Annotated in this window: 77 protein-coding genes, 1 tRNA gene and 2 pseudogenes; 31 read left to right on the plus strand and 49 right to left on the minus strand. The window is 45.7% G+C overall.

Annotation, left to right across the window (positions count from 1 at the left end; translation table 11 throughout):
* Together QUA70_RS10465 and QUA70_RS10470 are read right to left on the minus strand one after the other, a co-directional pair.
* Nucleotides 1-225 (minus strand): annotated as a pseudogene (locus QUA70_RS10465) (IS630-like element ISMae27 family transposase); the annotation flags it as partial.
* Nucleotides 226-238: 13 nt separating this feature from the next.
* Complete coding sequence (locus tag QUA70_RS10470; protein ID WP_333410400.1) at nucleotides 239-511, minus strand: helix-turn-helix domain-containing protein; 273 nt, start codon at nucleotides 509-511, stop codon at nucleotides 239-241.
* On the opposite strand from QUA70_RS10470, the gene QUA70_RS10475 reads away from it, so the two are divergent.
* Together QUA70_RS10475 and QUA70_RS10480 are read left to right on the plus strand one after the other, a co-directional pair.
* Nucleotides 494-1,546: a DUF3987 domain-containing protein gene (locus QUA70_RS10475; RefSeq protein ID WP_333346773.1), complete on the plus strand. Its 1,053-nt coding sequence runs from the start codon at nucleotides 494-496 to the stop codon at nucleotides 1,544-1,546. The genes QUA70_RS10470 and QUA70_RS10475 overlap by 18 nt on opposite strands.
* A 117-nt stretch (nucleotides 1,547-1,663) precedes the next feature.
* Nucleotides 1,664-2,599 carry a hypothetical protein gene (locus QUA70_RS10480; protein ID WP_333346776.1) on the plus strand — a complete coding sequence of 312 codons (936 nt, stop codon included), beginning with the start codon at nucleotides 1,664-1,666 and terminating at the stop codon, nucleotides 2,597-2,599.
* Nucleotides 2,600-2,766: 167 nt separating this feature from the next.
* Here the strand turns inward: QUA70_RS10480 and QUA70_RS10485 are convergent.
* From QUA70_RS10485 to QUA70_RS10555, 15 genes are all read right to left on the minus strand, one after another.
* A tRNA-Gly gene (locus QUA70_RS10485) sits at nucleotides 2,767-2,837 on the minus strand.
* A gap of 151 nt (nucleotides 2,838-2,988) precedes the next feature.
* Entirely contained in the window at nucleotides 2,989-5,007 is a 2,019-nt protein-coding gene (gene uvrC, locus QUA70_RS10490) for an excinuclease ABC subunit UvrC (RefSeq protein WP_333346779.1), read from the minus strand.
* A gap of 116 nt (nucleotides 5,008-5,123) precedes the next feature.
* On the minus strand, nucleotides 5,124-5,876 hold the full coding sequence (locus tag QUA70_RS10495; protein WP_333346782.1) for an amino acid ABC transporter ATP-binding protein: 753 nt from the start codon (nucleotides 5,874-5,876) through the stop codon (nucleotides 5,124-5,126).
* Between the two features lie 62 nt (nucleotides 5,877-5,938).
* Nucleotides 5,939-7,138: an amino acid ABC transporter permease gene (locus QUA70_RS10500; RefSeq protein ID WP_333346784.1), complete on the minus strand. Its 1,200-nt coding sequence runs from the start codon at nucleotides 7,136-7,138 to the stop codon at nucleotides 5,939-5,941.
* Nucleotides 7,139-7,160: 22 nt separating this feature from the next.
* Nucleotides 7,161-7,760 (minus strand): hypothetical protein, encoded by a 600-nt coding sequence (locus tag QUA70_RS10505; protein WP_333346788.1) that lies wholly within the window; start codon nucleotides 7,758-7,760, stop codon nucleotides 7,161-7,163.
* Between the two features lie 48 nt (nucleotides 7,761-7,808).
* Nucleotides 7,809-9,023, minus strand: a complete 1,215-nt coding sequence (locus QUA70_RS10510; protein WP_333346791.1) for an ABC transporter permease subunit — start codon at nucleotides 9,021-9,023, stop codon at nucleotides 7,809-7,811.
* Between the two features lie 179 nt (nucleotides 9,024-9,202).
* Complete coding sequence (locus tag QUA70_RS10515; RefSeq protein ID WP_333346793.1) at nucleotides 9,203-10,288, minus strand: amino acid ABC transporter substrate-binding protein; 1,086 nt, start codon at nucleotides 10,286-10,288, stop codon at nucleotides 9,203-9,205.
* Between the two features lie 318 nt (nucleotides 10,289-10,606).
* Complete coding sequence (locus QUA70_RS10520; RefSeq protein WP_333329575.1) at nucleotides 10,607-10,834, minus strand: hypothetical protein; 228 nt, start codon at nucleotides 10,832-10,834, stop codon at nucleotides 10,607-10,609.
* Between the two features lie 445 nt (nucleotides 10,835-11,279).
* Entirely contained in the window at nucleotides 11,280-12,011 is a 732-nt protein-coding gene (locus QUA70_RS10525) for a tetratricopeptide repeat protein (RefSeq protein ID WP_333346796.1), read from the minus strand.
* Nucleotides 12,012-12,134: 123 nt separating this feature from the next.
* Complete coding sequence (locus QUA70_RS10530) at nucleotides 12,135-17,243, minus strand: PAS domain S-box protein (RefSeq protein WP_333346799.1); 5,109 nt, start codon at nucleotides 17,241-17,243, stop codon at nucleotides 12,135-12,137.
* A 204-nt stretch (nucleotides 17,244-17,447) separates the two neighbouring features.
* Nucleotides 17,448-17,849 (minus strand): fasciclin domain-containing protein, encoded by a 402-nt coding sequence (locus QUA70_RS10535; RefSeq protein ID WP_006634220.1) that lies wholly within the window; start codon nucleotides 17,847-17,849, stop codon nucleotides 17,448-17,450.
* Nucleotides 17,850-18,157: 308 nt separating this feature from the next.
* Complete coding sequence (locus QUA70_RS10540; protein WP_333329569.1) at nucleotides 18,158-18,592, minus strand: hypothetical protein; 435 nt, start codon at nucleotides 18,590-18,592, stop codon at nucleotides 18,158-18,160.
* Nucleotide 18,593: 1 nt separating this feature from the next.
* On the minus strand, nucleotides 18,594-18,956 hold the full coding sequence (locus QUA70_RS10545) for a hypothetical protein (RefSeq protein ID WP_333346801.1): 363 nt from the start codon (nucleotides 18,954-18,956) through the stop codon (nucleotides 18,594-18,596).
* A gap of 127 nt (nucleotides 18,957-19,083) precedes the next feature.
* Entirely contained in the window at nucleotides 19,084-19,530 is a 447-nt protein-coding gene (locus tag QUA70_RS10550) for an Hsp20/alpha crystallin family protein (RefSeq protein WP_333346804.1), read from the minus strand.
* 252 nt (nucleotides 19,531-19,782) lie between these two features.
* Nucleotides 19,783-20,070 carry a hypothetical protein gene (locus QUA70_RS10555; protein ID WP_333346806.1) on the minus strand — a complete coding sequence of 96 codons (288 nt, stop codon included), beginning with the start codon at nucleotides 20,068-20,070 and terminating at the stop codon, nucleotides 19,783-19,785.
* Nucleotides 20,071-20,255: 185 nt separating this feature from the next.
* Between QUA70_RS10555 and QUA70_RS10560 the strand changes: the two genes are divergently transcribed.
* From QUA70_RS10560 to plsY, 4 genes are all read left to right on the plus strand, one after another.
* Nucleotides 20,256-21,050, plus strand: coding sequence for an MlaE family lipid ABC transporter permease subunit (locus tag QUA70_RS10560; RefSeq protein ID WP_333346809.1), 795 nt, complete (start codon nucleotides 20,256-20,258; stop codon nucleotides 21,048-21,050).
* A gap of 63 nt (nucleotides 21,051-21,113) precedes the next feature.
* Complete coding sequence (locus QUA70_RS10565) at nucleotides 21,114-21,506, plus strand: DUF3119 family protein (RefSeq protein ID WP_333346812.1); 393 nt, start codon at nucleotides 21,114-21,116, stop codon at nucleotides 21,504-21,506.
* 59 nt (nucleotides 21,507-21,565) lie between these two features.
* Nucleotides 21,566-22,897: a DUF3086 domain-containing protein gene (locus tag QUA70_RS10570; protein WP_333346815.1), complete on the plus strand. Its 1,332-nt coding sequence runs from the start codon at nucleotides 21,566-21,568 to the stop codon at nucleotides 22,895-22,897.
* Between the two features lie 113 nt (nucleotides 22,898-23,010).
* Nucleotides 23,011-23,691 (plus strand): glycerol-3-phosphate 1-O-acyltransferase PlsY, encoded by a 681-nt coding sequence (gene plsY / locus QUA70_RS10575; protein ID WP_333346818.1) that lies wholly within the window; start codon nucleotides 23,011-23,013, stop codon nucleotides 23,689-23,691.
* A gap of 97 nt (nucleotides 23,692-23,788) precedes the next feature.
* On the opposite strand, the gene QUA70_RS10580 is transcribed toward plsY, so the two are convergent.
* A complete protein-coding gene (locus QUA70_RS10580) occupies nucleotides 23,789-24,574 on the minus strand; it encodes a calcium-binding protein (protein WP_333329545.1) in 786 nt (261 codons plus the stop codon).
* A gap of 177 nt (nucleotides 24,575-24,751) precedes the next feature.
* On the opposite strand from QUA70_RS10580, the gene QUA70_RS10585 reads away from it, so the two are divergent.
* Nucleotides 24,752-27,118 carry a bifunctional serine/threonine-protein kinase/ABC transporter substrate-binding protein gene (locus QUA70_RS10585; protein WP_333346821.1) on the plus strand — a complete coding sequence of 789 codons (2,367 nt, stop codon included), beginning with the start codon at nucleotides 24,752-24,754 and terminating at the stop codon, nucleotides 27,116-27,118.
* 36 nt (nucleotides 27,119-27,154) lie between these two features.
* On the opposite strand, the gene proC is transcribed toward QUA70_RS10585, so the two are convergent.
* The 7 genes from proC to der form a co-directional block, all read right to left on the minus strand.
* The gene (gene proC / locus QUA70_RS10590; RefSeq protein ID WP_333346823.1) at nucleotides 27,155-28,000 is read right to left on the minus strand and encodes a pyrroline-5-carboxylate reductase; all 846 of its coding nucleotides are present in this window, start codon (nucleotides 27,998-28,000) and stop codon (nucleotides 27,155-27,157) included.
* 195 nt (nucleotides 28,001-28,195) lie between these two features.
* Complete coding sequence (locus QUA70_RS10595) at nucleotides 28,196-28,813, minus strand: cell division protein SepF (protein WP_333329538.1); 618 nt, start codon at nucleotides 28,811-28,813, stop codon at nucleotides 28,196-28,198.
* 117 nt (nucleotides 28,814-28,930) lie between these two features.
* Nucleotides 28,931-29,596 (minus strand): YggS family pyridoxal phosphate-dependent enzyme, encoded by a 666-nt coding sequence (locus tag QUA70_RS10600; RefSeq protein WP_333329535.1) that lies wholly within the window; start codon nucleotides 29,594-29,596, stop codon nucleotides 28,931-28,933.
* Nucleotides 29,597-29,668: 72 nt separating this feature from the next.
* The gene (gene pipX, locus QUA70_RS10605) at nucleotides 29,669-29,938 is read right to left on the minus strand and encodes a transcriptional coactivator PipX (protein WP_333329532.1); all 270 of its coding nucleotides are present in this window, start codon (nucleotides 29,936-29,938) and stop codon (nucleotides 29,669-29,671) included.
* Between the two features lie 42 nt (nucleotides 29,939-29,980).
* Nucleotides 29,981-30,439, minus strand: a complete 459-nt coding sequence (gene acpS / locus QUA70_RS10610) for a holo-ACP synthase (protein ID WP_333329528.1) — start codon at nucleotides 30,437-30,439, stop codon at nucleotides 29,981-29,983.
* A gap of 166 nt (nucleotides 30,440-30,605) precedes the next feature.
* Nucleotides 30,606-31,601: an energy-coupling factor transporter transmembrane protein EcfT gene (locus tag QUA70_RS10615; RefSeq protein WP_333329525.1), complete on the minus strand. Its 996-nt coding sequence runs from the start codon at nucleotides 31,599-31,601 to the stop codon at nucleotides 30,606-30,608.
* A 292-nt stretch (nucleotides 31,602-31,893) separates the two neighbouring features.
* A complete protein-coding gene (der, locus tag QUA70_RS10620) occupies nucleotides 31,894-33,255 on the minus strand; it encodes a ribosome biogenesis GTPase Der (protein ID WP_333329522.1) in 1,362 nt (453 codons plus the stop codon).
* A 359-nt stretch (nucleotides 33,256-33,614) separates the two neighbouring features.
* Between der and QUA70_RS10625 the strand changes: the two genes are divergently transcribed.
* Nucleotides 33,615-34,202, plus strand: coding sequence for an acireductone dioxygenase (locus tag QUA70_RS10625; protein ID WP_333346826.1), 588 nt, complete (start codon nucleotides 33,615-33,617; stop codon nucleotides 34,200-34,202).
* A gap of 92 nt (nucleotides 34,203-34,294) precedes the next feature.
* Here QUA70_RS10625 and QUA70_RS10630 read toward each other — a convergent pair whose 3' ends face one another.
* The 4 genes from QUA70_RS10630 to QUA70_RS10645 all read right to left on the minus strand — a co-directional run bounded on the left by QUA70_RS10630 (nucleotide 34,295) and on the right by QUA70_RS10645 (nucleotide 37,314).
* Nucleotides 34,295-35,113 carry a hypothetical protein gene (locus QUA70_RS10630; RefSeq protein WP_333346829.1) on the minus strand — a complete coding sequence of 273 codons (819 nt, stop codon included), beginning with the start codon at nucleotides 35,111-35,113 and terminating at the stop codon, nucleotides 34,295-34,297.
* A 199-nt stretch (nucleotides 35,114-35,312) separates the two neighbouring features.
* Complete coding sequence (locus tag QUA70_RS10635) at nucleotides 35,313-35,786, minus strand: DUF732 domain-containing protein (RefSeq protein WP_333346832.1); 474 nt, start codon at nucleotides 35,784-35,786, stop codon at nucleotides 35,313-35,315.
* Between the two features lie 194 nt (nucleotides 35,787-35,980).
* Nucleotides 35,981-36,721, minus strand: a complete 741-nt coding sequence (locus tag QUA70_RS10640; RefSeq protein WP_333346835.1) for a cupin domain-containing protein — start codon at nucleotides 36,719-36,721, stop codon at nucleotides 35,981-35,983.
* 23 nt (nucleotides 36,722-36,744) lie between these two features.
* Nucleotides 36,745-37,314 (minus strand): sigma-70 family RNA polymerase sigma factor, encoded by a 570-nt coding sequence (locus QUA70_RS10645; protein WP_333346837.1) that lies wholly within the window; start codon nucleotides 37,312-37,314, stop codon nucleotides 36,745-36,747.
* Nucleotides 37,315-37,936: 622 nt separating this feature from the next.
* Between QUA70_RS10645 and QUA70_RS10650 the strand changes: the two genes are divergently transcribed.
* From QUA70_RS10650 to QUA70_RS10660, 3 genes are all read left to right on the plus strand, one after another.
* Nucleotides 37,937-39,151 (plus strand): DUF4331 domain-containing protein, encoded by a 1,215-nt coding sequence (locus QUA70_RS10650; RefSeq protein ID WP_333329505.1) that lies wholly within the window; start codon nucleotides 37,937-37,939, stop codon nucleotides 39,149-39,151.
* A 109-nt stretch (nucleotides 39,152-39,260) separates the two neighbouring features.
* Nucleotides 39,261-40,667 carry a hypothetical protein gene (locus QUA70_RS10655; protein ID WP_333346840.1) on the plus strand — a complete coding sequence of 469 codons (1,407 nt, stop codon included), beginning with the start codon at nucleotides 39,261-39,263 and terminating at the stop codon, nucleotides 40,665-40,667.
* Between the two features lie 255 nt (nucleotides 40,668-40,922).
* Nucleotides 40,923-42,425 (plus strand): HoxN/HupN/NixA family nickel/cobalt transporter, encoded by a 1,503-nt coding sequence (locus QUA70_RS10660; protein WP_333346843.1) that lies wholly within the window; start codon nucleotides 40,923-40,925, stop codon nucleotides 42,423-42,425.
* Nucleotides 42,426-42,542: 117 nt separating this feature from the next.
* Here the strand turns inward: QUA70_RS10660 and QUA70_RS10665 are convergent, their stop codons facing one another.
* Nucleotides 42,543-42,983: a DUF6918 family protein gene (locus QUA70_RS10665; protein WP_333346846.1), complete on the minus strand. Its 441-nt coding sequence runs from the start codon at nucleotides 42,981-42,983 to the stop codon at nucleotides 42,543-42,545.
* Nucleotides 42,984-43,356: 373 nt separating this feature from the next.
* Nucleotides 43,357-43,539 (minus strand): hypothetical protein, encoded by a 183-nt coding sequence (locus tag QUA70_RS10670; RefSeq protein WP_333329492.1) that lies wholly within the window; start codon nucleotides 43,537-43,539, stop codon nucleotides 43,357-43,359.
* Between the two features lie 372 nt (nucleotides 43,540-43,911).
* On the opposite strand from QUA70_RS10670, the gene QUA70_RS10675 reads away from it, so the two are divergent.
* The 3 genes from QUA70_RS10675 to QUA70_RS10685 all read left to right on the plus strand — a co-directional run bounded on the left by QUA70_RS10675 (nucleotide 43,912) and on the right by QUA70_RS10685 (nucleotide 47,557).
* Nucleotides 43,912-45,519 carry a Ycf66 family protein gene (locus QUA70_RS10675; protein ID WP_333346849.1) on the plus strand — a complete coding sequence of 536 codons (1,608 nt, stop codon included), beginning with the start codon at nucleotides 43,912-43,914 and terminating at the stop codon, nucleotides 45,517-45,519.
* A gap of 238 nt (nucleotides 45,520-45,757) precedes the next feature.
* A complete protein-coding gene (gene cobQ, locus QUA70_RS10680; RefSeq protein ID WP_333346851.1) occupies nucleotides 45,758-47,224 on the plus strand; it encodes a cobyric acid synthase CobQ in 1,467 nt (488 codons plus the stop codon).
* Between the two features lie 96 nt (nucleotides 47,225-47,320).
* Entirely contained in the window at nucleotides 47,321-47,557 is a 237-nt protein-coding gene (locus QUA70_RS10685; RefSeq protein ID WP_006634188.1) for a 2Fe-2S iron-sulfur cluster-binding protein, read from the plus strand.
* 58 nt (nucleotides 47,558-47,615) lie between these two features.
* On the opposite strand, the gene QUA70_RS10690 is transcribed toward QUA70_RS10685, so the two are convergent.
* A complete protein-coding gene (locus tag QUA70_RS10690; protein ID WP_333346854.1) occupies nucleotides 47,616-48,950 on the minus strand; it encodes a hypothetical protein in 1,335 nt (444 codons plus the stop codon).
* A gap of 95 nt (nucleotides 48,951-49,045) precedes the next feature.
* On the opposite strand from QUA70_RS10690, the gene QUA70_RS10695 reads away from it, so the two are divergent.
* Entirely contained in the window at nucleotides 49,046-49,831 is a 786-nt protein-coding gene (locus tag QUA70_RS10695; RefSeq protein WP_333346856.1) for an SDR family oxidoreductase, read from the plus strand.
* A gap of 187 nt (nucleotides 49,832-50,018) precedes the next feature.
* Here the strand turns inward: QUA70_RS10695 and QUA70_RS10700 are convergent, their stop codons facing one another.
* From QUA70_RS10700 to QUA70_RS10720, 5 genes and pseudogenes are all read right to left on the minus strand, one after another.
* Nucleotides 50,019-50,798: a photosystem II S4 domain protein gene (locus QUA70_RS10700; protein WP_333346859.1), complete on the minus strand. Its 780-nt coding sequence runs from the start codon at nucleotides 50,796-50,798 to the stop codon at nucleotides 50,019-50,021.
* Between the two features lie 238 nt (nucleotides 50,799-51,036).
* Nucleotides 51,037-51,861 (minus strand): SWIM zinc finger family protein, encoded by an 825-nt coding sequence (locus tag QUA70_RS10705; protein ID WP_333346862.1) that lies wholly within the window; start codon nucleotides 51,859-51,861, stop codon nucleotides 51,037-51,039.
* A 15-nt stretch (nucleotides 51,862-51,876) separates the two neighbouring features.
* Nucleotides 51,877-55,155: a DEAD/DEAH box helicase gene (locus tag QUA70_RS10710; RefSeq protein ID WP_333346865.1), complete on the minus strand. Its 3,279-nt coding sequence runs from the start codon at nucleotides 55,153-55,155 to the stop codon at nucleotides 51,877-51,879.
* A 28-nt stretch (nucleotides 55,156-55,183) separates the two neighbouring features.
* A pseudogene (locus QUA70_RS10715) lies at nucleotides 55,184-56,453 on the minus strand (RNA-guided endonuclease InsQ/TnpB family protein).
* 248 nt (nucleotides 56,454-56,701) lie between these two features.
* The gene (locus QUA70_RS10720) at nucleotides 56,702-57,208 is read right to left on the minus strand and encodes a hypothetical protein (RefSeq protein ID WP_333346866.1); all 507 of its coding nucleotides are present in this window, start codon (nucleotides 57,206-57,208) and stop codon (nucleotides 56,702-56,704) included.
* 290 nt (nucleotides 57,209-57,498) lie between these two features.
* On the opposite strand from QUA70_RS10720, the gene serA reads away from it, so the two are divergent.
* The 5 genes from serA (at nucleotide 57,499) to QUA70_RS10745 (ending at nucleotide 61,774) form a co-directional block, all read left to right on the plus strand.
* A complete protein-coding gene (gene serA / locus QUA70_RS10725; protein ID WP_333346869.1) occupies nucleotides 57,499-59,082 on the plus strand; it encodes a phosphoglycerate dehydrogenase in 1,584 nt (527 codons plus the stop codon).
* A gap of 447 nt (nucleotides 59,083-59,529) precedes the next feature.
* Nucleotides 59,530-60,420, plus strand: a complete 891-nt coding sequence (gene prmA, locus QUA70_RS10730) for a 50S ribosomal protein L11 methyltransferase (protein WP_333346872.1) — start codon at nucleotides 59,530-59,532, stop codon at nucleotides 60,418-60,420.
* A gap of 211 nt (nucleotides 60,421-60,631) precedes the next feature.
* Nucleotides 60,632-60,823 (plus strand): hypothetical protein, encoded by a 192-nt coding sequence (locus QUA70_RS10735; protein WP_333346875.1) that lies wholly within the window; start codon nucleotides 60,632-60,634, stop codon nucleotides 60,821-60,823.
* A gap of 75 nt (nucleotides 60,824-60,898) precedes the next feature.
* Nucleotides 60,899-61,048 (plus strand): pentapeptide repeat-containing protein, encoded by a 150-nt coding sequence (locus QUA70_RS28585; protein WP_445251626.1) that lies wholly within the window; start codon nucleotides 60,899-60,901, stop codon nucleotides 61,046-61,048.
* Between the two features lie 528 nt (nucleotides 61,049-61,576).
* Nucleotides 61,577-61,774 (plus strand): hypothetical protein, encoded by a 198-nt coding sequence (locus QUA70_RS10745; RefSeq protein ID WP_333346877.1) that lies wholly within the window; start codon nucleotides 61,577-61,579, stop codon nucleotides 61,772-61,774.
* 78 nt (nucleotides 61,775-61,852) lie between these two features.
* On the opposite strand, the gene QUA70_RS10750 is transcribed toward QUA70_RS10745, so the two are convergent.
* On the minus strand, nucleotides 61,853-62,023 hold the full coding sequence (locus QUA70_RS10750; protein WP_333410402.1) for a hypothetical protein: 171 nt from the start codon (nucleotides 62,021-62,023) through the stop codon (nucleotides 61,853-61,855).
* 525 nt (nucleotides 62,024-62,548) lie between these two features.
* On the opposite strand from QUA70_RS10750, the gene QUA70_RS10755 reads away from it, so the two are divergent.
* The gene (locus tag QUA70_RS10755; protein ID WP_333346880.1) at nucleotides 62,549-65,023 is read left to right on the plus strand and encodes a phosphoketolase family protein; all 2,475 of its coding nucleotides are present in this window, start codon (nucleotides 62,549-62,551) and stop codon (nucleotides 65,021-65,023) included.
* A 157-nt stretch (nucleotides 65,024-65,180) separates the two neighbouring features.
* Here the strand turns inward: QUA70_RS10755 and QUA70_RS10760 are convergent, their stop codons facing one another.
* Complete coding sequence (locus tag QUA70_RS10760) at nucleotides 65,181-65,456, minus strand: DUF433 domain-containing protein (RefSeq protein WP_333410404.1); 276 nt, start codon at nucleotides 65,454-65,456, stop codon at nucleotides 65,181-65,183.
* A gap of 37 nt (nucleotides 65,457-65,493) precedes the next feature.
* Here QUA70_RS10760 and QUA70_RS10765 point away from each other — a divergent pair, with 37 nt between their 5' ends.
* Genes QUA70_RS10765 through QUA70_RS10775 form a run of 3 tightly spaced genes read left to right on the plus strand, consistent with a single transcriptional unit; the run spans nucleotide 65,494 to nucleotide 67,956 of the window.
* Nucleotides 65,494-66,600, plus strand: coding sequence for an ATP-binding protein (locus QUA70_RS10765; protein ID WP_333346885.1), 1,107 nt, complete (start codon nucleotides 65,494-65,496; stop codon nucleotides 66,598-66,600).
* Entirely contained in the window at nucleotides 66,593-67,285 is a 693-nt protein-coding gene (locus tag QUA70_RS10770; RefSeq protein WP_333346888.1) for a DUF3226 domain-containing protein, read from the plus strand. Before QUA70_RS10765 ends, QUA70_RS10770 begins: the two co-directional genes overlap by 8 nt.
* A 32-nt stretch (nucleotides 67,286-67,317) precedes the next feature.
* On the plus strand, nucleotides 67,318-67,956 hold the full coding sequence (locus tag QUA70_RS10775) for a histidine phosphatase family protein (protein WP_333346891.1): 639 nt from the start codon (nucleotides 67,318-67,320) through the stop codon (nucleotides 67,954-67,956).
* Between the two features lie 44 nt (nucleotides 67,957-68,000).
* Here the strand turns inward: QUA70_RS10775 and psaK are convergent, their stop codons facing one another.
* Nucleotides 68,001-68,261: a photosystem I reaction center subunit PsaK gene (psaK, locus tag QUA70_RS10780; RefSeq protein ID WP_333346894.1), complete on the minus strand. Its 261-nt coding sequence runs from the start codon at nucleotides 68,259-68,261 to the stop codon at nucleotides 68,001-68,003.
* 228 nt (nucleotides 68,262-68,489) lie between these two features.
* On the opposite strand from psaK, the gene QUA70_RS10785 reads away from it, so the two are divergent.
* Entirely contained in the window at nucleotides 68,490-69,701 is a 1,212-nt protein-coding gene (locus QUA70_RS10785) for an acetate kinase (protein ID WP_333346897.1), read from the plus strand.
* 406 nt (nucleotides 69,702-70,107) lie between these two features.
* Here QUA70_RS10785 and QUA70_RS10790 read toward each other — a convergent pair whose 3' ends face one another.
* Complete coding sequence (locus tag QUA70_RS10790) at nucleotides 70,108-72,294, minus strand: ATP-binding protein (RefSeq protein ID WP_333346899.1); 2,187 nt, start codon at nucleotides 72,292-72,294, stop codon at nucleotides 70,108-70,110.
* Nucleotides 72,295-72,400: 106 nt separating this feature from the next.
* Between QUA70_RS10790 and QUA70_RS10795 the strand changes: the two genes are divergently transcribed.
* Nucleotides 72,401-72,547, plus strand: a complete 147-nt coding sequence (locus tag QUA70_RS10795; protein ID WP_333410406.1) for a hypothetical protein — start codon at nucleotides 72,401-72,403, stop codon at nucleotides 72,545-72,547.
* Between the two features lie 78 nt (nucleotides 72,548-72,625).
* Here the strand turns inward: QUA70_RS10795 and QUA70_RS10800 are convergent, their stop codons facing one another.
* A complete protein-coding gene (locus QUA70_RS10800) occupies nucleotides 72,626-78,139 on the minus strand; it encodes an AAA family ATPase (protein ID WP_333346905.1) in 5,514 nt (1,837 codons plus the stop codon).
* A gap of 142 nt (nucleotides 78,140-78,281) precedes the next feature.
* Here QUA70_RS10800 and QUA70_RS10805 point away from each other — a divergent pair, with 142 nt between their 5' ends.
* The 3 genes from QUA70_RS10805 (at nucleotide 78,282) to QUA70_RS10815 (ending at nucleotide 81,322) form a co-directional block, all read left to right on the plus strand.
* Nucleotides 78,282-78,473, plus strand: coding sequence for a hypothetical protein (locus QUA70_RS10805; RefSeq protein ID WP_333346908.1), 192 nt, complete (start codon nucleotides 78,282-78,284; stop codon nucleotides 78,471-78,473).
* Nucleotides 78,474-79,057: 584 nt separating this feature from the next.
* Nucleotides 79,058-80,584 carry a ferredoxin:protochlorophyllide reductase (ATP-dependent) subunit B gene (gene bchB, locus QUA70_RS10810; protein ID WP_242723164.1) on the plus strand — a complete coding sequence of 509 codons (1,527 nt, stop codon included), beginning with the start codon at nucleotides 79,058-79,060 and terminating at the stop codon, nucleotides 80,582-80,584.
* Nucleotides 80,585-80,638: 54 nt separating this feature from the next.
* Complete coding sequence (locus QUA70_RS10815) at nucleotides 80,639-81,322, plus strand: hypothetical protein (protein WP_333346910.1); 684 nt, start codon at nucleotides 80,639-80,641, stop codon at nucleotides 81,320-81,322.
* A 75-nt stretch (nucleotides 81,323-81,397) separates the two neighbouring features.
* Here the strand turns inward: QUA70_RS10815 and QUA70_RS10820 are convergent, their stop codons facing one another.
* The 6 genes from QUA70_RS10820 to QUA70_RS10845 form a co-directional block, all read right to left on the minus strand.
* Nucleotides 81,398-81,781, minus strand: a complete 384-nt coding sequence (locus tag QUA70_RS10820) for a DUF5615 family PIN-like protein (protein ID WP_333346913.1) — start codon at nucleotides 81,779-81,781, stop codon at nucleotides 81,398-81,400.
* Nucleotides 81,778-82,038, minus strand: coding sequence for a DUF433 domain-containing protein (locus QUA70_RS10825; protein ID WP_333346917.1), 261 nt, complete (start codon nucleotides 82,036-82,038; stop codon nucleotides 81,778-81,780). The genes QUA70_RS10820 and QUA70_RS10825 overlap by 4 nt, the downstream gene beginning before the upstream one ends.
* Nucleotides 82,035-82,178, minus strand: coding sequence for a hypothetical protein (locus QUA70_RS10830; RefSeq protein ID WP_333410408.1), 144 nt, complete (start codon nucleotides 82,176-82,178; stop codon nucleotides 82,035-82,037). Before QUA70_RS10830 ends, QUA70_RS10825 begins: the two co-directional genes overlap by 4 nt.
* A gap of 65 nt (nucleotides 82,179-82,243) precedes the next feature.
* The gene (locus tag QUA70_RS10835) at nucleotides 82,244-82,483 is read right to left on the minus strand and encodes a hypothetical protein (RefSeq protein ID WP_333346919.1); all 240 of its coding nucleotides are present in this window, start codon (nucleotides 82,481-82,483) and stop codon (nucleotides 82,244-82,246) included.
* Between the two features lie 73 nt (nucleotides 82,484-82,556).
* On the minus strand, nucleotides 82,557-83,393 hold the full coding sequence (locus QUA70_RS10840; protein ID WP_333346923.1) for an SGNH/GDSL hydrolase family protein: 837 nt from the start codon (nucleotides 83,391-83,393) through the stop codon (nucleotides 82,557-82,559).
* 718 nt (nucleotides 83,394-84,111) lie between these two features.
* Nucleotides 84,112-84,489 carry a Mo-dependent nitrogenase C-terminal domain-containing protein gene (locus tag QUA70_RS10845; RefSeq protein WP_333346926.1) on the minus strand — a complete coding sequence of 126 codons (378 nt, stop codon included), beginning with the start codon at nucleotides 84,487-84,489 and terminating at the stop codon, nucleotides 84,112-84,114.
* 470 nt (nucleotides 84,490-84,959) lie between these two features.
* Here QUA70_RS10845 and QUA70_RS10850 point away from each other — a divergent pair, with 470 nt between their 5' ends.
* A complete protein-coding gene (locus QUA70_RS10850; RefSeq protein WP_333346929.1) occupies nucleotides 84,960-85,547 on the plus strand; it encodes a rhomboid family intramembrane serine protease in 588 nt (195 codons plus the stop codon).
* A 126-nt stretch (nucleotides 85,548-85,673) separates the two neighbouring features.
* Here the strand turns inward: QUA70_RS10850 and QUA70_RS10855 are convergent, their stop codons facing one another.
* Entirely contained in the window at nucleotides 85,674-88,583 is a 2,910-nt protein-coding gene (locus QUA70_RS10855; protein ID WP_333346932.1) for a PAS domain S-box protein, read from the minus strand.
* A 51-nt stretch (nucleotides 88,584-88,634) separates the two neighbouring features.
* Here QUA70_RS10855 and QUA70_RS10860 point away from each other — a divergent pair, with 51 nt between their 5' ends.
* Nucleotides 88,635-88,805, plus strand: coding sequence for a hypothetical protein (locus QUA70_RS10860; RefSeq protein ID WP_333329396.1), 171 nt, complete (start codon nucleotides 88,635-88,637; stop codon nucleotides 88,803-88,805).
* Nucleotides 88,806-89,311 lie beyond the last annotated feature (506 nt).

Genomic DNA, 89,311 nt, shown 5'->3' on the forward strand with positions numbered 1-89,311 from the left:
TAAAGCTTTTATCTGTTGATGCAAGTTATTTTTAAATTCATTAATTGCCGTAGATTTCTGAGAAATACTGCGAGGTCTGGGAATTTTTAATTTACTTTTTAATTCTCCTCTAACTAAAGAATATACAGCCGAGTAACTACTGGCTATTCCTTTAATCAACCAGAGCCAAAGATGAACTTCTTTATAACTCTTAAATCCTTCGGGATCTCTCAACTCTTGTTGCAAGGTCGCTGCTATTTCAACTGAGAACTTTTTTGGGCGACCGAAAACAGAAGAGATTTTTTAACAAATTTTCCAGACCGCCCTTTCTATATTGGGAGAGCCAGCGATGAATCGTTGCCTCACTTTTACCTAAAACGGAGGATACTTCCCGCACAGTTTCTACTTGTTTTGACTGAAATAAATAAAGCATTTGGACTTTGTTATAAGCTAGAATTATTTTTTGATTTTTGAGGATTTCTCGTAAGTTTTCTACTGATTCGGTAATCTTTATATGAGGACGACCAGACATTGTAATTCTCTCCTTTACTTTTTACACAAGTCTATCACATCTTTAAAAAAATGGTATGAGTTAGGAGAGGACGCTAAAAAGCTGTTTGTTGACTACTACAACCACTGCCAGCGCGTAAAGTTCGACCATCCCAACCAAGGAATGCGGGCAATGTTTGGCAAAGCTGCTGAGAAGGTTGGCCGCGTCGCCACCATATTGCACTGCATCCATGCCACTCATTTAGGGATTGAGGTTTCCCCCAAAATTCCCGTCACCCAAGTAGCGGCCGCTATCAAGTGGGTGGAATACACAACGCAGCAAGCTTTGAGCATCAATCTAGAGGTTTGCAGTCCCGACGCACTCGAAAGCAACTTGGTAAGGATAATTTCGCTGGCAGAACGCAAGGGAGGAACGGTAACAGGTCGTGATGTTTTACTCAGTTTCGATTCCAAGTACCGCCCTACCTCACAAAAAATTCGAGAATGGTTTGGAGAATTAGAAGAAATGAAGTATGGAGAGGTTACACAAAAAAGGAGTAGTATTCGATTTTCTCTAACTTCAACATCCACACCCTCCACAGTAGCCCAAGATGTAGACGCAGTAAGCATTACAAGTGTGGATGACACCCTCCACACTGTATCCACACCCTCCACACTTATGGATAAAAAACACAAAATTATAGGCAATAGTGTGGAGGAGTGTGGAGGTAGTGTGGAGGTTAACATCCACACCTCCAAAACTATATCTGACATAGGATTAAGCCTTAGTGTGGAGGATGTGGAGGTTTTTAGACCTTGCCTTGAAACTTCTCAACCCTCAAATCCATCACATACTACAACGCCTAGTACGGCAACCTCTGCCAAGAAGCCCAGAACTTTTGAGATAGGCGATCGGGTTGTGGTCAAGGATGTCGGCGGCATCTATCAAGGCGCACGAGGTGAGGTTGTGGACAATATCTACAGCCGTGCTGGCACTAGCTACTTGGTAAGGTTCGATAAGCCTGTCAAAAACCTTCGGCAATCGGAGTTTGAAGCTTCTGACCTGATGAAGCTTTAAGCCTTCGGTTCGAGGGGTTTTGGGAAGATTGAAAATAGTTTTCTGCAACCCTTGGCAGTTGCCTAAAAGTTGCTTAAGATAGTTGCATAAGCAGGTAAGCAACTTTTAGGCAACCTTATGACAATCCCATCGGTAGTCCAGGGCTTGATAGAGACAGAGGACGGCAAGGTATTTGAGCTAGACTCCCCCAAGGGTTCCGCATGGTTGGAGTCGATCGGCTCTTTCAGGTTTGAGCCAAGCGGGGACAGCAAACCCTACACAGTCCGCAAGGAATCAGGTATTTATTGGTACGGTTGCAGAAAAGTTGCCCGTAAAGTACGCAAAAAATACATCGGTAAAAGTTCAGAGGTAAGCATTGCAAAGCTTGAGGAGATTGCAGAAGCTTTAGAGACTCCCCCAGTACCACGGGTTGACAAGGTTGCAGAAGTTGCTGAAGAGGTTGTACAAGTTGCAGAAGTTGCAGAAACCTCTACCGATAGGCTAACAGCATTAGAATTGCAGGTAGCTAATTTACAGAAAGCGCTTGAAGCCTTACAGGAGAAACTGCCGGGAAAGTTAGAGTCGGGTGATTCTTTAGAGTTTCCCAAGGTTGATAATGAGGTTATAGAACGGTTGCAGAATGAGTTAGGCAACCTACAGGCAGAGAATCGACAATTAAAGGAGGATGTTGACGATTTAATGAAAATCAACCAAGTGGTTAAAGAAGCCAGCGACAACTTAATCGCGATTCTCAAAGACAACTGCCGACACGCAGAAGAAAAACGAGATGAAGCCCGCGCCAACTATGCCACGCTGCTAGAATCCAGTACCGTAGTCACCAATAAGCTGAGAGAGGAAGTGCAGCAACTGCGATCGCAACTTGAGACAGAGCGCGCCGATCGGGAAGAAATCGAGATACAACTCTCCGACCTGAGACAAAAATCAGTCACTGCCAGCGAGTTGCCAGAAGCGGCCGACTTGCTCAATCAGTTAAAAGGGCGGCGCAAAAAGTCGAGGGCCGACTTGGCTGATATCAACGCTATTCTGGGGCTTCTAGCAGAAAGCAACGGCTGAAAGCTAGTCTAGGTAAGGATTGTATTCAATTTGTATTCAAACGAGGCAAATTGTATTCAAATTGTATTCAATTTCTAGTCAACTTGAGCCATCTCAAAGCGAAAAAATCAGCAATAAAAAACCTCAAACCGTTGATTTACCGTTGGTTTGAGGTTCTTATAGACGCAAGCGGGCAGCGGGAATCGAACCCGCATAATTAGCTTGGAAGGCTAAAGTTTTACCACTAAACTATGCCCGCGCACAGAAACTAAACATACCACAAGTCTCTGGGGATTGCAATAGGCCTGTGCAAAATTTTTGAATACCTCCCTCACAGTGGCTAAATAAGGACTTGCGGCCCGATCGCCCGATCGCGCCTACAATCCCGGTCTCCAATGCTGGGTAAGGCTTTACGGATGAAAATAATCGTAAATTTGCTGTGCTAGACGCGGGCCAATCCCAGAAACTTCTGCCAACTGTTCGGGAGTTGCTAAACGGAGGTAGTCGATCGATCGAAAATGTGCTAACAAAAGTTTTTGTCGGTGGTGTCCCAAGCCGGGAATTTCATCAAGGCGCGATCGCTTCATTCTCTCACTTCTTCGATCCCGGTGAAAACTCACAGCAAACCTGTGCGCCTCATCCCGCACCCGGCGCAATAATTGTACGCCCGGTTGCTCAGAATTAGTTGGCAGCGGCAAAGATTCCCCCGGCAAAAATATCTCCTCTCGCTGCTTTGCCAAACTGACAACGCGCAACTCTTCTAGCAAATTCATCTCCCGCAAAACAGCCACAACAGCAGACAATTGACCTTTCCCGCCATCTATCATAATTAAGTCTGGTTTGTCGGAAATAGTATGAGAAACCGAGGATAAATTGCTGATTTCTTCCGGTTCTTCTAACTCGCTAAACCCATCTTCCCTCTTCCCTCTTCCTTCTTCCTTCAATCCTCGAAATCGGCGCCCGATAACTTCTGCTAAACTAGCAAAATCATCAGAATGACCCGATTTAATTTCAGGATTTTTAATTTTGTAGTGGCGGTAGTGTTGATTGGCCGGCAAACCGTCAATAAATACGACGCGGGAAGCTACGGCGTCAGAACCTTGAATGTGAGAAATATCGTAACCTTCAATGCGGCGAGGAACTTCTGGCAAATCGAGAATTTCTGCTAAATCTTCCATTGCTTGAGAATTGCGATCGCTCAATCTTTGCATTCTCGCCAATTCATACTCAGCGTTGCGTTCCACCATCTCAATCAATTCTGCCTTAGTTTGCCGTTGTGGCGTCAAAATGGTAACTTTTCGCCCCTTACGATTGCTCAACCAATCTGCTAATATTTCCCCTTCTGGCAATTCGTACTGCACTGAAATTTCGCTGGGAATTTCTACAGATTCGACATTTTGATAGTGTTCTTCCAACACCCGCTGCAAAATCGCTCCGGCCTCTACCCCCCCTCGTTCTGCCTCTTGCCCAGGGGAGGAGGAAAGAGAAAGTTGAGATAACTCTTGATCCCCCTTGGCAAGGGGGGGTTGGGAGGGTATTTCCGCCATAAATCCCAATCTTCCGACCAATTGACCGGCACGAATTTGGAACAATTGAACGCAAGCGTGCTGGGTGTCGGCAGCAAGTGCGATCGCATCTCTGGAAACAGTATCATCTGGCAAAGAGACTTTTTGACCCGCACTCAAAGACTGCAAACCCTTAATTTGGTCGCGAATCCGCGCCGCCGTTTCAAAGTTTAAATCTTCCGCTGCTTCTTCCATTTGGGGTTCCAGGATGTCGAGTAATTCCTGAGTTCTTCCCTGGAAAATCATCGCTACTTTTTGGATGATTTTATGATATTCCTCCGGCGAAGTTAACCCTTGACAAACGCCAACGCAGCGCCCGATGTCGTAGTTCAAACAAGGACGGTCTTTAAATAGCGGTTGAGGGCGCTGCCGCAGCGGGAAAATCCGCTTAATTAAATGCAGCGTACTCCTCAGTGCCCCTGTATCAACGTAGGGGCCATAGTAGCGGTCTTTTGCACTACCTGCGCGGCGTTTGCGGGTGATAAAAATGCGCGGGTATTCCTCCGACCAAGTTATGCACAAATAAGGATATTTTTTATCATCTTTGAGGAGGACATTAAAGTAAGGTTGGTGCTGTTTTACGAGGTTTGCTTCTAACGCTAAAGCTTCCGCTTCGGTGTCTGTGGCGATGAATTCAATTTCGCGCACTTGCTGCACCATCATCGCGATGCGGGGACTGAGATTTTGGCTTTCGCGGAAGTAGGAACGGACGCGGTTTCGGAGTTTTTTGGATTTGCCGATGTAAAGGATGCGATCGCTCTCATCGCGCATTAAATATACACCAGGAACCGCCGGAATTTCTTTGAGGCGACTTTCTAGGCGTTCCGAGTCTTTAACTAACGGCAGAGTTTTTGTGGATGGCATTGCAAGCTATCTCAGCAAAAGAGAGACTGATTGTAGACTCTTTTATTTTAGCTTAATTGTGCCGATTTTTACTGCTGCTACCGTCGCAAAACCCAGCGAATAAACTTGAAAATCAGTTACAATATCTGAGATAAAAACTTGCGGGTGCGTTCTTCCTTCGGATTCTGAAAAAACTCTTCTGGCTTCGCTTCTTCCACTAAAACGCCGCCATCCATCAATACAATGCGATCGGCAACTTCGCGCGCAAACCCGACTTCATGAGTCACCACCACCATTGTAATTCCTGTTTGAGCCAAATTTCGCATTACATCTAACACCTCCCGCACCATTTCCGGATCTAATGCTGATGTCGGTTCATCAAACAGCATGATTTTAGGCTGCATTGCTAGAGAACGTGCAATAGCAACCCGCTGCTGCTGTCCCCCTGACAACTGTCCGGGATATTTTTTTGCTTGTTCCAAAATGCCCACTCTTTCTAACAGTTGCATCGCCACTTCTTCGGCTTTTTTCTTTGGCCATCGGCGCACCCATACGGGGGCTAGCATGACGTTTTGCAAGACTGATAAGTGGGGAAACAGGTTGAATTGCTGAAACACCATTCCTACTTCGCGGCGAATTGTCTCGATGTTGCGTAAGTCGTGGGAAAGTTCGATTCCGTCGATCGTAATTTTACCTTGTTGGTATTCTTCTAATGCGTTGAATGTGCGAATAAACGTGGATTTTCCCGAACCAGAGGGTCCCATTACGACAACCACTTCCCCTCGGTTTACGGTCATGCTGACACCTCGCAGCACGTGAAATTGTCCGTACCATTTGTGGACGTTTTCTGCGACAATTACTGTTTCTGGGCTTGTTTGCTGAGTTTGCATAATTTTTTTATTTTTTAACCGCAGATGAACGCAGATGAACGCAGATGAAAGTAGATGAGTTTTTAGCGCTGGCCTACTTCTAAAGTTCGCTCTATTTTGCGGCTGGCTAGGGACATTGAGTAGCAAAATATCCAATAAATGATGCCGACGAATAGGTAAACTTCGGCGTACCTGCCGATATAGGATGGATTTGCTAAAACTGCGCGGGATATTCCGATTAATTCTAACATTCCGAATAGAGACAGCAGGGATGTATCCATAAATAATCCGATGAATTGACCGCCGATCGCCGGAATGACTATTCGCAGTGCTTGAGGCAGTACAATTAGAATTGTAAGCAGGGGTGTATTGAGTCCGATCGACCTAGCTGCTTCTATTTGTCCCCTGGGCACGGCCTGCAAGCCACCGCGCACGTTTTCTGCCAAGTAAGCTGCACTGAATAGAGTCAGTCCAGCAATCGCTCTAATTACTCTATCCAATTTCGGATATTCGGGCGGCAAGAAGAGTTGCAGCATCACTTGACCTAAAAACAAAATGCCAATTAATGGTAAACCGCGAATAACTTCAATGTATAATGTTGATAACAGTCTCACAACGGGCAAAGAACTTTGTCTCCCTAGTGCTAGCAATACTCCCAAAGGAAAGGAAAGCACAATACTAATAACTGCTAAAAACAGCGTCAGCACTAAACCGCCCCAATCATTTGTTGACACTTCGGTCAAACCCAACCCGCCTTTAATTAGCCACAAAATTATTGGGAAGGAAAGAACCCAAATTCCCGACATCCAGTCCATGATTTTTGGGTGAATTTGCCTTCCGATGGCATAGCTGGCGGCGGCTACACTAATATTTGCTAGCAGGTAGAGGCGAGATGTTAGGTCGATCGGCGAAATGACCGCACCCACGACCGCAGCACCAAGTATAATTAGTAAAGGCGGATTCCAAAGACGTTCTTGCCGCTGAATGTTTCCCCAAGTTAATCCTCCCAACAAGGCAATTATGGCCGTTACTATCCACAGCCTCCAGTAGGAGTCGCGGGGAAATCTGCCGGCGAAAAATAGCGGCAAGTTAGCTTCTAACACGCGCCACTGAGCTTTTGTTGTTGCCCAAACGATAATTCCTTTAATAGTTTGGAAGGCGATAATTAGGCAAACTACTGTCAGAATGCTGTTGTACCAGGTACTAAATAGGTTTTTGCGCGCCCAATTCCAAGGAGTAGGCGATTCGGTGGCTGGGGGCGGTAATACAGGTATTGTTTCCATTTTATTTGTTGGTTATTAATTGTTAATTATTAATTGCACTGGCTAAAATGCCTAAAATTTTATTAACCTCGGTGAGGTAATACTCGGTTAAATCTATTTCAATTACTGGGTTTTTTAATCTAAGAAATTTCCAGATAGTTCCGCTAGTGACAGCGCCATAAATCGCAGAAATTTCGTTTGCTTGGCGCTCATTAAATATCCTGGCTGCCAACATTTTCGCTACGCACTCTCCCAATTCACTATTGAGATTTTCCGGTTTTGCTTCTACAATTATAATGACTGGTGCAACAACTAACAAAAGTCCTGATGAATTACCAATCAGAAAATCGCAACTACCGTCTAAGCCTCTTTCGGAGTCAACATTAAAGTCAATACCGGAAAATAAGCTAATTCGATTTTGTAATTGTTCTCTAAGTTCAATTAAAATTGGTGCTGTAATCATTTCAGCGCGGGATTTCTGGCTGTTACTTGCCAGACCTAACGGTACACTGCGCTTGAGAGTTTCTGCTAGTAGTTGGCTGCATTCTAAGTTGGGTTCTTTGCCAAACAAATCGGCGACTTCCGAATACTTTAATTCAAATGTTTTGACTGCGCCTTCTAAACTAAAATCACTGTACACCATTTTTCTCTTTCCTTTGGTCGCCGTTGTAAACTTTTCAACATTAACTCTTTACCTTTCCTTGATTTGTACAGTTTTATTGTACCAATTCATGAACAAAGAAACTATCAAACTAATTGTTAGATATGTTACCATAATAATTAACATTGCTTCGATCGCCCGACCGGTCTGATTCAATGTCGGAGACCCCACCACAAAGTAAACGTCGGGATAAGCAACCGCAACCGCTAAACTCGAATTCTTAGCTAAATTCAGATACTGACTGGTTAAAGGCGGCACAATCACCCGCAAAGCTTGTGGCAAAATTACCATCCGCATCATTGTTCCAGACTTGAGCCCCAAAGACTTTCCCGCTTCCCACTGGCCTCTCGATACTGACTGAATTCCGGCCCGGACAATTTCTGCAATGTAACTGCCAGTATACAAGCTGAGTCCTGTCACCAATGCTGCAAATTCTGGAGTGAATTTTAATCCTCCTTCCAGTTGCAATGCTGGTGTCAGGCGGGGGAAATCTAGACGAAAAGGCAGATTTTTGGTAATAATCCAAGCTAAGATTGCACTCAGCCCGATCGCACCTAGAGCCCAAAACAACTGTCTTCCCGGCTTAGCTTCTTCCAACATCACCCGCGCCCGCCACATCCACAGCCCCGCCGCAGCCAAAACTCCGATAGTTAGCAAAATCAACCAAATCTCAAAACCCGGCAAAGCCACAGGCCAAGGTACAGCAATGCCCCGATTTGTCAAGTAAATCGGCCCGCGTAACTGCTGATTGTCTTCCAGTTTTGGCAGGGAAATGAAAACTGCAAAATACCAGAAAAATAATTGCAACAACAACGGCGTATTTCGCAGAATTTCTACGTACAAACCAGCCAAACTCCGCAGCAGCCAATTGTCCGAAAGGCGCGCAATTCCTACAGTCAAACCCGCAACTGTTGCGAAAATAAGGCCGAGACCCATCACCCGCAGCGAGTTAATTAAACCGACCAAATAAGCTTGTCTGTAAGTGTTTTCGGGACTGTAAGGAATCACGCTTTCGCCGATGTCAAATGATGCTTGGGAATTGAGAAACTCAAATCCAAATGCAATCCCCAGTTGTGAGTAATTGGCACTGAGATTGTCCCAAAGAATGGCGATCACAACTATTACTAAAATTAGAGCGATCGCCTGTCCGGCTATTTTCCAGAAGCGATCGTCCCGCAGCAGTTTTGATATATCTTTAAATTGGGGCAATTTATGCGATTTGCCCGGTTGAGGTTCGGGGTTCATAACTTAAATTATATTTGATAAATCTGCTGGCAAATCCAGGCGAGATTGAGCTTTGGTGCGTGACTTGATAGTTACTATATCGGCGATCAAGATTTTTCAAGTCACGCACCATACATAGCTTTGGTGCGTGACTGTTAACTGTTAACAGTTAACAGTCAACAGTCAACAGTTAACTAAAATTAACGGAACGGCGGCGAGTAAAGCAAACCGCCATCTTTCCAGAGTCTGTTTTGACCCCGTTCTAACTTGAGTGTACTTTTGGGGCCGAGGTTGCGATCGTACATTTCCCCGTAATTCCCCACTTTCTTCACAACGCGGACTGCGTAGTCGTTCGGGAGTCCCAAACCTTTACCTAAATCTCCTTCTGTTCCTAGCAAACGTTTGACATTCGGGTCTGTAGTGCTTGCCACAATTTTGTCTACATTTCCCGAATTAATTCCCAAATCTTCAGCTTCTATCGCCGCGAAAACGATCCATTTCACCGCGTCAGACCATTTAGGATCGCCGCTTTTCACCGCTGGGGCTAACGGTTCTTTTGACATCACGATCGGCAAAACAACATTATTCTCGGAATTTGGCAGAGTTGTGCGCTTAGAAACAAGTTGCGATCGATCCGCAGTAACACCTTGACAGCGACCTTCTTGATAGGTAGCAAAGGTAGCATTCACATCTTCAAACACCACAGGAGTGTATTTAACTCCTAATTTTCGCATTTGGTCAGACAAATTTTGTTCGGTGCTTGTACCTGTCTGCACGCAGATAGATTTGCCCGCAAAATCTTTTAAACTTTTGATACCGCTGTCTTTTTTGACCATGATGCTTTGAGAGTCATAAAAGATCACCGGGGCAAATTCCAGTCCAGTAGTGCTGTCGCGACTCGCGGTGTAGGTGGTATTTCGGCTGAGAATGTCGATTTCTCCCGCCTGCAAAACTGTAAATCTATCTTTAGCGTTGAGCTTTCGGTACTCGACTTTTTCGGGATCGTCAAATATTGCCGCCGCCACAGCCCTGCACACATCCACATCCAGTCCCGAATATGTGCCTTTTTCGTCTACAAAGCTAAAACCCGGCAGTTCGCCGCTGATGCCACAAATCAGTTTGCCGCGGCTGACAATTGTATCTATCCGGCTGGAACCTTGTTGCGAGTTGCCACCTGCGGCAGTTGTTGCTGTTGTTTGTCCGGTTTGTGCCGATCGATCCCTACAAGACGCCAACGGTGACACAAGTAACACACTTGCTAGTAGCAGAAATCCCCATTTACGCATAGATTTTAATAGAACGCTTTCCTGACAATACTACCTTGTAGCTGTCGAGAACTGTGGCGATCTGCGATATACAACAGCCTCCGCCTTCAAATTAGCCATTCTGCATCCGGTGCTGCACAGCGACAACTGCACCGACTACCCGCCTGTTTTTTTTAGCACGCTGGGAGCCCAGAGTTAGAAACCCGGTTTCTGGCTGGAGGCCTCGTCGTCAAACCCAAGATTTATCCCTGAAACCCGGTTTCTTTTCTGCTATTTCTGCCCAGCGCGATCGATCTTCGCCCTTCCCTGGAATATTTATCCGATTTTGATTGAATCCGCTCACAGTAGCTCTGGTGCTAGCCGCTGCTCAGCTAAATCGCGGATTAGGGACAGCCGAGACTGGATGTATTCGTCCAACAAATCTGCTTCTTTGCAATTAAGCGCAGAGTTGGTCTTTAACTGTTTCAGCAGCCACTGTACCAGGGTGGCATCGTCTAAATTGACTAACAGAGTAGCTTGGGTGGTCTCAATTAATGACCAGAGTTGGCGTAACATGACTGGAGTCATAAAACCTCGTTGAGCGTAAAGACGCACTTAATGGGCGGGCAGAGCGAAAAGCTGGTCTTGGTGTCTCAAGCCGATAGACGAAAAGCACCCTCATGTCGATCGGCTTAATGATTATTTTATATTTGACCAGAATAACTTAATACAGTAGTGTCACAAGTTACAACACACAAGATGTTATAAGAGTTCCCAATTCCTTCACATTGAGATAAACATCTTGATAAAAGATTAAAAATCTTTACACGCGATCGAGCGCGGGGGCTGCCAGGAGCTGTCTGCAATCGGGTACTCCTGCCCGGTTCGCCAGAAAATTAATTAAATTAAAGGGAAAAGCTCGGATAGCCTATGTGGCAGTTCGGGTTTTTGGGTTCTTACTGGGGGAAATTTCGGCGATGCTGCCGATCCTAGGTCGGAAAAGTCTCATATCCTGACCTAGCTGTAGCGGTTCCTATTTTTTTGTAGCAGCCTGTAGTTGCTTCTGAGCAAGCTTCTCGTAGGATGGCAATTTGTGTTTTTTGAAAAGATTAGCGGCCTGCTGGAAGTCAGCTCTAGCTTTGTCCTTAGCTCCCATCCGTTCATGAGCATCGCCACGATTTAGATAGGCGATCGCGTCATTGGGTGGGAGTATGCCGACTTTTAAGGTTCCGTTAAAACAGTCAATTGCAGATTCCAGTTGTCCTAGCTGTGCGTAACTCTGGCCAATTTTAAAGTTAGATTCTGCCGATTTTTGAATTAGTGGACGATGCTTGTCTCGAAAATCCTCAATCTCATCCTTGCTGTAAAGCGAACTGTCTACGTCCATTTCCTCTGCGCGACCATCTGCAATCGCTTCGTTTAACGCAGCGGCTCCCGCTTCGTTGTACTTCTGAATGGCTTCCTTGTGTTTTCCCGCTGCTGCTAATTTGTCTGCTGAGGCCTCCAGACTATCAGAACTTTCGGTGATTTTTCGCCCTTCGCTTTCGGTTAGCGCATCTGCGTAGCAAGTTTTTTCCAGACCTGGCTCAAGCTGAGTGGTTTCAGCTTCTTTGTCCGAAGTTACTGGAACTGGGAGTGGGACTGGAACGGGAACGACTAAACAGCTATGACAAGTTAGGAGTGCGATCGCGAATGCCGTTGTTTTGCCAAAAGTGGACAGGTTGATGTAGGCGGCCATGTTTTGAGGAGTGATAGGGGGTATCAATATTTTCTCAGAACACCAGACAAAGTAAAATAGCGCTCGCAGCCCGCCAAGTATTTTATTTTTGGCGGGCTGAACATTTAAAACTCTATTATTTAATTTGGCTGCATTTAGGATGCCTCGAGCTTACTCAGTAGCCACCAACTTTTCAACCCCCGCCAGAATTATTTCTAATTCAGCGATGATTTTTGTAGCCCCCTCCAAATCATTTGATTCGGCCAGACTTTGAAGCTGATCTGCCATATCGGGCATTAACCGCACCGCCGCCGTAGCGCTGACACCTTTAATTTGATGAGCGTGGCGCGCCAGTGTCTCCATATCTCCCGAGGCAATCGCCCCCTTCGCAGCTTCTAAATAACTACCAGTATCCACCACAAAAGCTTGCAGTATTTCCCGCTCAAACTCTAAATCAGCGCCCGAAATTTCGTGCAAACGTGCCATATCGACTACCGATTCGATATCTGGCTCAGAATTTTGAAGTTCCTCGCCATTAAACTTGGCAGTTTCAATTTTTAGCTTGGCCGACCAATTTTCTAGTACGGCTTTTAACTTTTCGATCGAAATAGGTTTGCTAATATAATCGTCCATGCCCGCCGCCAGACACTTTTCGCGATCGCCCTTCAAAGCATTCGCAGTCATCGCAATCACCACCGTCTTTTGATGCGGCTGCATCTTACCAGCAGCAACATCTGCCGCTTCTAGGCCGCGCAATTGCAGCGTTGCTTCGTAACCGTCCAAAACCGGCATCTGACAGTCCATCAACACAATGTCATACTTTTTCAGAGCAACCATAGATAGCGCCTCTGCACCGTTATTGGCGACATCCGCCGCGCATCCCAAAACTCTGAGTTGATTCAGGCCAACTTTTTGGTTGATGGGAGTATCTTCCACTAACAAAATCTTTAAACTTGCTAAGTCTCGGTTGTCAATAGCCGAGGCTCGATTGGACGTTGGATTTGCCTGCGACTCATCAATCAGCATACTCGGGGCGATCGCATTCGCCAAGCAATCAAATAGTCGGTGAGCTTTCACAGGTTTAGTTAAATAGCCGCTAAAACCGCTATCTACCAAGCGTTTCGCCTCTGCAAGCTGAGTCATTGAAGTCAGCACCACCCACTTTGTCTGCTGCATTGCCGGCTCAGAAATCCTCAAGCGTTCGAGACTTCCCGCCACCATTTCCGGCAACTGAATATCAACCAAAACGATATCGTAAGGGGAATTAACGCTGACAGCTTTGTACAGAGAGGCGATCGTCATCCAACCGTTCTCAACCTCCTCCACCTCCATTCCCCACAAAACAGCCATTCTCACTAGCACTTTTCGCACTGTCGGCTTGTCGCTGGCAACTAACATTTTTCGCCCCGCCAGCACAGTTTCAAAATTCACTTCGCACGCTGTCCCGACAGCAGTTAAATTTTCCTTAACTGTCGGCACAGTAAACCAAAAAGTCGAGCCGTGGCCAGGGGTACTTTCCACACCGATTTGCCCACCCATCAACTCCACCAACTCCTTAGAAATAGCCAGCCCCAAACCAGTGCCACCATATTTTCTGGTCGTAGAGGCATCAACTTGAGTAAAAGATTGAAACAGCTTTTTTTGGTCTTCGGGAGCAATCCCAATTCCTGTATCTGTAACTTTAAACAGCAGGAGCATCGAGTCATTGTTTTCTATTTTTAACGGTTCGATATTCTCTAAAATTTTCTGATTATCACTGGCGGCCAATAACCCAGGATTACTAGCATCTGCCACCTCAATTACCACTTCTCCTGCTTCTGTAAACTTAATAGCATTGTTGATCAAATTAGTGAGTATTTGCCGCAACCGCGCTGCATCACCTTTAATTTGCACCGGCACGTCGCTGTCAATCAGTGCCACCACTTCTATACCTTTTTCTTGTGCGGGAGTTGCCAACAAATCCAGCACTTCATTCATACAGATACTGAGGTTAAATTCTAGTATTTCTAAGCGCATTTCTCCTGCTTCCAGTTTGGAGAGATCCAGAATATCGTTAATGATGGAGAGTAAATTTTGACCGCTGAGTTTCAGCGTCTGCACAAAGTCAATCTGTTCGGGAGTAAGATTCGTTTTCAGCAGCAAATCAGTCATCCCCATCACTCCATTCATGGGAGTACGGATTTCGTGACTCATATTTGCTAAAAATAACGACTTCATTCGAGACGCTTCTAGGGCGGCTTCTCGGGCTTGCTGCGCTTGTTCAAAAAGAGTAGATTGCTGAATGGCGATCGCCAACTGTACGCTTAACCTTCCTAGTAAATCCACCTCAGAATCAGTCCAAACGCGCGGGCCTCTGCACTGATGGGCAATCAGCAATCCCCACAACCGATTTTGACTCGTTTCCAAACTCCTTCCATGGGAGCCAATTCTGGGAATTTTCGGCAAATATTCTGTTGCCAACTCCTGACTTTCATCGCCTATAAAAATTGGGACAACTAAATTAGCCCTGACCTGCAAACTAGCAAGTAAATCTCGGTGTTTTTCACTCAAACTGGCAGTATAAATATCTGCCATTGCTTGAATTTGTCCCGCACTATATAGAGATACATAACTTTCCCCAAAGGATGTCATTGGAACTTCTCTGCCCAGCAGTGGCATCCAATCATCCCCTACAGATTCCACCACAACAACCGCTGTTTCGTCGGACTCAAAACGATAAATTACCGTGCGGTCAGTTGCCAACAACTGCCGCACTTCTTGTACAGCAGTGCTCAGAGTTTGAGTGAGGTTGAGAGACTGCCGGACTCGCTGGGCGATCGCCGAAACCAGGCGTTCTTGTTCTGCTTGTTCCCGTAGCATTCTCTCAGCTTTCTTGCGTTCGGTGACATCGCGAATTACCGCAGCAAAGCACAGCGGTTCGGTGGTTTGAGGGTGTTTGACCAGAAAAGCATTCATCACAACATCAATTGGTTGTCCGGTGCCCAAGTGCTGCATTTGCCCTTCTCCTTGCCACTGGCCATGACTGATAATTGTTGGCAAAATCTCTTGACTGAATTTCTCTTTAAAAGTGGGCCCAATATAATCCCATATTTCTGTATCAAGCACTGCCGAAAGATTCTCTACACCCACCAGTTTTCGTCCGGCTTCGTTGACAAACAGCGTTTTGCCTTTCAGGGTAGCCATACCGATAAAATCGCTGCTGTTTTCAATCAGCGACACAAATTTTTGCCGTTCTTCTTCTCCTTTTTTGCGTTCGGTAATGTCGCGCTTGACGCAGACATGACAAATTACATCGTCGGCGTTGTTAATCACAGAATATGCCGCAACGTCGATCGCCAGCGTCTGGCCTTTTTTAGTGCAGTTAGTAATTTCGCCCCGAAAACTTCCAGTTTTCGCTAAACTTTGGGCAATTGCCAAAAAGCGCTCCCCCGCAACCAGCGGCGACGCTTCTGCTTCTAATTCCGCGTCTGTGTATTCTAGAAGCGTTTGGTGAGCGCGATTTTGTTCGAGGAAAAACCCGTCAGCATCGATAATGACGATCGCATCGTTGGAGTTTAAAAATATTTCTCGGTAAAGTTTTAATTTATCCTCAGCTCGCTTACGTTCGGTGATGTCTCTTTTGACGCTTACGTAACAAACTACATCCCCAGCATCATTTAAAACCGCAAAAGCCGAAACCTCGACCTCAACTGTTCCTTCTGGCAAAGCGTTAATAAAGGTCATTTCGCCTCGGTAACTCCGAGTTTCTGCCAAGCTTTGCATTACCGAGGCAAATACCTGTTCTCCCATGTGAGTTGCCGGGGTTTTCCCCCACAATTTCGATGCACTGTAACCCAGCAAAGCCGTGTGAGCTTGATTTGTTTCTAAGTAATAGCCTTGGGGGTCTAAGATCGCGATCGCATCGTTGGATTTCAAAAAGATTTGTTGATAAAGTTGCAGCTTCAGTTCAGCTTGTTTCCGGGCGCTAATATCCGTGAACAAGCCGTAGTAAACTATCTCCCCCGATGCTTGGAATTCTGGCTGGGAAGCTCCTTGCACCCATTTAAGTTTTCCCGACGGAGTGACAATTCTTCCTTCCCACCGCCAAGGCTGCAAATTTTCAGCAGAAAGCGTCACCGAGTTGAGAAAATCATCTCGATCTTCGGAATGAATCATGTCAACAATTGCATTAAAATTCTGCTGAGCAGCCTCTGGTTCTATTTCATACAATTCTCGGCAGCCCGCGCTCACAAACGAGAAGGCCATTGAGCCGTCTGGATGTAAGTCAATTTGATATACCGTACCCGGTACGCTAGCAGTAATTTTTTGCAGTTTGGCTTGGCTTTGATTCCTGGCTTCATCTGTGGCCTGCAATCGACCAATCTCTCTAGAAAAACCCAAAACCCCAAATATATTACCCTCTGCATCGCACAGGGGCACTTTTTGCGTGTCAAAGATGTGCTGTTTGCCACCTTCAAAGACGAGCGCCTGGTAGGGATTGCGAACCCTCTCCCCAGCCAGCACTGCTCGATCTTCCTCCCGGATGCCCCTAATTGAGGGGTTGTGATCGCCAAATACTAATTCCGCTGGAAACCCTAATTCAATATCATCTTTGCCGATAATTTCCTCAACATTTTTCCCCAAATATTCAGCAAAACTTTGATTGACAAAAATGTATCTAAAGTTTCTATCTTTCGCACAAACTATGTCCCCCGCACCCTCGATTAAAGCTCGTAACAATAGTTCTTGACTTTCCGAACCACCCTCAAAAATATTTTGAACGGGTTCCTTGACATTTAGGGTTTTAGCTGCTAATGTATTTAACGATTTGGCACCAATTTGAGCGACAGTGTGGAGCAAACAAAGGTGTTCCAAATTAAAAGCATTTGCCTGCTCTGCACCGATGAAAAATAGTCCCAACAATTCTTCACTTTCATCCGAGTTGGCTGGTGCCATCAAGACCGACTGAAACTGAGTAATTGGTGGGGGAGCGATGTTGTGCGCCCAGTCTTGATTGCCAGCAAGCCATTCACTGCGAGCAGCTTGCAAACGCCCTTCAATTTCGGCTTGGGCGCTAGCACTTAAGGGCTGTAAGTGTTCCAGGTATATTCGATCGTCCGGTAGCGTCAAAATGGCGATCGCCTGTGTGGGAATCAGGCGATGGAGATGTGCCAGACACGCAGACCAAATTTCCTCAACACTGAGAGCGGCTTGAACTTTTGCAGTAAGTTCGTTGAGAACTTGCAGTTCCAAGGTACGCTGGCGGACTTGTGCTTTGAGGCTGGCGGCTAGGATTTGCATAGTGCTCACCAAACTGGTTTGCTTATATTATAATTATTGATTTTTAAACTTTTTCAAACAATCATCTTAAAATACATCCGCCGAAAAGACAACTTTTTTATATTTAAATTACCTTCAACCGATAAAAAAACAAGGGCGCGATCGGGAGCAAAGCGGCACCGCAAAGCACCAGGTTCGCTCCCGCAGCGAGATTGGGCGGTGAAATTATCCCATTAAAATCACGTTATCGATCACATGGATCACGCCGTTATCAGCTTCGATATCCGCAGCGACAACTGTAGCATTTTTCACCTCAAAACCGTCAGAACAATCAATTTTAATCGGCGAACCTTCCAAGGAAGTAACAAAACCTAGTTTTGCCAAATCAGCTTTCATAAACTTGCCGGAGACGACATGAAACATCAAAATCCTAGTCAGTTGGGGGACGTTCTGCACTAGGGTTGTGATAGTTCCCGGCGGCAATTTCGCAAAAGCATCGTCAGTGGGAGCAAAGACAGTAAAAGGGCCCGGACTTTTGAGCGCGTCTACTAAATTAGCTACTTGTACGGCTGTTACGAGGGTTTGGAACGAACCCGCACCTACGGCAATATCAACAATATCAGGCATTGTGTTTTACCTCATCTGGAAAAAAGTTCTATTAAGTATCGTAAACTGAGGCGGGCAACAATACCTACTATCTTTTTTGAAAAATTGGTAATTCTTTTTTAGTGAGGACTTCAATCCTTCCTTAGATTTTTGATGAAGACTTGAGTCCTCACTACAAACCTAATAATATAGGACTTACCCATGGGTGCTCCGAAACCGGGTTTTTTACGAAAATACTTCGTTAAAACCCGCAGATTAGGTAAAAAACCAGTTTCGAGGTGTCGGAGTGGGTAAGTCCTGTAATAGTTATTTTACCCGATATAATATTACTAACGCCTTGGCAATTTAACCGCGCCGGGGTTTACAATTGGTACAATACTGCGGTCGATTGTTGTGATACCCCAATTCTCTGTTTCTAAATCTTCTACTTCAGCATTTAGGTTTTCTCCCTTGTGAATGCTAAAACTGCCGTATAAAATTGAAATTTCAAAAATGTCAGTATGAATTAAAGCTGCTTTCCGGTGCGCGTCTTCACCCAAATGAAAACCAATCAAATCAGCTTCAGGATCTTTGACATCTTCAGGATGGAACACCTCCCAACTGATGTCTCGGCAGTCATGAAATACTATGTTATAAGGCAATCGATCGCCTGTCGGATCGTAAATACATTCAAATAACATTTCATTTCCCCACAAAGACACATTAACATTTGTGATGAGGGATGTAAGTCCACCTAAATTAAGCAAGTTGTAGTCATCGGGCATATTAATTACTCACTTTTTCTCCAGTATTGTGCGTCCCAGGAATCTTATTGCCAAATTCATCGCGTGTTTTGACCAAGCTGCCATCTTTGTCAAGACGCAAACCTTTGTTTATTTTTCTGCCATCTGAACCGTATCTGGGAGCTGGGGTGCGTACAACTTCACCATCAGGACGGATATTGACTCGCGAACGATCGGCAAATTCGTATTCAATATAACCCCCTTCAGTAGTTCTGATTTCTGCACCCAGCCCGCGCAAAAAGTCATTAACTTCTTGACGAGTCATTCCGGTTAAGTCTCCAAATTCCGATGCAATTCCATTGCCTCCAACTCCCTGACTCGGCACGCAAGTCTCCTCACAAACCATTGCCTTTTCTAGTTTAGCACAGTTGGAGAAGGGGAGGAAGCAGAAATTCCCAATGACCAATAATCAATTAAAAAAAATAGGGGCGCAGTGTGACCCCTATTAATCAACTAACTAAACTGGCAAACAATTATTGACCGCCGATTTGCACTTTAACCACGCGGTTCTTTTCTACTTCCGCTTTAGGCAAATTCAGGTGCAAAACTCCATTTTTGTACTCAGCTTCTACGCTGTCATTTTGAACCCGTGCGGGTAGGGGAATCACCCGGCGGAAGGAACCGTAGCGGAACTCAGAGCGAGTCATCCCTTTATCTTCACTCTTAGTTTCGTGACGGCGTTCGCCACTGATAGCAACAGCTTCTGCGGTTACTTGTACGTCCAAATCCTTAGCTTCCATGCCCGGAACTTCTAATTTAAGGTGGATGGCTTCGGGAGTTTCATCGAGTTCGGCGGCGGGTACAAAAGCAACACCGTTAGATGTGCGATCGGTTGCCGGTGTCAAGCTATCAAACAACCGATTCATTTCTCGTTGCAAGGAGTCCATTTCCCGCAAAGGTTCCCAACGAATAAGTGCCATAACTAATACCTCGACTATCTGAAGTTTTTATGGTTGAGAAACACTTGACTCAACTTGTATTTAATATATTCCAGCTCCAGAAACAGGGGGATTCGGTTTTCCGCAAAAAGGCCGATCGCATTTCCGAACATTCGCGATCGGTATTGTAAAATCATCCCAGGTACGGGTATCCGATCCAACCCGAACCCAGCAATTTTAGATTTTAGATTCGAGCGAGGAATTCCCATCTAAAATCTAAAATCGAAGGTTCGATTAACTCCACCGCGAATGCTGATAAGAAGCGTAGGTATCAAACAAAGCACCCACCAAACCAAAAGTTAGACCGATCACGAAAAAACCCTGGAGGGGACAGCCGCTGCCGAAAGTAGCTAAGAACTGCAAAATCAGGTCTTCTCCAGAACGACCAACTCCTTGGAGAGCAGGGACGAAGCCGATCAGCGAAAAGCTAGTCAATCCCGCGCCGATTAACAATATGGGGGCGACAAAGCTCAACAGGCTGGTCAGCAGTAGAGAGCGAAGAAAATTGGGGAAAATGCTCATAAGAGTCAGTAAATTCAGCTAAACTGCCGAAAGGTGCAAGTAAACAAAACTTGTCCTTTTCTACGATAGGCAGCGATCGCCCTAAGTGCCCGGTTCTGTCAGAAATCTTAAATGTTATAGAAAAAACTTGTTTAAGATTTGTAGATAAATTTCATTTTTTGCAGTTGTTCTAGAGTCGAAATCCCTTGACCCCTACTACATCTTCGAGCCTCAGTTTGTGGAGTCAGCGGTTGCTGGCAGCAATTTTATTGGGCGGCCAAGTCATGCTGCACTTGCTGAAGGGCAAAATTCACCGCCGCAACACCATCGACCAAATGGCAGCAGTCGGCCCGGAATCTCTGCTGATTGCTTTGCTGACTGCGGGTTTTGTCGGCATGGTATTTACTATTCAGGTAGCGAGGGAGTTTATTAACCTCGGTGCCGGCAATGTCGTCGGTGGCGTTTTGGCTTTGTCTTTGACTCGCGAGCTCGGCCCCGTCTTAACAGCCGTCATCGTGACGGGACGGGTAGGTTCGGCTTTTGCAGCGGAAATCGGCACGATGCAGGTAACAGAGCAGATAGATGCCCTGCTGATGCTCAGAACAGACCCGATCGACTATTTAGTCATTCCCCGCGTCATTGCTTGCTGCTTGATGCTGCCAATTTTAACCATCATGTGTCTCGTCACCGGCATCCTCGGCGGACTGCTGATTGCTACGACGATGTACGGCATCTCTCAAAGCGTGTTTTTAGAATCAGTCCGCAATTTCCTGAGTCTGTGGGATATTTGCAGCGCGGCAATTAAGGCTTTTGTGTTCGGTGGTTTGATTGCTGTAATCGGCACTAGCTGGGGTTTGACCACCACAGGCGGGGCAAAAGGCGTCGGTCAATCGACGACTACAGCGGTAGTGACAGCTTTGCTGGCTATTTTTATCTTGAACTTTTTCATGACTTGGGTGATGTTTCAGGGGACGGGTTCTAGCGTACTCAAAGGCTTGTAAGCTAGGAAACAGATAAAATATGAATAATTGGCAACATTCCTTTACTACCCTTGATTTAAACCCGTGAGTACAACTGCCTCTTCCAGTGCGCCGACAAATACGATCGAACTCGCTCCGAGTTATGCGATTCCCCTAGTCCTGGTACTGGCGGCCGTACCGCTGCTGTTCGTGCAGAAGTGGGTGAGTTTGCCACTTTCTGTGTTCGGCTTGTTTCTGATGTACCAAGCCGCCACCCTCCGGCTACAATTCACCCCAACAGATTTGGACATTTATCGATCGTCCAACTTAATCCGCCGTTTTCCTTACCGAGAATGGCAAAATTGGCGGATATTTTGGCCCGCTGTGCCGATTTTGTTCTATTTCAAAGAAATTAACAGCATTCACTTTCTGCCGGTTCTGTTCGATCGTAAAATGCTACAGACCTGCTTAGAACAGCGCTGTCCCCGTCAAGACTAAAAAAGTTGTTAATTTTAAATTTTTAACTTTTCCGTGCCCTACGCCGAACCAAATTTCCCATGAATTCAGACGAATCTCCAACCCAAGAACCGCAACCACAACCAGCCGCCCCAAGCGGTGCCGGCGAAGTCGATTTACCCGTGAATGAGACGGAGTACCAACTTCTATCTCAAACAGAGGATTTGTGGCTCGACGAAAATGAACTGCCAGCCCAACTCCCGCCAGAAACAGACCCGCCGCTGGGCGAGGAAGATGCCGAAATCGCCCAATTCGTGGACGAAGCAGGCGCAATCGCCCAAATTCCGCCCAACACCGACGATGGCGAATCAGAAAGTTCGATCGCTCAAATTGAGCTTCCAATAGACTCTGTGCCAACAGCAACCGCAGAAACGGTAACGCGCATCCCAGAAAATGTTACCGAACAGTTGGCAGAGAGAGTCAAAGAATTGCAGCAGCAAGAACAAGCTTTGACTGAAAAAATTGCCGCCTTGGAAGCCGACAAAGCCAATGCTATAGAAGCGTTGGGCCAGGCTCAAGCATCGATCGGGCGTTTGGTACAAGACGGCTTGATTCAACTAGATCAGCGCAAACAAGCGCTACAAATCGAAGTAGAAAAACTCGAACGCCGGCGCGATCGAATTCAAAAGGAAATGCGAACCACTTTTGCCGGCGTTTCCCAAGATTTGGCAATTCGAGTCCAGGGTTTCAAAGACTATCTAGTCGGCAGTTTGCAGGATTTGGCCGCCACCGCCGAACTCTTAGATTTGACGCCACCAGTGCAAGAGACACCCAAGCAAATTCCTGCGGAGGAGTCTCAATCCTCAGCACCGGTAAATCCCAGATTTTCCGAACAGGGATTTCAAGAACAAGCCAAACAAATTCGCCGCACCCTCGATCAATACCGCACTCTCCCAGACTACTACGGCCCGCCTTGGCAACTCCGTCGCACTTTTGAACCCATCCACGCGGAACGAGTTTCTAACTGGTTTTTCACTCAAGGAGGAAGGGGTGCTTTGCGGACTATGGGTTCGCGCTTGCAAAATATCTTGATTACTTCCACAATTATTTCTGTACTCAGAAGCGTCTACGGTGGACGGGTGCGGACTTTGGTGCTCGCCAACAGTCCCGAACGTTTGGGAGAGTGGCGCCGGGGTTTGCAGGACTGTTTGGGCATTACTCGCAGCGATTTTGGCCCGGAAAGGGGGATTATTATGTTTGAGTCGGCGGAAGCTTTGGCTCAAAAAGCCGATCGACTGGTGAAAGATGGCAAATTGCCGCTAATTGTCATTGATGAAACTGAGGATTTAATTAGTTTGTCAATCCTGCAATTTCCGCTATGGCTGGCATTTGCTGCTGATCCGCAAACTTTGACGACTGCTAAGGATTTTTGATTGGGTAATGGGTAATTGCTAATTAGTAATTGCTAATTAGTAATTGCTAATTGCTAATTATGCTAGGGGAAAGGTTGCAAATTTTAAAAGTACACGAAATCTCAAATTAAAAAATGGCTAGCTGGATAATTTTAAATGGCGCACTGTTAATAGCAGCTTATCTGCTGGGTTCGATTCCTACTGGGTACGCCTTGGGGAAATGGATGCTGGGAATTGATATTCGAGAGGTTGGTTCTGGTTCGACTGGTGCGACTAACGTACTGAGGACTTTGGGGAAGTGGCCGGGGTTGGGGGTTTTGTTGGTTGATGTGTTGAAGGGGGTAAGTGCGATCGTCCTAATCCGCTACATTTATTCTCTCAGTTTTACCCAGCAGCTAGCAACCGCCGCCGGTTTAGAAAATACTGCAACTGTCATTCCTTGGATGGCAACTTTGGCGGGTTTCTCTGCTGTTTTGGGTCACAGCAAATCAATCTGGCTGGGGTTTACTGGCGGCAAATCTGTGGCGACGAGTTTGGGAGTTTTGCTCGGTTTGTACTGGCCAGTTGGTTTGGGAACTTTCGGAATTTTCGGGATAGTATTTGCGGTATCGCGAATTGTCTCTTTGAGTTCGATTATCGGGGCGATTAGCGTGGCTGGATTGATGTTTGCTTTAAATCAGCCGCTAGCTTATGTATTGTTTGGCATTGCGGGCGGTGTGTTTGTAATTGTGCGGCACCGGAGCAACATTCAGCGGCTGTTGAATGGTACGGAACCGAGAATTGGGGAGAAATTGGAAACAGCAGCTAGCGATTGATCGGTAGTATTTTTGTACCGCTGGTTGCAGATTACCATTTCTCTGTCCAATCTTCGATTTAAGCTTTTGCAGGAGGCATTGCAGCCCATTATACAGCTTAGAATCCCTGAACCGAGATAATACTCCCTTGAATCTCAGCCACTCTTACATTTGCCACAAACCCTACTATGTCACCGGAATTCCTAACTTTAATTAGAGTGCCTTGACTCTGTATCGGTTGAAGATCGAATGCACCGGGCGGGACAAATGGTTTGATACTTTCGGGTGCATCAAACCCATATAAGAGTGTCACGTTTGTCACGTATTGCAAGTCTACATCGCTAGCCGTCAAACCGCCTGCCAATCCAATTCGATCGGCACCAACTCTGAAACCTCCAATAGCATCGGCATTATTGACATCTGTAACTCCGGGTTCTGCTTGGAGGACGTACAAGTTGCTGCCCCCGATTTTGATTGAATTATTTTCATTCAAGGCAAGTAAAATGTCGCGACCCAAACCTCCTACCAGAGTGTCATTGCCGTTACCGCTAGCTAAGAAATCATTGCCTCTACCGCCCAAGAGAATATCGTTTCCCGCACCACCCGTAAGCAAATCTGCATCTTGACCGCCGCTGAGAGAGTCATTTCCCTCATCTCCAGACAGAAAGTCTTTACTTTTTCCTCCGAATAAAGAATCGTTGCCCAACTCGCCGCTGATAAGATCTTCTCCTTCATTGCCAAATATCAAATCATTAGCTGTTGAGCCGGTGACTAGATCGTCACCTCCGAGCATCCAACTTCCCAAAGGAAAATTAGTTGCATCTGCGATCGACAAAGTAACGACTTCGGATGTATTGTCGCCAATTAATCGCCGCTGTTCAGACGGATCGGGTTTTAAAGCCATAAAAAATCTCCGCGTAAAATCTCAGATGCCAAGATTATTAAATAAGCCACTCTCAAAATCAATTCATATATTCATAACTTTGAGTTCATAAAAGTCATAACTTTGAGTTCATAAAAGTCATATTTGTGGTAATATCGACACCAACGAGTGCAGCGAGTCGAGGGGATAGAACAATTTATGTGTCTGAATCCAGGGGATATTCTGCGCGATCGCTACCAAATTATCGGTCAATTAGGGCAGGGAGGATTTGCCAGAACCTATACGGCTAACGACGCTTTAGGCAGCCCCGAAAATCCCCTGTGCGTCGTCGTTAAGGAAATTGGGCCTCCTCAATCGAACGAGCCCGATGTTTTGCACAGGGCACAGGTGCAATTTGAAACAGAAGCTGAATCCCTGATATCTCTGGAGCAGTGTTCGCGCATTCCCAGGTTATTCGAGCACTTTCAAGAACAGGGAAGATTTTACTTAATTCAAGAATATATTGAAGGAAATCCGCTGAACAAAGAGATCGGTTTAGGCCGGCAGTTTAGGGAATCAGAAGTTATTGATTTATTGCAGGACATTTTAGAAGTTTTAGATTGCGTCCACAAAAAACATATTATTCACCGCGATATTAAACCGTCAAACTTAATCCGGTGCAACCGCTCCGGCAAAATTGCCGTGATTGACTTTGGGGCAGTCAAAGGTATTAGCAATTTGGCGATTCAGGGCGGTCAAATAACTCAAACTCGCGTCATCGGTACAGACGGTTATATGCCGGCCGAACAGTGGAAAAATCAGCCAAGATTTAACAGCGATATCTATGCTGTGGGAATCATCGGCATTCAAGCGATCGCAGGTTTAGATATTGAAGACTTTTTAAATCATAAAAAAACTGGGGAACTCGTCTGGCACTACTCAACCCACGATCGCTCGATGAGAAAAATTAACAGCAAACTGGAAAAAATTTTAAACAAGATGGTGCGCTACCACTTTAACGATCGCTATCAATCCGCTGCTGAAGTGTTACAGGATTTGCGATCGGTGGTGCTATCGCCCTCACCGCCGATTGAGACTGCGACGCAGGTGGGAGTGGAATATTCGATCGCCAGTGACAGCAGGACACCTGTGGACTCAAACCCTCGTTTAGTCCTCCCAGATAATTTAAGTGCCGGAGAAAGAATTCTCTTTACCAGTTCTCGTCCTCGGTTAAAGCAAAGAGGAGTTGAAAAATTTGCAGCTTCAAATGCAGAGCAAGCTTTTAATTTATTCAAACAATCGTGGCATAAAGAATACGGCAAAGATCCAGAAACTTTAGTTTACCTGAACAATGCTTTTCTGGAGGCCAGCAACGCTCCTTATTACACAATTGCTGTAGCCATTCCCATTTGTGGGAGAAAGCCGGATAGTTTTGCTCTGCTTGGTGCTCAGGCCAAAGAATTTCTGCGCGGAGTGGCTCAAGCGCAAACAGAAGTTAATTTGGGACTGTCCCATGCTAGCGATCGGGACTTTCCCGGTCGAGGTTTTTTACCAAGTCAAGCCATTAACGGCAAAGGACTTAAAGTAATTATTGCTGACGATGGGAACGATGAAAGAAAGGCAAGACAAAGAGCAATCTCACTGGTAAATCAACCGGAGATTTTAGCAGTTGTCGGTCACGCTAGCAGCGAGATGACGATGTACACGGTAGATATTTACAATAACAATAATCTGGTTTTGATGTCTCCGGGTGCAGCCACGGAAGAGCTGACAGATGAGCCTAAAAAATTTTTCTTTCGGACTCAATATACGAGCAGTTTAATCGCTAGAGATTTAGCGGACTACCTCCTCGCAAAAAATCAAAAACAAGTAGCAATTTTATACAATCAGGAAAGCCCATTCAGCGCATCTTTTAAGGAAGAGTACACAACGTATTTTCGAGACCGCCAAGGGGGAAAAATAGTCTGCATTCGCGATTTCGATTTATTTGAAACAGACTTCAACGCCCAAAGAGCGATCGAGGAAATCCACGCGAACGCAGAAACTGCGATCGTGTTAGTTCCAGACCCTCATGTTAGGGGAGCCTTAAACAGCGCATTTGAGATAATAAAACTTAACGCAGATCGCAATTGGATTGCCGGGGCATGGATGCTGATGTGTCCGCAAATGTTAGAATTTATATCTGGGCAACCGCAAAGGTTGTTTAATAAACTAATCCTTTCTGTCGGCTGGCATCCCTTAAACAGCCCCAACAAAGAATTTCCTCAACAGGCTCGCTCGCTGTGGGGAGAAGAGGGAAATACTCGTATAGCTTCAGGTTACGATGCAGCGCGCGCACTCATAAAAGCATTGGAAATGCAGCAGGAACCCAGTCGCGAAGGAATGCAAAGAACGCTTTCATCTCCTGATTTTAGGGCTTGGGGAGCAACAGGAACCATTCAGTTTAACTCGCCGGAAAATGGCGATCGAAAAAATCATCCCAGCGAGTTGGTGCATATTGTAGAGTGTCGAAAAGAGCAGTTCGGCCTCGCTTTTGTTCCCGTCAAGTATCCGACAGCGGCAGCGGCAGGTTTAAAGTGCGATTGAACTCATTTCGGATTGTTTCTGTGCGTCCTTCCTGACTTATTTCCCTAATTCTTGAGAACGCAAACAAGCTGCTTTCACTGCTTCGATCAGCGCCGAACGAAAGCCGTTACTCTCTAATTTAGCAATTCCCGCAATAGTCGTGCCGCCGGGACTTGTAACTTGATCTTTCAATTGTGCCGGGTGCATTCCCGTTTCTTGCATTAGCTTCGCCGTACCGAATACAGTTTGCAAAGCTAATTGAGAGGCGATCGCCCGTGGCAAACCTGCACAAACTCCGCCATCTGTCAAGGCCTCAATCAAAACTGCTACATAACCAGGCCCAGAACCCGAAAGCCCCGTCACCGCATCCAGCATACTCTCAGGTACTTCTACCACTTCTCCCACGGCCTGAAAGATGCGCTTTACCAATTCTAAATCAGCCGGTTGAACAAGTTTTCCTGGAGCGATCACGCTCATTCCCGCTCCTACCGTTGCCGGGGTATTCGGCATCACACGCAGCACTCCCCGCCCCGGGAACGCGGGTTCGAGCTTGCTCAGTGGCACTCCAGCCAAAATCGACACTACCAGCGCTTCTGGCTCGGAATTAGCCGTTTCTCCATTATTTCCCTGTTTGCGATCGGCCGCCACCGCCAACTCCAAAGCTACCGTATCAAAAACTTGCGGTTTAATCGCCAAAAACAGCACTTCTGTAGCTGCCGCAACTTCTAGATTGCTGGCTGTTGTTCCAATCCCGTAGGTTTCCGTCAAAAATTGGCGACGTTGAAGTTGTGGGTCGCTCACCAATATTTCTGAAGGCAAATAAACTTTTTGTGCAATTAAGCGGGATAAGAGAGCCTCTCCCATTACCCCGCCGCCGATCGTACCAAATTTTATGTTTGTCATTAGTCAGTTGTCACTTGTCACTTTTGAGTTATCAGTTGTCAGTTGTCAGTTGTCAGTTGTCATTGGTTACTTAGTTGTTAGCTAATGTTATTAATCCGCAGTGTTTATTCCACAGTTATTAGTTGTTAACTATTGACTACTGACTACTGACTACTGACTACTCACCACTGTCAACTGACTACTAACTACTGACTACTACTGAGCCATTGGAGCTTGTTCTGCCGGCCAGACTGTTGGTGCAGGAGCAGCAGCACGAGGGCGTCCTTGAGCAGGAGGCACTTCGTGAACCACACCAGACTGAGTTCTCACCTGCACGCAGCTAGGCGTAAACAAGAAAATACTTTCGCCAATTCGCTCTTGATGACCGTCAAGGGCATAAGTACCGCCCGCCACAAAATCCACAGCTCTTTGCGCTTGGTCTGGGTCCATCACCGTCAGGTTCAAAACCACAGACTTCCGTTCTTTAAGAGCTCGAATTGCGGCCGGCATCTCTTCAAAAGTGCGCGGCTCCATTACTACTACTTCCGAAATCCCGTTCATAGCTCCAGGCATTCCAATCACGTTATTCATTACTGACCCTACTCCCCCGGTTGGTGCAACGACATCCATACCTGTCGATCCTACTACTGAGCGCTCTCGCATTCTACGATTTTGACGACGTTCTTCTTCGGCTGCTGCGACGGCAGCGGGGTTCGGTTCAGGCGCTTGGTAGAAGTTCTGATAGCGCTCCCCTTCCGTTTCGTCGTACACGTCATCGTACTCAGGCTCATTGTTGATGCCTACAAAATCTCGCAGTTTAGAAAAAATATTCATGATTCACTCTCCTTCACGACTTTGCTGCCCCGACTATACTCGCGTTGCGCGTTAGTCGCGGGTGGCTGACTATTCTATATTTAACCCAAATTGTCTTTATCAGAAGATTTCAATTATTTATCCCCTCCTAGAGCCAAATAAGGTTTGTCCTAGCCGTACCATAGTAGCACCTGCTTGAATTGCCAAATGATAATCTCCCGACATCCCCATCGAGAGCTGCTGCATTTGAATGGAAGGCAAGTTTTGCTGCTGGATTTTGTCAGCAAGTTCGCGGGTGCTGTTAAATAATTCTAGGATTTGCGAGTCATTTAATCCCAGTGGGGGTATTGTCATCAAACCTTGAATTTTGATATGCTGACATTTGTTGAGTTCTGGAAGGTCGGCAAGCAGTTCTGGAACGCTCCAGCCGTATTTGTCCGGGTCGGGCAACATTTTGACTTGCAGGCAGACTTGGGGAGAGCAGGACTGTTCGCCCGCCAAGCGCGAAAGTCGCTGAGCGAGTTTTAAATTGTCGAGAGAGTGAATCCACTGGAAATGCTCTAGGGCCTTGGCGGCTTTGTTGGCTTGCAAGTGGCCGATCAAGTGCCAGTTGATATCCGGTAAATCTTGCAGTTGGCTTTGTTTTTCGGCTGTCTCTTGAACCTTACTTTCGCCAAAATCCCGGATACCGGCGTCGTATGCTTCGCGGATAGCATCAGTCGGTACCTGTTTGGTAACGGCAATTAACCGCACTGATTCGGGCAAGTGTTGGCGAATGCTGTGAATTCGAGAGGCTATGGTCATGGTTACTCAATGCTGGGAACTGGAGGGAAGGAAAATAAAGACAGTTACCAATTACCAAGTTACTGATTTTCGCTATTGAAATGTGCGCTGGTGAATGGTTTGCAATTGGTCGTACTCGTTATATTGACCGCTGCGACGCAGGGTTCGCAGGCGAATTTCGACCATGAGGCGAGCGTCGGAGCGGCTGATTGGTTCAAATCTCAGCCCGCCCGGGCCGTTTGTCACCAAAAAAAACAGGCGCTGGGCGTATAGGGTGGTAAATAATTCTTGGCTGTCTTCAACCTGGGATACCCTGAAGAGGAGCCCAAAGTTTGGATGATTCAGGTAAGTTTCGGTAGTCATTCACGCTCACAATCGATCAATTTTAGATTAAAGATTTAGATTTTAGATTTTAGTTTCGCTCGATCGCCCGACGGCGTTGTTTGACGGCGGGCTACAAAGGGCGATCGCCGTAGCCGTGCAATAGTCTCCGTCGTGGCTGAGGCTTAATTGCCACTGGCAATTTCCCCAAGCAGAGGCTTGTGCTGCCGCGGTTCCGTGCAGTTGCACATTTGGAGCACCGTTTTGGGAGCGCCGAATTTCCACATCTGCATACCGTATTCCCCGCCATCCCGTGCCTAGAGCTTTGACAACGGCTTCTTTTGCCGCCCAGCGCCCCGCTAGTTGGTTGCAGGAAACTCGATTCATTTTACCTTTAATGCTGCTGTGTTGAGAATTTAGTTGCCCGCAATCCCTTTGTTCGGCGGGTGTGTAAACTTTTTCGAGGAAGCGATCGCCAAACCGGTCTAATGCGGCTTGTATGCGCGGAACATATACGATATCTGTCCCAAGATAGATGTTCAAGGTCTTGGTTCTCTAAATATTTGTCTCCATTACTTTAGCAGGACTATCGCGCACCAGACAAAACTTACTCAAATGTAGGCCCGTGCTCCACACGACGAGCTTCATCAGTCATTCCCAATTCTTCAAAATTCTTCAATCTAAAATCTAAAATCTAAAATCTAAAATCTTAACTGTCCCAACCCCAAACCAAGCGGGCACTCCAGAGGACGATCAAGCATCCGAGGGCGATCCAGTCTCGGATTTTCAATTGCAACTGGTGCCATTCTACACGGTGTCGATCGGGACTGGTGAAGCCGCGAACTTTCATGGCGCTGGCAATTTGTTCAGCTCGCAGGAGCAAGTTTTCTAACAGCCGCTCGGCTATCATCAACCACACTTGAGCGGCGCTGCGAAATCCGAGTTTTTTCCAGTTTATCGCTCGGGTTCTGACCGATCGCACTAAATTTTGTATTTCTTCCAATACTAGGGGAATGAATCGCAAAGATAAAGTTAATGTTAAGGCTATTTCGGTAACAGGCCAGTTCAAGCGGCGCAGAGGCTGCATTAAGTTTTCAATCGCCCCGGTGATTTCTTCGCTGGCTGTGGTAAGGAGGTAGAGGTTGGTGCTGTAAATTACTGTGAAAAATAGGGTGCTGACGTTGATAGCTAAATCTAGGGATTTGCGGGTGATTTTAATCGGGCCTTGTTTGAATAAAACGTAACGGTAGTTTGTGGGTTGGGGGAGTTGAGTTGGGCTTTGGGCTTTGGGATTGGGGATGGGGGAGTTTGAGCCTAAGTTAAAAGGTTTGTACCAGGGTTTGGGCTCTTGACGGGGTGGAAGAGTTGCGGGCTGTTGGGAAAAGGTTAATTCGTCGGCGGGGATGCGGGGCTGGTGTTCTGAGGGGAGTCCGTCGGGGGCGATCGCGCTGAGGCAAAATACTAATAGGCAGAATAGCAGCAGCATTCCCATTTGCTGTTTCCACACGCGCAAGGGAATTGCTGCTGTTAATGTCAGTACGATTAACATTCCTACTAGCATCAACCGCCAGATGGGATTGGCGAGTATTGGCGCAATCAGAAATGTCATCAACCAGGCGAGTTTTACGCGGGAGTCTAGCCGGTGAAGCCAGGTTACGGGTTGTTCTAGGTAGAGTCCTATGGGAAGTGAGCGAAGTAAATCCATCTTGTCGATTTGAGATTTTTAATAATATCAATCAATAGACCTCTTGCATTCATTCCAAAATTATCTGGAAATTATCTGCGTTTGTCTGTGTTTATCTGCCTTACATCTGCGGTTTCTGTATCAAAAAAGGACTTCTACAAGAGTTCTAATTTATTGAACCGCGAAGACGCTAAGGACGCGTTCGGCGAAGCCGTTCCCGAAGGGTAGGAAGACAAAGAAGGAAGAGAAAAGAAAAAAACGCAATTTGCTTATATCATTAAACTGCGTTTTTTCTTTAATCTAGAGTCGAGAATTACTTCACGCGCAGTGCTCTGTTTGTTGTGCTCATTTCGGTGGCACGAACTTTTTTGCCTCTCCAAAGTAGCCGCATTGGTGTACCAGTAAAGCCGAGGTGTTTGCGGAATTGGCTTTCCATGTAGCGGCGGTAATTTTCTGTGAAGCGCTTGGGATCGTTGACAAACAGCGCAATTGTCGGTGGCTGCGATCGCACTTGAGTACCGTAATAGATTTTGCCTTGTTTTCCTTGGCGGGTAACTGGGGCTGAGTGCCAGCTTGTGGCTTCTTCTATGACTTCGTTAATGACTGCGGTAGTGACGCGGCGTTTGTGTTCGTCGGAGGCTTTGTCTACTAATTCAATGATTTTTTCAACTCGCTGTCCACTCATGGCGCTAACAAAAATCATTTCTGCCCAGTCGAGGAAATAAAGTCTGGTTCTTACTTCTCTTTCGTACTCGTAGATGGTGTCGTTGTCCTTTTCTATGGCGTCCCATTTGTTGACGACTATGATGCAGGCGCGACCTTCTTGGCTGATGCGATCGGCTAATTTTTGGTCTTGATCGGTAACGCCGTCTATTGCGTCAATTACTAATAGTATGACATTGGCGCGGCGGATGGCTTTGAATGCGCGGTTGATCCCGAAAAATTCTGCACCGTATTCGACGTTTTTCTTTTTGCGGATTCCGGCGGTGTCAATCAGGCGGTAGGTTTGACCGTTGCGTTCTACTAAGGTGTCGATCGCGTCGCGGGTTGTGCCGGAAATCGGGCTGACTATGGCGCGGTTTTCTCCGAGAAATGCGTTTAACAAACTCGATTTGCCGACGTTGGGACGACCGATAATTGCTACTTTAATTTCTTCAACTTCTGGTAATACTTCTGTGGGAAGGTAAGTAATTAATTTGTCAAGCAATTCGCCGGTGCCGTTGCCGTGAATTCCGGAAATTGGGTAAGGTTCTCCCAGTCCCAATTGCCAAAAGTCGGCTGCTTGGGTGAGTCCTGTATTTTCCGATTCGCACTTGTTGACGGCGAGAATGACGGGGACTTTTTGCAGTCTCAGCCAAGATGCGATCGATTCGTCGCCGCCAGTGAGTCCGGTTTGTCCGTCTACTACGAAAATGGCTGCGCTGGCTTCTGCGAGGGCCGCCATTGCTTGTTCGCGAATTAAAGGCAGAAATTCTGTCTCGTCGTCGAATACTAGCCCGCCGGTGTCTACGACTTGATATTCCCGATCGCCCCAGTATGCTGGTCTGTAAGTGCGATCGCGCGTGATTCCTGGTTCGTCGTGGACGATCGCGTCTTGGGTGTTGGCTAAACGGTTGACGATCGTCGATTTGCCTACATTGGGGCGTCCAATAATAGCAACTATAGGTAGAGACATAAAAGTAGCAGCAATTAGGCTGCGCCGTAATTTTGAGCTTTAGTCTTCTATTGTAAACTAATCTGACGGGAATTTTATATATTGAGCCTGTGTTTCTGTCTTTTCATGCTGTAGGCGGTGTTCTGCCGATCGCCCGTTTAATAAACATCGCACCCTAAAAAATAGCCACAGCCTATGGATCTGCATTCCCAGCCCGACTCTGAGAATTAGAAATAAAACTTAAATAACTCAACCAATCATCTCATGTGTGGTAATTCTTTGATGGTTATGAAGGTAGATATAGGATTTTAGCGATCGGCTATTATTGAAAAAAAGCAGGAGTTTAGTTTTTGACGAAAGCTTAAAACAGCAGCTTAAAAATGGAAACTAAATTTCCCTCAAAGCTCAAAACATTAGGTGGTAATATGGCTGTTCTGCAACTAGAAGACGGTAGAACATATACGGATATCCGGGCGATTGCGAGTCAACTCGCACTTTTAAATATTGAGATCGATTCCCTGCCCACAAACGAAAATCCGGCGTTTAAAGAACTGCTAGTTCAAGACATTCTCAATGTTACAGAAAAACAGCAGATTCTCGCAGCATTTAATAGCGAGTTTGAACAGTTTAAGCGCGCCAGCGGATATAAGTGGTGCGACTTAAAAGTGCTGCATCCAGGTTCGCAGCAGATTTACGCGCTGATGACTCAAAGCCATCGCACTCATACCCACACAGATGCAGAAGTTCTTCACATTTTAGCTGGGGAATGCGTTTTTGGGTTTGTGTATTCTAACGGCTCTCAGGTACAATTAATGCTGCAAGCTGAAGAATACATTAAAGTGCCGGCCAATACCGAACATTGGTTTTATCTCACTCCGTCGCTGTACTTGAAAGCCTTGCAGTATTACACAACTGCTCAAGGGTGGGTTCCTCAGTATACTAACAGGAAACTAAAAATTAAGAACTAAATTTAGGGTGCGCTTCGGCGCACCTTCCTCTATCAAAATAGGCGATTGAAATGGGGACTCAACAAACCAAAACTCTCTCTAAGAGACTAGGATTAAATGCTCTCTACTTCAGTAGGTGCGGGCATTTCAATTTCTTCGCAACGCTGCAAAAGCTCTTCTATTTCCTGGGCTAAAAAAATTACTTCCGGCCAAGAAGAACCGTTAATTAAATCTTGAGCGTGAGCTAATTTGTTTCTCAATGCTTCTGCTGACTTTAAAAAACGCTCTCCGTAGCGTTTGGATTTGAGCCCCAGCCGATCGACTATTTCAGCAGAAGTCAGGATTAAATCTCGCTTGTCGCAGAATTGCAGGTAATCGATTAAGTCAATTGCTTCATTTCGCGATCGCCCCAATTCCCAAAGGTGTTTTGCCGCTAAGATGCGATCGCCCTTAAGCCACTGCTGCCAAGAATCTTGGGGAAAGTAAATCCGCACGATTCGCAATAAATTCATTTCCAAAAGCGTCACCAATCCAAACAGCAGCATCCGCACCGGTGCTTTTTGCAAATCGCCGCAGGTAACGATCCCGTTGATCCTGTTGCTTTCCAATACAAATAATCTCGGTTTTTCTCGCAGCAGGGGCAGCAATTCCATCAAAGGAGTCGAAGCGGCGATTAATTGTGAGGGGTGAAAAATTTGCTGGTAGTCGCTGCACTTGCCTGTCATTAAGTGCGATCGTTCTACATAGCCGCAAACCGTGCCGTTTTCTTCGATACCGAGCACGTCAAAATCGCGGGCTTCCATCCACGATCGCAATTTGGCTGCGTCTTCGCAAGCGGGGACAGCTTTCAACGGTTCCGCGAGGTATTTAACTGTAATGCTGTCTTTGAATAAATCCCGCAAGTCGGCGGAACTAGATTTTAAATGTTTCATCTCATGTCCGGTAATTTCATGAATCGTTGCCCGACAAAATAACAATTAATATTGTAACTACCAGTAAAGACGCCGCATTACTGTGGGAGAATCTCAGTTTTGTAAAAAGCATTTTTTAGAAGTGCGATCGTCCCCCTTGCACTCCTGTAAAATCAAAACTGAGATGCTGTCTTACCGTCTCCCTACAAATTTCATGATATTACTTACTGGCTAATTCCGGGCAATAATGGTTGGCGGCAAGAGTGGTAATAATATCGGCATCCGCAAGAAAACTTTCTTTGACAGTGGGATTTTCGATACTGACAGCTTGCCCGATCGCTCTTAATTTAACTTCCGGCAGAGAAACTCCCGATTTTGCTTCCGCACACATTCTTTTAGCTGCCGCAATTTTTTGACCAGGAACCATTTGGATTGCTTGCAGTAAATTTTCCGTTGCTTCGGGAGAGTAGCTTTTTGCTAAGCGTTTGTAGTCTTCGAGAAATTTCCCATCGTTTCCTGTCAGCTTAATGTCTGATTCTTGAGACGAACACAACAAATTTAAGTTAATTACTTCTCCCACTGAATTGACAAGAAAACATCCTTCGCGTTCTTGGGCGATCGCGCTTTTTGCGCTGGGGAAATTTTGTATAATAAGGGCGGACAAAACAGCAGTTAAACGCAAGTATTTTAGCATGGGAATTACGTGATATATTTAGGATTTTTAACCGCAGAGCAACCCGGATGAATTTGGGTGTTGTTGGGTCACATCGCATCCGGTAAATTTACCCAAATAATTGTAGTGGCGGGTTTCACCAACAATCTGTAATTGTCACTAAAAAGCTACATAAACCTGCCCTCCAAGCTGTCGGCAATTCAACAAACATAATATCAGACGAGCATTTCGTTGTCTAGGGAAGTTTTCATTAACAGCAAACATCCCCCTTGTGTGAGGGAGGAATGTTGGGAACCGGGAACCGATCGAATGTAGTCGCCTGGATGGCAAATTTCCCCTTCTACAATTAAGTCTCCTTCTAATACAAACACTTCCTCGGAGGCAGCGTGTCGGTGCAGGGGAAATGTTACTCCCGGTTCTAGTCGCATCAAGCAGGTAATTTCGCGCTTTTTTTTGTCAATGTAAAGCTTGCCGAACGAGACTCCCGGAACTCCATAAGATTTCCATTGGACATCGTTCGATCGCACGATTAAAGATGGAGCATTGTTCTCCGTTGGGGAGGTAACAATGGGCTTTAAATTGACTGATTCTGCCGGGGTTGGCTGCAGTTCGGCTAGGCGCTGGAACAGGCGGTTTTTGAGGTCGGGTGCGACGGGAACTGGGGGGGCTGTGTAGGCGATCGCGGCAATTGTTGATTCAAAAGCCACTAATTCACTTGTAAGTTCTGCGGATTCTTTCAATTTCTCTGCAAATGCGCCGCGTTCTGACTCGTCGAGGATATCGAGAGCTTGAAGGGCTGCAAGGATGTTATATTCCTCGTCTGGCATCATTTCCATCTCTTTTTCGCCAATAATTGTAATTCCGCCTAAGTTAATTTTAATTTTGAGATTGTCTGCTACCCTCGCACTCAAGATGGATGATTGGAGATGCCATAATTTTAGATTGATGTTAAACAACTTAAATTTTGTTTTTTGACAATCTAAAAAAATTGTTCGCTCAAAGCTTGACGCAATTTGGAAATACCCAACCGAATTCTGGTTTTGATTGTACCTGTCGGGATACCAGTTTTAGCCGCGATCGCCGCGCAAGTCAGCCCTTGGTAGTAGGCGAGTTCGATCGCCTCTTGCTGTTCCTTTGGCAGTTTTTCTAAGGCTGCTTTGACTTGTTCGCTGCGTTCTTTAAACATTGCATCTTCCATCGGTTCTGCAATGCTAGAGATGGGTACCTTCGCATCTTCCAGACAAGCTTCAGCAGCCCGGACTGTTCGCTGGATCGATCGGAGCCGATCAAGGGAACGGCTGCGGGTAAGCATGAACAACCAGGTATCTGCTCGACTGCGAGAAGGATCGTAAGTTGCTGCTTTTTGCCAAATTTGGGAAAAAACATCGATTACCACTTCTTCAGCTTCTTCTACCGAACCCAGAATTTTGTAAGCGAGAGCATAACTGGGACGACCGTAGCGATCGTAAAGTTTAGCTAATGCCGTTTGGTCTTTCCGGGCAATCTGCACTAAAAGCAGCGATTCATCGCTTGACTTCTGGCCTGTCATTTCAGTGTACCCAAAATTTTTGTTTTGACGGCACAGATCCAAAATTAACAATTCGGCGTATATCACTACAGAACATAATTGTAAGTTTGAAGTTGGGGGTACAAGCTGGAGTATGCCTTTTCAGGCTAATTTTGTCGTGATTTGAATAGTAAAAATCCCAAATCATCTTGCATTTTACCACCTGATTAGTAATTTTTTTGACACTTAGCAATCCGCTTTATGCACAACGAATAAATGCCCGGAGCCTGAACAGTCAAAACCGCGCCATTAACTCGTTCCTAAGCTCAGTTCGCTAGCTCCCAAGAAGAGCCTGGAAACTCATATAAGCGATGCTCTGGTTCCACTAAATCGAGGGAGGCTCTGTCTCCGAGGAGGCATTCCCAAGCATAGTCCGGGAACGAGCTAATGCTCAATAACGCACTTTTTTACACCAATTAATCTGGCAGCACAGATCCAAAATTGCCAAACCTTCGTATACCACCAATAGGAGAAGGCTCAGCAACAGCGCAAAAGCCCCACAGGTTGACAGATTTCAACCTGCTGCTACAAAAGTAAAACCCGCGACTGCGGGTTATTTACCATTGATTTGTGCAAAAATTTCATTGAAATAAAGGTGCTAACTGTGAAGCTCACAAAAAAAATTCGCCGAACCATACTAGCTATTGAAGTAGCTCTAATTGCTCTATTAACTCCAGGGATAATTGTTGCTTCCGACCACGACGACGGGGAAGTAGATATCAAAGGTCGCGCTGTAAATTTAACGGACCTGTACGTATATCGCGAAAAAGACCAAAACTCCGGTGCTGCGGAGGGGGATTTAGTATTTACCATGAATTCAAATCCCCGATCTGTAGCCCGCTTTCAATATTATTTCAGCACTACAGCGCTCTACCAATTTCACATCACCCAGGTAGGGGACGTGAATTCTACACCTACTGGACGTTCGGATATTATCTTGCGGTTTGCCTTCAGTCCGCCTAACAATCAAGGTATGCAAGCGGTAGCTGTAACTGTTGTTCGCGGCGGCTCGGAGACTGTTGCTAAGACTACAGTTAACGGCGGGCTAATTGCCACAACTCCGCTGAATTCTAATGCTGTTGTGAATACAGTACCTGTGGGCGGTTCTAACTTGACTGTATTTGCCGGGTTGCGCGAAGACCCGTTTTTCTTTGATGTCGAACAATTTTTCCGAGTTCGCGCGGCAGCTTTGGGAACGGGGCCGCGCACTGCTTTTAAACAACCGAATCAAGCGATCGACTTTACTAAAGGTTACAACGTCAATACAATTGCTGTCCGCGTTCCCAAAGCATTCTTGCAAGCAGGAAGTGGGGCGAATACTTTTGATGTTTGGTCAACTGTTTCCATCAGAGACGGAGCTGGCGGTTTCAAACAATTCGAGCGTTTGGCCAGACCTGCAATTAATGAAGGTTTGATAGTTTCTCCCGCTTATCTGGAGGCATTTAATAATATTCCTCCCAGATTGGATTTGAGCGCTGCTGCTGCTCCGGTGCGGCAGGAAGCTGTTGCTACTCTGAATGCTGTGGATCTTTTGGACGGTCGGGATAATGTCGATCCAAATGCGATCGCCGGAGCTTTCTTGCCCGATGTCATGCGGATCGATACCACAAAAACCAGCGGCTACGCTAGCGCTACAAATGCTCAAGGAAGCTTGATCGGAGGTCGTATGCTGATGGACGACGTTATTGATATCACTCTGGGAGCTTTGGTGGGATCTCCGGTTGGCGATAACGTTTCATATAACGGAACTCCGGGAAATCCGGCTCAGGGACACAAACCTTTAGAACCGAGTTTTCCTTATCTGGCTTTGCCTAATTAGTCATTAGTTATTAGTCATTAGTCATTAGTCATTAGTCATGGCTTATTGGCTAATGACATATCAAAAATACTTTTTTTAACCGCAGATGAACGCTGATTAACACGGATGTATGAAAACTAAAACTAAAGATGAAAGAAAATCGGATATTTTATGGTGGTGGCTGCTGATAGCGGTTCCTTTAGTAGGGATGGCAGTAGTAAATTTACCTCTTAATTGGCGTTTTATTTCAGATAAATTTTCTAACCAAAGTCCCGAAAATCTCGATGGTAATTACCGATATCATTTCTCGGAAAGTTTGAGAAATAATCCCAATCAAAAGGAAACAGTTCAGCAAGAGATTGCGTTTTACCAGCAGCGATTGGCCGTTGATTCCCGCAGCGGTTTGAACCGCGCGGCACTGGCGGGAGCTTATTTAAAAATGGGTCGCGCAACAGGGGAGGGCGGTTGGTTTTTATTGGCGGAACAAGCGGCTCAAAGGTCGATCGCCGATTTGCCTTTTGACAACAAAGGTGCGCTGTTAGTTTTAGCTCGAATTGCTGAGGCAAGACACGATTTTGCTAGTGCTTTGCGCTTTGCTAAACAGGCGGGTTCTGATAATGAAGATGCGATCGCCCTTTCAGTTACATCTCACTTAGCGATGGGTAAAGTGAGCGAGGCAAATGCAGCCGCAGAAGCCTTAGTTAACCGGATTTCCAACTTGGGTTCTCTCACTTTGAGAGCTTTAGTGAGAGAGTCTCAGGGCCGAGATGCTGAGGTTTTGCAGGATTACCAGCAAGCAATGGCGGCGGAGGAACCGGGAGAGGTTGCTGGTTCGGCGCGGGCCCGATCGCTCTTGGGTCGATTTTACGCGCGTCGCGGGCAGTTTGTGCAGGCGAAAGCGCTGTTTTTGGAGGCGTTGCGGTTGGTGCCGCGATACCCGCTGGCGCTGATTTATTTGGCGGATTTGGAGACGCGGCAGGGCAATTATCGGGAGGCGGAAGGCTATTACAGCAAGGTTTCTGCGTATTCTGGTGGGGTTGCGACGGTGTTCGATCGCATTGTCGATCGCGGTATGGCGAGGGTGAAGGATTTGCAGGGAGATGCGATCGAATCCCGGCGACTTCGCGACAAAGCAGAAGCGGGGCTGCGACAGGAACAGGTTTCTGGATCTGGCGGTTTTGGCCACCGGCGCGATTTGGCAAGTTTGCTGCTGGAAAAAGGTCGATCGCAGGATGTCGCGGAAGCGCTGGCGTTAATGCAGGAGGAGGTGAAAATTCGCCGGGATGCGGTGACGCTGGATACTTTAGCCTGGGCGCTTTCCGCCGCTGGGGAATGGCAAAAGGCCGATCGAGTGATGGCGGAAATAGTGCGATCGGGGATTCGGGATGCGGGGATGTTTTACCGGGCTGGTGCGATCGCCCGGACTTTAGGTAAAGATACCGAATCTCGCGCTTATTTTCAAAAGTCCAAGGAAATTGATCCGACTTTTGACGATCGAGCTCGCCAAGCATTGGGCTTGGGAAGTTATGAATTTTGAGATTAACTAATAGCTGCAACTCCCCCAGCCCACCAGGGGTTTCAACCCCTGGCTAAAAGCTTAAGTCCTCTTGCATAGGACTAAAAGATTTCACTAAAAAGTAGAAAATCTTTTAGTCGGTTTCAACCGACTTTCGCTATGAGACGGGGATTTCAATCCCCGGCGGACTGTGGGACTCACGAAAAGATCGCGCGCCGAACAAATCACAACAAAAACAAATAACTCATCCGAAAATCACTAAAAAAACAAGTATTTATGCAGTACAAACTGAACCGACTTTCACAATTATTTCTCCTATTTTCCCTAACACTTTCATTCTTACTAACAACCTCAACCCGACCTGTTTACTCGCACTGGTCAGACTTATCCGTAGCAGAAATAGTAGTCAACGATTTGCAAACCCAAATAACATTAACTTTCCCAACCGGCTTAACAAACTTCGCCGACGACAATCGAGACAGCCAGCTAGAACCTGCTGAAGTTCGCAGCCACCAAATACAGCTAGAAAAGTTTTTCAGCCAACAAATCCGCCTCACCAATAGTAGCAACCTTCAAGGCTCGGTAGCAGTAAAACCGCTGGAAATAGCAGCTAAAAGCGCCAGTGTTATCCAGCAGCCCAATACCCACAGCACCTTAATTTTAGACTACACCTGGCCCGCACCTTCTCAAGATAAAACCCACGGTTTACCAGACTCAATTTCCATCTCCAAATCAGAGAAATTGCGGATTAATTACAATCTGTTTTTGCCCGAAGTTCCGACAGCTAGCTGCCAAGCTACGATTGTACAAGCGGGTGCTGTAAAAAGCTTTGTGTTTACGCCACAAAACCGCGACTTTTTGTTAGCAGGAAAGGAATCTATCTGGGATTCCGGCTGGAGTTTACTGCTAGCAATAGCGGGAGCATTTGCTTGGGGATGCGTGCACGCGATGTCGCCCGGACACGGAAAAACCATAGTCGGCGCTTATTTAGTTGGTTCGCGGGCCACTCCCCTACACGCTTTATTTCTAGCAGCGACGACTACAATTACTCACACTGCGGGCGTGTTTGCTGTGGGCGGAATTAGTTTGTTTGTTTCTAACTTGATCGACCAGGAAAAATTAGATCCTTGGCTGAGTTTAATCTCTGGTTTATTAGTAGCCTCGATCGGGCTTAACTTATTATTATCCAAAATTAAGACGAGGTTGGTAGTGAGGACTGAAGTTCTCAAAAAAATCAAAAGTAAAGTTTTTAATAAAAACTGGTTTCTAAGAACTAAAGTCCTTACTGCGGAATGTGAAGAACCAGTTAATCTTTTGAGTAGGGGAAGTTGGGAGAGAGAATTTAAACCTGTAAAACCAGATATATCTCACCACTACCACGATCACGGAGACGGCCGCCTTCACTCGCATTTGCCGCCGGGTACTGACGGTTCTCCCATTACTTGGAAAAGCTTATTAGCATTGGGAATCTCCGGCGGTTTGTTGCCTTGTCCTTCCGCTTTGGTGATGCTGTTGAGCGCGTCGGCTTTGGGCAATGTTGGTTTGGGAATGACGTTAGTGATAGCGTTTAGTTTGGGATTGGCTTTAGTGCTGAGTGCGATCGGATTAATCTTAGTTTATGCCAAACGAAATTTTGATAAACTGCCAAAACAGATAACAGCAGTCAAATTTTTGCCTGCGATTAGTGCGATGTTTGTGATGTTTTTGGGGTTGGGAATTACCGGACAGGCGATGTTGAAAATATTGGCTGCAAATCAGTGGGTAATTGGCAATGGATAAGCATAAAATTAGGACTCTCCTTCCTAACTACAAACTTACGAATAAGTCTGCTTTTAGATACCCGATTTCTGGAAGAAGCCGGGTATCTGGGTATTCTGTTTTTTAGCCGTTGCTCACTTATCCGGCCGCACTATGTTTATTAATAATTTCGGCTAAATCCGGTACTCCCTTTTCCACGTAATTCTTAGCTGAGGGGCGGAGTTTGGCATAGGCGCCTTTAACCATCGCTCTTGTGCTTTTCTCGACCCTTTTGTCGCTGATTTGGAGCAATTCGTCTGCTACTTCACCTTTTCTTTGGGCTAGATATTCTACTGGGTTGCCATTGTTTACCCCTTCAGCCCACATCGGATCGAGTGCGATCGAGATTTCTGGCAGAAGTTGATCGACGACTTGGGCGCAATAGTCAGCCCGTATCCCCTTGACAGTAGAGTAGGCAGCTTTAAGAGCCATACCACCCAATCCTGGCGCTGCCGCAACTTGTTGGTCTATCAACTTCACACAGTCATCCACAAAAGTTTCTCTGTGGTTTTCATTCAAGAGAATATCACTAAGTCCCATTTTTACTTTCCTTGATTTAATAGTCAATGTGCTTATTAGCTTTGATCTCAATCTGACATCATAATATATCTATTTTGAACTTTTACTCAAGGTTTCCCAAGTTTTTTAAGGTTTGAATGTCTCTATAAGACAGCCTGATGTTGAGATTTGTTTAGTATATTATGGGAATTAATGTTCTATCTACTACTAATTATTGGCCTACGGTTTGTAGTAAGGGCTTTAGTCCTTATTAGGTGATATTAATGAGGACTAAAGCCCTGACTACAAACTGATGAGTTGTGAACACTCACATAGAAAAGAGAAGAACTCGAAACAAATATTATAGAGGCTCTGCCTAAGTCCGATCGCACTTGCAAGTATCTTGCACGTATCATTACGATTGGACGTTCGACTGGAGGGCTGCAGGTACTGCAACGATCGGAAGTTTCTGGGTTTGAGCCGGGCGATCGCTCGATCGCAATACCAAATTTTTCGGTAACGGCGCGGAAGTGCTGAGTCCGGGAAATATGTGAAGCGATAAGGTTAAGCCGGCAGCTAATAATAGTTTTTCTAACATGGCAGTGTCTCCAATACATACGCCCTAGGGCATAATTCCTCTTACACCTACAAGATATAAACATCCTCAGTCGCTTGGTGCGATCGCACGGGCATAGTTTAAGTGACATCTATCACCACGGAGAAGGGGGTGATGGGGATAGGGGGTGATGGGGATAAGGGGTAATGGGGAGTAGGAAAGTGGGGGAGAGTGGAAAATCTTGCCTCGCACTTCTACCGTCAAGATCCGGTGAATGTGTTAAATCCTATACACGGCGCGTTGCCGAACTTGCCCCCAAATCGAGAATTGTCCTTGAGAAAGAAGCCGTTGAGTCTCTCTCAAAGGTAGAATTAGCGCGTAGAAGTTATTTGACACAGCGGAGGTACCGACAATATGCTTGCATACATTCTGGCGTTGGCGGTCGGTCTAGGCAGCTTCAGTATTTACATGGCGGCCTTCTTTTTTCCAGAAGTGCACCGCAAAAGTGATTTTACGTGGAGCGGGGTAGGGCTTTTTTATGCGTTAATTTTATGGGCTTGTGCGGGACGAATTACTGGTGCTCTCCTGCTTGGTCAAATGGCGGGCGTGGCGATGTTGGGCTGGTTTGCCTGGGAAACTCTGACTTTGCGCCGGCAGGTGACGCCCGTTGCTGAGCAAACGCCGATTCCTCAGTCGGCGAATTTGGCTGCAGCAGGCGTGCCGTTTGCTGGCTTGTTTGCCAAGAAAAAAGAACCCGCAGCGAAAAAACCTAAGTTTGTCCGATCGCCCAAACCGAAAACTGATGTGGTTCCAGCACCCACTCTGGATAAGGGTGAGGTAAAGCTAGAGGAACAGGCGGCGATTCCCCCCATAGCTGAAAGTATTGCCGAAAGTTCGATCGAGGCGACGGCCGAAAGTGCGATCGCCCCTAACTTGAAAATTTCCGACTCGAAACCACCTGCAATTGCAGAAATACCAGTGTTTTCAGTCGAAACTCCTGCTGCTGAGACTTCACCAACCCCAGCAGAATTAGCCAGCAGTTTCACTCCTCTACCTCTACCTCTAGAAATTTCAGAAATAGCCGTTGGACCAATTGTGGAGCCAGCAGAGGCTCAGCCAGAGCTTCCACAGCAGCCAGAAGCCGATGATTTTGACGAGGAAACAGAATGGAGGACAGCCGTTAAAGAGTCGCAGGCGGCAGCGGCAGCAGCGGCGGCCCCAACTCCTCCTAGTCCTCCTAAACCAGCTAAAAAATCCGGCGGTTTCGGAAGTCTGTTCGACAATATCAAAAATAGTCTCGGCGGTATGTTGGGACTCGGTGCGGGTAAAAACAAGTCTGATGCAACTCCGCAGACGCCAAAACCTTCAGTGACTCCAGAATCGATCGCACCTGAATCTAAAATAACGGCAACTCCTGCACCGGGTATCGACCAAATTCTCGAATCCGAATTAGCCGAGGCGGCTGCGGAAGTTGCAGCCGAAAGCAGCAACACTGCTGTTGAAACAAGCCAAGGAGTGCCGTTTCCCACCGATGTTGAAGCAATGGCCGAGTTGATGGCGGCAGACATCGCGAGTTCTGACAAAATAGCGGAAACTCCGATCGAAGATCGATCGTCCGCTGAAATTCAGACACCGCTGGCTGCTGTTGGTGAACCGGAAGCAGAAGCCCCTGCTGTATCTCTGGAAACCCAGACACCGCTGGCTGCCGTTGGTGAACCGGAAGCAGCAGCAGGCGTAACGGAAGCAGAAGCCCCTGCTGTATCTCTGGAAATGACTGTGGTGGAAATGGCAGCGCCTGTAGAGATAGAAGTACCGGGAGAACCTGGGTTGAGCGTGCAGGTGGAAACGGTTTCAGTATCCGTGATCTCGATCGAATCCACAGATAAAACACCATCTTCTGAGGGAGAACAACCGGAATTGATTCGCCCGAATCCCCCCCCTTCCACAGATAAAACACCATCTTCTGAGGGAGAACAACCGGAATTGATTCGCCCGAATCCCCCCCCTTCGGAGCTAGTATAAGCTGCTCAAGCGGCCGATGAATCCAAGTCTGAAAATCTATCCGACGAAGATAAGCCCTCATCTTGAGGCTAAAAGCAAAAGGTAGAAATCAGAATTTTTTTTGATTCTGCCTTCTGCCTTCTTACTTCTTACTTTTTACTTTTTACTTCTTACTTTTTACTTCTTCCCTCTTCCCTCTTCCCTCTTCCTTCTTCGCTCTTGGCTCTTCCCTCTTCCTTCTTCCTTCTCTTTTAATATTATGAAAGCAATTATGGTCGTGGGAACAACATCTCACGCAGGGAAATCTTTACTGGTTGCAGCGTTGTGTCGAATCTTTTCTCGGCGAGGCTGGCGGGTAACTCCGTTTAAAGGTCAGAATATGGCCCTGAATTCCTATGTCACAGCCGCTGGCGGAGAGATTGGCTACGCTCAAGCAGTGCAAGCTTGGGCTGCAGGCGTCGCACCTTGGGTAGAAATGAATCCGATTTTGCTCAAGCCACAAGGAGACATGACTTCTCAATTGATTGTCAAGGGCCGGGCGATCGCAAATGTGCGAGCATCTCAATATTATGAACAGTATTTCGATATCGGCTGGCAAGCTATTCGGGAATCTTTAGAATTTCTATCCCAAGAATTTGACATGATTGTGTGTGAGGGAGCCGGCAGCCCTGCTGAGATTAATCTCAAACACCGCGATTTAACAAATATGCGGGTAGCTAAACATTTAAAGGCTCGGACTTTGCTAGTAGTTGATATCGATCGCGGCGGTGCTTTTGCTCACATCATCGGTACTTTGGAATTGCTCGATCGCGACGAACGAGCTTTAATTAAAGGATTTATTATTAATAAGTTCCGAGGACAAAAATCGATATTAGATCCGGGCCTGACTTGGCTAGAAGAAAGGACGGGAATCCCGGTAGTTGGGGTGATTCCTTGGATAGACGAAGTGTTTCCCTCAGAAGATTCTCTCGATTTACTCGATCGGCGTTCTCCCAATGCTCAAACCGACATCAATATTTCCGTCATCCGCCTGCCCCGAATTTCCAATTTTACCGACTTTGACCCCCTAGAGTCGGAAACTTCCGTCACTGTCAAATATGTCAGCCCAAAAGACCAGTTAGGCCATCCAGACGCCGTAATTTTACCAGGCTCTAAAACTACAATTTCCGATTTGCAGGTGCTGCGGCAAACAGGTATGGCAAAAGCTATTCAAAATTATTTAGTAGCTGGCGGTACAGTCATGGGAGTTTGCGGCGGCTTTCAGATGCTGGGAGAAAGTATCACGGATAAAGAAGGCGTTGAGGGAGAAAAGGGAGAATTTCCAGGATTGGGATTGCTGCCTTTGAAAACTGCGATGGCACCGAACAAAATTGCCCGCCAACGCATCGTAACATCTAACTATCCTCAACCGGGTTTGCCAGTTTCCGGTTACGAAATTCATCAAGGAAAAACGCAAATCCTAGAGTCTGATTTGACTGAACCGCTATTTGACGATGCTAGTTTAGGCATTGTCAATACTTCTCAATCAATTTGGGGTACATACCTGCACGGCATATTTGACAACGGAGCTTGGCGGCGAGCTTGGTTAAATCACTTGCGGCAGCAGCGGGGACTCCGCGCGTTGCCTACTGGTATTCCTAATTACAGAGAACACCGAGAAGCTCTGTTAGACTCTCTAGCAGATACAGTGGAAAAGCATTTAGATATCAAGCATATTTTAGGTTGATTAGTTAACTGTTGACTGTTGACTGTTGACTGTTGACTGTTGACTGTTGACTGTTGACTGTTGATTATTGTTTATTATAGTTGAGGTTCAAATTCAATGACAAAAGTTTGTTTTTTACCTGATAACGTGACAGTTGAAGCTGAACCAGGAGAGCTTTTGCTAGATGTAGCCAAACGTGCAGGGGTTTCTATTCCTACTGGCTGTCTCATGGGTTCTTGTCACGCTTGCGAAGTAGAAATTGATGGCGGAGATACGATTTGTGCTTGTATTTCCGGCATCCCTTCCGGGAAGAAGCAAGTGACAATTAATCTGTATGTTGACCCGACTTGGTAATTTGTTAGTTGACTGTTGACGGTTGACTGTTAACTGTTGACTGACAACTGACAACTGACTAATTTTTTTGCCATTCTTGCTGTTTTTTGCGAGCAGATTGCAGCCATTTTTGGGATTCGGGATAAACCGTTGTGCCGGGTTTGACGGATTCTAATTGATTGATAATTTGTTGCAACTGGCTGAGGGAGTAACCGGGATTTTGAGAATTCACATTATTTTGCAAGTTTGCCAACAAGTTTTTAGCTGCTTGCAAAGCTGTTGTAGAATCTTTTTCTGCTTGCAGTCTAATCTGGGTAATTCCTAAATCTTTTTGATATTGAGCGAGTTTAGTTTGAGCGTCGAGATAACCAGGGTTATCGACAGAAATTAATTTTAGTCTGTTAATTGCTTCTTGCCACAATTGTGCTATTTGCTCCCACTGTGCGGCGGGATGTGGCGGTTTTTGCGAGGCGACGGCGGCGGAGAGAGCAAATTCTTTGGCAGCTTCAATTAAGTTGTCAGCCTGCAAAGAACCGGTGGCGACGCCACCCATTGCTTGAAAGTCTCTTTCTGCTGCTTTGAGTGTTTTCTTAGCCGTTTCTCCCGCGAGGGTTTCGGCGGGAATTTGATTGAGTTGGTCGATCGCACTTTGCCAATTTACCGTCGCTTTTTGTCTATCTGCGGCAGTTTTTGCTTCCTGATACTCCTGTTTCGCGGCCTTTAGCGTTTGTTCGACTTGATTTAACTGAGTAAAAGCATTTTTTTGCTGGAAAATTTGAGCCTCCATCCGCCCGACATTTTTGCGGGCGGCTTCAAATTCATCGACTGTAAACCGCCAACGGCAGCGGAAAAAAGAGCAGTACCTCTTTGGGTAATAGCCGAGGAACCACACCGGCAAGGCGTCGAGGTGTTTTTGAGCCTCTTTTGCTTTAATTTCGCCCAAGTCAAAATCAGCAACAGCCGTGGCTTTATTGATTAGTTGATCGGATTGTTCCACAAGGGCGATCGCCTGCCGGTAATTGTGATCCATACTCATAAAACTCGGCAGCAATAATATCGGCATTGTTTTCGCCACGGGCCAGCGAATCATGGGAAAAGGTAGGTTAATCAGCCAAATTATCCCCGCAGCACTTCCCAGCAAACTCCCAGCAAAGATGATTTTACCGAACAATCCGGGCGGGCGGTTGGCTTTGACGGCAGCTTTGAGAGCTTTTTCGCTGAAGTTGGGAAATTCGTCTTTGAAGGTATCGCGGATTTCTTCTCTTGAGGCGAAAGTGCCGTTTTGCGATCGCAACTTCTCCAACCGCTTGATTACCATCCGTCGGTAGACATCACCGGCTAGACTATCAGCCGCCGCGCACTTGTCAACTTCTGCCCGCAAAATTTCAAAAGCTCGATCGGTAAGACGCGCCATAAAACTCACCTATTCCCTTTTAATTATTTTACAGGTTCCCCTATAAATAATTGTTAAAATATATAAAGCCCACATCAAATATCCGACTTAATTTCATGCAGACTGCTTTAATCACCGGTGCTTCTGGCGGAATTGGTGCAGCCTTTGCCGCCGAATTAGCCAAACGCCAGCACAATCTAATCTTGGTAGCTCGTTCCGAAGACAAATTGCAACACCTAGCTGCTCAACTGCAACAGGAATTCAATATTTTGGTCGAAATTATCGTTCAAGATTTGAGCGCACCGGGCGCTGGAACTGCTGTATTTGATACGGTTGTTAAAAAAGGTGGGACGGTTGATTTGTTGGTGAATAATGCGGGTTTTGGCGATTACGGTGTTTTTGCCGATCGCCCGCTTGCGAAACAACTAACAATGGTGCAACTAAATATTGTAGCATTAGTTGAATTATCGCACTTATTTTTGCAGGGAATGCGGCAGCGAAAATCAGGAAGTATTATCAATGTTGCCTCCATCGCAGCTTTTCAACCGATGCCGTACTTGTCGATGTATGCAGCTACTAAAGCCTTTGTTTTGAGTTTCAGCGAGGCACTTTGGGCGGAAAACAAAGATTTAGGAATTGGCGTTTTGTGCCTTTGTCCAGGGCCGACAGAATCGGACTTTTTCGCAGTAGCTGAATTCCCTCAATCAATGGCATCCAGCAGCGGGCAAAAACTCGTTCCTGCAGCGGAAGTAGTGCGAGATGCTTTGAAAGCTTTAGACAAAAATGAGTCTAATGTTGTGACAGGGGGAATTCCCAATCAAATCATCGCCAATATGCCTCGATTGATGCCGCGAGAACTTTTGGTGAAGTCGGTAGAAAAGGTGTTTCGGGCGAAAGCGTAATTACGAAGGAAGTAGTCTAGGGGATTTAACGGATTTAACCTAGGTGGGTTCTAGGAAACTTCGGCAACAGATTGTGGACGAGATTTAACCCATTTAGCCGAGATCGGGAAAAAGGAACAGGGAAAAGAATTCCCAATTCCCAATTCCCAATTCCCAATTCCCAATTCCCAATTACTAATTCCGAGAATTACAAATATCGAGTTAACTGGACTCGATAGCGTTCCTTCTTAGTAACAGCAACTTCCCCAATTTCCAATCTTCCCTTGCCCGTAACAGCAATTAAATCTCCCGACTTGACATTATAACTAGCTTGAGTAACGTCTTTCCAGTTAACTCGCACATCGCCACTATCAATTAAATCGGCCATTTTGCTGCGAGACATTGCGAATCCAGCCGAGGCGACAGCATCCAATCTCATGGATGCTTCAACCGTTGTCATTTCTTTCTTTTTGGGTTCTCTAATTTTGAGTTCGCTCAACTCAATGCGCCGCGTTTGCACAGGAACCGATCGCACTTGCTGCAAACTCATCTCCAAATACTCTACCATCTCGGGCATGACAATGGCCTGCGCGCCGCGTTCTCCCAAAACAATCACATCGCCAGTTTTCTCCCGCACAATTCCCGTACCCAACATCGCCCCCAAAAAGTCGCGGTGAGAAGCTGTATCGAACAAGAAATTGCCAGCGATTTCTACCGCAGCAACGTTAACGCTAGCAGAGTCGATCGGGATATCCGATCGCGCGATCGCAATTCTTTGTCTTTCAGCTTGCGGGTAGCCGCCCCAAGCCACTAATTCCACGTCTGTTAAGCGTTTAAATACCGTCATAGTGTCCGCCAATTCTGGTGGCGACAGAAAATCAGTCTGAGTAACTTCCCAAGTTTTAATTGCTTGTTCCGCTTGGTCGATCGCCCGCGCGACGCATTCGCGGTTTTCAATGCCTTTTAACAGTTCTTCTCTTTGTAACATCAGTTAATGTTAGATTCTAATTTGAAATTGCCAAAAATTGCTGTAACTAAAAAGTCTACTTTTTTAACAGTCACACTACTTTAATTATAGTCTAAAATCCTCAAATAACGATCTTATGATTTTAGTTGCTGGTAAAGCTGATATGATGAGCACGATTATTGTACCAAATCTATGAAGTCTTCGAGTTAAAGTTTTTGCAAGATCTCGATCGAGTATGGCAGCAAAATTGTCCACCCAACTACTTATTCTTCTTCACCCGCAAATACAGCTCTTCCATCGCCTCAATAAACGAACCATCCTTGTGCCAAAACTGTGGAAAATCTCCCTGTTTCTTCACCACGATCGCACTTACCCCACTTTGCACCCCCACCTCAATCGTCTGCGGTAATCGCTTCGCACCATGCCAAAACTCTTTCAGGCTGACCGTTTGCGCCTCACTGGCGATCGCCTGCGTGTAATAGGAATCCACCGCCACAGGGGCCGCTGCATCAGCAGTTAACTCTGCAGAAAGCGCCAAGCCCAAAGGCGTTTTTGCTAATTCGCGGTGCAGCACTTCCTTAGAAAGCCCCCGTAATTCAAACAGTAAAAATGGATCTTTGTCCAATTCGGCCGCCACCAAATAATAAACTCCGGCAATATGTTTGCAGGGATTGCTATAGTCTGGGCAAGAGCAAGTAGTCTTAAAGTCCTCGCGGCTGCTGGGTAAAAGGTGCAATCCGAGGGGTGCAAAAGCCTTTTCAATATTGTCGGGCATTTCGTTGAGCAGCAGCCGAGAAATGAAGCTGGCTTTTGATGCCATTTGGGCGATCGCCATTTGCCACTTTTCCTGACTAATTGGCTCAAACTCAATTTGAGTTGTGTACAGAGGCTCCTTATAAACCCCAAAATAAGGATTAACCGAGCCTCTCACCTGTGCCATCACTAACCCATCATTCATGCCAAAGCTTTTTACCTTGCCGTTTCGTGCATAGGCACGTCCCCGCCCGAGTCGCCCAGAATCAGTAAATCTTTCTAACGCATCGATAAATTTATTGCCCCACCAAGTCCGAGTAAATTGTGACATATTTTTGGGTTTCTCCTAATCTAGAACCGCATTTTTATTGAGCCTAATTAATTTCTTAAATGCCTCATTATCCAACTCAGTCAACCACGACTCATCCGCACCAATAATTGACCCTGCCAATTTCTTTTTGTCCTCAATCATTTGGTCAATCTTTTCCTCCAACGTGCCAATCGCCACAAACTTATGCACAAACACATTTTTTTCCTGTCCAATCCGAAACGCCCGATCCGTCGCCTGATCTTCCACTGCCGGATTCCACCAGCGATCGAAATGGAACACGTGATTGGCTTTTGTCAGCGTAATTCCCACGCCGCCCGCCTTCAGTGACAGAATAAATACCGAAGGTTCAGACTCTGGATCTTGAAACTCTGAAATCATCCGTTCCCGTTTTTCGCGACTGGTTCCCCCGTGGATGTAGTAAGTGTTGTAATGTAGCGTTTGTTTAATATATTTTTCCAACGCGCTTCCCAGTTCTGTAAACTGCGTAAATACCAATAAACTTTCGCCTTCTGCTTTGACTTCCTCAATCATCTCGATCAGTCGTTCCAGTTTGTGCGATCGCTCTGGTGTAAACTCACTTTCATCTTGCAAAAACTGGCGCGGATGGTTACAAATTTGCTTCAGCTTCAGCAGTGTCGCCAAAATCATCCCCTTGCGCTTCATCCCTTCCGTCGCGTCAATTTCTTGTTCTACCTCTTTCACGATCGCTTCATAAAGCGAAGCTTGCTCGCGGGTGAGATTGCAGTAGAGCTTTTGCTCAACTTTGTCGGGGAGATCCTGAATAATCGACTTATCGGTTTTCAGACGCCGGAGAATAAAGGGTTCCACTAATTTTTTGAGCGCTGCCGATTGCGTGCGACTCCCATTTTTTTGAATCGGGATCTCAAACAACTTCCGAAACTGTGCCTCTTTTCCCAAATATCCGGGATTGAGGAAATTAAAAATTGACCATAAATCCAACAATCGATTTTCCACGGGTGTTCCAGTCAATGCTAGTCGATGGGTAGCTGGCAACTTTAAGATCGCCTTAGTTTGCGCCGCTTTCGGATTTTTAATATTCTGCGCTTCATCAATTACTAAGCGATGCCACGCTACGCTGCTCAACAGTTTCTCGTCTTTGCGCGCCAAGGTAAAGGAAGTGATCAACATATCGCAACCTTGGACGGCGGTTTTGAATGCTTTGGCATCTTGCAAACGTTGAGGGCCGTGGTGAATCAGCGATCGCAATTCTGGAGCAAATTTTTCCATTTCCTTTTGCCAGTTACCAACTACGGATGTGGGCGCAATTAGCAGCGTGGGTAGAACCGAAGGTGCGATCGCTTTTTCTGTCTCTTTTGTACTAGATAAAACTTCCCGCTCTTGCAATAATCGAGCAATTACCTGCGCCGATTTACCCAAACCCATATCATCGGCAAGACAGCCATTTAATCCCAAACTTTCCAAATAACTCAACCAAGAAACGCCCCGCTTTTGGTAATCCCGTAACTTGCCCTGAAACTTTGCTGGATCTGCAATTAACTCTAACCGACTCTTATCGTTCAGCTTCTCCAACATATCCGATAAAGCCCGATCGCGTTCAACCTCCAACTGTTCGCTCGCTTCTCCTTCTGCCGTCAACTTCATAAAGTCAATCAGGCTTAAATCGGGATTTTCTTGGCGATGTTTTTTCCAAAACTCCAACATCTCCTGCATCTTGTCTTTGTCCAGTTCCATCCATTGTCCTCGGAACTGCACCAGCGGTGTTTTGCTATTTACTAACGCCTGCCATTCTTGTTCGCTAACCCGTTCACCCCCGATCGCCAATTCATATTGATATTCCACCAAAGAATCCGCCGAAAACAATCCTTTGCCCTTGATTGCAGCGCTATTGATGCCCTTCCCTTTGACTTGCAGGCGAATCTTCGCCCGTTGTCGTCCCTTCGGCGTCCACCAAGCGGGGACAATCACTTTGTATCCGGCATCTTCTAATACCCAAGCGGACTCGCTCAGAAAGGTGAAAGCATCATCTAAGCTGAGGGTAATGTTAACGGGTTTGTCGGTTTCTAGCCCTTGCCAAAGTTGGGGATAAATGCGGGCAGCGTAGCCGAGATTTGTCAGCAAATGTTGCTCAAAGTTGTCTCCGAATTGTGTTTGCAACTGTTTTTGTTGAGTCGATCGCGATCGCCAATAATCCTGCAACGGCATCCGCAGAGATGGGTCTTTTTTCCCAGCCACCTGAAACTCTAAAACCCAAGGCTGTTCGGGGTTTTCGGGGGATTGTAGTTGAAAGCAGAGGGAGAATGAGTCAGCAGATTGATTGCGCGTAATGCGATCGCGCCAGGTTTGCCATTGCCGGTATTGTTCAAGGCTTACTGGCGCGATTTTTCGTGTTTGGTTGAGGCAGATTTGGAGTAAAGAATCCGCAATCTTATTTTCAAACGATGCTGGGATGGGGGTTTGAGTGACAATTTCCGCGATCGCACACTCGGAAAAATGCCGCAGCAACCGTTCGCGCTCGTAGAACTTTGGTGTATCTTGTAGCTGGATCTTGCGAAAACCGGACACACAAACTAAAGGCATCCATTCAACATAGCGTTGTAAATCAGTTTCGTACTGTGTTGAAACAATTTCCCATCCCGGATAAATCTCAAAGCTGGGTGCAATTTTGGCAGGTATTTTTGGAGTTTTTGCAGTTGTTTTGGTTTTTGTCTCGCCCGCTTTCTTACGCCCGCGCGTGGCTTTCTCAGCGGGTTCGGATGTTTCGATGGGTGCGATCGCGATCGGAGCAGTTTCTCGATAGCGCAACGCCGGAATATAATGATCTTTCAGAACAATTTGCTTAAAAATTTGGGTGTAGTGATACCAAAATAGCAAGTCTGAACCAAACTGAACTTCTGCTAAATCGTAGAGGGCAAAAAAATGCAGATCGTTCAATACTTTAGTCAACGTGTGGGTGGCGATGGACACACAATCAACTTCCCAATACTCCAACTCAAATGTTTCGGGTAACTCTGTCTCTAAATATCGCGCTAGTTCTAAAGAGGGCAACGGCTGGTTGTTGGCAGTGGGCAGTAAAAAATACCGAGTGACGATCGCGTATTCTCGCCCCATAGCACTTGTATTGCTGACTGGTGGCAGTTGAATCCCGGCTTCTTTCGTTAGAAACTCTCTTAACTGTGCCGTCTTCAATTGTCGGGGATGAACCTTAGCAGGCTGTTTTTTCTTTTCAGTGGTTTCAACCCAAATATAAAACGTTCCAGGTTGAATAAAATTCTCTTCTGTTTGAGGAATCCAAGTCCCGTGGAGGATTTTCATAGGTCATAGCTAATAAAAGTGTAGTCATTTATGACATTACATGGGAGGCCTCAAGTCCCTCCCCTTTCGCTTGTACTTTGAGCGGATTGACCCGCCTTGGCTGAACTACGCAGCTCTCTATCAAGAGTGCTAAACGCATTTGGGATTGCTTTTCTCAGAATATTGTAAGACCCGTTAACATCGGAGTTAATTAATTGACCTGCTGAAGTCTTGTACAAACCTCTTTTGATCCGCTTACCAGTAAATACATCATCCTTATCAGTTTTTCCATAAACAGGAATTGGATCTAAACCGAGAAAATTTGATTGAGAAGTATAAGATTCTTCTTGCACAACGACCTTAATCCCCACCAATCGAGTTTTATATTCCAACATCTCAATTAGTCGATCATGGGGAATACTGATAAAGTTTTGATTAGTTTGCTTTCCCAAATTAATCTCAGTTTTCCATTGTGCATTCTTGCCAATTACTAACGTCCCCATTTGTTTGGCGACCAAAAGGTCAACAATTAAACGACTGGTATGATGCAAGTAATTGTCAGTTTTTTGGTTGCGACAGCGAGTTAATCGTTGAATGCGGGGTGAACTCTTGCGACTTCCTTTCAATTGAGATTGTAACCGTGCTTTACGTTTGTTGTAGAACTGATTGATTGATTTTAATGGTCGCCCGTTAATCAGGAGAGGGGTAAAGCCCGGCTGATTTGAAGTTAACGCCGCTAAGTTATTCAGTCCTAAATCAATACTAGCTACGAATTTATCGTCGCTGGCGGTGGACTCCGGTTCATCGTATATTACCTCAATTACATAAGAATCGCATTTGGGAACCACTCTAACTTGACAGATTTGATCGGGATTTACTTGGGTTTTGATTGAGAGATGAGTACCCGAAAGCTTAACGATCCCTTTTTTTAATTGTTTGCTACTAATTGCTTGGATCGTGTAGACGAGAATGTTTCGCCCTTTGACCTTATCTTTGTACTTCGGCAGCTTTGGGCGACCAGTAAATTTAGAGTCATCAGTTTTGTAAGCTTTAACCGCTTCAAAAAACGATTTCCAATTCTTGTCCAATATCCTCAAGATTTGTTGGCTGACTTTTGCGGGCATTGCCTTGTATGCTTGATGAGACTTCATCAAACTGTTCATCTCGTTGTAATTGATGTAACTCCATCCATAAACAAAACTCTGACGAATGACGTAGTTAGCAGCATTGTAGAGATTTTTGGATTTAAAAGCTAATTCATCAATCTCAGGGAAACGGTACTCCGTAGATTTAATGATGTGCCGCTCTGCTAGTTGCATTCAGAACTTCCTCGCAACATTTCTCTAACTTCTCTGACTAAAGGATACTATTATTGTTTATTGATGCTTACAAACTTAATGAAGTTTCACAATACACAACTGAAAAAACTGCTCGTCGGTTAATTCGAGGGTTAACTCTAGGGGAGAATGTAGAGGGATAGTTTGTGATTCCATAACTGCCTCCAAATATTACACGAGTTGAATGTCAACAGTCAACCGTCAACAGTCAACTGTTAACAAACAAATAACTAAGTCTCTGTATAACCTTGGATATTTTCCGGTTTAAACTGCTGCAAAATATTCGCAGCTTTCCCAGTCAAATCATCAGTACCCTTAACCGCAATCAAAAATTTACCCGCATTCAAACGGTTGCGGTAGGGCAAAGCATCGCCGCTGCCAAAAGCCATGCCCCCCGCGCCGCCAACAACAAAGCTGCCCATCCCGCCGGCGATCGCACCTAGCACTCCGCCGATGGCATGATCGCCAATTTCGCCCGCCCAAGCAAAAGTCTTCAACTGAGTCATCAGACTGAAAGTAACGCCAGCAATAAAGCCAAACGGCACCAGCCAAACAGCCATGAGTTTAGCTTGTTTATTCGCTTGCTGGTTGGGGTCGATCAAGCCAAATTCATCAGCAGTTTTGTAGCCGCGGCCCAAAATGCTCACTTGCTTCATGGGCAAGCCTTCTTTTTCCAGAGCACTGTAGGCAGCTTCGGCTTGAATTCGATCGGGCAGTACGGCGATAAGATAATTCATTAGAAAACAATTCCTGATAGTTAGGCTTGAATAGCCAAAGTCTATTATAGACCGAAAAGACATACGAGCTAAGCACTTGGGGGATTTTCAGACAGTCAGAGAGTCCGATCGCCCGCAAAGCTAAAATATTTCATGCAAAAAACGGCCGACCTTGACCGAATACAGATACAATTCAAACTGCACAAAGGCAAGCTTGAGCTGAGCTGTTAGATACTGCTCTAAGTCATAAGTCTCAACTTTGAGCTCGCCAACGCTCGGTCTATTTTTACTATTGCACTCAATTGCTTGCTATGCCTAAAGTTCTAGTATCCGATCCGATCGACCAAGCCGGAATTGACATCCTCTCCCAAGTCGCGCAAGTTGACGTAAACACAGGACTCTCAGCCGAACAACTGGTAAAAATTATTCCAGATTACGACGCTTTGATGATCCGTTCTGGCACCCAAGTTACCAAAGAAATCATTGAAGCGGGGAATTCACTTAAAATTATCGGCAGAGCCGGCGTCGGCGTAGATAATGTCGATGTACCCGCCGCTACCCGCAAAGGAATTGTAGTCGTCAATTCCCCCGAAGGCAACACGATCGCCGCCGCCGAACACGCGATCGCCATGATGCTCTCCATGTCCCGCCACATCCCCGAAGCCAACGCATCCGTCAAAGGTGGTAAATGGGAACGCAACCGCTTTATCGGCGTAGAAGTTTACAAAAAAACCCTCGGCATCGTTGGTTTGGGCAAAATCGGCTCCCACCTCGCCGCCGCAGCCAAAGCAATGGGCATGAAACTGCTGGCCTACGATCCCTTCATTTCGACCGAAAGAGCCGACCAGTTGGGCTGCCGCTTGGTAGAACTCGAACTGCTGATGCGCGAATCCGACTACATCACCCTGCACATCCCCAAAACGCCGGAAACCCTGCACTTAATTAACGCTGAAGTGCTGTCGAAAATGAAGCCCACGGCCCGCATCATAAACTGCGCCAGAGGCGGCATCATCGACGAAGCAGCCCTCGCAGAAGCCATCAAAGAAGGCAAGATCGCCGGCGCAGCTTTGGACGTTTACGAACAGGAACCCCTGGAAGCCGATTCCCCGTTGCGGAATGTCGGCCAGAACATCGTGCTGACGCCCCACTTGGGAGCATCCACAGCGGAAGCTCAGGTAAATGTGGCGATCGACGTTGCCGAACAAATTCGCGATGTACTGTTGGGGCTGCCCGCGCGATCGGCTGTTAACATACCAGGAATTTACCCAGACTCGATCGAAAAACTCAAACCTTACCTGCAACTCGCCGAAACCCTCGGCAACCTCGTCAGCCAGCTAGCCGGAGGCCGAGTCGATTACCTCAACGTCCAACTGCAAGGCGAATTGGCCAACAACCAAAGCCAGCCCGTAGTTGTTGCCGCCCTCAAAGGGCTGCTCTCCCAAGCCCTGCGAGAGCGCGTTAATTACGTCAACGCCAGCATCGAAGCCAAAGAACGCGGAATTCGCGTCGTCGAAACCAGAGACGCCTCAATTCGCGACTACACCGGCTCCCTGCACCTCTCGGCTAAGGGAACCCTCGGCGAACACACCGTGACAGGTGCAGTGCTCGGCGAAAGCGAAATTCGGATTACCAGCGTTGACGATTTCCCAGTCAACGTTTCCCCCACTCACCATATGCTGTTTACCCTGCACCGCGATATGCCGGGGATTATTGGCAAAATTGGTTCCCAATTGGGCAGTTTTAATGTCAATATTGCCAGTATGCAAGTAGGCCGTAAAATCGTGCGAGGCGATGCGGTGATGGTTTTGAGCCTCGATGACCCTCTACCAGAGGGGATACTGGCTGAGATCCTCAAAGTTCCGGGAATTCGGGATGCTTACACAGTAAATCTTTGACGGATTTTGGAGTTTAGATTTTGGATGCAAGGGCTGATAATTGATAATGGGTAATTGGTCATTGGTCATTGGCCTGAAAGCGGGAATTTTTCTATTAGCCAATCCTCCTTTCTCACTCCCCAGTTCCCAGTCTCCAGTTCCCCTGGGCCAATCTAAAATCTAAAATCTAAAATCTAAAATCGTTGACCCTCTACCAGAGGGGATACTGGCTGAGATCCTCAAAGTTCCGGGAATTCGGGATGCTTACACAGTAAATCTTTGACGGATTTTGGAGTTTAGATTTTGGATGCAAGGACTGATAATTGGTAATGGGTAATTGATTGTTGGTAATTGGCAAGACAACTGGGAATTTTTCTATTAGTCAATCCTCATTCTTCAGTCCCCAGTTCCCAGTCTCCAGTTCCCCTGGGCCAATCTAAAATCTAAAATCTAAAATCTAAAATTGTTATGGCACATAGCTGGTGGGAAATTAGAATTCTTTGCGATCCGGCGCTGGAAGATATCATCTTTTGGCGTCTGGAACGGTTTTGCTGTCAGGGAACTGCTACTGAGATCAAAAGCAATTCCTGTCTGATGTCGGCTTATTTGCCGGAAGAACAGGCAGGATTGCTGGATTTGGCCGCTCTGTCTCTGTGGCTGCGCCAAGATGCTCTGTGTGCAGGTTTGCCCCTACCTGCGATGCAGTGGGATTTGATTGAAGACGAAGACTGGGGCAGCACTTGGAAGCAGCACTGGCAGCCTCAAGAAGTGGGCGATCGCTTTTTAATTAACCCGGCCTGGCTGCCCTTACCGACTGATACCGATCGCATTATTTTGCGTTTAGATCCCGGTGTGGCTTTCGGTACCGGTGCTCACGCTACTACTCAACTGTGTCTGGAGTCGCTAGAAATGCGTCTCGGTTTTGATGACAAAGAGTGCATCGTTGCTGATATCGGCTGCGGATCGGGTATTTTGTCGATCGGCGCGGTGTTGTTGGGCGCTACAAAAGTTTATGCTTTGGATACAGATCCTTTGGCAGTGCGATCGACCATTAGCAACAGACTACTCAACCGCGTTAATTCTCAGCAGTTAGTTGCAGAACTCGGCAGTATCGATCGCTTGAAAGAAATGGTCGATGAGCCGATCGACGGTTTGATCTGCAACATTTTAGCAGAAGTAATCATTGATTTAATCCCACAATTCACTGCAATTAGCAAACCCACTACTTGGGCCGTGCTTAGCGGCATTTTGCTCGAACAAGCTAAGCCCATTGCTGACACTCTCGAACAGCACGGCTGGATTGTGGCTACTCTGTGGAAGCGCCAAGATTGGTGCTGTTTTAATATTCGGCGTAGTTAGCGATGTGATATTTTAGAGTTGAGATTTTAGGACAGTTGTATTCATTTGTATTCATTCTGAGCCATCTGGATTAGTTGGTATGCGATCGGGTTCAACCTCTCGCACAGCTTGATATATTTATTGATAAAAAGTAGAAGGAATCGCGCTACTATCAAAGCCTAAACAGCTTGAACAAAAAAGCTATAGCCGTTGAAGAACTGGGAGCATCTCCATGAAAGCAGCCAAGCCCAAAATAGGAGCCATGAGCCAGGAGTCAGGAGTCAGGAGGAAAGAGGAAGAAGGAAGAAGAAAGGAGGAAGAAGGAAGGAGCCAGAATAAGTGTTTTTACAAATATGAGATGCTCCCGAAGAACTATATAGACGTTACGCTGCGGGAGAGAGAGATTTTCCTGAAGTTGATTTAAAGTGGTGCTAACTTAAACGTTGCTGGCGTGGGTGATATCAGACACCTCCAACCAGGTCAAAATGAGTTGAGTAGTATGAATCTCAGCGGTGCTAAATTGACTAGAGCAAAAATGAGTCATGTTAATCTCAGCGCTGCTAACTTGAGTAGTGCTAACCTAGACTCTGCTAACCTATCTGGTACGATATTGACTGGTGCCAATTTGAGGCAAGCCATTTTAGATTAGGCCGACCTGGTATGCGACCTAATTGATGTTGACTTGAGAGAAGCCAGCCTGTTTTGTACAGGATTGTCTGGTACTGAGCTAACCACAGCCAACTTGATGGGAGCAACATTTCAAGTCCATACAGAAGAAGATGGTTTAATTTTTTGCGATACTATTCTGCCTCGTTTCAGTTGTGCTTCGGGAACAGGGAAATCAAAGCGTAAATTTCCCCACTCAGGCACTACAAAACGGTTGTGAGTAATACTTTTACCTAATTCTAGCTTCAGAGCATAATTTGCTTGAGTGCGATCGACTCTTATGCTATCCAGTTATATCAATTCCGGTTACACTCCTTATGATGTTGACTGTTGACGGTTGACTGTTGACGCCGTGAACAGTCAACCGTCAACAGTCAACAGTCAACTCGAATTTACTATTCCGATGCTAACGGATTTGATATTATGCGTGCAAAGCCGCAGTCTCTGTTGCAGATAGCTGATTCACATTAACAAGATTGTTTGTAGCTACACTCCCGGACGTTTCACCATTATGAAAAGAGCAGCCAGGAATCGCATCAGAAAAAATAGTCCGATTACCACCCTGCGGATTAAAAACAGCATCCAAATTGCCGTTAAATACAGTGGGAACTGCCCCATCTCCCCGCATCCTGGCATCATAAGTATTGTCAAAATTAACCGGGATACGCTCTACATTCGTTTGGGGACGCAACTCCGAACCGCCACCTAAAACCGAATAAAACCACCCCGTACCAATTCCTTCCTAAGGAGCAGCATCAACACCATGTTCAAAACTGTGTTCCGCCGTCTACCAAGGTGTAACCCCAGCAGAATTGTTGGCAATATCAATGATTAGAAAGACATCACCGATCAGGTTTCCTTGATAGTCGATGAAAGGAATTTTACCTTTGGGAGCCAGCTCAAAACTTTGTGCTGTGATGATAACCTTTTTGTAAGGTGCTTTGCCATACGGAGCCAAGTTTCAAGCTCTAGACAGGGTGGGCTCATGCTTGGTAGTTCATCAAAGGATGGTGCAGTGTATAAGGTAATCATTTTTCAAACTTGTTGATCTCGAATCTCGAATATATCGGGGCTGAACAACTTACGGATGATTCTTACTCCTAGACCTTAACCGAATATACAAAAGTCTACCAAAACAAGAGTCTGCATCTCATCTGCAAGCCTCCAAAAACAGAATTTTCACATATAAATGCTTCTCACCTCTACCTTGAGAAGTATCTTTGTGATTCCGCTGGCTTTCACCCCCGCAACCTTCGGCTTTTATGCCGTGATAAGAGAGCACTTGTTACTCAAAAATTAACGTTGATTTAAACTTTGATTTAGATAAAAATGGTATACAATTCAATTGTTTGCTTGTGAAACATGGAGTCAACATAAACAGTGTCTCAAATAACCAAATAATAATATCCGCGTCAATTACAAGATCGATCGCACTTCTTGATCGCACTTTACAAAACAACCAAAACTCAGGAGTCAATCGCTGATGATGCTAGGAACAACCGAGATCCCGCAATTAAAGCCGCTTTCAGACTCAGAACTACACAAAATGAACGCCTACTGGCGGGCGGCAAACTACCTATCCGTCGGACAAATCTATCTCCTCGACAACCCCCTACTCAAAGAACCCCTCAAAATCGAACACGTCAAACCGAGACTCCTCGGACATTGGGGCACCACTCCAGGCCTCAACTTCATCTACGTTCACCTCAACCGCATCATCAAAGCCCAAGACCTCAACACCATCTACATCGCAGGCCCTGGACACGGCGGGCCGGGCTTGGTCGCAAACACCTATCTCGAAGGCACTTATACCGAGTATTACTCGAACATTTCCCAAGATGAAGAGGGTATCAAACGGCTGTTCAAACAGTTCTCCTTTCCCGGCGGTATCCCCAGCCACGTCGCCCCGGAAACCCCCGGTTCGATTCACGAAGGCGGCGAACTCGGCTACGCCCTCGTCCACGCTTACGGGGCAGCCTTCGACAATCCCGATTTGATTGTGGCGGCCGTTGTCGGCGACGGGGAAGCGGAAACCGGCCCGCTAGCTGCTAGCTGGCACTCTAACAAGTTTCTCAACCCGGTTCGGGACGGGGCCGTGTTGCCGATTTTGCACTTGAATGGCTACAAAATTGCCAATCCTACCGTGTTGGCCCGCATTCCGCGCGAGGAATTGGAAAGTTTGATGGTCGGTTACGGCTACAAACCTTATTGGGTGGAAGGTTCAGACCCGGAAACCATGCACCAGTTGATGGCTGCAACGATGGATACGGCGATCGGCGAAATTAAGGCGATTCAGGAAAAAGCCCGGACGGAGGGCTATTCCGGCCGTCCCCAGTGGCCGATGATTGTGATGAAAACTCCCAAAGGCTGGACGGGGCCGAAGGAAGTTGACGGTAAGAAAACTGAGGATTATTGGCGATCGCACCAAGTCCCACTTTCGGAAATGGCTTCTAAGCCGGGACACGTCCAACTCCTGGAAGATTGGATGAAAAGCTATAAGCCGGAAGAACTCTTCGACGAAAAGGGCAAGTTAATTCCCGAATTGGCAGAACTCGCGCCCAAGGGCGATCGGCGGATGGGGGCAAATCCCCACGCTAACGGCGGCCTGCTGCTGCGAGACTTGAAAATGCCGGAATTTGAAGACTATGCCGTTGACGTGCAAAAACCGGGCACTGTAATGGCAGAAGCAACCCGCGTTTCCGGTCGCTTCCTGCGAGAGGTGATGACACTGAATCAGGAAAACGCCAATTTCCGCATTGTCGGGCCTGACGAGACGGCCTCAAACCGCCTTGATCCGGTGTTTGAAGTGACGAACCGGGTGTGGGCGGCGGAAATTTTGCCCGAAGACGACCACATCTCCCCCGACGGCCGGGTGATGGAAGTCCTCAGCGAACATCTATGTCAGGGATGGCTGGAAGGCTATTTGCTGACGGGACGCCACGGCTTTTTCTCTTGTTACGAAGCGTTTATTCACATCATCGATTCGATGTTCAACCAACACGCCAAGTGGTTGAAAACTACTAACGACATTCCTTGGCGCCGACAGATCGCCTCTCTCAACTACCTGCTAACTTCTCACGTTTGGCGGCAAGACCACAACGGTTTTTCTCACCAAGATCCGGGTTTTATTGACCACGTAATTAACAAGAAAGCGGAAGTGGTGCGGATTTATTTGCCGCCGGATGCGAACACTTTGCTGTCAGTAACGGATCACTGTCTCCGCAGCCGCCACTATGTCAACGTGATTATTGCAGGGAAGCAGCCGGCATTGCAGTATTTGGATATGGATGCTGCGATTAAACACTGTACGGCCGGCATCGGTATTTGGGAGTGGGCCAGCAATGATAAAGGCGGCGAACCGGATGTGGTGATGGCTTGCGCCGGTGATGTTCCGACGCTGGAAACTTTGGCTGCTGTTGACATTCTCCGCCGAGATTATCCGGATTTAAAAGTGCGGGTGGTTAATGTGGTGGATTTGATGACTCTTCAGCCTGCTAGCGAACATCCTCACGGTTTGTCTGATAAGGATTTTGATGCTTTGTTCACGATAGATAAGCCGGTGATTTTTGCTTTTCACGGCTATCCTTGGCTGATTCACCGATTGGCTTACCGCCGCACGAATCACTCGAATATTCACGTTCGGGGTTACAAGGAGGAGGGAACGACTACTACGCCGTTTGATATGGTGGTGATGAATGACCTCGATCGATTCCATTTAGTTGGAGATGTTCTCGATCGCGTTCCGAAACTGAGTTCTGTAGCAGCTTACGGCAAACAAGCTATCCGTGACAAGCTGATCGAGCACACGCAGTATATCACTAAGCACGGCGATGATATGCCGGAAATCCGCGACTGGAAGTGGCCGCACGCGGGCCCGGTTTCATCGGAAGCGCCGAAGGAAACGAAAGATCCGACAACGACAGGAGATCAAAGTGTGCGATCGGGTGCACCGGGGTAATAGGTTCGTAGTCAGGACTTTAGTCTTTCTTCAGCTAGATTGATGCGGACTAAAGTCCTTCCATTTTTTCCCTAAGTCCAGTTGAATCGGAATGATTTAACCGCAGAGAACGCAGAGAACACAGAGGAAGATAAGAGAGAGATGGATAATTCTGATGCTAAAATGAGGCTAGGGCGCGATCGAGTAATACCTCAACTTGGACGCGAGTAACTCCCGGAAACCATTCGAGAAACTGGTCAATAGAGGCCCCATCTTTAAGGTTCTCGAAAAAGGCGGCAACAGGTACGCGCGTTCCCCGAAATATCCATGCACCACTCACCTTGGTTGGATCGCGTTCAATGACTTTAAATAGGTCTATATTCTGCATGACGTTCGTTGCTTGTTGCGGCTCAAGTAAAACAACTAAGATAGAATTAATGTTAGCATAAATCAACGGTGATTAAGGATTTGTACATTCAAAAGAGGCGGTCATGCTTAAAGAAATAGAAATCCAAAATTTTAGGTGCTTTGAGCAAATCAAAATTTCTGGTTTTGAAAGAGTAAATTTAATCGGCGGTAAAAATAATGCTGGCAAGACAGCCTTGCTAGAAGCACTTTTTCTGAATGTTGCTCCAGAAGCTGGCAGTCTAGAAATATTAAGAGAACTTAGAAGGGAGTCCTCAGAAGCCCTAGAAGCTATGCCTCAGAGAGCTTGGGATAACTTATTTTATGCACTAAAAAAAGATAGAATAATAGTAATTATAGGAAAAGACGAAAATCAGAAAGCCGATCTAGTAGAAATATCGATAGAATCGCTCAATAAAGTTATAAGCATAGATGATATTTTGGGTATCGGTAAGGTGTCGCATCGTCAAGGTATAAGAGAAATAATAAATTCTTTGCCGAAGGACAAGTCTGGTGTATCTGTAATAACTATTAAGTTAATAATAAACGAAAAAAAAGCTGTTACGTCTTCTTTAATAGCCAGTTCCAGTGGTTCAATAACTACTGGTAGCACTTCTACTACTGACGAAGTACCAATAATTCCTTCCTTTATCATGTTTTCTGGAAAAGAGATCACAGAAGCCTACGATCGAGCGCGTTTGGATGACAAAGATAGTGAAGTTTTGAAAGCTTTTCAAGTTTTAGACTCTTCTATAGAATCAGTAGAGAGTTTTTCGATTGGAGAACCCACGCTCTACTTGAGAAGAAAAGGCGAACAGCGTTTGCCTTTATCATTGTTTGGAGATGCCATTAACAGAGTTGCAGAAATAATCCTTAAACTGGTAAACAATAAGTATAAAATCTTGCTAATCGATGAGATAGAAAATGGCATACATTATACAAGCCAGCGGGAGTTTTGGAGAGTGTTATTTCGGTTGGCGGTTGAACTGGATACCCAGATTTTTGCTACAACTCACAGTTTAGAGATGCTTCAAGCATTTGCTGATGTGGGTTTAGAACCAAATCAGGAATGCAGCAGCGCATATTTTGAAATGGCAAAGAAATGGAAAACAGATCAAATAATCGGAATTCGGCGCGATTTGGAAACTCTTAGTTATGCCATTCAGCATCAAGAAGGAGTGAGAGGTGAGTAATATTGTCATAGTAGAAAGTAAAAATGATAGAATTTTCATGCAGGCAATGGTTGAGAAACTAAACTGCGATCTCCAGGTAGCATCACCTATTTATATAGATGATTATAAAAGTTTGGACGGCTTGGACGAAACAAAGTTAATCTCTGCTTTAAAAAATTTAAAAGCAGAGATTCCAAAAAAAGGGGTAAAAAAAATAGGGATTATTATTGATATCGATAACTATTCAGAGCAAGAGCGGCTGGGATTGGTAAACAACTGTATAAAAAATGGGTTTGGAACTGAAACTAAAACTTTGTCAAGCACTAAACAATTTATCGATATTTGTGGAGATAATGGAACAAAGGCAGAATTGGCTTGTTACTTTACAAATGTTGGAGGTAGAGGCGAACTGGAAACGCTTTTAAAGGCAATAAAGGCTAGAGAATCACCTCATGCTGATTGTTTGGATAGCTGGAAAACTTGCATAGAAAAGCAGGGACAGGAAATCGACCGCAAAGATTTTGATAAATTTTGGGTTAGCAACTATATTAGGTATGATACTTGCTCAACGCAGGATCAGAAACAAGCGGGAAGGAAATGCAGTATGGCTGGGTTTGATTATGTTATGGAACACAAAAAAGATATTTGGGATTGGAATAATCCTGCACTCGATGATTTGAAGGAGTTTTTTACACTCTTTTGCTAACATAGTAAAATTCACACACAATTAACTAACTCATGAGCTTAAAAATCTACTTTGTACGACACGGTGAAACGACTTACAGCCAGACTGGCGGTTTCTGCGGTCATATCGATCCAGAATTAACGCCCGCAGGTTTTCAAATGGCAGAACAGTTTGGCGCCGCTTACGCAAAATTGCCTTGGAATGCTGTTTATGTCAGTCCGATGAAACGGACTATTGCTACTGCAAAACCTTTGTGCGATGCTGTGGGAATTGAAATGCAGCTTCACGACGGACTTAAGGAAATTAATTACGGTGAGTGGGAGGGCAAAACAGTAGAAGAGGTCAAAAAAGAATACGAAGAAGATTATATTAATTGGCTGACTGAACCTGCTTGGAATGCACCAAATGGCGGCGAGACTTCCGTGGAAATTGCTAGCCGATCGTCATTAGTTATCGCAGAAATTCAGGAAAAGTACAAGAGCGGTAATGTTTTGGTTGTCTCGCACAAGGCGACTATTAGAATTATTCTGTGCAGTTTGTTGGGGATTGATTTGGGACGTTATCGCTATCGCATTGCCACTTTAGCAGCTTCTGTCAGTATTGTTAAGTTTGACGTGCGCGGCCCGTTGCTGGAGGTTTTGGGCGATCGATCGTACATGGATGAAACTCTCCGGAATTTACCCGGTACTTGAAATTGCGGGTAGGGTGCGCGCACTGCGTACCCTACAGTCTGAAACTAAATCGCGCCTATGTAAGACAATCCTAAAATAGTACCTGCTCCTAAAATATGACCAAAGGCCATAGTTCCCACAACTGCACCCAAACTCAAACCGCCGAACATACTGGATGAGGGCATTGCTGGGCCTGTGGTAGGCTTCTGGATGGTTGATTTGCCGATCGCAATAGCTGCAATATTGCAAAGAATCATAATCAAACCGATCGTGGGACTCCACTCTACGGTTCTGGGGGCAACGGCAAGTAAAATTGGTGTAAACATCGATCGGCTCCTTAAACTTTAGTAAATGAAAATGTGCATAGAAGATATATCAAAAAAATGCAACTGTTAGCTACACATTGCATTAAGAGTTAATTTTTCGACATTTTTCTTAATAATTTTCCCAGGATCTCAAGGTTTCTTAGTCTGTGCAGGCGGATGAAAGTTTGACCAGACGCGATTTCAATCGCCTAGCGATCGAAAGAACGAATCAACAGGACATAATAAAGCATGAAAATACTGGTGTTAAATGCGGGTTCTAGCAGTCAAAAAAGCTGTCTTTACGAGTTAAACGATGTCTTGCCCGATCGACCTTTGCAACCCCTCTGGTCAGCTCAAATTGATGGGAGTCACCAGCAGGGTATAGCAGAGTTGAAAGTCCAAACAGCAAAAGGCGATCAACTTGAAGAGGAGTTTGCGTCAGACTCTCGCAAAGATGCTATTTCTCGAATGCTGGAGAGTCTTTGGAGGGGAAGAGTTCAAACCATTAATGATTTAAAGGAGATTGATATTGTCGGCCACCGCGTCGTACATGGCGGACAAGATTATCAGCAAAGTACGTTAATTTCGCCGGATGTTAAAAAGGCGATCGCCCGTTTATCTGTTTTCGCCCCTGTCCACAATCCGGTTAACCTCGAAGGTATCGAAGCGATTGAAAAAATCCTCGGAAATGTGCCGCAAGTAGCAGTATTTGATACAGCTTTTCACGCACAATTGCCGCCCGCAGCCTTTGTTTATCCCGGCCCCTATGAATGGCTGGAAAATGGGATTCGCCGTTACGGTTTTCATGGGATTAGCCATCAATATTGCGCGCGTCGGGCCGCCGACATTCTGGGTCAAGATTTAGCAGATTTGCGGTTGATTAGCTGCCATTTGGGCAACGGATGTTCTCTGGCGGCCATTCGCGGTGGCTGGAGTGTTGACACGACGATGGGATTTACGCCTTTGGAAGGTTTGATGATGGGAAGTCGATCGGGTTCGATCGATCCAGGCATTCTCATTCATCTGTTAAAACAATCCGATTTTACTGCTGAGAAACTTGATGGTATTCTCAATCGAAATTCTGGTTTAAAAGGGATTTCAGGGGTGTCTAGCGATATGCGGCAGATTGGAGATGCGATCGCCCAAGGTAATGAGAGAGCTCAACTGGCTTTGGATATTTATATCCACCGTTTGCGTGCCGGAATTGGTGCCATGCTGGCGAGTTTAGGAGGGTTGGATGCTTTAATTTTTACGGCTGGAGTTGGGGAAAATTCTGCTGTTGTGCGATCGGCTGCTTGCGAAGCTTTTGGATTTATGGGTTTGAAATTGGATGGGGAGAAGAATCAACAGTCGCCGATGGATGAAGATATTGCGGCAGTGGATTCAGCGGCGAGAGTTTTAGTCATTCACACGCAGGAGGATTGGGAAATTGCGCGAGAATGCTGGAAACTTTATCACTAATTTATTTTATGGATTCTCGCCTCTTCCGTACTTAGTGTGCTGGCGTTAACTTAAATTTATCCTGAAGGCTTGCTAGGTAAGGCTGTGAAATTATTTACATCTCCTTGCGCTGTTGAGCAACTTGCTCAAGTCGCGACGATTGCCTTAAAATCCCTGCCAGCTATGGTGTAGGACGCCAAAAAACTAATAATTTGGCACACTAAATACGGAAGAGCAGATATTATTAGGCTCATTAATCAGAATTACCGAAAAAAACTTCCCTTTTTTCAGAGGGGTATGATGGCTATGTCCTTGATTCTATCAGTGTTTTGATGGGGTTCTCACCCTGTCCGTGCAATGCGTGCCCGGATTGTTAAGGGTTGCTAACTGGAATTGATTTGGGGATGTTGGTTGATGGTGGCGCAGATTACAAAACTTGCCTGGGGGCGATCGGAATTTCAATAATAAACTCGCTCCCCTCTCCGGGTGCAGAAACGCAAGTCAATTTTCCGCCATGAGAACTGACAACAATCGAGTGAGAAATAGACAATCCCAAACCAGTTCCCGAACCCACGGGCTTAGTTGTAAAAAATGGATCGAATATCTTGTGCAGCACCTCAGTGCTCATCCCCGGCCCGCTGTCGGCAATTCTAATTATGACAGAATTCCTGTCAGTCACCTCTGTAGAAATTGTAATAGCAAACTGTTTATGAGAGTTTTCCGGGGAATCTCTTGCGACGAGGAGAGCATCGATCGCATTTGTCAAAATATTCATAAACACCTGATTGAGTTGTCCGGCGTAGCATTCCACCAGGGGTAGAGAACCGTAGTCTTGAATCACCTCAATAGACGGTCGTTCCGGTCTATCTTTGAGGCGGTGTTGCAAAATCAGTAGGGTGCTGTTAATACCCTCATGGATATCCACTGGTTTAAACTCTGCTTCGTCCATCCGCGAAAAGTTCCGCAACGACAGGACAATTTGGCGGATGCGATCGGTACCCATTTTCATCGAAGACAGCATTTTGGGCAGGTCTTCTTGCAAGAACTCCAGGTCGATTTCTTCGGCTGCGATTTGAATTTCTTCAGCCGGGTTAGGATAGTGCTGTTGATAAAGCTGCACGAACTTTAACAAATCTTGGGTGTATTGCTGTGTATGGACGAGGTTGCCGTGAATGAAGTTGACCGGGTTGTTAATTTCGTGGGCGACTCCACCAACCATTTGCCCCAAACTAGACATTTTTTCGCTCTGAATTATCTGTGATTGGGTGCGTTGCAACTCACTTAGGGCGTTTTTGAGTTCACCGGTGCGGTCTTCCACCCGGTCTTCTAATTCTGCATTACTTTTTTCTAAGGCGGTAAACGATTCGCGCAGTTGTCTTGCCATCTGGTTAAAGGAGTTGGCAAGGGCGTTGAGTTCTTGAATACGGCTATCTTCTACAGCTTGGTCGAAGTTGCCAGATGTTATTGCCTCACTCGCCCGATTCAGTCGCAGAATTGGACGCGTAATCCAGCCGGAGGTAAGAACGCCCATCCCACAAGCTACCCCCAATGCTGCTAAGCAGAGCAAGATTGTGGTGCGGGTGTTGGCATCAATCTGTGCCATGAACTCGCTTTCTGGCACACTCACCACCACTAACCAATCCAATCCATATTGGTCGCGCCAGGGAGTGACTTGCACATAGTAGAGTTCTCCCTGAAAATCAAGTCGGAGATCGGTGTCTTTAGAAATGGATTGAAACCCTTTGAAGCGTTGCTGGATTTGTTTGGCAATTCCCTGCACTATGGGATTGCCACTGTCGATCGCCTTCAAACGCCGAATCTCGTCTTTGACGGTGGTAAAGGGTTGTTCTTTCGCAGAATTTGCGATCAACAGCCCATTTCGTTCCATGATGAAAACCTGCCCTGAGCTACTGAGATCTATATTCCGTAAGAAATCGCTCAGTTTCAACAGATGGATATCGGCTCCAACCATTCCTAGCAAGCGATTATTTGCGTCATAGATGGGGCGACCAGCGGAGGCAGCGATGTAGGGATGATTGGGATAATTTACGGTGACGATCCGCGACCAGATGGGTTTACCTGCTTTCATGGGTTCGGTGTACCAGGGTTCTTGCAAGTTGTCCCAATCATAAATAGTCACGACGTGAGTGCGATCGCCTTTGTTATCGGTGGCATAATTGGTGACATTATTCGGCGGTTTGGGACTCCAATCATCAATCACGACGGTTTTGGGGTCGTAGCGTGCGGCTCCTACTCCCTCACCCGTGGTCAGTCCAATGCCGATGTAATTCAGGTCATAGGCCTGCATTTGGTGCCAGAAATACTTACCGAGGGTTTGGCGATCGCGCACATCTAGCAATCCCATCCGAATCGCATCGGCGTTAATCTTAATCACTTGATGCGGAATAGATAAATAAGCCTCCAGATGTTGATTCACCGAAATGCTGGTTCGATCCATCAACTGAGCCGCCAGGTCGTTTACGGCTTTTTGTCCATTTTTGAACGACAAATATCCCACCAGACCGACCGCTCCAAAGATTTGCAAAACAAATGGCACCATCAGTATGAGCTGCAATGGGATCGCCGGAGTTTTGCCGAAGTGACGTATCTTCATGATCGGAAATTACTTTTATTTTAGTATGATCTACTATCGACAGTTCGATCCTGAAGATACACACAATATTTACTTTTTTAATTAAAAATCTGACACTTTTTATGCTTTGCCGGATGCCGAAGCATTGCCACCTCGTCGTGATGAAAAGTCCTCAGTGCGGCTGCAAAAGGGCGATCGCCCTTTTATGAAAACCAGAGCGATCGACTTTGCTACAGAGTTTTCGCCGAGCTTGAATTGCGAATTGAAAGTTTAGTAAACGCAATGCGTGGCCGGATTGTTAAGGGTTGCTAACGGGAATTGATTTGGGGATTTTGGTTAATAGTAGCGCCGATTACAAAACTTGCCTGGGGGCGATCGGAATTTCAATAATAAACTCGCTCCCCTCTCCGGGTGCAGAAACGCAAGTCAATTTTCCGCCATGAGAACTGACAACAATCGAGTGAGAAATAGACAATCCCAAACCAGTTCCCGAACCCACGGGCTTAGTTGTAAAAAATGGATCGAATATCTTGTGCAGCACCTCAGTGCTCATCCCCGGCCCGCTGTCGGCAATTCTAATGATGACAGAATTCCTGTCACTCACCTCTGTAGAAATTGTAATCGTAGGCTGTTGATGAGAGTTTTCCGGGTAATCTCTTGCTACGAGGAGAGCATCGATCGCATTTGTCAAAATATTCATAAATACCTGATTCAACTGAGACGCATAACAAGTAATTAGGGGTAGCGTGTTGTAATTTTTAATCACCTCAATGCCCAAACGCCCGCCCTCTTTTCTCAGGCGCGGTTGCAGCAACATCACCGTACTGTCGATGCCTTGATGGATATCTACCGACTTCATTTGCGCTTCGTCGAGGCGCGAGAAATTCCGCAAGCTTAGCACAATATCCCGGATTCTTTCCGCTCCTACTTTCATGGAATCCAGCAGCTTTTGCAAATCCTCGCTCAAAAATTCCAGCTCAATTGTTTTTATTTCTTCGAGAATTTCATCCGCAGGTTCTGGATAGTGCTGCTGGTAAAGCTCAATCAATTTTAGCAAGTCTTTAACGTATTCGCTAGCCGGATTAAGATTGCCGTAGATGAAACTTACAGGATTATTAATTTCGTGAGCTACACCAGCGACCATTTGCCCCAAACTAGACATCTTTTCCGTTTGGATTAATTGAGCTTGAGTTAGTTTAAGTTCGCGCAAAGTTTGTTCTAAGCGCTCGTTCTTTTCATTTAACTCCTGCGTTCGCTCTTGTACTTTCTGTTCCACCGAATTGTAAAGTAGAGCATTTTCCAAAGAAATAGCAACTTGGGAAGAAAGCAACCTTAAAACTTCCAATCTGTGGGGAGTAAATGCTCCGACAGTCAAATTGTTTTCTAAATAAAGAATGCCGATCAGTTTGCCTTGATTGATGATTGGAGTACACAAAATTGATTGGAGTTGGTGTTTAGCGATGTAAGGATCGGCTGTGAATAGTCCCTCACCCGCCGCATTGCTCAACACCAAATCCGAGCGAGTCCTTTCCACATAATTAATCACCGTCCCAGGTAAATCATGATAGTCTGCAACAGGCGTAAATTGCAGCACAGCTACATCTTCAGCAAATACTGACGCTTTAGCTGAAATCAACAGTTGACCATCTCTGACTAAAATCAGAAAACCTAATTGAGCCCCCGCATTTTCTAAGGAGATTCTCATCAAAGAAGCCAGCAACTTATCGAGGACAATTTCGCTAGAAATCGCCAAAGATGCTTTCATTACCGTTGCCAAATCCAGCACTCTTGCATCGCTGCCAGTAGAAGTATGAATAGTTGTGGTAGTTTGACTGTTGTTAAAACTGCCGTTGATTGGCGTCATTTCCCGCAACTGCGGATACTTCTGTTCTAAATCTTCTACTTTGCGAACTGCACCCCAGCGCAAGTAGCACGAGTGAGCTTCGCGCAAGTGGATTTTGGCATATTGATACTTGCCTTTACTCAACCAAAACTTAGCTGCTAGTTCATTAGCTAGCGCTTCATTTTGGACAAATTCATTGTCTTGGGCTAAATTTATAGAGAAATCGTACAGTTCTACAGCTTCTGAATCTTTTTTGGAAATTCTGGCTATTTCTGCTTGTACTAAAAGGTACTTGTGCAGAAAGTTTTCGGCACAGTTGTCTGCCCAAATTTTCATCTGTTTTTGGTTTGCCTCTAACTTTTCCAAGTATTCCTTTTGCTTGTCTTCTGAAACATTTGGGAAAACCGCGGCTAAAGTTAGAGAAAAGAAAAAATTCCATTCGGTAGCGGGTATCGCTCCGGTAATAAAAGATAGCTGTTTTTCTACTTCAAAAGCTAGTTGTAGCGCTTCGTTGAAGTTGCCGTACCAGTACATTACCTGGCATTTGCGAATCTGATAAAGGCAGAGCGAGTACAAATTTTGATGAGCTTGACAGTTGTGTACGTATTCAGCTTCGCTGATATCTTCGCTTTCAAATACAAACTTTTCAGGAGTTAGTTTGCTCAAGTTACGCAGGATTAACTCTACTCCTAATAATATATCGGTTACGAGCTGATTTTTGGTTTTTTGGCTGAACTGCAAATACCTGCTCGTGTCGGCAAGAATTTGCGAGATTTCTTTACCTTGAAAAAATGAGTTAGCTATGCGGTTGGACAGGATATAACCGGCATACTCTAAATCTCCTGATTCTAAAGCTGCTTGATATCCTTCATTGCTGATTGCGTGGGAATCTTTGATGTGGTTGAACCAGTAATAAAAAATACTGACCAGGGATGAACAAGCTCTGCACTTCAAGCCGATATTGCCAGATTTTTCGCTGAGATTCAGCGAGAGCAAGCCGAATTGATACGCAGCTTTGTAATCTCCCGAAACTGCGTTTAAGAACATACCGTAGCCAGCATAGCAAAGAGAGGCTTCGGGTACTAAACCGTATTGTAGAGAAAGATTGACTCCTTTTAAAACGCTGACTTTCCACAAGTCGGGATTTTTGAGGTACGCCGATGTGAGCAAATTTGTAATTAATTTGACTGCAACTTTTTTTTCTGGTACAGTCATTTCCGGGGCGTCAATTAGGGAAGCTATTTCTCTACCTGCTAAAATATTTGTAGCTGCTGCAAATTCTTCGGATATGACTTTTTGCAGCCCGTCTAGCGGCAAGTCAATGCCGAGCAAGTCCAAAGCTTTGATTCCGGCTTTAACGGCTTCTTCGTACTTCGCCCGCAGGGTGTACTGCACGATCAGCAGGTTGTAAATTTCTACCTTTTCTAAGGGCGATCGCGCTTTTTGCAAAGTTATATTAATAAATTCTTCTGACTTCTCAAAAAAACCGTTTAAATACTCGACATTTGCCCGCTCCATGTGCAAAGCAAAGGCTAAGTCATAGTGGGAATCCCAAATATCCTTGCCCAAACCGTCCATGCCTGCGGTCAAATACTGCAAGGCAGCAACATAAGCAGTGGCATCTTTGGCTCTGCGGGCGGCGTCTAAATTCAGCGTTGCGAGTTCAATTAATTCTCGATCGTCTTTAATGAGCGATCGAGCTACATTCAAGTGATCGACTAATTCAAAGATTCTGTCAGCGCGATATTCAGCCGGGGTGTTTTCTAGGATTTGCCTGCCTATTTTCAGGTGAACTGCCTTTTTTTGCGAGTCGTCGATCAGAGCGTAAGCTGCTTGTTGTACGCGATCGTGCAAAAATTTATAATTCAGAATTAATAGCGGAAACAGCACGTAATCTAATGACTTGCTTTCCAATTCCGAAGTTGGCAGAATCAGTCCCGACTTAATCGCGGGCAACAGATGAGAAAAAGTTTCCGAGGCTTCTTTTTCATTAATTAAAGAAAGAGTATTCAAGTCAAACTCGTTGCCCAAACAGGCCACCAAGCGCAAAACTTGCTGCGTTGAACTTGGCAGTTTTCTCAATTTTTGTACCATCAAATCTACTACATTGTCAGTGATAGCGCACTGCTCAATTTGAGTCATATCCCAATGCCAGCCGCCCTTGCTCCCCGACTGTGGCGGGTGAAAAACTAGCAGGTTTTCCTGATACAATGTTTGCAGAAATTGATTGACAAAAAAAGGATTGCCGTCGGTTTTGCTGATTACCAATTCAGCTAAGGGTTTGACTGATTCTCGATCGCTGTGCAAAGTCTCGGCAATCAAATGAGTTATGTTTTCCACCCCCAGCGGCGACAAAGCAATCTGATTAATGATAGCTTCCTGGTTTCGCAGCGTCTCCACAGTCATCATTAAAGGATGAGTGGGACTAACTTCATTATCCCGATAAGCGCCAATTAAAAACAGATATTGCGTAGCTTCATCTGTCATCATCAATTCGATCAGCTTGAGAGTAGCAGAATCAGCCCACTGCAAATCGTCGAGAAAAATGACCAGCGGATGTTCTGGCTGACAAAATACGCGAATGAAATTTTGAAATACTAAATTAAAGCGATTGAGAGATTCCGTCGGCCCCAATTCAGCTACAGGAGACTGAGCTCCGACAATTAGCTCAACTTCGGGAAGGACATCAATAATAATTTGCCCATTTTGACCGAATGAACTGCGGAGTTTTTCGCGCCACACTGCTAATTGAGCCTCGCTTTCAGTTAACAGTTGCCGCACCAATTCCGAAAAAGCGCTGACAACCGCAGAGTAAGGAATAGTCCGCTTGTACTGGTCAAACTTTCCCCAAATAAAATAGCCGCGCCTGCGGGTAATCGGTTTGTCTAAAATCTTCACCATTGCAGATTTGCCAATACCGGAATAACCTGCAATCAGCATCATCTCGCTGCGGGATTTATGCTGTGCTCTCCCCTGGACTGACAAGGGAATTTCTTTTTTTGATTTGAGCTCTTTTTTGATGACAGAAATTTGAGAATCGTCGGTGCGGTAGCCTCGATTATTTGTTGCTGCTACCCGTTCAAATGCCGCTAATAGAGTTTCAACTTCTCGCTGTCTGCCGTAAAGTTTTTGAGGTATTTGAAATTTGTCGGAAATATCTTGGCGGCCGAGAGTAAACTCAGAAACAACCCCAGATGTTTGCCACTGAAACAGGCAGGATTCCAAATCGGCTTTTAGTCCCCAAGCACTTTGATAACGCTCCTCAGCGGTTTTTGCTAACAATTTCATCACAATATCTGAAACAGCTTTAGGAATTTCCGGGGCTATTTCAGCGAGAGCTACTGGCTGTTTGGCTATGTGACAGTGAACTAACTCCATGGGATCTGTAGTGGGAAAAGGGAGTTGTCCTGCCAGGATTTCATAGAAGGTCACGCCGAGGGAATAAAAGTCGGTGCGGTAATCGACTACCCGGTTCATTCTACCGGTTTGTTCGGGCGACATATAGGCTAAAGTGCCTTCTAAAAAATTGGGATTTTTATTGGGAATATTTTCCAGGTTGGATGCTGTTGAAATGCTGAAATCTATTAGTTTTACTTGTCCAGTAGCCGGATTAAAAACTATATTAGAGGGATTTATATCTTTATGAATAACATTTTTTCCGTGAATTTCCCCCAAAGTTTCAGCAACTTTGATGGCAGTAGTTAGAAATCCTAAAATGGTAAATTTTTGGGAAGCCATAAATATCTTTAAAGATTCCCCGCCAAAATCTTCTAAGATCATTGCCAGACTATTTCTAACCTGCTGCAACTTATACACTTTAACAACTCCGTCCAACAGGCTTAAGTTGGCAGTGATCTCATATTCGCGCTTGTATCTATTCAGTTCTTCAGGAGTCGGATAGTCTTCTTTGATAAGCTTGATAATAACAGGTTGGTTGTTCTGCTCGTTGTGGCCGCGGTAAACCAGGGAAGTGCTGCTTTCATAAATGAGAGCGAGAACTGCAACGCCGGGAATTGCCATCATAGTTGGGTTCTCTCAAATTAGGTGTGCTTGGTCAATGTTACAGGACTTACGCGCGGCGGGCTAGAAACCGGGTTTCTTCGTTGCTAGTCGTTGACAAACCCAAGATTTTTTCGTGTAAATCGGGTTTCTTTTCGTAAATCCTATGTTATTCTTCATTATCGCTCAAGAGCTATCTTTTGGGATGTGTGGGAAAGCAGGCCTTGACAGGAATGAGCTACTGCTGACAAAAGCGCCCTGGGGCTTTCGTCACCTCAGCAGTGAGGTAAACAAACTCACAAATACAGGATTTGTGCAAGGATTTACTCTAATGCTCGATCGCCACGCTGACAACTAAATCATCTCAGATTCCAAGCAATCGCTTGATTTTAGCGGAGCGTCACCACATCTCGTGAAAATACGCAAGTGCTGAAAGATTTATTCTTTCCGGTGATCAGGCACAAATTTGGGGTGCTTGAAAAAAACCGGGCGGTGCAAATCTTAACTATAATTCGCTACCGAGGCGCGGAGGGAGTTAAGTGTTGCTTGGGAAGCTGCAATTTCCTTCAGTTCTATCTATTTTGACCGATCGATTAACAATACTAACTGACCGTTTGACCAAAGTAAATTTGACAAAAAATGCAGAATTATTGCACCTTGTCTGGTGCGCGGCAGCGAACCCTACATTAATCAAATTTACCTAACTCTTAAGAAATTTTTAGGAAAGATTAAGAATTATTGCCATAAAACCCAGGTAAAGTTCTTTGAATTGCGAGTCAAATGCCAAGCAGGCAAAGCGTTTGAGCATTTCCTAAATCTGTAAATTCTCAGAAAGTTAGTATTTCTCAAGGATTCATCCGGTGAGAAAATCAGAAACAACCTTAAAATTTAGCAGTAATCGCCCGATCGGGCAATTCTCAACCAGCACCAGGAAAAATACCTATGAAATTGGCTTATTGGATGTACGCAGGGCCAGCCCACATCGGCACTTTGCGCGTTGCCACTTCCTTCAAAAACGTCCATGCAATCATGCACGCACCCATAGGAGACGACTATTTTAACGTCATGCGTTCCATGCTGGAGAGGGAACGGGATTTCACCCCGGTGACTACCAGCGTCGTTGACAGACACGTACTGGCGCGGGGTTCGCAGGAACGGGTGGTGGACAACATCACCCGCAAAGACAGAGAAGAACACCCAGATTTAATCGTGCTCACCCCGACTTGCACCTCCAGCATTCTGCAAGAAGACTTGGAAAACTTCGTGGAGCGAGCTCAATTGGATGCCAAAGGCGATGTATTGCTGGCGGATGTTAACCATTACCGCGTCAACGAACTGCAAGCAGCCGATCGCACTTTGGATCAAATCGTCCAATTTTACATTAACAAAGCCCGCAAAAAAGGCGATTTAGTAGAAGCCAAAAGCGAAAAACCATCTGTCAACATTATCGGTATGTCTACCCTGGGTTTCCACAACCAGCACGACTGCACCGAGTTGAAGCGTTTGATGGCAGATTTGGGCATTGAAGTCAACGAAGTTATTCCCGAAGGTGCTTCGGTTCATAACTTAAAAAGACTGCCCCGCGCTTGGTTTAACTTGGTTCCTTATCGGGAATTGGGGATGATGACCGGGGAGTATTTGCAAAAAGAATTCGGCACGCCGATGGTCGATATTACGCCGATGGGTGTGGTGGAAACTGCGCGCTGTATCCGCAAGATTCAGCAAGTGTTGAATGCTCAAGGTGCGGATGTTGATTACGAAAATTTTATTGACCAACAAACGCGGTTTGTGTCGCAGGCTGCTTGGTTTTCGCGATCGATCGACTGCCAAAACTTAACCGGCAAAAAAGCCGTCGTATTTGGCGATAATACGCACGCTGCGGCGATGACGAAGATTTTGGCTCGCGAGATGGGAATCCACGTTGTGTGGGCTGGAACCTACTGCAAACATGATGCTGATTGGTTCCGGGAACAGGTTAGCGAGTATTGTGATGAAGTGCTGGTGACGGATGATCACGGGGCGATCGGGGATGCGATCGCCAAAGCGGAACCTTCGGCAATTTTCGGCACCCAAATGGAACGCCACGTAGGTAAGCGGTTGGATATTCCCTGCGGCGTAATTGCTGCACCGATTCACGTCCAAAATTTCCCGATCGGCTACAAGCCATTTTTGGGTTATGAAGGCACGAATCAGTGCGTAGATTTGGTCTACAATTCCTTCACTTTGGGAATGGAAGACCACTTGCTGGAAATCTTCGGCGGCCACGATACCAAGGAAGTGATTACGAAGGGTATTTCGGCTGACTCTGATATGGGTTGGACGAAGGATGGACAGGCTGAGTTGAATAAAATCCCTGGTTTTGTGCGGGGTAAGGTGAAGCGGAATACTGAGAAGTTCGCGCGCGATCGGGGGATTGATAAGATTACCGTTGAGGTGCTGTACGCAGCGAAGGAATCTGTCGGCGCGTAGTTTGGATTGCGGTAAGGGCATCTCTTGTGGATGCCCTTGCTTATCTAGAAAATCTTGGACAGATCTCTTTCCACCCTTAATTTGGGAATTACTTCAGTGATTTTGAGAAGGAAGATTATTTCAGCATTAATTGCAACTGGTCTTATTACCGGAACCGTTTATCTTGGCATTCAGTCGGGAAAAGATAATCGTTTTGTAATTTGGTTCGGTATTGCCTCTGCTATTGCCGCCCCCGTTGGTCTAGGCTTATTTAGTTACGCATTTAGGCGTTCTGATAGGGAAATCATACAGCAGCTTGCTAAAGTTCCCGAGATCGAAAGGTTAATAGAGCAGGCTAAAACTCAGGAGGAAAAGATCCAAGTTCTCGAAGCAGAACGTTCACGACTTGCAGAAATTGTAAAAATTGAGTCGCGGCGACAAGCAGCCTTGGATAGGATAAATAGCTTGGAGGGTGATGCAGTCAGGATTTTAGCTGAACTCGAAAATCTTGATAGAGAACTAATTTTAATAGATGAGCAGGTTGGCGAAAGTGCTATAAGTGAGGAAATTCGACGTTTAAGGGAACGTATAAAAGCTCGTGAAGATGGAGATGTCATTCTCCGACTTGGTTCGAGAGTTTATCGCATTGACCGAGATATTATCAAAGTCTTACCTTTCGGACTTGGAAACCCATTAATTGCATATTTCCGGATCGCAGAAAAGTTGGAAAAGGCAGTGCTACCTAAACAGCGTCGGTAAAAAGGTTTAGCTGTACGGATGTATCCAATAAAAAGTTTATTCTTGAATAAATTTCTTCATTATTTCTGCCCGCATTTAGTCAGATTCATCTTCCGATATTGCTTGATATTCCAAAAGCTGTTCCCCTCGGATAATCCACAATTTACCCGCAACTTCTGCGGCATCCAATCCGCGAATTAATATTTCTACTGCCCCTGCCAAATCTTGCGGTTTCGATTGAGAAGGCAGACGCAGTAACACAATCCCAGAATAATCAGAAGGATTGTAGCGGAGGCGATTGCCAAACCCCCTATCCAAAGTCACTAAACATCTATCTTCCCTCCGACATATATCAATTAATAATTCATCCGGTGTGGAACTCAAATTTTGTTCCCGTACAGTCGCAACATCATGGCCAGCCAAACGTAACATAGAAACAACGCGGATGCTGCCCAAATTTTCATCAAGTTTTAACTTCACTTTAAAACTACCTTTTTTTCAGCCAGAGGAATTTCGACATAATAATCTCTTGCCAACTCAGCCCCATAAGCAATACAAGCCAAAACGTCTTCTCGTTCAATTCCCGGATATTCCTCAAGCAATTCTTCCAAAGTCATGCCGCTAGCTAGAAAGTCAAGAATCAGAGAAACCCAGATGCGATGACCGCGAATACACGGTTTGCCAAAGCAGATATTCGAGTTAATTGAGATGCGAGACAGTAAATTATTTTGAGTCATGTCTTTTCAATTAGATATTTTCCATCTTCGGCCATATCGTAAATAATTGTATCCCAATTAATCAGTTCTTGATTTTTTATTGATGATGGTTTGACGACTAAGACTCCACCCACATAATGAACCTCGCACTCTTCATCCATATTTGCTGGTTGGCTGTTGCCAGTTTCATCGGGCGGCGAAGCTACTTCCTGCTTTCTCCGCTGCCCTAACAGGAAATCAGCAAAGTTGAGAATTCTTGCAGTTCGATTTCAGAGAAATTTTTCAGTTTGTGAACAATTTGTTCTTGCAGAGGTATCACGGCTATTTTTTCCTTGCTTAAGACAACCGCTAGATTCAGTCTAACATGAGGCAGGATCGATCGCCCTTCGCCCTTTTCAAACAAAGTGCGATCGCCCACGAGAAAAATTTCTACAATATCAGATGAGCCAATCTTGCTCTCAGGCAAAAAATCATTTCAACCTCTACGAAAAACGAGCATCCCGGTCTTGGGGCGATCGCCCGTCGGGCCTAAAAATGGTTTACCGAAGCGTCCCCAATTCAGATTTAATCATCCCGCTTTCCTGCACAATCGCGGAGGCTGCTTCCCCCAAAATTTTGTGTGCCGCCGTCGTCGGATGAATGCCGTCCCAAAACAAAAATCGATCGGGACTACCACAAACACCTCCACCCGATGAACACGCACTCGTCACATTAGTCAAGCCATATTTAGCCGGGTTTGCGATCGCTTCCCGGTAAAGCGCATTAGCATCCAGAGTCGCAATCTTTAAGTCAGAATGCTGTTGACTTAATACCTTAACCGTTCGCCTCAAACCCTGATTGTGTGCTTGTGTTAATGCAGTGAGCCTTGCAGAATTAACGCCTGTTCGCGTCGCCGGTAACTGCCCCAAATCTGGTAAATTTGCCACCAAGATATTTTTGGCACCCACATCAGCAAGAGACGCGATCGCCCTCGCCACATTTTCAACGGGAAGATTCGCATTATTTACCCCCTGCAAATAATCATTTGCACCCGCCCACAGTACATACAGCGCATGAGGATTTGCCTGTTTTTGGGATTTAGTCCATGACTGAACTTGAGCTAACAAACCAGGGACAAGGCTATTGCGATCGCTCCCCGTTGTTGCACCTCCATAGGCCAAATTAGTAACTCGTTCAGGCGGCAACTTTAGGCGATCGGCAAGATATTCTACCCAAACTTTACCATTCGAGTAACGCCCTTGAAAGTAAGTCGAACGAGGCGGATATTGACCCGCGCTTGCTCGAAACACCATTCCCATATCCGAAAGACTGTCCCCAAATACATATAGTTCATTGACCGCCTCAGAACTTTGAGCTGATAGGATGAGTGCAACCATAAAAGATAAAAGCGCAATAATTACTGCAAAAAACGTTCTTTTTAACACTTGGTATTAGTTAGATCCGTAAAATATTTGATAATTTGTGATCGATAATTACCGAGTTCGTGATTTTGACATTTAGTGTTAGTTATATTCTTGAAATAGCTTAAATATTAGCCCCAATTACTAATATATCAATTTTGGTAAAAATGTAGGGAGTAAAACTGAACTTTAATTGTGGGTTGCCTCACTCCACTGCTCAACCTACATAGATTGGTCATGTCATTGACACTTTTCTCATGGTATCTAGCTCATAGTGATCTAGAGGGGATAAAACCGTACATCTTTTGGGAGATTACCCAATAAAGTTAGGCAAGAGGCGAACCAGCAGCATCCCGGTTTTAAGCTAGCACAAGCTTTAAAACGCTCCTTTTTTTCAGGAGTCCTAGCCAGTCCTCCTACGAATGCAGTTCACGCTTCTGTTGACGCTTACCTATTATCCTCTCTTGATAGTTGTTTTACCTAACCGGGGTGCTCCCTACAAAAGCCTCCCAAACAACCACCCTTGAGATAACTATCAATCACGAAAAAAAAGAATTGATTCAAAACTGATTTACTCGGCGATCAAGAAATTGAGCGCACTTTTTATCCCGGAAAGATGACCCAAAACAAAAACCCTCCCCAACAAGGAGAAGGGAGGGTGAAAAGACAGTGAAAAATTTAAGTTTTTGCAGAATTAACAATAAGGAGTTACATCTTCGCCACACTCGTCAGCCAAATAACACAAAGCTCGAAAGCGCAGCCCAACGATTTGCTCGTAAAGCGGATTTAACTTGCACAGTGGCGGAATGGATAATAAAGTGCGATCGCCAATTTTGACTTCCCGCTCAAACGGACACTGGCTGGGAATAAATTTACACAGCAACCGAGCCAACTTTTGACTTTTAATTGCAGCGTTATCAAGCCATTGTTTTAGCGGATGCAAGGGGTCAAAGTGTGGCTTTTGACCGTAAGGTTGAGAATTTGTAGCGACATTAACGGCTGTTTCTTGTTTGCCAAATCCTACCCAATTTGGCAGAGTTCGGTAGGAGACTGTATGCTCAAATACGTTCATTTTGCTCTCTTCCTCTTTTATAACGAGGTGCCAAGAACTCTCTGTAGAGCTTGTGCGATATTATCTACAATCAGTATCTACAGCATCTCGTTTTGCTTTACCGGATGGAACTTCTTAAATTAATGACTTAGGGCGAGAAAAGTAGTTCCTGATTTTTTTTAGTCACGGTGTGCGATCTAAAAAGTGTCCTCATTTCAAGCCCAACAATTGATTGATAGGGTAAAAATTCTGTCTTCTACGTTTTAGCTTCAACCTTCGGTTGACTCTCCTTTTGTAGTTCAATTACAATTGTGACGCATTGAGGTGAATTATCCTATACGTGAAAATGCGGAACTTTTAATAAAACTTATCATATTTCTAAATAAGCTCTGCTGCAAAAAACCCTGAAACCCTGCCCCAACTATATTTGCTCGCGATCGCTCAGAAACTTCTACAATGAGAAATAATCGGTATCACCGCCCTCACAACCCATGAGCAACCCAGAAACCAAAGCTATCACCCGCGAATTGCAAAGCCACGCCGCCATTCTCGGTGGCTTCGTCTCCCTCCTCTGGATTATCGAAATTGTCGATGTATTCCTGTTCCGAGGCGGGCTGAATGCCTACGGAGTCCGCCCCCGCAGCCTCGACGGACTTCAAGGCATCCTGTTGATGCCTTTTCTGCACGGCAGTTTTGCTCACTTAGCCGCCAATACCCTCCCTTTAGTGACATTGGGTTGGTTGATAATGCTGCGAGAAATTAGCGACTTTTTTATTGTGAGTGCCGTCACTGTGCTAGTCAGCGGATTCGGAGTTTGGCTGACTGGCGCGCCCTATTCCGTTCACATTGGTGCCAGCGGATTAATCTTTGGCTACTTCGGCTTTTTGCTGCTACGGGGCTATTTTGAACGCAGCTTTACATCTATTTTGGTATCTTTAATTGTCGGTTTCTTCTACGGCAGTTTAATTTGGGGAGTTTTGCCCTCGCAGCCGGGAGTTTCCTGGCAAGCGCATTTCTTTGGCTTTGTCGGCGGGGTATTAACAGCTCAACTTTTGGGCCGGCAGAAACGGCGAAATTAACTAGAATAAGACGGATGCTGCATCGTATCATCACCTTGGTTTATTGCTCATAAATTATCTAAAAGCGTAGGTTTTTTGTCAATAAACCTGGTTTCTTGTGTAACAATTGTCTCCCGGATAGCCCGACTAACTGCTGACCAATAATTCAACGCGCGCCGGCAAGCAGGCTGTAAAAACCGAACCGCAGCCTAACTCGCTTTCAACCTGCATATCGCCACCCATCATCACGCAAAAGTGACGACTAATAGTCAATCCCAAACCCGTGCCGCCATACTTGCGCGTAGTTGATGCGTCGCCCTGCATAAATGCTTGAAATAAATGCTGCAATTGTTCGGGGGGAATCCCAATGCCCGTATCAGCTACACGAAAAATTATTGAGTCGGAAGGTTCGGCTATTTCTTGAGTAGTCAAGCTGTCATGTTTAACTCTTTCAATGCAGAGGGTAATAGTCCCGTGTTCCGTAAATTTTGCTGCATTGCTCAGTAGGTTGAGCAATATTTGACGAGTTTTTGTAATGTCAGCATACATCATTCCCAAGTCGTCAGCACAATCAACTTCAAACTTATTAGAATTTTTATCTACCAAGGGTTTGACAGTAGAAACTACCTCGTCAATTAAATTAACCGGGTTGAAAGTTTCTAAGTAAAGTTCCATCCGCCCCGCTTCAATCTTAGAAATATCTAGAATGTCGCTAATTAAAGATAGCAAGTGTTTGCCCGCTGTTTGAATTTTTTGCAAGTCGGGGATAAAATCTTCGCACCCTAAATCCTCGGCGTCTTCTTTGAGCATATCGCTGTAACCAATAATCGCGTTGAGAGGAGTTCGCAATTCGTGGCTCATATTAGCTAAAAAGGCGCTTTTGGCTTGGTTTGCAGCTTGAGCAGTTTGAGCTACTTTTTGGAATTCTTCTGCTAATTTGCGCTGGGTAATATCTTCGGCAATACCGACGATGCGGTAAATTTCCCCTGTTTCGTTGCGGACTGGAAAAGCCCGATCGCGCACCCAGCAAACTGAACCTTCCGTTGGCGTAGCCCCCGTAGGGGATCGCACTACCCGATACTCTTCATCATAATCGCCCCGCACCTGTTTCTCAAAAGCAGCCTTGACGCGATCGAGATCCTCCGGGTGAATAGCATCCCAAAAAGCCTCCGGTTCTGACTGCAAACTCTGACAGCTCAAATTCCATATTTTTTCGCAAGCAGGGCTGACATAAACTAGCTGCTTTTGATTGGGTTCTCTAATCCAAAATACCTCATGAATATTTTCGGCCAACTGGCGAAACCGCTCCTCGCTAGCCCGTAACTTCTCCACAGCACTGTGAAATTCAGTCACATCCTGAATCAGCGATGCCACCCCAATGATGCTGCCGTCAGGATCAACCAAAGTCGTATTGTACCACTCGCAAAGAATAATTTTGCCGTCCTTTCTGATGTTCTCGTTAAGGCTGGTAACTCCTCCTGTATTAGTGAGCAAAGTTATAGATAGTTGCCTGACATACTCCTTAGCACTTTCAGGAACTATGAGATCGACTCCGTGGCGTCCCATTGCTTCCAAGCGGTTGTATCCAAAAATTCTTTCCGCTGACAAATTCCATTCCGCTACTTCAAAGTTGAGATCCCATTCAATCGCTCCCAAAGGAGTTTGGTGAAGATGGAGAGCCAGTTTTTGCTGCGAGTTTTTCAGAGAAATAATTAATTGATTTTTGTCGGCGATCGCAGATTCTACCCGATCTTCGAGAGTAGTAAACGACTCTTCCAATTGATCCGCCATCATATTAAAAGAACGAGCCAGGACACCCACCTCATCCTCTCGCTCTACAGACGCCATCAACCGGGAATCTACCGCCATCCCATCCCATTCTCCCCGGGACAAAGCCTCCGCAGCCTTGCTCAGACGCCGAATCGGTACAACAATCCACCTAGAAGTCAGAGCGCCAATCGCCGTTGCAAGCACCAAAGCACCCAGACACATCACCACAGTATACCGAGTGTTGGCATTAATCCTTTCCATAAAATCGGCTTCAGGAACCGTCACCACAATCAACCAGTCGAGGCCCCTGCTGTCTAAAAGCGGCGTCACCTGTAGAAATTGGCGTTGACCGTCGATCGTAAAATCTAACTGGCGAGATCTGTCAATTTGGTGCAAATCCCCGAAGCGTTCAGTCAAATAGCGGGCGGTCGATCGAATTAGAACATTCTTGCTACTCGCTGCCACAATGCGTTTCGCAACACCATTGCTAACAATAAATGGCGGTTCCAGAGTAGAATTTGCCACCAATTGCCCAGACCTTTCTACAATAAAAGTCTGTCCTGATTTGCCAATTTTTAGAGTTTCCAAGAATTCATTGAGTTTGGAAAGTGCCAAGTCAGAACCCAGGATGCCAATCAGTTTACCATCCTCGCCATAAACTGGTTGAGCAGCCGTAATCGCTAGTTTGGGAGCGTCAAAATAATTATAAATTTTACTCCAAGTCGGTTTGCCTGCCCGCACCGGAGCTATGTACCAAGGTCGGACGCGGGGGTCGTAGTTGAGAGTAGTTTTTAATAGCTTGGTTGGTTTATTGAACTCAGACAGCTCGTAGCTATGCAAATTATAGCCAGTAGATTGATTAGAAATCTGAGCTTGCAACTTGCCGTCGTCGAGGCGTTCAACTCCAATAAAATCTTTTGCTTCGGATGCGAATTGAATGTAGCTAATTTTATCAAAAATTTTGATTTGTTTGTAGAAGTAGCGTTGCAAACTCTCACTATCTTGCTCGTTCACAAGGCCGAGACGGATAGCATCGAGATTGAGCTGATTGATTTGGTGTGGCGTTTCAATATAACTATTAATATGTTGCTGGATACGCGATGTGACTTCTGTCCGCAGTTGTGCGGCAACATCGTTGACGGCTATGCGCCCGTTCCGCAGCGACAGCCACCCCGTCAACCCTACAGCAGCGAAAGTCTGGAGGGCAAAAGGCACAACAAGGACGATGCGAATTGGCACTTTGCCCGACATTTTTAAAATCGGGTCGGTCAGATATTTGATTGGCATGGTAAAGCAGAACAATTATGAACCCACAACATTCCGGTCAAGTACAAATTGATGAGCGCAGGTTTTGAAGTTGAGATGGTTTTAGTAGGCAAAGTGCTGTTAATAACTCGGAATCTGCCGCTGGCAACTGAATTTTTAACGACTGCCACCGTCATCTTAGCGCGATCACGAGCTTTGGGAACATTGGCGATCGAGATGAATGCAGTATCAATCCTGGACTGACTCTACACGCTCATACTATTATAGATTTGAGATTAAAGAATTAAAGAATTGCGAAAAACTGATTCTGTAAGGGTTTAGAATTTGCTGGCTGTTCCATTCTTTTTTTAAACTGGTATCTGAAACCGGGTTTTTTTAGCGTGTCGGCGGGCTGCAACCAACTATTTTTATGAAAAAACCCCGGTGGATAGCCACCCGTGCGTCCAGCACTAACTATTTTTCCACTCCTGACGCGCGCTAATCAAACAAACCGAGTTTTTGGTGGACTCATTCCTGAAATGACGTATTTTGGCGTTTCAACCCGGTTGCTGCGTCAGTTTTATTTTTCCGATAACGCGATCGAAAGTTATAAGTTTTGACAGGAACTTTAATTGATATCTCCACAAGCAGCTACTTTTGATAGAGTGCAACTTAATTCCGGCTAGGTAAAATACTGGAGTTTAGACTAAAAAACGATCGCACCTAAAAGTAGCTGCCTCTCAACCGCAGGCAAGTTATTGCTCAAAAAC

Source organism: Microcoleus sp. LAD1_D5 (assembly GCF_036702115.1).
Taxonomy (GTDB): domain Bacteria; phylum Cyanobacteriota; class Cyanobacteriia; order Cyanobacteriales; family Microcoleaceae; genus Microcoleus.

Bases quoted from the DNA above. Each gene is read 5' to 3' on its own strand.
- bchB (WP_242723164.1), top strand. From the start codon at position 79,058: ATGAAATTGGCTTATTGGATGTACGCAGGGCCAGCCCACATCGGCACT.
- QUA70_RS10545 (WP_333346801.1), bottom strand. From the start codon at position 18,956: ATGGTTTGTGAGGAGACTTGCGTGCCGAGTCAGGGAGTTGGAGGCAAT.
- QUA70_RS10805 (WP_333346908.1), top strand. From the start codon at position 78,282: ATGTTATTCTTCATTATCGCTCAAGAGCTATCTTTTGGGATGTGTGGG.
- QUA70_RS10765 (WP_333346885.1), top strand. From the start codon at position 65,494: ATGCTTAAAGAAATAGAAATCCAAAATTTTAGGTGCTTTGAGCAAATC.
- QUA70_RS10695 (WP_333346856.1), top strand. From the start codon at position 49,046: ATGCAGACTGCTTTAATCACCGGTGCTTCTGGCGGAATTGGTGCAGCC.
- QUA70_RS10480 (WP_333346776.1), top strand. From the start codon at position 1,664: ATGACAATCCCATCGGTAGTCCAGGGCTTGATAGAGACAGAGGACGGC.
- QUA70_RS10705 (WP_333346862.1), bottom strand. From the start codon at position 51,861: ATGTCACAATTTACTCGGACTTGGTGGGGCAATAAATTTATCGATGCG.
- QUA70_RS10580 (WP_333329545.1), bottom strand. From the start codon at position 24,574: ATGGCTTTAAAACCCGATCCGTCTGAACAGCGGCGATTAATTGGCGAC.
- QUA70_RS10470 (WP_333410400.1), bottom strand. From the start codon at position 511: ATGTCTGGTCGTCCTCATATAAAGATTACCGAATCAGTAGAAAACTTA.
- QUA70_RS10570 (WP_333346815.1), top strand. From the start codon at position 21,566: ATGAATTCAGACGAATCTCCAACCCAAGAACCGCAACCACAACCAGCC.
- QUA70_RS10665 (WP_333346846.1), bottom strand. From the start codon at position 42,983: ATGGGACTTAGTGATATTCTCTTGAATGAAAACCACAGAGAAACTTTT.
- QUA70_RS10830 (WP_333410408.1), bottom strand. From the start codon at position 82,178: ATGGATGAAGAGTGCGAGGTTCATTATGTGGGTGGAGTCTTAGTCGTC.
- uvrC (WP_333346779.1), bottom strand. From the start codon at position 5,007: ATGCCATCCACAAAAACTCTGCCGTTAGTTAAAGACTCGGAACGCCTA.
- QUA70_RS10585 (WP_333346821.1), top strand. From the start codon at position 24,752: ATGTGTCTGAATCCAGGGGATATTCTGCGCGATCGCTACCAAATTATC.
- QUA70_RS10785 (WP_333346897.1), top strand. From the start codon at position 68,490: ATGAAAATACTGGTGTTAAATGCGGGTTCTAGCAGTCAAAAAAGCTGT.
- QUA70_RS28585 (WP_445251626.1), top strand. From the start codon at position 60,899: ATGAATCTCAGCGGTGCTAAATTGACTAGAGCAAAAATGAGTCATGTT.
- QUA70_RS10510 (WP_333346791.1), bottom strand. From the start codon at position 9,023: ATGAACCCCGAACCTCAACCGGGCAAATCGCATAAATTGCCCCAATTT.
- psaK (WP_333346894.1), bottom strand. From the start codon at position 68,261: ATGTTTACACCAATTTTACTTGCCGTTGCCCCCAGAACCGTAGAGTGG.
- QUA70_RS10735 (WP_333346875.1), top strand. From the start codon at position 60,632: ATGAAAGCAGCCAAGCCCAAAATAGGAGCCATGAGCCAGGAGTCAGGA.
- QUA70_RS10635 (WP_333346832.1), bottom strand. From the start codon at position 35,786: ATGCTAAAATACTTGCGTTTAACTGCTGTTTTGTCCGCCCTTATTATA.
- QUA70_RS10595 (WP_333329538.1), bottom strand. From the start codon at position 28,813: ATGAATATTTTTTCTAAACTGCGAGATTTTGTAGGCATCAACAATGAG.
- QUA70_RS10625 (WP_333346826.1), top strand. From the start codon at position 33,615: ATGGAAACTAAATTTCCCTCAAAGCTCAAAACATTAGGTGGTAATATG.
- QUA70_RS10855 (WP_333346932.1), bottom strand. From the start codon at position 88,583: ATGCCAATCAAATATCTGACCGACCCGATTTTAAAAATGTCGGGCAAA.
- QUA70_RS10515 (WP_333346793.1), bottom strand. From the start codon at position 10,288: ATGCGTAAATGGGGATTTCTGCTACTAGCAAGTGTGTTACTTGTGTCA.
- QUA70_RS10710 (WP_333346865.1), bottom strand. From the start codon at position 55,155: ATGAAAATCCTCCACGGGACTTGGATTCCTCAAACAGAAGAGAATTTT.
- QUA70_RS10675 (WP_333346849.1), top strand. From the start codon at position 43,912: ATGCTTGCATACATTCTGGCGTTGGCGGTCGGTCTAGGCAGCTTCAGT.
- QUA70_RS10755 (WP_333346880.1), top strand. From the start codon at position 62,549: ATGATGCTAGGAACAACCGAGATCCCGCAATTAAAGCCGCTTTCAGAC.
- QUA70_RS10825 (WP_333346917.1), bottom strand. From the start codon at position 82,038: ATGACTCAAAATAATTTACTGTCTCGCATCTCAATTAACTCGAATATC.
- QUA70_RS10520 (WP_333329575.1), bottom strand. From the start codon at position 10,834: ATGACTCCAGTCATGTTACGCCAACTCTGGTCATTAATTGAGACCACC.
- pipX (WP_333329532.1), bottom strand. From the start codon at position 29,938: ATGACTACCGAAACTTACCTGAATCATCCAAACTTTGGGCTCCTCTTC.
- QUA70_RS10685 (WP_006634188.1), top strand. From the start codon at position 47,321: ATGACAAAAGTTTGTTTTTTACCTGATAACGTGACAGTTGAAGCTGAA.
- QUA70_RS10645 (WP_333346837.1), bottom strand. From the start codon at position 37,314: ATGACAGGCCAGAAGTCAAGCGATGAATCGCTGCTTTTAGTGCAGATT.
- QUA70_RS10630 (WP_333346829.1), bottom strand. From the start codon at position 35,113: ATGAAACATTTAAAATCTAGTTCCGCCGACTTGCGGGATTTATTCAAA.
- plsY (WP_333346818.1), top strand. From the start codon at position 23,011: ATGGCTAGCTGGATAATTTTAAATGGCGCACTGTTAATAGCAGCTTAT.
- QUA70_RS10655 (WP_333346840.1), top strand. From the start codon at position 39,261: ATGAAAACTAAAACTAAAGATGAAAGAAAATCGGATATTTTATGGTGG.
- QUA70_RS10850 (WP_333346929.1), top strand. From the start codon at position 84,960: ATGAGCAACCCAGAAACCAAAGCTATCACCCGCGAATTGCAAAGCCAC.
- QUA70_RS10860 (WP_333329396.1), top strand. From the start codon at position 88,635: ATGAGCGCAGGTTTTGAAGTTGAGATGGTTTTAGTAGGCAAAGTGCTG.
- QUA70_RS10555 (WP_333346806.1), bottom strand. From the start codon at position 20,070: ATGAGCATTTTCCCCAATTTTCTTCGCTCTCTACTGCTGACCAGCCTG.
- QUA70_RS10670 (WP_333329492.1), bottom strand. From the start codon at position 43,539: ATGTTAGAAAAACTATTATTAGCTGCCGGCTTAACCTTATCGCTTCAC.
- QUA70_RS10600 (WP_333329535.1), bottom strand. From the start codon at position 29,596: ATGACCATAGCCTCTCGAATTCACAGCATTCGCCAACACTTGCCCGAA.
- QUA70_RS10775 (WP_333346891.1), top strand. From the start codon at position 67,318: ATGAGCTTAAAAATCTACTTTGTACGACACGGTGAAACGACTTACAGC.
- QUA70_RS10550 (WP_333346804.1), bottom strand. From the start codon at position 19,530: ATGGCACTTATTCGTTGGGAACCTTTGCGGGAAATGGACTCCTTGCAA.
- QUA70_RS10540 (WP_333329569.1), bottom strand. From the start codon at position 18,592: ATGCCCGATGACTACAACTTGCTTAATTTAGGTGGACTTACATCCCTC.
- QUA70_RS10530 (WP_333346799.1), bottom strand. From the start codon at position 17,243: ATGCAAATCCTAGCCGCCAGCCTCAAAGCACAAGTCCGCCAGCGTACC.
- QUA70_RS10660 (WP_333346843.1), top strand. From the start codon at position 40,923: ATGCAGTACAAACTGAACCGACTTTCACAATTATTTCTCCTATTTTCC.
- QUA70_RS10495 (WP_333346782.1), bottom strand. From the start codon at position 5,876: ATGCAAACTCAGCAAACAAGCCCAGAAACAGTAATTGTCGCAGAAAAC.
- der (WP_333329522.1), bottom strand. From the start codon at position 33,255: ATGTCTCTACCTATAGTTGCTATTATTGGACGCCCCAATGTAGGCAAA.
- QUA70_RS10800 (WP_333346905.1), bottom strand. From the start codon at position 78,139: ATGATGGCAATTCCCGGCGTTGCAGTTCTCGCTCTCATTTATGAAAGC.
- QUA70_RS10690 (WP_333346854.1), bottom strand. From the start codon at position 48,950: ATGGCGCGTCTTACCGATCGAGCTTTTGAAATTTTGCGGGCAGAAGTT.
- proC (WP_333346823.1), bottom strand. From the start codon at position 28,000: ATGACAAACATAAAATTTGGTACGATCGGCGGCGGGGTAATGGGAGAG.
- QUA70_RS10615 (WP_333329525.1), bottom strand. From the start codon at position 31,601: ATGGATTTACTTCGCTCACTTCCCATAGGACTCTACCTAGAACAACCC.
- prmA (WP_333346872.1), top strand. From the start codon at position 59,530: ATGGCACATAGCTGGTGGGAAATTAGAATTCTTTGCGATCCGGCGCTG.
- QUA70_RS10505 (WP_333346788.1), bottom strand. From the start codon at position 7,760: ATGGTGTACAGTGATTTTAGTTTAGAAGGCGCAGTCAAAACATTTGAA.
- QUA70_RS10535 (WP_006634220.1), bottom strand. From the start codon at position 17,849: ATGCCTGATATTGTTGATATTGCCGTAGGTGCGGGTTCGTTCCAAACC.
- QUA70_RS10475 (WP_333346773.1), top strand. From the start codon at position 494: ATGAGGACGACCAGACATTGTAATTCTCTCCTTTACTTTTTACACAAG.
- cobQ (WP_333346851.1), top strand. From the start codon at position 45,758: ATGAAAGCAATTATGGTCGTGGGAACAACATCTCACGCAGGGAAATCT.
- QUA70_RS10845 (WP_333346926.1), bottom strand. From the start codon at position 84,489: ATGAACGTATTTGAGCATACAGTCTCCTACCGAACTCTGCCAAATTGG.
- QUA70_RS10840 (WP_333346923.1), bottom strand. From the start codon at position 83,393: ATGGTTGCACTCATCCTATCAGCTCAAAGTTCTGAGGCGGTCAATGAA.
- QUA70_RS10720 (WP_333346866.1), bottom strand. From the start codon at position 57,208: ATGAATTATCTTATCGCCGTACTGCCCGATCGAATTCAAGCCGAAGCT.
- QUA70_RS10745 (WP_333346877.1), top strand. From the start codon at position 61,577: ATGAAAAGAGCAGCCAGGAATCGCATCAGAAAAAATAGTCCGATTACC.
- QUA70_RS10700 (WP_333346859.1), bottom strand. From the start codon at position 50,798: ATGTTACAAAGAGAAGAACTGTTAAAAGGCATTGAAAACCGCGAATGC.
- serA (WP_333346869.1), top strand. From the start codon at position 57,499: ATGCCTAAAGTTCTAGTATCCGATCCGATCGACCAAGCCGGAATTGAC.
- QUA70_RS10790 (WP_333346899.1), bottom strand. From the start codon at position 72,294: ATGAAGATACGTCACTTCGGCAAAACTCCGGCGATCCCATTGCAGCTC.
- QUA70_RS10500 (WP_333346784.1), bottom strand. From the start codon at position 7,138: ATGGAAACAATACCTGTATTACCGCCCCCAGCCACCGAATCGCCTACT.